The sequence below is a fragment of the Streptomyces sp. NBC_01264 genome, from assembly GCF_026340675.1.
Classification (GTDB): Bacteria; Actinomycetota; Actinomycetes; order Streptomycetales; family Streptomycetaceae; genus Streptomyces.
Window position 1 is genome coordinate 1 of the sequence record NZ_JAPEOX010000005.1, and the last position, 114497, is coordinate 114497.

The following is a 114497-nucleotide window of genomic DNA, read 5'->3' on the forward strand; positions in this document are numbered from 1 at the left end:
ACCTGAGCGCTGCGCGCTCAAGACTGAACGGCCTCGCTGCGCTCGGCCGGGGCCCTTCGGGCCCAGCTCTGCGCTTCGCTCCGAGCTATGGCCGGCCCTTCGGGCCGGGGGTCCTGCGCTTCGCTCCGGACTAGCTCCGGGTTCCGCTGCGCTCCACCCGGAGTGGAGCTGCTTCGCAGCCCCAGAGACTCCCCCGCTGCGCGGGGGAAGTGACCCCGTTTCACGGGGTCCGGGCCTACGGCCCGTTGGGTGTCCGCTTCGCTCCCACCCTCAGTCCTTCCGGCTCTCGGGGATGGCCAGGGTGCTGTCAAGTTGTTCGTGGGCTGGCTGGCTGATGGTGCGTCAGGGCATGGTGGGGCAGAGTGGTCGCGCTGGGTCAGGCCGTGGTGGGCATGACGGTGACCCCGGCGATCTGGTCCCATATGGCGAAGCGGATGATCATTTCGGTGCGGTAGCCGGTGGCGGTGAGCAGGTGGCGGCGGGGCCGGAAGTGGGGTGAGATCCGGCTGAATGCGGACAGGAATCGTTGGGTCCGGCCCGCATCACGGAAGCCCTTCATCGCGCGTTCGCGCTGGCGGGTGGGCTGGCGGCTGTTCTCGGCCCGATTGTTTAGTCCCTTGTGCGAGCGATGCTCGACCGAGGGCATCAGCACGCGGTGGGCGGTGCCGTAGCTCTTCAGCTTGTCGGTGACCAGCACGCTGGGTACCCGGCGCTGCTTCTTCATCAACTTGGCCAGGAACCGCTTGGCTGCCTTCGCGTTGCGCCTCGACTGGAGCACGATGTCCAGGACGTTGCCGTCCTGATCCACGGCCCGCCACAGGTAGTGCCGGACCCCGTTGATCTTGACGAAGACCTCGTCCAAGTGCCACTTGTCGCCGGCCTGCGGCCGACGGCGGCGGCGCAGGGCGGCCGCGTACTGGGGCCCGAACTTCTCGCACCACATCCGGATCGTCTCGTGAGAGACGATGATTCCTCGGGCCAGCAGCAGTTCCTCGACCTCGCGGTAGCTGAGCGGGAAACGGTGGTACAGCCACACCGCCTCGGAGATGATCTCCACCGGGAACCGGAAGCCCTTGTACGACGGCGTGGTCTCGACGGACTCCACAGCAGGCCCTCCCCGACGATCAACAAACCCCGCGATCATCCCAAGCCCAAGGCCCACCCATCAACTTGACAGCACCTCCGCGAGACCTCCTACACCCCGTTCACCCGCCCCCTCGACCTCCTCGGACTGCCCCTGACCTGCAACGCAACATGATCAACACGACTATGAATTAGCCCTGCAGTGGAACGTGAGGAACACCTTATCCGAAGGAATGCCTTAAGAAAGGGAACGGGAATATAAAGTAAGGAGTTAAGTCGTCAAATTTGATGGCCGATCGAAATTGGAGAAAAAATGGAATCGACCACACATGTAGATGCAAATGACTTTAAAGCCTATCCGGATGGAAAGGTTACTTACCAGGATCGCCTGGTGGGCTGGGCGTGCGGAGCAGAGTTCATTCCGTTGTATTTTTCTAAATACTCTGGAGAATCGGGACAGCTGCCACTTGTCGTTCATGAATATGTCGAAAGCAGTAGCGGGAAGTTTTGCAATTCTTCCGAGGTCATGGTCGACGGAAAGCCGCTCGGGGATGGACTAAATTGCAAACTGCAGCTAGAGGAATTTCAGCAGTACTGGACTATCGCCCCGGGGCGAGATGACGTAACCTTCGAATTTCGCGGTTCGGCTCAAATCCTCGACCAGAAGAACCTCAATAGTAACTACGGGCGACTTCTTGCCGACATCGTCCGGGTCCGAGACTCGGTAAAGAACGGCCGGGAACTTGGCTGGGCGGACCCTGCCATCAAGAAGACGCTGTCGGCCTTGTATAACGATTTGGACAGTATCCGATACGACCTGTGGGAACGGCAGAGTGGAAAGCCCATCGATCATAACTATGCCTACCATTCCGCCAAGGGGGCCAGAACATCTGCGCACTCTTTCATTTCATATCTTGATGATTCGCAAAACTTTGACCCTAAGCACCACATGCACGGCGAACGCCAGAATCTCAAAATTGCAGTGCAGAGTCTGATAGAGCCTGCCGATGCGGGCTATCTGGACGAATATCATCCCGAAAGCGCGTCGGCATTCAGCAATCCCAAAATAAACCGTAACGCAGGAGCGGGCGGCCCGAAACCTCCAATCTGGGAATTCAGGATTTACATTCCACGCCCCCGAGACAGTGCAGAATTTCTAATCGCGAAAGCCAAAGAGGAGATTTTGCACACGAAGGAGATACTGAGAGACAAGGCACCAAGTCAGGGTATATACGAGGAAGGGTTCAAGCAAATTTTGGACTTGCTAAGTAATGCCCTGGATCTCAAGGTGGCGATGTTCAAATCCGGCACGGACGAGAAGAATCGGGAATATGAAGAAGTTGTAAATCGCGCAAATAGGAAACTGAAAAAACTGCACGATCGAGTCTTTTCAGATCAGAATGCATACTTTGCGGAAATATCAGTAAACTTCACCCCGGACAAGATCGTTAAGCTTCAATATCACATGGATGCCGTCAAATACGCCAATGAATTCCGGAAGGCGGTAGATTTGCTTTTTCTTGGAGGGTGAATTAACCCTGATCCTTCAGCCGCCTTTCGGCTGTGATCGTCGCGGCGGTTCGCCCGTAATGTCCTCGGTGCCGGTGAGGTGGGCCGTCGCATGGCCCTGTCACGTTGTCGGAGCGATCTGGGATGATCTTCGGGTTGCCTGTCCGGGGAGGGGCTCGACCGTGTCGTCTGTGGTGCCGTCGTACAAGAATCACCGCTACCCGGCCGAGATCATTTCGCACTGTGTATGGCTGTACTTCCGCTTCCCCCTCAGCTTCCGCGAAGTCGAGGAGCTGATGCTCGAGCGGGGCGTGATCGTGTCCTACGAGACCATCCGCCGCTGGTGCCTGAAGTTCGGCCAGACCTATGCCAATGCCTTGCGCCGCAGGCGTCCGCAGCCCGGCGATAAATGGCACCTGGACGAGGTCTTCATCAAGATCGGCGGGGTGCAGAAGTACTTGTGGCGGGCCGTGGACGCCGCCGGCAACGTCCTGGACATCCTGGTCCAGAATCGACGTGACAAGGCTGCGGCCAGGCGTTTCTTCCGTCGGCTCCTCACCTCTACCGGGCGGGTGCCCCGGGTGATCGTCACCGACAAGCTGGCCTCGTACGGGGCGGCGCATCGTGAGGTGATGCCGTCGGTGGAGCACCGTGCTCACAAGGGGTTGAACAACCGGGCGGAGAACTCCCACCAGCCCACGAGGCAACGCGAACGGGCGATGAAAGGGTTCCGCAGCCCGGGCGGAGCGCAGCGCTTCTTGTTCGCGTTCGCTGGGATCTCACCCCACTTCCGACCTCACCGGCACCTCATGAGCGCCGGCCGCTACCGCTTCGAAATGAGGGTCCGCTTCACGATCTGGGACCAGATCACCGGCGCCGCCGGCGTACCCGCCACCGTCTGAGCAGCAGACCGCCCGCGGCCTCTCCCTGCTCTCAAACAATCACACCCCCGACAACGTGACAGTGCCGGCGATGTAGTGCGCGTTCTTCTCCTCGACCAGGAACTTCGCGTGGTCGGTCTGGGTCAGCAGTGCATCGAAGGTCACGACCGCGCCGGTCAGGTCCAGTGGGTCCAGCAGTGGCCGGAACGCCGTGATCTCGTTGCTCTTGGCGTCGACCGCACGCTGGGCCAGCACGATGCCGTCGCCGCGCAGCGTGGAGAGCAGGTGGACGCGGCGGCCGTCGGCGCGAATCGCGCCGCGCAGGGACTTGCCGTCCACCGCAATCGCTGCCCGCACCGGGCGGGACGGCGGGTGTCTGTCCTGGTCGGCGGCGCGGGAGGCGTCCGCGCGAGCGGTGAGCCAGCCACCGATCGCCGCATCGAACGCGTCGCCGTCGATGCGCTGCAGTACCCGGCGCACGGTCGCCTCGCTGGGCGCCCGGCAGGGCCGGTCCGGATCGCGCAGCGCGGCCCCGCAGCAGAACAACAGCCGGTCAGAGGCATCGGCGGCCCACTCGGCGATCGCGGTGAGGGACTTCGCTCCGGCCAGGACCGCGCAGGCGGCCACGGCCAGGACGTACGGCAGCGGGTGCCGGCGGCCCCGGCGCCGGCGCGGGTCGGGCAGGCAAGATAGCCGTGCCAGCAGGTCGGGCAGCTCGTCGGGGCAGGCCCGATCACAGCCCGCGAGTTGGCCCAGCCCGGAGGGGATGGGTGATGATGGCGCAGCAGGCACGGTCTTCCGTTGTGGTGATCAGCGAACTCGACACTCCATGATCACCGGAAGCCGTGCTGCAGGCGTATCCGCCCTTCTGCCACGAACCGCTCACCACCGCCAACTTGGGATATCAGACCCATACCGGCAGCTTCGGGCCGACCGCGAGAACGACGGAGCCCTGGCCCTCATCCGTGACGGACGGCGCTACCAAGTCGCACCCACCGTCACCGAAGCGGCTTGACAGCAGCATTGGGAAGCATCTCGACGAGGTGTTCATCAAGATCGGCGGGAAGCAGAAGTACTTGTGGCGGGCCGTCGATGCCGACGGAAACGTCCTCGACATCCTCGTCCAGAATCGCCGTGACAAGGCTGCGGCCAGGCGTTTCTTCCGTCGGCTCCTCACCTCCGGTACCCCGGGTGGTCGTGACCGACAAGCTGAAGTCGTACGGGGCGGCGCACCGGGAAGTGATGCCCTCCGTGGAGCACCGTGCCCACAAGGGCTTGAACAACCGGGCCGAGAACTCCCACCAGCCAACGAGGCAGCGGGAACGCGCGATGAAAGGGTTCCGCAGCCCGGGTGGGGCGCAACGGTTCCTGGCCGCGTTCACCGGAATCTCACCCCACTTCCGGCCCCACCGGCACCTGATGACCGCCGGCGGCCACCGCTTCGAGATGATGATCCGCTTCACCGTCTGGAACCAGATCACCGGCAGCACGAGCCTGCTTGCCGCGGCCTGAATTACGCCCTCTACCAGGCCCTGGCACACCCTGACGCGCAATCAAACGATCACGCCGCCGACAACGTGACAGTGCCTCCGCGAGACCTCCTACACCCCGTTCACCCGCCCACTCGACCTCCTCGGACTCGCCTGACCTGCAACGCAGCATGATCAACACGACTATGAATTAGCCCTGCCTCACCGCCACCGGCTACCGCACCGAAATGATCATCCGCTTCGCCATCTGGGACCAGATCACCGGCACCGCAGGCCTGCCCGCGGCCACCTGAAACAGACACCACTACCACGGCCAGACACGTCCCGAACCAGAAGATGCCCCCGAGAATCACTCAACCTGACAACGCCCTGCAGGGATATCAATCAGGCACTTATCTGATGTCGTGGAGTGCCCTGGATGCTGCCCTTGTAGCGATTGTGGTTGCTATGAGGTTTCCGTGACGGTTGGCATGTCATGCCGGTGTGTCATGCCGGATGAATGGACCTCAGGGAGAAACTGATTATGGAACCTGTACAAAAAGGACTGAGCGGGGCTGCCTCGGCGGTGTGGGCGATTATGGCTCCCCGGCTCCGGAATGCCAGCCCCGAGCTTTTGCGGGCATTTTACAAACGCCTACAGGCATGGCACGAAGGCGCCGTTCTCAGCGTCCTCGCTGACACCGGTATTCCTGTGGAGATGTGGTACGAGGTCCTGAGGTACCTGTCGGCGGAGGATCTGGCCCGCCTGGCTCAGGTCAACCAGAGTCTGCGCGAGGCCGTTGAGCTGATGCGTCCCCCGGGTGAGGTGAAGCCCACCAGCCGCGCTTCGCTCCCTGACGATTTCGTCCGCACGATCTACACCCAGTCTGAACTTGACCAGTCTCTCGGTGAGAGGCGGCGGCCGATGTTCACCCCTGGAGAGGGCAGTGACCTGACCATCTGGTCGGGGCGCCCCCACCTGTACGGTCCAGGACGCCTGAGCGCAGTGACGGGTGGATGGGTCGAAACCCACCGCGACGCCCACATCACCAGGGTCGTTGATGGAGAAGTCATCGCGGGCAGCAGCACGACGATCACCACCGTGGAAGGCGGAGACGTCTACGCCAGCAAGCAGGCGGCGATCACGACCGTTAATGGTGGAGAGGTATCGATCACCGGGCAGGCCACCATCACCGACGTCACTGGCGGACAGATCAACGCAGGCGGTCAAGTGACAATCGGCAGCATGGCCGGCGGAACTCTGAGCGCCCAGGAACAGGTCACGATCACGACAGTGACCGGCGGAACAGCAGACATCTTTCACAACGCGACCATCACCCACGTGACCGGGGGAACCGTTAACGCCTCCGACCAAGCCGCCATCACCCACGTGACTGGGGGAACTGTCAACGCCTCCGGCCAGACCACCATCACCCACGTGACTGGGGGAACTGTCAACGCCTCCGGCCAGACCACCATCACAGCAGCGAGTGGTGTCGCCCACATCATCGTCAGCGACCACGCACAGGTCACCATCTCAGCGAACGCCGACATACACGTCGACGCCTACGGCCAGAGCGTCATCAATGCCTACGGAGGCACTGTCAACGTCCACAGCCCCAACGTCACCGTCAACAACGAAGGCGCCACCCTCACTCACCACTGACGGCCGCCGCCCCGATGCTCGGGGGTCTGGGAGGTGATGTCAAGTTGTTCGTGGGCTGGCTGGCTGATGGTGCGTCAGGGCATGGTGGGCAGAGTGGTCGCGCTGGGTCAGGCCGTGGTGGGCATGACGGTGACCCCGGCGATCTGGTCCCATATGGCGAAGCGGATGATCATTTCGGTGCGGTAGCCGGTGGCGGTGAGCAGGTGGCGGCGGGGCCGGAAGTGGGGTGAGATCCGGCTGAATGCGGACAGGAACCGTTGGGTCCGGCCCGCATCACGGAAGCCCTCGGTGGTACAGCCACACCGCCTCGGAGATGATCTCCACCGGGAACCGGAAGCCCTTGTACGACGGCGTGGTCTCGACGGACTCCACAGCAGGCCCTCCCCGACGATCAACAAACCCCGCGATCATCCCAGGCCCAAGGCCCACCCATCAACTTGACAGCACCGCGACTGCTGACCCTGCACGACCAGGGGGACCTGGCCGACGCCGAGCCGGACACCATGCGCTTTCGCCTCTACCACCTGCCCGCCCGCCTTGCGAAACACGCCCGACGCCGTTGGCTGCGAATCGAGACCACCTGGCCCTGGGCCGGGGCGTTCACCCTGGCCTGGCGGCGACTCACCACACTCCCGGCCGTCACCTGACCGCCGGGCGCCCACCCCGACGAGCCCAAGAGGGGAGCAGTACCGCAGGCCCGGCCCGTGGAAACCGGCGTCCCCGCAGCGTCATGCGACGGGCACTGTCACGTTGTCGGGGGTGTGATTGTTTGAGAGCAGGGAGAGGCCGCGGGCGGTCTGCTGCTCAGACGGTGGCGGGTACGCCGGCGGCGCCGGTGATCTGGTCCCAGATCGTGAAGCGGACCCTCATTTCGAAGCGGTAGCGGCCGGCGCTCATGAGGTGCCGGTGAGGTCGGAAGTGGGGTGAGATCCCAGCGAACGCGAACAAGAAGCGCTGCGCTCCGCCCGGGCTGCGGAACCCTTTCATCGCCCGTTCGCGTTGCCTCGTGGGCTGGTGGGAGTTCTCCGCCCGGTTGTTCAACCCCTTGTGAGCACGGTGCTCCACCGACGGCATCACCTCACGATGCGCCGCCCCGTACGAGGCCAGCTTGTCGGTGACGATCACCCGGGGCACCCGCCCGGTAGAGGTGAGGAGCCGACGGAAGAAACGCCTGGCCGCAGCCTTGTCACGTCGATTCTGGACCAGGATGTCCAGGACGTTGCCGGCGGCGTCCACGGCCCGCCACAAGTACTTCTGCACCCCGCCGATCTTGATGAAGACCTCGTCCAGGTGCCATTTATCGCCGGGCTGCGGACGCCTGCGGCGCAAGGCATTGGCATAGGTCTGGCCGAACTTCAGGCACCAGCGGCGGATGGTCTCGTAGGACACGATCACGCCCCGCTCGAGCATCAGCTCCTCGACTTCGCGGAAGCTGAGGGGGAAGCGGAAGTACAGCCATACACAGTGCGAAATGATCTCGGCCGGGTAGCGGTGATTCTTGTACGACGGCACCACAGACGACACGGTCGAGCCCCTCCCCGGACAGGCAACCCGAAGATCATCCCAGATCGCTCCGACAACGTGACAGGGCCCCTTCAACGGCTGGTTGCTCAGGCATCGGAGGGCATGCCGGCGGCGCCGGTGATCTGGTTCCAGATCGTGAAGCGGACGGTCATCTCGAAGCGGTGGCGGCGGGCGGTGATGAGGTGGCGTCCGGTGCGGAAGTGGGGTGAGATCCCGGTGAACGCAGACAAGAACCGCTGCGCGGGGCCGGGGCTGCGGAATCCTTTCATCGCCCGTTCCCGCTGCCTCGTTGGCTGGTGGGAGAGCCTTGTCACGACGGTTCTGCACGAGGATGTCGAGGACGTTGCCGTCGGCGTCCACAGCCCGCCACAGGTACTTTTGGACCCCGCCGATCTTGACGAAGACCTCGTCGAAATGCCATTTATCGCCCGGCCTCGGGCGCCGTCGGCGCAGCGCATTGGCGTAAGTCTGGCCGAACTTCAGGCACCACCGACGGACGGTCTCGTAGGAGACGACCACACCCCGCTCGAGCATCATCTCCTCCACCTCACGGAAGGAGAGGGGGAAGCGGAAGTACAGCCACACACAGTGGGAGATGATCTCGGCCGGGTAGCGGTGGTTTTTATACGACGGCGTGCTCGACAACACGAGCGGCCCCCCTCCCCGGACGGACAGTCCGAAGATCATCCCACCCCGCCACCGACAACGTGACAGCACCCCGAGGACTGTGAAACGTCCGCTCAGCACCAGGAGACTGTCCGATTAATTGCCCGAACCGCCCTTAATTCCGGGTCGGACCGGACTATAACGTACCGGAAACATCCGCCCACCCCTGGTCGATCAAGGAATCCAATGACGATACCCAGAGAAATGCCGACAGTACTAGGATACACGTCGGTGACTTGGCGGGACGTTTACGTCGAGGATCTTCCGAGCGGCCCCGCCGAACTCGCCGGAAAGACGCGGGAACATTTTTTCTCGTACTGCCAGCACCTCGGCGTCAAGGATATTTTGCGGAGTAGCGACCTGACGACCTTGACATCTCGACTCAAGCGCGCGAACTACGACATATCCAAGGTATACGGAAATTACTACCCTCACTTCTACATGGAGAAATCTAAATTCCAGACAAGGGATTCTGAGACATACGCGAGGGTCGAGGCGACCGTAAGAGCGGGCCGGACCAAGGCGAAGGCAGCGGTTCAGGCCAAGCAGCACGGCGAGCGCATCAAGAAGTTGGCCCACCTGGCCGAAGAATGGTGCTCCTATCCCTCGAAGTACGTAATTGCCCGCACGGCGCAATGGGATCGCCTACTCAAGGAGCGCGATGACCTGCTGAAAGTCGTACCATCAGGTTCGCAACACCGCGCCGCGCTGGAGCGGACGGCCGCCAAGATCAGCGTCAAGCAGGCCCGGGTCGAGAGCGTCGCAGAAACCACCAGATCAGCGGTGGACGCTTCCATGAAGAAGTTGGAAGACGATTTCCTGGCTCTCGCGAAGGAAACCCTTGGACCGTCCCGGATCAAAGAATGGGAACGATCCAAGGAGAGATACGAACGCGCCGTTACCGGTTATGACCGACGCCCGGGTCGCAGATGGTGCAGAGACTCCGCCGTCGTCCTCGCATCCGGAGTTCAGGACGAGAGAATCCGGAACCTGCAACGGGCAGTCGACTCCAAACGCGAATTCGAGCGGGTCGCCAAGGAGAAGCCCACCGGTGTCGCGTACGGAATAATGGAGAGACTTCGACCAGAATTTGAATCCTCCGGCTTGACGGCCGGCGCTCCCAAGGAAATCGGCTACCGGGCGACGCTGAAGTCGATGGAGCAGAGCCTGGCGGCGTGCAAGCAGCGCCTACCGGTATGGGAACAGCAAAGGCTTGCGAAGGAGGCTGCCCCACAGGCGGTGAACGCCGTCCGGAACGCCGTCCGGACAGGGCACACGACACGGGCGAACTCGGCCCCGGCGAGCACGCACAACTCCCAGCCCGCCCGCCGGGTAGCATACGCGCCCATGACGTGGGACATACCCATCGGCCAGGGATTCCCCGTCCCTCTGGACGCGTACACGGCGAACAGCATCCGCGCCGATTACCGGAATTGGGACATTCCGCTCGCGAAAGCCTTCTACGCTTACTGCTACCTAAACCGGGAGGGATGCAACACGGACACAATCCATCTCGACACTCTCGTTTACAGCGGATCCTACGACGTCGTTCTCACGGCGGTGGAACGTTTCCACGTGATGGACCCCCAGGCAGCGCTCCGCGAATTCGAACGCGCATTCATCATGGCGTATCCGGACTGGACGTAGGGTCGAGCCGGCGAGAGGGCGGCGTTGTCGCATTGTCGGCGGCATGATTGTTTGATGGGGCACTGAGCCTTTTCCAACCTGACCGCGATGCCGGGCTGTTGGGGGTCAAGGGCTGTACGCAACGACGAAGCTCCTGGTACTGATCTTTGATGCCGTGTTTGATGATCTGGGCAGGTTCGGTATGCCGGGTGTATGGGGACTCGAACTCGTGCGTCGTTGAGCCCAGTTGATTTGGAGCGGCGACGTTTGCAGGCGGCTGATTTATTCGAACAGGGGATGCGGCAGAGCAAGGTCGCCCAGATGCTCGGGGTGACGCCGCAGCCGTGTCAGCCTGTGGCGGCGGGCCTGGGCTGAGGGCGGCCGTCGGGCCCTGCTGTCCAGGGGGCCGGGCGGCAGTTCGTATCTGAGCGCGGAGCAGGAGCGGGAGCTGGAGGGTCTTCTGCGGGCGGGGCCGACGGCGTACGGCTGGGAGGATCAGCGGTGGACCCTGGCCCGGGTCGGGGTCCTGATCGAGGAGCGGTTCAAGGTCCGCTACGGGCCTTGTCACGTTGTCGGGGCAGGGTGAGATGATCTTCGGGTTGTCCGTCCGGTGAGGGGTGGGGTTCGTGTCGTCCAGCACGCCGTCGTATGCGAATCACCGTTACCCGGTGGAGATCATTTCGCACTGTGTGTGGCTGTACTTCCGCTTCCCCCTCAGCTTCCGTGAGGTGGAGGAGATGATGCTCGAGCGGGGCGTGATCGTCTCGTACGAGAGCATCCGCCGGTGGTGTCTGAAGTTCGGCCAGACCTACGCCAACGCGCTGCGCCGCAGGCGCCCGCAGCCCGGCCATAAATGGCATCTCGACGAGGTGTTCATCAAGATCGGCGGGAAGCAGAAGTACTTGTGGCGGGCCGTCGATGCCGACGGAAACGTCCTGGACATCCTGGTCCAGAGCCAGCGTGACAAGGCTGCGGCCAGGCGTTTCTTCCGTCGGCTCCTCACCTCCACCGGGCAGGTACCCCGGGTGGTCGTGACCGACAAGCTGAGGTCGTACGGGGCGGCGCACCGGGAAGTGATGCCCTCCGTGGAGCACCGTGCCCACAAGGGATCCTGCTGGCCAAATGTCGTGTCCTGCGGTGAGGGCGGGCGGTTGGCATGGTGGTGGCCGGTTCTGTCGTTCCCGGCTGGTGGGGTGGGAGTCATGTCGTTGCTGCCGGAGCAGTGGCCCGAGGTCCCTGAGGTGACGGTGCGGGTCGCGCGGGCGGTGGCTGGTCGTGGGGCGCCGCCGTTGGCTATGCGGGTGCGGGATGAGCTGGGCGGGGTGCTGTCACGTTGTCGGTGGCGGTCTGGGATGATCTTCGGGTTGTCCGTCTGGGGAGGGGTTCGGTCGTGTCGTCTGTGGTCCCGTCATACGCGAACCACCGCTACCCGGTGGAGATCATTTCGCACTGTGTGTGGCTGTACTTCCGCTTCCCCCTCTCCTTCCGTGAAGTCGAGGAGATGATGCTCGAGCGCGGCGTCGTCGTCTCCTACGAGAGCATCCGCCGCTGGTGCCGGAAGTTCGGCCAGGCCTACGCGAACGCGCTGCGCCGGCGACGCCCGCAGCCCGGCGACAAATGGCACCTCGACGAGGTCTTCATCAAGATCAACGGGGCGTCGAAGTACTTGTGGCGGGCCGTCGACCAGGACGGCAACGTCCTCGACATCCTGGTCCAGAGCCGGCGTGACAAGGCTGCAGCCAGGCGTTTCTTCCGCCGGCTCCTCACCTCCACCGGGCAGGTGCCCAGGGTGGTCGTCACCGACAAGCTGAAGTCCTACGGGGCCGCACACCGCGAGATCATGCCCTCAGTGGAACACCGTTCCCACAAAGGATTGAACAACCGGGCGGAGAACTCCCACCAGCCCACCCGGCAGCGTGAACGCGCGATGAAAGGCTTCCGCAGCGTCGGCGGGGCGCAACGCTTCCTGTCCGCGTTCACCGGGATCTCACCCCACTTCCGCCCCCACCGGCACCTGATGACCGCCGGCCGCCACCGCTTCGAGATGACCGTCAGGTTCACCATCTGGAACCAGATCACCAGTGCCACCGGCATGCCCGCCACAGCCTGAGCAGCGGGCCGCCGACGGCCCCCGCACAGCCTGACACGCAATCAAACGATCACACCACCGACAACGTGACAGCGCCCGGGAACGTCCTCGACATCCTCGTCCAGAACCGGCGGGACAAGGCTGCTGCCAGGCGTTTCTTCCGACGACTCCTCACCACCACCGGGCAGGTACCCCGCGTGGTCATCACCGACAAACTGAAGTCGTACGGGGCCGCGCACCGTGAGGTGATGCCCTCGGTCGAGCACCGTGCCCACAAGGGACTGAACAACCGAGCGGAGAACTCCCACCAGCCCACCCGGCAGCGGGAACGGGCGATGAAAGGCTTCCGCAGCCCAGGCTCGGCGCAGCGGTTCCTGTCCGCGTTCACCGGCATCTCACCCCATTTCCGGCCCCACCGGCACCTGATGACCGCCGACCGGTACCGCCTCGAAATGAGAGTGCGCTTCACGATCTGGAACCAGGTCACCGGCGCCGCCGGCGTGCTCGCCACGGCCTGAACAACAGGCCGGCCGATACCTCACCGGCCCTGACGGCCATCAAAACGATCATGCTGCCAACAATGTGACAACGCCCCTCCGCCAGCGCCTTCCACAGGCCCATCGCTCCGTCGCCGACCACGAGCATCGGATCCCGCATGCCGCGCCGGCGGCAGTCCCGCAGCAGATCCGCCCAGGATTCGGTGGACTGGCACTGTCACGCTAACGTCGCATGGCATGCCCAGGTCAATAGATCTTGCGGCGAGCGACCTAGACTGCACAGCCGGACGGGAAATTCTCCCCGTCGGCAACCTCGAAAGCGATCGAATTTCCTGGCATGCTCACGCCATTTTCGACAACGTGACAGTGCCCTCCGAAGACCATCCCACCCCGCCACCGACAACGTGACAGCACCCGGCGCCGCCGACATGCCCCCCGCGGCCTGAGCAACCAGCCGCCGACGGCTTCTTCACGCCCCCAGACGATCACACCACCGACAACGTGACAACGCCCTGGCGGTTGCCGACAGCGTGACGGACTACAGCGCGCGCCGGCCCTCCCGTTCAGTAAGGATCTTGAAGGGTGCATCTGCGGCGCTAATCCAGCCCTGCTCGGCAGTGCTGCCCACAGCGAGGTATTTGCTGTCGATCTCGACGACCACGAAGTAGCTCTTCCGTCCCTCGTTTGACCAAGTGCTGAACCGGGTGGCGACTGCCGGATCGGTCGTGAATTCCATCACCGTGCCACCCATGTCGGCCTCGCCCACCTGGCTTCTCGCCTGCTCCGGGGTGGGCCGGGCCGCTCGGACGTTCGCCTTGCGATTCTTGGCTCTGGCGATCTGGTCGGCGTTCATTCCCCGGGCGACGATGACCTTGCGCGACTCCGCGTCGCTGACGGCCGCCAGAACCGTGGCGTACGAACTGAGGGCAGGGGGTGCGGATCGTGCGGGCTCCGAAGTCTTCTCATCACGGCTCTTTGATTCCTGCTGGCGCTGAGATGCCACCTTCCGGCGCGCTCCCGCCCTGCTCGCTGATCCCTTGACCTCTGGGCCGGTCTTCACGTCTGCAACGGTGCTGGGCTGCTGCTCGGAGGCCGCGTCCGCGACCGACACGGACGTCATCACTACAGGCTTCTTCCGTAGTGATCCCACCCGGCTGCGCTTATCGGCTTGAGTAGTCGACACGGGCGTGGGCGTGGCTATCGACTTCGGTTCCGCAGAGTCAACCGGCGTCTTCTTCCGCAGGTTCCGCGTATGCCCTGCATTCCTGCGCTCCTGTCCTTCGCTTGCCGTAGCGGTCCCCTTCGAGGGCGTCGAGGCGATCTTGGGGCGGGAAGGCGCAGGATTCTTGGAATCGGCTCCATGGCGAATCCGGGCAAGGGGGCGAGGCGCGGGAGCGCTGGCAGCGTACGTGAAAGGGCTAAGGGCGACGGTCCCGTTCAATGGCTCGAACTGCCAGAAGGTGCCGAGACGGACAAGGGACGAGCCGACGGGTAGTTCCAGTATCGGACCGGAATCCCCCTCTGTCGTTTTGAGAGGCTGGTTGCTCTCTTGCGAGATGAGCAAGCCTATGCTGGTGCAGACCTGGCCATCCTGATCGATGAACAGCGGTTGGGAATTCTCCCCCTCCCCATACGCAACGGGTGAGGAATCGTGCATCAGTGGCCCGTACGGTGCGGGTAGAACGATCGTGGTTTCCATGGTTCCTCGAATCTCTGCAGGACGTCGAGACCTCGAGCGAGAGGTCTCATGGGTTCCGAAGGCTATGGACCCGCCCTCACTAGCGTGAGTGCCTATGGATAGCCCATTGGGCAGAACAGCGAATCCGCTGCGCAATCGATTGTGCGGGCGTTGTCACGTTGTCGGGGCAGGGTGAGATGATCTTCGGGTTGTCCGTCCGGTGAGGGGTCTGATTCGTGTCGTCGAGCATGCCGTCGTACGCGAATCACCGGTACCCGGTGGAGATCATTTCGCACTGTGTGTGGCTGTACTTCCGCTTCCCACTCTCCTTCCGCGAGGTGGAGGAGATGATGCTCGAGCGCGGTGTGGTCGTCTCCTACGAGACCATTCGCCGGTGGTGTCTGAAGTTCGGTCAGACCTACGCCAACAGCCTGCGCCGGCGGCGCCCGAAGCCCGGCGACAAGTGGCACCTCGACGAGGTCTTCATCAAAATCGGCGGGGTCCGGAAGTACTTGTGGCGGGCCGTCGACCAGGACGGGAACGTCCTCGACATCCTCGTCCAGAACCGGCGGGACAAGGCTGCTGCCAGGCGTTTCTTCCGACGACTCCTCACCACCACCGGGCAGGTACCCCGCGTGGTCATCACCGACAAACTGAAGTCGTACGGGGCCGCGCACCGTGAGGTGATGCCCTCGGTCGAGCACCGTGCCCACAAGGGACTGAACAACCGAGCGGAGAACTCCCACCAGCCCACCCGGCAGCGGGAACGGGCGATGAAAGGCTTCCGCAGCCCAGGCTCGGCGCAGCGGTTCCTGTCCGCGTTCACCGGCATCTCACCCCATTTCCGGCCCCACCGGCACCTGATGACCGCCGACCGGTACCGCCTCGAAATGAGAGTGCGCTTCACGATCTGGAACCAGGTCACCGGCGCCGCCGGCGTGCTCGCCACGGCCTGAACAACAGGCCGGCCGATACCTCACCGGCCCTGACGGCCATCAAAACGATCATGCTGCCAACAATGTGACAACGCCCAGGCCGGCCGATACCTCACCGGCCCTGACGGCCATCAAAACGATCATGCTGCCAACAATGTGACAACGCCACCCAGGTAATCCGGATGGGGCGATTTAATGAATTTCCCGTGTGTTGTCCGGCCGAGTGGAGCGCGCCTGCTAGATCATCTCAGTCGGCGCTCGCCCTCCGCGGGCTTAGGACCGCATGCTCGAATCTAGAACGAGGATGATCATCATGACTTCGGACAAGACGTCGTCGACCTTGCGCTTCGGATCGGTGCCCAGGATCCGGCGACGGTTGGTGGTAGGGGCTGCAGGATCGTTGGCCCTGGTCGGTCTCAGCCTCATCAGCCCCACACTGGTCGTGGCAGACGGATCCGGTTGGGCTGATGCCACTGCCGCGTACGGCTTGGACCGTCATTCCTGCCGTGATGGTAAGGGTCGCGGCACGAACGGGCCCACAGCGCTGGGCGGCGGAGACCACGGGCACAAAGACAAGTGTCAGGGTCCGAAAGGGCCTCGGGGTCCGCGGGGCGCCACCGGTGCTACCGGGCCCACCGGCCCTGCTGGTGCTACCGGCCCCCAGGGCGCTACGGGCGCTACGGGTGCGTCTGGTGCGACCGGCGCCACGGGCGCTACCGGTGCTACCGGGCCCACCGGCCCTGCTGGTGCTACCGGCCCCCAGGGCGCTACGGGCGCTACGGGTGCGTCTGGTGCGACCGGCGCCACGGGCGCTACCGGCACCACTGGGGCGACTGGAGCGATGGGTCCCACCGGTGCGGCGGGACCAGCGTCAACGCAACAAGTCGTTGGCGCTTCCGTCAGGATTACTCCAGGAAACGATGGCGCAGCCACCGTTTCCTGCCCGGCAGGCAGCGTCGTCACAGGTGGGGGCTACTTCTCAAACCCGGCTAATGAAACCGTTCAATTCTGGGACAACGCCCCCTCCGGCAACGGTTGGGGCGTGCAAGCCCGGAACAACGGCACCTCGGACGTGTTTGTCGCAGCAACGGCTTTGTGTGCGCCCTAACTGGACTTCCCCCACGTAGTCCAGGCGGCGAAGATCCTGCGGCATCGCACCGACGCCAAGACCAGCAAGGTCACCCGACAGACCATCCACGCCATCACCGACATGACCGCGGGTGAGGCATCGCCGCAGCTCATCGGACGTCTCGCCAGGTCACAGTGGTGCATCGAGGCCGTCCACCACGTCAGAGGGCGTTGTCACGTTGTCGGCGGCGTGATCGTTTGATGGTGCGTCAGGGCGAGCCGGGGCCTGGGGGCCGTGGTTCAGACCGTCGCGGGCAGGCCGGCGACGCCGGTGATCTGGTCCCAGATCGCGAAGCGGACGGTCATCTCGAAGCGGTGGCGGCCGGCGGTCATCAGGTGCCGGTGGGGCCGGAAGTGGGGTGAGATCCCGGTGAACGCGGACAGGAACCGCTGCGCTCCGCCCGGGCTGCGGAAGCCTTTCATCGCGCGTTCGCGCTGCCGGGTGGGCTGGTGGGAGTTCTCCGCCCGATTGTTTAAACCCTTATGGGAGCGGTGCTCCACCGACACGGCAGCTGTAGTTCTGGTTCACAGCTGATCGTGACGGTGGTGTCGTTGCTGGTGGCAGGCGGTCGCGACGGCTTGGTGGTGGCGGCGCCAGGCGATCCAGTGCAGGACGTGGTCACGGTCACGGGCTGGTGGGGGCAGCACGAGGGCCCGCAGGAGACGGATGAGTTCGGGGCAGGCCAGCGGGGCGAGTCCGGGCTGTGGCCCGGAGTCTTCATGGACGGCTGCGGTGGTGAGGGCGAGGACCGCGGCGGCGATCAGGGAGAACAGTGACCAGCGCATCCAGGAGTTCCAGCAGGTCACCTGGCCCTGGTCGAGTCCGGTGAAGCTCTTGCCGAGCTGAAAGGCTTCCTCGATGCGCCACCTGCGGCAGATCATTTCCACGAGCGTGGCCAGCGAGACGTCGCCGGGCGCCCAGCAGCGGAAGAAGGACACCTCGCCGGTGTAGCGGTGTCGCCGCGCGACCAGCACACTCGTCCCGGTCCCGGTCCCGGCCTCGTTCTCGTTCTCGTTCTCGTTCTCGTTCTCGTTCTCGTCGGGAGTGTCGTCGGGGCGGACGTCGAGCCAGGCCCAGTCGTACTCGCGGGTGCCCTTGGTGCCATGCCCGGTCTGCCGGCGCATCCACTGCCCGGGCCGTACCCTGTTGATCAGTTTGCGGGCCTGGCCACGGTGGCCGGCCCCGTCGGTGACCTGGTACGAAGCCGGGATGCCGACCGCGTAGCCGAGTCCCAGTGCGCGTATGCCCCGGCGCAGTTCGCGTCCGCAGTACACCTCGTCGCCCGCGAACCAGCGCCCTGCGATCCCGCTGGCGAGCGCGTCGGTGACCATGGCCAGTGCCTGCTGTGGCTTCGTCGCGAAGACGACCTGCTCCGGCACCCCGGCCATCTGGCGGCGTTCCTCGTCCGCGGCCCAGTCCGCCGGCAGGTACAGGACCCGGTCAAGGATCACCTTCATGGTCGAGGTGACCGCCGCCAAGTGCACCGCCACCTGGCACAGACCCACACCACCGATCACCCCCGAGTACTGCCTGCCGGCCCCCACGCAGTGCGTGGACGACTTCGCATCGCCCGTCTCGTCCACCACCAGCACCACTTCCTGCCCGGCGAGTTCACCGGCAATCTCCCTGCGGGCCAGGTCATGGTCGAACCGGGCCCGGGACAGCAGATGCTGCAACCGGTGCGGCCCTGGATGCCCCAGCGCCTGCCCGAGAGTCCAGCAGTTCCGCGTGACCAGCTCCGCCGCCGTCGCCCGTGCCTCACGCCGCACGAAACAGCCCGCGACCGCCCTCATCGCCTTTCCGAAGGCCTCGCCCCACGCCTGCTCAAACGGTCATGATCGCGGTGGCCGTCCTCATCTCCACACCCACCCCGGAAAGCCCCTGAACTGCGAAAACGACGGAACTACAGCTGCCGTGTCTTAGGCGCCAGAATCCTCAACAGCGAAAACAACGGGAACTACAGATGTCGTGACCGGAGGGGCAGGCCTGGTGCTGAGAACTGGCGCCATGGTCGTCCCCAAGGGGAAAGTCATGATGATATCTGATCATTAGCATATGCTCTGAAACAAATTTTTCAGTGACGGCAGAGGCGCAGGGAGCTTGACGTATGAAGGCCATCTATCTATCAGCCCACGGAAATTCCGGGCAGGATGATACCTTCATCCCGATCGGCAAGACGGTCACCTTCTACTGCAAGGATGGCGACGGGATCAGCCAGACCCTCACTGCCGCAGTGGTTTCCCTGGAGCAGGGCTTCCAGAGCTACACTCTGCAGGGCGGTGCAACCGTCAATAATTACACGATTGGTCCCCTCAATTCTAGCGAGGCAGCCAATGAGGTGCGCTTCCTGAGTTCAAAGCTGCAGGGCGACTTCTCCCAGTCCCCGGACAGTACGCTCTTGTGCGACAGCTTCGACTGCACCATCGAGACGGGCCATACGTGCACCGGTGTTCTGGGGAAGGCCACCGCGGAATACGACACCGTCCACTTGCTTATCTGCCGGGGTGAGGGCGAGCTAGAGTACTACGATCTCGCCGGAATGGACGAGCTGTGCGCCACCTTCCTCGGGATCAAGGACGAGGCGGACCGCCGGGCAGCCTGGATGGGATACACCGACCGACAGCGGTCCCAGCTGATCCTTCTCGGCAACATCTCCGCCTGGTATGAGACACTGTGCGCCAGTCTGTGGGCCAGTGAGCGTGAGGGCTCGCCGTTCGGGCTCGCCCGCTACATGGCGGCCGCGGAAGGCTACGTCCACGACAACCTCGCGAAGTACGCCGACCCGAGTTCGACGTTGGGGGCGGAGATCCTCGCCCCCGTTCAGAATCATGTCGAATATTTTCTGGAATCGGTCAAGCGGCAGAGAAAGGTACACGCAGAGCTTATCGCGAAGATCGCCTATTTCCAGTCCGGTGACGAGGGTACGGCGAACGACCCGACCAAGGAGTGGGAGGGTCTTTCGGCGTCAGCAAGGGAGGACTTTCTGGTGTTGGCGCAGACTCGAAAAATGAGCTCCGACGCATTCAACAGGGTATTCAAATTTGCCGGGAAGGAGTCGTTCCAGGAATGGCGGGCGACACTTCCGGTGGCAGAGTGGTGGCTCGACTCCGATGTGGCACTCGTCAAAGACCGGGCGTTCCGCATTACGAGGATTCCAAACGAATCCCCTCAGTGGCCGGCCTGCCTCAACGAGGAGTGGTGCTGGATCAGATCCGGCAAGGAACTCGAGCTTGTGAAGCTGAACACTGAATCGACCGCACGATGGCTCCATGAGCAGCAGCAGGCCTGAAGCAGGGCTGATTCATATTCCTGGCTGCTTGGAGAATCAGCAGGTCACAGGCATGTGACGGGCACTGTCACCTTGTTCGGCGGTCTGGGATGATCTTGGGGTTGTGGGTGTCCGGGAGGGGTGGGGTTCGTGTCGTCTGTCACGGCAGCTGTAGTTCTGGTTCAGGGCTGATCGTGGCGGTGGTGTCGTTGCTGGTGGCGGGTGGTCGCGACGGCTTGGTGGTGGCGCCGCCAGGCGATCCAGTGCAGGACGTGGTCACGGTCGCGGGCTGGTGGGGGTAGCACAAGGGCCCGGAGGAGACGGATGAGCTCGGGGCAGGTCAGCGGGACGAGTCCGGGCGGCGGCTCGGAGTCTTCGTGGACGGCTGCGGTGGTGAGGGCGAGGACGGCGGCGGCGATCAGGGAGAACAGTGACCAGCGCATCCAGGAGTTCCAGCAGGTCACCTGGCCCTGGTCGAGTCCGGTGAAGCCCTTGCCGAGCTGGAAGGCTTCCTCGATGCGCCACCTGCGGCAGATCACTTCCACCAGCGTGGCCAGCGAAACGTCGCCGGGCGCCCAGCAGCGGAAGAAGGACACCTCACCGGTGTAGCGGTGCCGCCGCGCGACCAACACACTCGTCCCGGCCCCGGCCCCGGCCCCGGCCCCGTTCTCGTTCTCGTTCTCGTTCTGGTCGGGAGTGTCGTCGGGGCGGACGTCGAGCCAGGCCCAGTCGTACTCCCGGGTGCCCTTGGTGCCATGCCCGGTCTGCCGGCGCATCCACTGCCCGGGCCGCACCCTGTTGACCAGTTTGCGGGCCTCCCGCCGGTGGCCGGCCCCGTCGGTGACCTGGTACGAAGCCGGGATACCGACCACGTAGCCGAGATCCAGCGCGCGTATGCCCCGGCGCAGTTCGCGTCCGCAGTACACCTCGTCGCCCGCGAACCAGCGGGCCTCGATCCCCGTGGCGAGTGCGTCGGTGACCATGGCCAGTGCCTGCTGCGGTTTCGTCGCGAAGGTGACGTGCTCCGGCACCCCGGCCATCTGGCGGCGTTCCTCGTCCGCGGCCCAGTCCGCCGGGAGGTACAGGGCCCGGTCAAGGATCATCTTCGTGGTCGAGGTGACCGCCGCCAGGTGGACCGCCACCTGGCACAGACCCACACCGCCGATCGCCCCCGAGTACTGCCTGCCGGCCCCCACGCAGTCCGTGGACGACTTCGCATCGCCCGTCTCGTCCACCACCAGCACCACTTCCTGCCCGGCGAGTTCACCGGCAAGCAGACCGGCGATCTCCCTGCGGGCCAGATCGTGATCGAACCGGGCCCGGGACAGCAGATGCTGCAACCGGTGCGGCCCCGGATGTCCCAACGCCTGCCCGAGAGTCCAGCAGTTCCGCGTGTCCACCTCGAGCAACAGCCCCGTGACCAGCTCCGCCGCCGTCGCCCGTGCCTCACGCCGCACGAAACAGCCCGCGACCACACTCATCGCCCTTCCGAAGGCCTCGCCCCACGCCTTCTCGGCTACCGTGGCCTCCACGGCCACCGCGTCTCGATACGTCGTCACAAACGTTCATGATCACGGTAGCCATACCCATGCCTGCACCCACCCCAGCAAGTCCCTGAACAGCGACAACGACGGAACTACAGCTGCCGTGTCAGTACTGGCGCAGAAGTCTTTCGGAGTGCCCAAAAGGCTGCCCATTTTGCCCTTAATGGATAGCCAGTAGCGGCGAACATAGGGTGCACGGACGGTGCCCGGTTTGACATAGTGAAACGCGACCGCTTCATATATTTATGCCGGGCATAAAATCACCAGGAGGAAACAGATGGAAAATTCGCTAATGTCTGCAATCGGTACCTGCTATGCGCAACTTAGCAAAGTTACGACCTTGAGGGACACGGAACGCGCCAAGGCGATATTGCAAGAATTCGTCAATCGTCCTGACAAGAATTATGACACCCTGAAAGAAATGGTCCAGGCTCTCCATCTCGTACGCAATAGCGTCGTTGAAGTGCAGTCGCAGAGGTCTAGCCTTCTACGTATGCTGATGGAGAATGATCAGAAGATGGGGTATGAGCCTGGGCATCAGTTCAGCTTCTCAAATCAAGTGAGGGGGGAGAATGAGGTCTTCGGGTTTTTCCTTGAGAGCCTAGATGAACTCCTCCAGGAGCTGAGCGTGCATACGACTCAGAGCTGATTCAATGAGCTTGTTCAGCGGTGGGTTTCCAGGGCGAGGATCGCTTTGGTGATTGACGTGAGTCGAGTCCGTAAAGTTAACGGCACTGTCTCACATTCGGTGGTAACGCTGAGTGTCGCTATCCGAGGAGGATGCGGTGGCGGAGCAGGGTGAAGCCTGCTCGTCCGTGCATCTGACGGGCCATCCTCTTGGTCTTGAAGTCAGGGCTGATTCATAGTCGTGTTGATCATGCTGCGGTGCAGGTCAGGCGAGTCCGAGGAGGTCGAGGGGGCGGGTGAAGGGTGTGTAGGGGTGCTGTCACGTTGTCGGTGGTGGGGGTGGGATGATCTTCGGAGTGTCCGTCTGGGGAGGGGGGCCGCTCGTGTCGTCCGAGGTGCCGTCGTACGTGAACCACCGCTACCCGGTCGAGGTCATCGCGCACTGCCACGGCAGCTGTAGTTCTGGTTCAGGGCTGATCGTGGCGGTGGTGTCGTTGCTGGTGGCGGGTGGTCGCGACGGCTTGGTGGTGGCGCCGCCAGGCGATCCAGTGCAGGACGTGGTCACGGTCGCGGGCTGGTGGGGGTAGCACAAGGGCCCGGAGGAGACGGATGAGCTCGGGGCAGGTCAGCGGGACGAGTCCGGGCGGCGGCTCGGAGTCTTCGTGGACGGCTGCGGTGGTGAGGGCGAGGACGGCGGCGGCGATCAGGGAGAACAGTGACCAGCGCATCCAGGAGTTCCAGCAGGTCACCTGGCCCTGGTCGAGTCCGGTGAAGCCCTTGCCGAGCTGGAAGGCTTCCTCGATGCGCCACCTGCGGCAGATCACTTCCACCAGCGTGGCCAGCGAAACGTCGCCGGGCGCCCAGCAGCGGAAGAAGGACACCTCACCGGTGTAGCGGTGCCGCCGCGCGACCAACACACTCGTCCCGGCACTGTCACGTTGTCGGGGGTGTGATTGTTTGAGAGCAGGGAGAGGCCGCGGGCGGTCTGCTGCTCAGACGGTGGCGGGTACGCCGGCGGCGCCGGTGATCTGGTCCCAGATCGTGAAGCGGACCCTCATTTCGAAGCGGTAGCGGCCGGCGCTCATGAGGTGCCGGTGAGGTCGGAAGTGGGGTGAGATCCCAGCGAACGCGAACAAGAAGCGCTGCGCTCCGCCCGGGCTGCGGAACCCTTTCATCGCCCGTTCGCGTTGCCTCGTGGGCTGGTGGGAGTTCTCCGCCCGGTTGTTCAACCCCTTGTGAGCACGGTGCTCCACCGACGGCATCACCTCACGATGCGCCGCCCCGTACGAGGCCAGCTTGTCGGTGACGATCACCCGGGGCACCCGCCCGGTAGAGGTGAGGAGCCGACGGAAGAAACGCCTGGCCGCAGCCTTGTCACGTCGATTCTGGACCAGGATGTCCAGGACGTTGCCGGCGGCGTCCACGGCCCGCCACAAGTACTTCTGCACCCCGCCGATCTTGATGAAGACCTCGTCCAGGTGCCATTTATCGCCGGGCTGCGGACGCCTGCGGCGCAAGGCATTGGCATAGGTCTGGCCGAACTTCAGGCACCAGCGGCGGATGGTCTCGTAGGACACGATCACGCCCCGCTCGAGCATCAGCTCCTCGACTTCGCGGAAGCTGAGGGGGAAGCGGAAGTACAGCCATACACAGTGCGAAATGATCTCGGCCGGGTAGCGGTGATTCTTGTACGACGGCACCACAGACGACACGGTCGAGCCCCTCCCCGGACAGGCAACCCGAAGATCATCCCAGATCGCTCCGACAACGTGACAGGGCCGTAGAACGCGCTGATGGTTCCCAGCAGGACAGCCGCCGCCATCAGGACCGGCAGAGACAGCAGACCGGCTGCGGACAGTACGGCCAGTAGCCCGATCCCCAGGGCCGCCGCACTGTCAGAGAGGATGATCACCATGCGCCGGGACAACCTGTCCGCAACCGTTCCGCCGATCAGGGCGAAGACGACCTGGGGCAGGACGTTGAGAGCGAGCACGAGACCCATGGCCGCCGCCGACCCGGTCAGCTGGTAGACGGTCCAGCCCAGGGCTACCTGGTACGCCCCGTTGCCGACCTTCGATACGGTCTGGCCCAGCCAGAACACGACGAAGTTCCTCTGCGCGAACAGAGACCTCGACTGGGCCTTACTGCTCTCAGGCGGTGCGATCGTCAGGGTGGCGCCCGCCGTGTCGTCGGCTACCTGCTGCTCGCTCATTGGGCGAACTGCGCGAAAGCCTTGCGCATGGCATCGACGAACCCCGGACTGCGCATGATCTGTCCGCTGCTGACCGCACGAACGGACGAGACGGTGCTCAAGGGCGCGATGTCGTCCCAGCGGACTTCCGGGTCCGCGGCCGATTCCTCGGCGACGAACACGTTGACCGGGACGTCCAGGGGCCCAAGCCGGCAGCGGAGGAAGGCGTACGTGGAAGCCGCCCAGACCAGCTGCCGCCAGAAGAAGTCCGCGGTCGGCATCTCATCGTCGATCCACCGCAGCTCCCGCATCCGGCTCATCACAAGATCGAGGTCGCTCTCCAGATCGTGGGAACCGAACTGCCGTCTCAAGGAGGCCAGCCGCAGCTCGTACACATCCTCCAACTCGAGGTGGGGCTCGGCGGCCAGCTCTCCTCGTGCGGCGTTGACGAGCATGACCGGACCTACCTGCCGCCGGCCGCCCTGAGCCGGGTCGCTATCTCGTACGCGATCTGCGAGCCACCGCACAGCCCACCGATGAGGTACGGCCCGGAAGGCTGGACACGCCGGATCTGCCGCAGATACCGCTCAGCGATGTCAGAGACCGCGAGCAGCGGCTCCTCCTTGCTCCACAGACCGGTTGTCTCGAAGCCGTAGACGGGGTGGCCGTGATTGAAGGCATCGACGAACTCGCGTACGAATTTCACATTTCCCGATCCCCAAGGGATCAGAAACAGCGGAGTCCCCGCGCCCGAGGCGAGCTCGACCATCTGCCGGGGCTCGGACGCCTGGCCGCGGATCCGCGCCTCCCACAGGGAAGGGAAATCCGCGGCAACGGGAAGGTGGCTGACTGCGGGAACGTGCGTTGTGGACATCAGGTGGTGTGTCCTTACTCGTGAGGTGCCAGCGGGAGCAGTAACTGGTTCACGCGCGATCGGTCGCCGGCGCGCCGTGGTGCAAGGGCGGCCTGAGCTCGACATCGCACCCTGCCCTCTTCGGCCGGCGAGACGGCGGGTGCTGACCTCAGCCGCCCCAGGTCACGTCGAGGAGCGAGACCGGAACGTCCTGCTGTGTGGCATGAACCGGCTCCCGATATGCCGGAGAGAGGTTCTGGGTCACCGGAACAATTACGCCAAGCGTCAGAATTCCTGCGATTGCGGAAAGCGAGAAGCGGAGAGCAGTCACTTATTTTCTTCGTCCTTCAATGAGGAAGGGTGGGGTCGGTGTAATTGTCCGGAGCTTCCGGGCGGGAATCACTGAATCCGGTTAGGGGATCTTGGGCACGTCTCCACAATGGCTCGCGGTCTTACGGCGCGGAAGAGATGACGTCTGTCCTAATCGTGACGTGGCATATCCAGTCCACCCGGGTTCTCGGTGACCTGCCGGCTGTAGTAGCCCGGAACCATCCGCACCCCGCATCGCCCCACCGTGAACCCGGCCAGCTCAGGTACAGACTCAACTGCCCTGGTGACCAACAGAGTCGCCAGCCGCTCGGCGTCCTCCACCGTGGCGGCCAGGATGAACAACCCCACCAGCAGGCCCGCGGCCTCGTCCTCATGGACGACGACGTGTTCAAGTCCCTCGTCGGCATCAGCGGCGTCGGCAATCAAGCGATCGGCGTGCACCGGCAGAGCTGCACCGGCCCCGCAGCAGAGTTCAGCGTGAACGAGATACATGCCCAGAGGATCGAGGTGCACCTTTTCGCCCCACAAGCGAACACCGCAGACTAAATATGCCATTGCATAAATAGGACCCGGGCAACAAGACTCATCAGCCGTAGCCTCAGCCTCGAAGCTCCCCGGAAGAAGGAGAGATAGTGCTGGAGACCCTGGGTCTCGATCTGTTGGCGGAACAGGTCTACCGGATGATGCTGGCCCACCCCGCCGACGGAGTTGCCCAACTCGCAGCCCGCCTGGACACGTCCCGGGAAGCAGTCCGTGCCAGCCTCACCAAGCTCAGCGCACTGGCCATCATCCAGCCCTCACAGGAGGAGAAGAACGGCTTTCGGGTGCTGGACCCTGAGGCCGCAATGGAGGTGCTGCTGGCCCGCCAGCACGCCGAACTGGCCGCCCAGCAGTTACGCGTAGAGGCCTCCCGCGCAGCCGCAGCCCAACTCATCGCGGAATGCTCCGGGGCCCTGCCGCGCGCTACCGACGACGAACACATCATCGGACCAGACGCCATCCGAGACCGCCTCGCCCAGCTCGCCCGGGAGACCGCCACCGAGATTATGACCCTCGCTCCGGGCGGCGCCCATCTCACCGCCGACCTGGAAGCCAGCCGCGATCCCAACGCGGAGCTGCTCCGGCGCGGCGTGCGAAGCCGGACCATCTACCTCGACAGCGTCCGCAACGACAAGCCGACGCTGGAGCACGTCAACTGGCTCAACCAGCACGGTGCCGCCGTCCGCACCAGGATCTCCCTCCCCCTGCGAAGGATCATCTTTGACCGGCGCCAGGCAGTCCTACCCACCCGCACCGCAGATGCTCGTGCCGGAGCCGTCCTCGTCAGCGGGGAGGGCACCATCACCGCGCTCTGCGCGCTCTTCGACGCGACCTGGGAGACGGCGACACCCCTCGGGGCCAGCCCCGTCCCCAGCTCACCCGGGATGACCCCTCAACAGACCGAGATGCTCAGACTTCTGGCCACCGGAGTAACCGACGAGACCATCGCCAAGAAGTTCGGCATCTCCCCACGGACAGCCCGGCGAATCGCATCAGACCTCATGGACATCCTCGATGCCCGAAGCCGCTTCCAAGCAGGAGTCCACGCCGTCCAGCGCGGCTGGCTCCCCACCCCCTAGCCGGCTCGCGGCACACAACACCCTCGGAGCTGACCATGACAGACGTGAAAATACGCTTCGCCAAAGGGCACGGCGCCGGGAACGACTTCATCGTCGTGCCCGACCCCGACGGCCACCTGCACCTGACCGCCGACGACGTGAAGGCACTGTGCCACCGACGGACGGGGATCGGCGCCGACGGCCTCCTTCGCGCCGTGCGCTCCACTGCCGAACCCGAAGCCGAGAGCATGTCCGCCCAGGCCGATTGGTTCATGGACTACCGCAACGCCGACGGCACCAACGGCTCCATGTGCGGCAACGGGATCAGAGTCTTCGCCCGCTACCTGGCCGACGCGGAATTCTGCCGACCGGGCCTGGTCAGCATCGTCACCCGGGCCGGCATACGACAGGTTCGCATCCCTCCGGCCGACGCAACTGACGATGCGATCACCGTCGACATGGGACGGCCCCGCCTTCCGGGCCCGGAAAATATCAAGGTCACCGTCGAACCCCGGCACTGGTCCGCCCTGAACGTCGACATGGGCAACCCTCACGCCGTGGCGTTCATCGACGACCTCGCTCACGCTGGCGAACTCACCGTCCCACCCACTGTCACCCCAGCCGCGGCTTACCCCGACGGTGTCACCGTCGAGTTCGTGACCATCAGGGGCCCTCGAAGACTTTCGGTGCGCGTACACGAACGGGGCGTCGGCGAGACCTCCGCCTGCGGTACGGGGGCATCCGCAGCCGTGGCGGCGCTTCGCCAACGCGAGAAGCACACTGGCATGGGTCACTACACAGTCGATTTCCCGGGTGGATGCCTCCGGATCACAGTCGATGCCGACGAGACCTTCCAGCTCACCGGGCCAGCGGTGATCGTTCTCGAAGGAGCCTTCGCACTGCCGAACGGGCGGACTGGCCCGCTGGCAGTTCTGGCGGCCACGCAGTCCCTCGGCTCGCAGTAGCGTCAGAGGTATGTCCGATGAGACGAGGAGCAATGCTCGGAACCTGTGGATCGGCCTGGGGCGGGGTGCCTCGTGGGATGCGGAGGGCGTACCTTCCCGGGTGATCGACTCATGGTCACCGAATGGGCCCGCGTTCGAGCGCGGGTCGGGAAGGCACGCCCGTGCTCAGCGTAGTCAACGAAGACGGCACCACCGAGTCTGGTATCTCTCTGATCGACGAGATCGTCCGGGAGGGCGCCCGGCGGATGCTCGCGGCAGCCCTGGAGGCCGAGGTCGAGCAGTACATAGCCGAGCTCGCTGGCCAGCACGACGAGCGGGGCCGGAGGCTGGTGGTCCGCAACGGCCGTCACCGGCCCCGGTCGGTGACCACGGCCGCGGGACCGGTCGAGGTGGCCGCGCCGCGTGTGAACGACAAACGAGTCGACGCTGGGACCGGCGAGCGGGAACGGTTCTCCTCGAAGATCCTCGCGCCGTGGTGCCGGAAGTCCCCGAAGGTCAGCGAGGTCCTGCCCCTGCTCTACCTCCACGGCCTGTCCTCGGGTGACTTCGTGCCCGCACTCGAGCAGTTCCTCGGCGGCACGGCCGGCCTGTCACCGGCGACGGTGACCCGGCTGACGAAGCAGTGGACAGCAGATCATGCCGTCTTCCAGCGCCGTGACCTGGCGGAAACCGATTACGTCTATGTGTGGGCCGACGGCATCCACCCCAAGATCCGTCTGTCCCAGACCCATTCGTGCCTGCTGGTCTTGATGGGCGTCCGCGTCGACGGCACCAAGGAGCTGATCGCGATCGCCGAGGGGCTGAGGGAGTCCACCGAGTCCTGGGCGGATCTGCTGCGGGACTGCCGCCGGCGCGGCATGCGCGACCCGGTCCTGGTCACCGGCGACGGGGCAATGGGGCTGTGGCGGGCCCTGGCGGAGGTGTTCCCCGCCGCCCGCCATCAGAGGTGCTGGGTTCACAAAACCCGCAATGTCATGAACGCGCTGCCGAAATCCGCGCAGCCCGGCGCGAGGAAAGCCCTCCAGGAAATCTACAACGCCGAGGACCGCACCCACGCCCAGAAGGCGGTCACCGCGTTCGAGAAGACGTACGGGGCGAAGTGGCCGAAGGCGGTGAAGAAGATCACCGGCGAGGTCGACGAGCTGCTGGCGTTCTACGACTTCCCCGCCGAGCACTGGATCCACCTGCGGACCACGAACCCCATCGAATCAACGTTCTCCACAGTCAAGCTCCGGACCAAGGTCACCCGCGGCGCCGGCAGCCCCACCGCCGCCCTCGCCATGGTCTTCAAGCTCGTGGAATCCGCCCAGGCCCGCTGGCGCGCGGTCACCGCACCCCACCTCGTCGCCCTCGTCCGAGCCGGCAACCGCTTCGAGAACGGTCACCTCGTCGATCAGGACGAGACCCTCGCGGCATGAACCACCTCAGCTGATCCACAACTCTTGACTATTGCTCTGAGACGAGCATCAAGGTGAGCGTGGCCATCCGTGATCGTCTGGCGGTGTTGGCGGCCGAGCAGGGCACCACAATCGAGGAGCTCGTCGAAGCCCTCGCCGCCGCACAGCCAACCCAGGCCGAGTACGTACTGAGCTCGGAGCAGGCTCGCGCTGAGCTCGCCTCAGCCCTGGGAGCCGCGCCTGGTGGGCCAGCACCGGTCCTCCAAGAACTGCCAGGGGGACCTCTGGCCGCCGCCGGGCCGGAGGAGCAGGTTCTCCAGGCGGCGGCCGAGCTCGGGCTGGACTACACGGTCCGGGTCCAGCAGGCCGGCCAGAGCGTCTGGGACAAGCTCCGCGCGCATCAAGGCGGTGCCGCCGCAAGATCCTGAGCGCGCTGGGACCAGATTCCGATCCCGCGTCGACCCTGCGACAATCGAGGTGCCGCATAAGACGGCCGCGGGGACCGAAGTGTTGTCACCCCTGGGGGGGCGATGAGGACACGGCCCGGCCAGCGCGGAGCAGGTGAACCACGCGTTGTGACCCCTCGGAGAGTCCATGAGGATGCCACGCCGGTCGCTCGCGGCCAGATTCCGCCGGAACACGGCCTTGTGACCCCTCGGAGGGCCGATGAGGACGATCTCTCCGAGACGGGCGCGATCCGGCTGCGCCTGCCGTTGTGACCCCTCGTTGTGTCGATGAGGACGGCTCGAAGCGAGCGCCTCAAAGGCGGTCTCTCGCTGTTGTGACCCCTCGGAGGGTCGATGAGGACCGCCGGCCTTTCGCTGGCGGGGCGTTCCTCGGCCCTGTTGTGACCCCTCGGAGGTCGATGAGGGCCGCGGCCCGCGCGGTCCTGGTTGCCTCCACCGTCTTCCAGTTGTGACCCCTCGGAGGGTCGATGAGGAAACCGTCACCTGTGACACCACCGACCTCACCACCGTGTTGTGACCCCTCGGAGGGCCGATGAGGACCTCTACGTGGTGATCGCCGCGGTCGGCTCAGTCACGTTGTGACCCCTCGGAGGGTCGATGAGAATCCGACTCACTGTGGGCACGGGTCCGGCCGTCTACACGTTGTGACCCCTCGGAGGGGCGATGAGAACTCGCCATGGCCGGGTTCGTCCGGCACCAGTTCGCGTTGTGCCCCTGGAGGGTCGATGAGGACCCGCACGGTCCGCCTGTCGCCCACGGGCGCCGCGTAGTTGTGACCCCTTGGAGGGTCGATGAGGACGCTCGGGCGAAGCAGGACGAGCGCCTCGCCTTCTTGTTGTGACCTCTCGGAGAGTCGGTGAGGGCTGCAGTGGGCCGACCCGGCCCTCCACGGTCAGCTGTTGTGACCCCTCGGAGGGTCGATGAGGATCCGAGATACGGAGGTCACCACTATGAGCGCCCTGCCGCAGTTGTGACCCCTTGGAGGGTCGATGAGGACGCCGCATGAAGCTCACCCTCTCCACCGAGACCCTGACGTTGCGACCCCTCGGAGGGTCGATGAGGACACCCAACGCGTGCACGGTCATGAGGGTGCCGTTGTGGAGTTGTGACCCCTCGGAGGGTCGATGACGCCGGCAGAGTTCGCCGGCCTGGGCGTCCTGATCCCGGTGTTGTGACCCCTCGGAGGGTCGATGAAGACAGGGCTGGCTTCGTAGGTGAGAACGGAGAGCGAATGTCGGTGGGGCCTGGCATCGGTCCTTGATCGAGATGTCCAGAAATATTGATGAGAACTGGCAGCACCCAGCGGGCTCGGCTGGGGCGTGTCGGCACCGACGGGCATAATTCCGGCTGTGGATCTGAGACCAGAGTTGCTGCCCCCGCCCGTGAGTCGGCAACGGCTGGGCGAGTTGTGCGCCGAGGTCGACCGGATCGCTGACCTGTTGGCCGCCCGTCCGGAGGCGGCGGTCGAGGCGGTCGCGGCCTTCAACGCGATGACCGGTCACGACTACGAGGCGCTTGACTTCACCGAATACGACGGCAGCAGGAGTCTGGAGGAGTTCGCGATGGAGGCGGCCCGGCCGGCTCGCCCCGTGGTCGCGGACATCTCCTGGGACGAGCTCGTTGAGATCGTTCGCAGACTTCTGATGGCCTCCCCGGAGAGCGACTACTATCTGCGGCTCCTGGAGACGAACGTGTCGCATCCCCGGGTGAGTGACCTGGTCTTCCACCCGTCGGACGCGCTTAAGGATGCGTCTGCGGAGCAGATTGTCGACGAGGCTCTGAAGTACCGGCCGATCGCGCTCTGAGCTGCGAGCGAGCTCAGCCGGCCGCCTGCTGCTGTTCGGCGCGGGCGCGGGTGGTGGCGAGTCGGTAGGAGTCGGTGCCGGTCTCGATGATGTTGCCGCCGAAGGTGAGGCGGTCGACGATGGCGGCGCAAAGACGAGGATCCGTGAAGGTCTTTGTCCAGCCAGAGAAGGATTCGTTCGAGGCGATCGCCACGCTGTTCTTTTCCTCCCGCTCGGTCAGAACCTGGAAGAGGAGTTCGGCGCCACGGCGGTCGAGTTCCATGTAGCCGAGTTCGTCGATGCACAAAAGATCGACGCGGCCGTAGCGGGCGATCGTCTTGGTCAGCTGCTTCTCGTCGGCGGCCTCGACGAGCTCGTTGACCAGCTTCGTTGCCAGCACGTACTTGACCCGGTAGCCGGCCATCGCGGCTTCGGTGCCGAGGGCGATCAGCAGGTGGGACTTGCCCGTGCCGGAGTCACCGATGAGGCAGAGCGGCAAGCTTTTCTTGATCCATTCGCACTTGGCGAGGGTGTGGATCATGGCCGCGTCGATGTTGGGGTTGGCATCGAAGTCGAACTTCCGCAGGGACTTGTCGCGGGGGAACCCGGCGGCCTTGATACGGCGTTCGGAGCGTCGTCGGGCCCGGTCGTCGCACTCGGCAAGGAGGAGTTCGGCGAGGAAGCCGAGGTAGGACATTTGCTCGCGCTCGGCTGTCGCAGCGACCTCGGGGAACTGGGACCGGATGGTGGGCAGCCGCAGCATCCTGCATGCCTGGTCGACCGCAGCAGTGGCGGCTTGCTCGGTGAGTCCTCGCTGGCGGGGGAAGGTCACAGTCGTTCTCCTTCAGGTGGTGGGGCGATCCGGCCGACGCAGCCGCAGCAGTTGGTCGTAGTGGGCGACCGAAGGAAGCGGCCGCTTGTCGGGTGGCAGGTGAGCCAGGCGGCGCGAGGCCAGGGACGTCACATTGGACCGGCCAACCGTGGGCGGCACGGGCTCTTCGGCATGGCACTCCTCCGCCGCCTTGCGGGCTTCGAGTGCGACGGCATCCGCGGTCAGCGCACCCGTTTTAAGGGCTGCCGCGAGACCGGTGACCAGGTGTTCGTGGGGCAGGTGGCGGCCGAGGAGGAGGACCTCGATCAGCGCGCGGGTGCCGTCGCGTTCTCCGTGGGCCTTCACGGCCGCCGCCCACCAGGCGTCATGGACCGGGGTGAATCTGCCCGCGGAGCGGGCCTGATCGAGCGCGGTCGCTCCCGGCAGGGCACCGGGCTTGCGCACGAGTGCCTCCAGGTAGTGGTCCAGGTCGAGGCGGCATCCTCCCTTGGCGATGAGCCGTTCATGCCGGGCGACTTCCTCGCGGCCGTCGTGGACCACCAGCTCAGAAGCGTGCAGCATCGCGCGGACCGTCCTGCCGATCAGCCGCACCGGCACGGAGTAGCGGTTGGTGCGGACGCTGATCTGGCTGTAGCGGTCGACCCGCAAGGTGAAGAGCCGGCCCGTTTCGAACGGCTCGTCCGGCAACGGGCCCAGCAGGGGGCGCTCGGCTGTGAAGTACTCACCGATCGTGCGGGGCCGCGAGCGGATCCTCCGGGCATCGTCCGCTTCGTCCCACCGCTCGATCATCGAATTCAGCTCGGCGAGAGTGGCGACTTCGGGAACGGGGACGAGGTGGTTTCGGCGGAACCAGCCGATCTGTCCCTCGACCCCGCCTTTCTCGTGGGCGCCGCGGATTCCAGGCTGGCAGTAAAGAGCCTCCAGGCCGTAGTGCGAGCGGAACGCGGTCCACCGCTCGGCCTCGACCCGCTGCCGGGAGAAGCCCAGCACCTGGGCGACCGCGGCCCTGAGGTTGTCGTAGCGGACCTTCGAGGTCGGCACTCCGCCCAGCACGTTGAGAGCGTGGACGTGGCCCTCGAAGAACGCCTCCTGCCCGGCCGACGCGAAGATCCGGTGCACGGCCTTGCCCGAGTAGGACAGGCGGAACGCGAACAGGTAGCAGGTCACCAGCTCGCCGGCCAACCGCACGGTCACGTCCCCGAAGTCGACCTCCGCTTCAGCTCCGGGTTTGTGGGTCTGCGGGATGAACGCCTCCACCACACCCCGGCCGGCCTGGACCCTGATCTCCTCACGGCGCGTCGCCACGTACCCGCGGACCATCTGGTACGAGATTTCGTCCGCGCCGTGTTCATCCAGTAGCCGCTCGAAGATCCGTTTCACGGTGTGCCGCTGCTTGCGCGGCGCGTCCAGGTCCGCCCGCAGCATCTGGTCGATCAACGGCTTGAACGGATCCAGCCGGGTCGCCCTCGGGGGAAGCTGCTTCCTCGGCTCCGGCCAGGCCGAGGACAACGCCTTCTGCACCGTCAAGAACCCGACGCCGTACTTCCGCTGAAGAGCGCGGTTGGACAGCCCATGCCGCGAGTCACGGCGGATCGCCGCGTACAGATCGACCTTGGACTTCGGCAGCACCCCGGCCCCCTCATCGTGCAGAGCACAACCATGGTCCCGAAGCAAGCATCCAGGTGCTCTCAAATCTCAGCGACATCACTCTTCCGTGGAAGAGGGTGCTCTCGCGGCTGAGCTACAGGCGCTCTCGCAACTCGCTGACAAAGCCACCCACGGTACCCGCGGACAGTGACCGCCGCTTCACTGATTGCAAGGCCGGCCGCCCGTCACGTTCCACCCGAAACCCGTTTCTGGAGGCATCGTGCACCACCGCTCAGACCTCGGCGCCCTGGCCGGCGCCACCGTCCTGGTGACCGGCGGCGCCGGACTCATCGGCTCCCGCATCACCGCTCAGCTGCGGGACCTCGGCGCCCGCCCCGTGGCCCTGTGCACCATGAACGCCTACCCCGAGCGCGTGTACGCCGACCTGTTCGGCGTCCGCGCTGGGGACCCGGATGTAGTCCTGGGGGACATCCGCGATACCGCGCTGGTGCGGAAGCTGGTCTCGGACTCGGACTACGTGATCCACGCCGCTGCCCTGGCTGACGTCGCCGCCTGCACCCGCGAACCGCTGGCCGCCATCGACACCAACGTGGCTGGCACTCAGAACGTGCTGGACGCCGTCGCCGCGACCGACCGCGTCCGCCGGATGGTGTTCGCCTCCTCCGCCAGCGTCTACGGCGACGGGAACCCCGAGGAGACGGACAGCCCCGACCTCCTGACCATGCGCCAGCTCCTGGAGTCCGTTCATGGGCGTATCCCGCCCCAGTTCCACGAGTTCACCCGCATGCGCCCCAAGTCTGTGTACGGCAACACGAAGGCGTGGGGGGAGGAACAGACCGCGCTCGTCCTCGGCCAGGTCGGCACGTCGTACGCGATCGTCCGGTACTTCTCCGTCTACGGCGAACCGCAGACCATCAAGCCGAGCTCCCACTCCTGGGTCGTGGCCTGGTTCGCCGCGCGGGCCCACCTCGGTCTCCCGCTCCACCTCAACGGCGGCGGCCGGCAGGTGCGGGACATGGTCCACGTGGACGACATCGCCGAGGGCACGCTGCGGGCCCTGGCCAGCCCTCGCGCTCACACCGAGACCGTGAACATCGGCACCGGCCTTCCCACCAGCGTCAAGAAGGTCGCCCAGCTGATCCAGGCCCACTACCCGAACACGCCGCTCCTGGAGACGCCACTCCCGGCCGGTGACCCCCTCGGCGGGTACGCGGCCACCCGCCGGATGGAAAACATCCTGGGCTGGAAGCCGAAGGTCATCATCACCGAAGGGGTGGCCCGCTACGTGAAGTGGCTGAGGGAGACCCCGGCCGCCGCCCCGGACTGGCTCCAGCAGGAGACCGGCGCGGCCTAAATGACCGGGGGCCGGCCCAGCCGGGTCAGCCGCCACACCGTCCGCCACCGCATCGGACGCCGGGGGCCGCCGCTCGTGCGAATGCCCTCGGCGAACCCGGCGAACCAGGCCCGCAGGCCGGTCAGGGACCGCGTGCGGGCCACGGTCAGCAGCGTCCACACCCCCAGGTAGACCGGGACCAACGGGGCGGGCAGGTGACGGCGGGCCAGCCAGACCCGGTTCCGGGCGGTCATCCGGTAGTAGACCGCATGCCGGGCCGGGGACGTCTTCGGGTGCTGGAGCACCAGCTCCGGTTCGTAGAGGATGTCCCAGCCGCGGTCGATGGCCCGCCAGGCCAGGTCGGTCTCCTCGTGTGTGAAGAAGAACGCGTCCGGCCAGCCCCCGGTCTCCTCCAGCATCGGCATGGACAGGGCGTGTCCGCCGCCCAGGAAGGTCGTCACCAGGCCCCGCCGCATCGGGTCACCCGCCCGCAGGCGGGGCACGTGCCGCCGCTGCGTATGGCCGCTCTCGTCCGCGATCCGGAAGGACACGATGCCCAGCCGGGCATCAGCCGCGTGCAGGTCGGCGATCCGGCGAATCACATCAGCCTCGGTCAACAGGCCGTCGTCGTCCAGGTCCACCAGGACATCAACGTCCCCGAAGTCCCGCAGGCGGCGCCAGGCTACGTTCCGGCCGCCGGACACCCCCAGATTCTCCTCCAGCTCCACCGCGGTCACGCCCTCGGGCAGATCTGGCAGGGCTGTGCCGTTCCCGACGACCACGACCCGCACCGCAGGCTCGTCCTGCTTGGCGACCGAGGTCAGCAGGGCCAGCAGTTCAGGCATCCGGTCGCCCATGGTCAGCACGGCGACACCCACACGCGGCCGGGTCACGACCACCACCACTTCCTTCCGGGGCCAGGTGAACGGAGAGCGTACCCCCGCCGAACCCGGGCCCCGGACCGTATGAGAGGGCATCGATATGGAACGGATCATCCTCGGCGACTACGTCACCGCCCCCACCGAGGGGGCCCTCACCGCGAGCGTCTACGGCGGCCTGGAGAAGTTCGAGCTGGCCGCGTTCCTGGCTCAGTGGAAGGGCCTTCAGCGCGAAGCCCTGGTCGCGCTGGGGGAGGAGCAGCGCATCCACCCCTCCGCGTTCATCCACCCCACGGCGATCATCGGTGACGATGTGATCATCGGACCGGACGTCAAGGTCCACGAGTTCACCACCGTGAGGAAGGGCAGCGTCCTGTGCGCCGGCGCTCAGGTCGGCTTCAACTGCGAAGTCACCGCCGCATTCGTAGGGGAAGGCGCGGTCCTCGGGCACCGGATTGGCGTCAACCGGACGATCCTCGGAGCGCGAACCCACCTGTCCGCCAACGTCACCGTGGCCGCGATCAACATGACCACCGACATGCGCAAGCCCGACCGAGAAGTGATCATGCGGACTGGCAACGGCCTGTACCGGTCGGGCACCACCCAGTTCGGCGCCGTCATCGGAGACGACACCCAGACCGGCAACAACATCAGCATCGGCCCCGGCGTCGCCATCGGCCGCCGCTGCCAGATCACCAGCGGCGTGACCCTGGCCATCCGGACCGTGCCGGAGGACTGCACCATCACCGCCCCACACGCCACGGAAGCCAGCATCCGTCGCCGCCGGAGCACCTTCCCACACTGAGAGGAAGAATCTCCGGCGCCCATTGGGCGACCGTTCCGCGTGTGGACCTGGTGGACGCCCGGATGCAGCTTAAGAAGCAGGCGCGCCCGGTGGAACCCGATGTCGTGACCGAGTCGGCGTAGCCCACCGCGTCGGTGCCGCTCCGGCTCGCGCTGGCGCGGGCCGGAACTCCACCTTCACTTCGCCCGCACCATCCTGGGGCGTTCCGGGGCGCCTTCCGAGTCGCTGTCAGTGTCGGGCTCTAGGCTCCGGCCGTCGCTGATATCGAACTCACCGACGACCTGATCCTCCTCCAGAAGCGCTCTGACACCGCGTGGGTGCGGGTACGGGAGATCCAGGACCGCTACGGGCGGCCCTCCGCTGAGGGCGGGTGGACGGATGATGCCCATGCTGACCGGCTACTCGGCCGCCCAGGTATCCCGCCTGGAGCGCGGAAAGTCGAACATGACGGACGTCTCCGTGCTCCAGAGGTTCGCCCGCGTGCTCGACATCCCACCGCAGGCCCTCGGCCTCGCGCCGGCCACGGGCGCCGATCCGGATCCACTCAGTCAGCGAACCGGTCCGTATCCCAGCCTGCCCGCCCCTACCCTGGGAACCTCAGGGCGCGACGACGGAGAGGATCCGGTGCGCACGCGAAGGCAGCTGCTCGCGAACCTGGCGGTCACCGCGGCGGCCGCCATGGGAGCCTCCCTCACCGGCACCACCCCGGCCAAGACCGAGGAGGCGCAACTCGGCGAGACACTCGTTGCGGGGCTGCGCGACGCGATGCTGGGACTCGGCCGCGCGGCCCCCGACACGCCCCCGGACCACCTCTCGGTGGAACTGCACCGCGCCTCGGCGGACTTCAACGACTGCGCCTACTCCAGCCTCGCCCTACGGCTCCCACGCCTGATCTCCGCCGGGCACCAGTCCACCAGCGACAACTTCCCCCTGCTGGCGCAGGCCTACCTCCTGGCGACGCGGATCCTCATCAAGCTCGACGAGCCGCAACTCGGCTGGATGGCAGCTGACCGAGCCCGGCAGTTCGCCGCCGTCAGCGGCGCGCCCGTCGCGGTCGCGGAAGCGGCCCGCCAGCAGGCCGTCCTCGCCCGCAAGGCAGGATGGCACGACCAGGCCCTCACCCTCGCCCTGAACGCCGCCGAAGATCCGGCCCTGCGTGAGCTCGGGAACGCCGGGATCGCCCAACGAGGGCTGCTGGTCCAGTGCGCCGCCTACACCGTCGCCAACCAACGCGACCAGGCAGGCATGCGCGAGCTGACCAGCGAGGCCACCGCCATCGCCAAGAGCCTGGTTTCCGTTACCCACCTCCGGGACACCACCGGCGGGTTCAGCTGGGCCACGATCCAGTTGCACCTGATCTCGGCAGAGAACACTGCTGGAGACCCTTCGGCCGCCATCGCCGCCGCCGACGCTCTCGCCCCCCAAGCGCTCCCAACCACGGAGCGGCGCGCGCTCTACTTCACCGACCGGGCGGAGGCCTTCGCCCAATGGGGCCGCCGAGACGAATGCATCCGCGCCCTACTCCAGGCCGAGTACTGGGCTCCACAGGAAACCCACGCCCGCCCCGCTGTGAAATCCCTCGTCTCCGGCCTGCTGCTCTCCGGGCGCACCACACCCGAGCTACGCGGCATCGCCGCCCGTACCGGCGTACTGCACAGCTAGGACTCTTAACCCTCGGCTTCGTCTTGGTGGAGGCGGCGGGCGAGGTCGTCGGACCAGAGTTGCGCCCACGTCCGCAGGGCGGCCATGGCGTTCTCGTCGAGGCCGTAGGCGGTGAACTCGGCGTCGTCGATCCAGTCGGCGCCGGCCAGGCGGCTCTGGAGGTCTTCGGGACTGAACCGGCCTCGTGCGTGGCGGCGGCCGAACTCTTCGAGGTCGGGGGTGGTCCAGCGGCGGGATGCGGCGTACACGTCGAGGAAGTCGCGGGCCGCGCCCCGGTCGGCGAGGGCTCGGACTTTGGTGCCGATCACGTCCTCCTCGCCGAGGACGGGGCCGTAGGCGGTGTGGGCGAGGGGCCGCCAGAACACTTCCTTGAGGACGTCGACCTCGCACGCTTCGCCGGTGGCGGGGTCGGTGACCTGGAAGCGGGCGGACAGCGGGGCGATCTCGACGTCGGCGACCTGCCAGCCGCGTTCCGTGAGCCCGTCGCGCACCGTCTGGGCGATGTCTTCCATGGGGGTCGCGGACTCGGTGGCGACGTCCAGGTCCTGGCTGACCCGCTCCAGGAGCTGGTGAGCCTGCACGGCGTAGCCGCCGGTCAGCACGAGAGGGAACGGGGAGCCGAGCGCAAGGACATCGGCGAGGAGCCGTGCGTGCAGGTCGGGCATCTTCACGCCGCAGCCCGCTCCTGGAGCTCGGGGAAGGCCTTCTCCCACACGTCCCGCACGCTCGGGCCTGCAAGGGTGCGCAGCACCGGCCACAGGCTGGCGAGCAGCTCGGCGTTCAGGAACCGGCACAGGTCCTCGCGGGTGCCCTCGGCGAGGACTGTCCGATACAGACCCATCCGCTGCCGGGGCTGATCCAGGTCGAAGGCACGCAGCCCGGACCACGCCACGTGCAGCGGAAGCTCGACGATACCGTGAACGGGCCCGGTCAGCTCGGACAGACCTGCCGGCAGCCGACGGGCAAACTTCAACCGGTACAGCACCGCATCGTCCAGGCCGGAATCGTCGACAGTCATGTCTCTGAGTATCCCCCGGCTCGTCGTTGAACCGCGCGCCTTGTTCGCCGTGCCGCTGATGCCATGGCGCTTGGGATTCGCAGTAGGAGAAGGCAGGCAGGTTCTCGAACATGTCCCGTTGGGCTTCGTCGACCGCCTCCCAAGTTTTCGCGGTGTAGGGGTGGACGACAACGGGCCCTCGCGAGGGCTCCTGGCCCTCCACGCTCCTGATGTACGGAAGACGTCGCCCTGCGAAGCCTGAACACTGCTCCCGCACCTCGTTGTTCGGTCCAAGGTTCCGGAGAGCGATGACATTCGGCTCCCGGCGGCGCACAACTGCTACCTGGGCTTGGCGCGCGGGGCCAGCCTGCGGTAGTGCGATGTCGCCCAGGCCTTTTCCGATCACCTTTGGCAGAGCAGCGCGTCCTCGGTGGGAGGCTTTGCGCGGAGGGGCATCCCAGTCCGAGGCCGCCAGCCCCTCTCGAGTCGCCCACTGGTGCCTTTCGATGGAGGCAGTAGCCCTCGTCTGGATTCGGGAGTGGCCTGAGCACTGGCAAGGTACCTCTGGAGGACTCCCAACCAATACGGGTTGGGTCCCTGCTGAGATTCAGTCCCTCGACGAAGCCCTCCCAGAAAGCGCAGGTCAGAGCGCCTCCTTGGATGACCTGCGGGGACTGGAGGGACCGAAGGGACTCTAGTCGCTAGTTCCACTCATCACGTGTGTGCGTATATGCGCACGCGCGTTAGCAGAGGACAGTAAGTCGTGAGCAGCTCATAACTACGGATTCTGAGTCCCTTCAGTCCCTCTTCTGAGGGGGTGGTGCTGCTGACCTGGTCTTTTCCATCAGGGACTCAGTAGGGACCGAAGCTCAATCCGTCCCTTGCCCCAGTCCCGGCGCCAGGGCCCCGCCCTGGCTGGTACCCGACACGCCCGGGTTCGCAGAGTCCCTCAGCTGAGGCGCCAGCCTGTGGTTCCTTTGCCCAGTAGGTGGCGAAGGGACTGAAGGGACTGGGGAACTGATACAACGGCAGTGTTGGCGCACCACGCTGCGGTAGGCTCTGGATCTCATTCGAAAATTCGGTCCCTTCAGTCCCTCCTGGACGGCTATAGGCCACCTGACCAGGTCTTTCCTCGCAGGGTCTGAATCAACTGTTGGGTCCCTCGACAAGGAAAAGCCACAGTGTCACGCCAGCGTGAGAGCCACGGATCAGTGCCATCGGGGTCTATCAGTCCCCTCGATGTCGCGATGTGGTGCGCTTCGAACGGGTGGCCCGTACACCCGCTGGCAACCGGCCGGAAGACACCAGCCGCCAACTGCCCAGCCTGCAGGGAACACGTTCACGCCCCGCAGGCCTGCCCGTGCACCGCTGAAGGGAAGTGGTGCCACGGCTTCCATGCCGCCACGACGGAGAGCTCCCGGGTGCGGGCATGGTGGGGTCAGGACGCGCCACTGGGAGTCGGTGTCTCGTGCGGCCCTGCGAAGCTCGTAGTTCTCGACGTCGACGCCCACAGTGCCGAAGTCCCAAACCGAGACCGGCTCCTGCCAGGCATTGCCATCCCTCAGGCAGTCAACCTTGCCGGCCTAGCCTCGGGATTCGACACCCTGGCCCTCCTCGCTGCCTACCGAGGCCAGCCGGACCCCTCCCAGGACGAGCAGACCCTACGCGTCAGGACGCCCTCGGGCGGCCTCCACATCTGGTACCAGATCCCCCCGTCCGGGATCCGGTACCGGTCATCGACGGGTTCGAGCCCCAAGGTGGCGCTTGCCTGGCAGGTCGACGTCCGGTCCACAGGCGGCTACATCGTTGCCCCAGCCACCAAGACGCAGGCAGGCACCTACCTTCCCGTTGGAGCGGCGCGACAGCCCGCCCCACTGCCAGCCTGGCTGGCCTCCGAACTAGAACGTACCGGACATGTGGTGAATGACAGCCCAGTCCGTCCGGCCGCGCCAACCCCACGCCGAGCTGTGCCGACGGACGGCACAGCCGCGCACCGGCTACTCGATCCGCTGCTGGCCGAGGTTCAGGACTGTGCGGCAGTTCCACAGGGAGCGAGTTTCACGGAGAAGCTCAACCGGGCTGCCTACACGGCCGGAGGCCTGGTGGCCGGCGGCTACTTCACACAGTCCCAGGCCCGCGAGCTCCTGACGGCGGCCGCCGAGACAGCTCGCCCACATCAGATTCACCGCAGTGTCTCTGTCATCAACTCTGCCCTGTCCGCCGGCCAGAGCCGGCCGCTTCACCTCAAAGGACGCCCATGAGCAGCGCCGACGGCCCGCGTTTCGACGCCACTGCCGCCGCCCAGCAGATGCTCGACCTCGAAGAACAGCAGACCGCGGCGAACCTGCCTGCCCAGCAGGGCACCACCACGGTACGAGAGCAGGCCCGCCCCACAGGACAGCTCCCCGGCCTACTTACCGACCGCGGCAACGCGAAGCTGTTCGCAGTGATGTACGGCGATCAGTTCCGTCATGTCGAGGGGCTGGGCTGGTACCACTGGAGCCAGTACCGCTGGAAGCGCACCGGGGGCGAGAAGTCCGCCCTCTGGGCGGCTGGCGACATGGCCGAGCAGATGCCAGCCAGCGACCCCACCGGCCTGTTCAGCGACCGAGACCTTCTCCTGCACCGGCGCAGGTCCATGTCGACCCCCGGCATCAAGGCGATGCTGACCCAGGCCAAGGCCTCACCCGCGCTCGCCCTCGACCCCGACACACTGGACGGCGACCCCTACGCCCTGTGCACCCCGGCCGGCGTCGTCGACCTGCACACCGGGCAGCTGCGCAAACCCGACCCCGAACGCGACATGCACTCAAGGGCCGCCAGCGTCGGCCCCGAGGCCATGCCCACACCCCGCTGGTACCGGTTCCTCCACGACACCTTCGGCGACGACGACAAGGGCCTGGAGACCATCCAGTTCCTCCACCTGCTCCTGGGCTACTCCATCACCGGAGACGTCGGCGCGCAGGTCCTGCCGTTCCTCTACGGCACCGGCGCCAACGGCAAGTCCGTCCTGCTGGACGTCATGACGCAGATCCTGGGCGACTACGCGCAGGCCGCCCCGCCCGGATTCCTGATGGAGAAGGGCAAGTTCTCCGAGCACTCCACCGAGCTGACCGAGCTCCACGGCCGGCGCATCGTGGTGTGCAGCGAGCTCAAGCCCAACGACAAGTTCGACGAGTCGCGCGTCAAGCTCCTGACCGGTGGCGACCGGATCATGGCCCGCCGGATGCGCCAGGACTTCTTCTCCTTCACGCCCACACACAAGCTGTGGCTGCTGGGCAACCACCGCCCGGAAGTCGGCACCGGCGGGCACGCCTTCTGGCGCCGCATCCGCCTCATCCCCTTCGAACGTGTCGTCCCCGCCGCACGCAAGATCGATAACCTGGCCAAACAGCTCGTCGACAGCGAAGGCCCAGGCATCCTGCACTGGCTGATCGAAGGCGCCCAGCTCTACCTCGCCACCCGCGACCCCCTGACCGGACCCGCGTCCGTACGGATGGCCACCCAGGCCTACGCGACAACCGAGGACCACATCGGGCGCTTCCTCGCCGAGTGCTGCACCAGCGCCACCAAGAGCCGAGCCAGCGATCGAGGCCCGGGAGACCTGAAGGTCGAGCAAGGCCTCCTCTACGCCGCCTACAGCAGTTGGTGCAGCACCGGTGAAGGCATCCGGCCAGCCACCGCCCGCGCCTTCGCAACCCGCGTACGTCAGGAACTCGCCCTGGCCTCACCGGCCGACATGATGAAATCCAGCGGAAAGAAGTACTACCCCGGACTCGCACTCCTAGCCGACGACGAACCTCAACATGTCTAAACCACGCGCACTACGCACCCAGCCCACACGTCTCTACGATGGACACGGCACGCCCGAATGCGACCGTTCCCACACCCACCCCGGCCACCCGGCCGCCGACAACGAAAAGGGGCCGCAGCCATGAGCTCGCTGCTGAACGAGAGCGACCTCCTCCACGAGAACACGGTGGTGTGGCTGGAGAACCCCGAACACCTCGACTACGTACGCCAGGCCCTCGACAAGACCGCCCGCCGCCGCGGGAAGCCCCGCTACGCCCGTGACGGTCGGATGGTCGGCTATACCGAACTCGACGAGCACGCCGAAGCCGACCCCGACAGCGGCCTCCAGCTCCGACGGGTCTTCTTCTTGCTCCCACACGACCGAGACACCGACCCCGACGGCGTCTACCACCAAGGCGCGCCCGGTGAAGCGATCGACCCCCGGACGGTCGAGCCACGTCGGGTGGGCGCCAAAACCCCCCGCTCCCAAGGCGGCCTCGACGTCGAGGCAACTGCCAGGACGGCGTGAAGGAGCACGGTTGCGGGTCACCAAGCTCGCGACGTGGGACCGCGAGTGCCTGGGCCTCGTACAGGTCATGGACACGGTGATGGTTCTGAACCCGATGAGGTGGCTGGATGAATTCAGATCCGCCTCCCAGCTCGGCGCCCCAGACCTGACAGCCGTGGTCGACGCGGCTCCGCGTTTGCGGAGACCTCGTCCGGAGGGGGCATGAGCCCGACGAGTACCGCGAGGCTCTGGAGAAGCTGATCCAGGCCAAGGCCGCCGGCACCCGCTCCGAACGCGTGGAAGTACCCGAGCCGATCTCCACACAGGTCGTCGACCGCATGGCCACGCTGGAGCGCTCCATCAGCGAGGCCAAGACCGCGCGGACCGATGTCCCGACGCCACCGTCTACGACCTCCCGATGTCGAAGGCCGCTGTGCCGGTCGGCGTGTGACGGTCACCCTGTCCGGGTGGCGATACGAGTGCAGGTGCGTGAGATCAATGATGACGAGGGGCGACGGTTTTAGCGGATCATCCGCAGGGGCACCGATTCGGTGGTGACCTGTCGGCGGGCGCAGATGGTGCTGCTGCCTGTGCGGGGCATGGCGGTGGCGAGGGTCACCGAGGTGTCGTTCGCCAGCGACGACCGGGTTCGCGACGTGATCCACAACTTCAATACGGACGGCTTCGGCTCGCTGCATCCGACGTACAAGGGCGGCTGGCCGAAGACGCTCACGCTGCCTGAACGCCGCGAGATCGCGAAGCCGAAGCCGACCGAGCACGACCTGCTGTTCTCGACCTGGAGCCTGACCTACTTGGCGGACTTCCTGGTCGCCGAGGGGGCGGTCGACGACATCAGCCAACCGCACACGCGGAGGCTGCCCACCTCAACCGCCCAGCATCACAAGATCAGCGACAGAGCCCGTTCACGTGTACGCCGACACCGCGCCCTGCAACGCGCCGGTCGCCCGCCGCGCAGAGACCGTCGTCCAGACCTGCGTCGTTCGCCTTCTGCGGGGCATCGTTCCGACTTCGCGCCCGCCGCCGGTCGATCCCCGCGGCCCGGCCAGTTTCTGACCTGCAACGAGCCTCCTACGTTCTCTTGTGCGGCGCCTGGAAGCTGCCCCGCGCGCAACCAACAACTGGAATCCGAGAATCGGGAGTTGCGCGAGGTCTCGCCCTTGCGCTCGAGGAATGACGCACAGCCGACCCGCCGGGCCGCCGCGGCGGCACACCGGGAGAAGTGTTCCGCCGTCGTCGGACCCTGTTGGCGAGATCGTCGAGGACACAGTCCTCCACACAACACACCGGGTCAGGAATCTGCAAGATCGGTAGGGTCAAGGTCTACGGTTCGCACATAACTCGGCAGTTCAGTGTAAAAACCCCGACTCCACAGACGCAGCGGTCGGAGCGTGTCGGACTATTCCGACACGGGTTGGTCCCTCATGAGCGGGTGGCCGGCCCCATGAGCCCTTTCGATGCCACGTTCGATATTCGCTTTCTGTCTCTATCGGGTACTCGGCTCTCCGGCATGCAATCGGGGTGCGAGGTATCTGCACTCAGGACTACGGACCGGAAATGTCAAAGGTTCGACCGTGAGACAACCAGAGTGCCGACGGGTCCGACCAGGGGGTTGAGGAACATCTATGCCAGATCGTGCGCTAAGCCCGGATCGCCGCTGGTGGGCACCTGACTGCGCGTCGGTGCTGGCAGGGTCGTGAAGTCGTTCCACAGATAACACCCCAATATCTGCGGTAGCTTGATACGTGACCTGCGGTGACGTTCTCCGGCAGCTACGTGAAGCGGCCCTGTTATCTGTGGCAAGGGGGAAGCGGTGTCCGCCGTCGTGCAGCTGCCAGCCGGGAAGGCGTTGACCGTCCGGGTGGCGGCAGATGTGTTCCTCGATTCGCTCGGCAACCCGAACACGGTGCGCAACTACGGGATCGGGGTCGGCAAGACCGCCGAGCGGATCGGCGAGGGGCGGCCGTTGGCATTGGTCGCGGACGACGAGGTCGGCGAGGCCCTCGAACTGTTGTGGGGGAACGCGGCGGTTAACACGTGGAACTCGCGCCGGGCCGGGGTGCTGTCCTGGCTCGGCTGGTGCCGTGAGCGCGGCTACGAAGGTCCTGCGGTTCCGGCGGGCGAGGCGGCTGGCGGTGCCGGATTCCCAGACCCCGGCCCGTTCGAAGATGGCAGTTGACCGGCTGATCGCACGGCGTGAGGTCCACCTGCGGGAGAAGACCCTGTGGCGGATGCTTTACGAGACGTCCGGGCGGGCGGACGAGGTGCTGGGCGTGAACATTGAGGACCTGGACCTCGCCGGGCGCCGATGCCCGGTCAAGGCGAAAGGTGCCCGGACCAAGGCTCGCCGCCGCGGCCAGGCCCGCGAGGACTATGTTCTGGAGACCGTCTACTGGGACGCAGGCACCGCCCGGCTCCTGCCACGCCTTCTGAAGGGCCGCACTCGGGGGCCAGTGTTCGTCACCCACCGCAAGCCCGGCCCCGGCAAAGTCGTCGGCACACGCGACATGTGTCCGGACACCGGCTTCGCCCGGCTGTCGTACGGCCAGGCGCGCGCCCTGCTCGACGAACACACAGCCGCGCGAGGGCCCGGGACGGGCTGGGACCTGCATGAGTACCGCCACTCGTCCCTGACCCACCTCGGCGAGCAGGGCGCGTCGCTACTGATGCTGATGGCCAAGTCCCGGCACAGGAAGCCGGAGAACGTCCGCCGCTACTTCAAGCCGTCACCCGAGGCGATCGCCGAACTCACCAGCCTGCTGGCCCCGGGCGACAGTCGGCGCTGATCCGTCCTGCCCGCCGTGCGGGCGGTGAGTCTTTCGGGTGGGTTGGGGACTTTGGACCAGACGTTTGGTGGGATGGGCCACCGCTGATTTCCGGCGAGATCGTGCGCCACCTGCTGCGATGCTCTGCGACATGGCTGCTTCTGGCGTAATGGCAGGAGGTGGGGTATTCGGCCGGAATGCTGGCCGAATGCCCTTCGGGATATACCCGACTTACTCGCCGGTTGAGGAGCTCCATGGCGCCCACGCGAACAGTCCTGGTCACCGGCGCGACCCGGGGCATCGGCCTTGCTATCACCCGAAGGCTCTGCCACGAGGGAGTCCAGGTCCTGGGGATCGCCCGTTCCGCGCCGGATGCCGGCTTCCCGGCCACGTTCGTCCCCTGCGACCTCTCTGACGTCCGGCAGACCGCCGACGCGCTCCAGGCCCTGACGTGCGACCACCACGTGGACGCCGTTGTCAACAACGCGGGCATCGCCCTGCCCGAGCCCCTCGGCCAAATCGACCTGGCCAACCTCCAAACCGTGCTCGACCTCAATGTCCGGGCCGCGGTGCAGACCGTCCAGGCGTGCGTCGACGGTATGCGCGAACGGGGATGGGGACGGATCGTGAACATCACCAGCCGCGCCGTCTTCGGCACCCGCGGCCGCAGCAGCTACTCCGCCGCCAAAAGCGCCCTCACCGGACTGACCTCCACCTGGGCACTCGAACTCGCCCACCAGCCCATCACCGTCAACGCCGTCGCCCCCGGCCCCATCGACACCGACCTTTTCCACTGCACCCGTCCCGCCGGAAGCGACGCCGAAGCAGCGGTCCTGCGCACCATCCCCATGGGACGCCTGGGCCGCCCCGACGAGATCGCCGCCGCCGTCTGCTTCCCCCTCAGCGACGACGCCGGCTACATCACCGGCCAGACCCTCTGCGTCGACGGCGGCGGCAGCATTCCTGGCCGCTGACCGAGACCCCGCCGCGCCCGACGTCCGTACCGCCAGCCCGAAGCCACTCGAACGGTTGCTCCCATATGGCCCGAAGAATCACCAGCGTTCTTCGATGGCCTGGAGCCGGTCCATCGCGACAGCGGCGGCGGCGGCCTGAGAGAGCAGGGCCTGGTAGCGGCTCCGGTCGGGGTGCGCGGTGAGGCGGGCGGCCGACGGCACTGTCACGTTATCGAAATTGGCGTGACCACGTCAGGAAATCTGGGCGCCTCCGAGGTGTCCGCCACGGAAATCTCTCGTCCGACGACGCGATCCGGAGCGCTCGCCGAAAGATCTACTGACGCGTCCATGCCATGCATCGATAACGTGACAGCGCCCGCACACCGTCGAACGCTGCCTCGCGCGCGTGACCGGCAACGCCGCAGGTGTCCTTCTCCCCGCGGCCGTGACGCTCATCTGGCACCCGGGGACGGTCGCGAACGCGGTCCTGGCCGTGCTGTTCATCGGATGTGCCTACCTGGTCGCAGAGACCGGGTACGTCGCCCTGAGCGCAAGCCTCGCGGCAGCGATCATCTTCCTTACCTCCGCCACCGGAGCCTCCGAGACCGACGCTGTCGCCACACGCCTCGCGGCCACCGCCATCGGCGGTCTCCTGGCCGTCGCCGCCCACCTCCTGCTCCCGGACACGCCCGACGCGCAACTGCGCCAACGGGCCGACGAAGCGATCACCGCACACCGCATTTACCTCGCAGCGGCCCTGACCCTCTTCACAAACCCCGGCCAGGAGAGCACGGCGGCCGTGCGGAGCGCGGGGCGCCGGGCACTGCGCGCGCGATCGGAGCTGGCATCCTTCGCCCACCGCAAGGACCTGGGAGCCACAGCCCAGTCGCGGGCGGCCGCAGTACGCGAAACTCTGGACCCCCTGCACACGGCATGCGCCGTCCTCGAAACCCACCAGCCCAGCGGGACAGCCTCGCCGCCGCTCCCCGAGGCACAGGAACTCGCCACCGCACTGCTGGAGCGACTGCAACCACGCGGCGTCCTCGCGCCCGGGACGGACCCTGGTGAGAGCCGGGCCGGCTGGGAAGAGTCGGCCGGGCGCTGTCACGTTATCGATGCATGGCATGGACGCGTCAGTAGATCTTTCGGCGAGCGCTCCGGATCGCGTCGTCGGACGAGAGATTTCCGTGGCGGACACCTCGGAGGCGCCCAGATTTCCTGACGTGGTCACGCCAATTTCGATAACGTGACAGTGCCCACGCAGACTCAGACCGAAGCGGTGGTACAGCCACACGCAGTGGCTGATGATCTCCGGCGGGAAGCGGAAACCCCGGTACGACACCGTCTCCACGAGCAGCCCCTCCAGCAACCCCGACCAGACAGATGATCATCCCACCGAGCGACACCCCCACTCAACCTGACAACGCCAGCCTGAGCACTGGACCAGAACGGGCCCCGGCATGCCCTGACGCACCCTCAAACGATCACACCCCCGACAACGTGACAGTGCCCTTCGGCCCGTTGGGCTGGTCGGCTCCGTTCCTCCACCCCTGTCCTTCCGGCTCCGCCTCGAGGTCACCAGCCCGCTCCGCGGGCTGGTGACGAAATCCACTGTCATCCGTATGCCGATTCCTGTCAGTCAAGTGACAAACAGCTAGGGACGGGCACAGCTCCCCCAGAGTTCACGGTGAGGCCGGTGCAGACTCTGTGCTTCATTTCAGCTGACGGATTGAGACTGGAAGCGAGACCCCCACCAATTCACCCAACCGAACCACACCACGGCCCGCCTCCCCCAACACACCACCCACACACCCACAAAATACAAACACCACACCCACCAACAAACAGGGAGAAAAGGATGCGCTACACGCGCCCCGCACTCGCCATCACCACAGCCCTCCTCGCCCTCACCGGAATCGCCACCACCGCACACGCAGACGACGATCACAGCAAGGAAAAGGGCAAGGGCAAGGGCAACCTCTGCGTCATCGAGGTCAAGGGCAACCACAACCACAACGCCTGTGGCAACATCGAATATGGCAACAACGCCACCACCGGAAACGAACACACTGTTATCAGCGGAAGGCTTGGTGACGAGGGTGATGGATGCATCCGCGTCGTAAATTACCTCACGGACACAGGAATTAACGTCACTGGTTCCACTACCCCGCCGGCGACCTGGAATGTTACTCCACCTAATTCCATCATCAACTTCAACTTGCCTCTGAATAACCCAGACCAGAACTGGTGCTTGAGTTCTAATAATGGAAACGATACGACGACTTACATGCAGGCAGCAGTCAACGCAAACCTGATCCTTAAATGGCAAGTAGATATCGGCCCCCTCATTGCGAACACTTCCAACGTCGGTTGGTTTGACGCCAATAATCAGCCTGCCACAACCAATTTCCAGTACCGCTTTTACAATGTGAACACCTCTATGGCCATGAGAATCTGCCCTCCTTCGCCGTTCAACTGCTCAGGAGGTCTCTAAGCGGCGTTGTCAGGTTGAGTGGGGGTGTCGCTCGGTGGGATGATCATCTGTCTGGTCGGGGTTGCTGGAGGGCTGCTCGTGGAGACGGTGTCGTACCGGGGTTTCCGCTTCCCGCCGGAGATCATCAGCCACTGCGTGTGGCTGTACCACCGCTTCGGTCTGAGTCTGCGTGAGGTCGAGGAGCTGATGCTCGAGCGGGGCGTCGAGGTGTCTCACGAGACGGTCCACCAGTGGACCCGCCGGTTCGGCCCCGCCTACGCCGGCGCGCTGCGCCGGCGCCGCCCGCAGCCGGGCGACAAATGGCACCTGGACGAGGTCTTCGTCAAGATCAACAAGGTGCAGAAGTACTTGTGGCGTGCCGTCGACCAGGACGGGAACGTCCTCGACATCCTGCTGCAGAACCGCCGCGACGAGGCCGCGGCCAGGCGTTTCCTCCGGAAACTGATGAAGAAGACCCGCTCGGTGCCCAGGGTGATCATCACCGACAAGCTCCGCTCCTACGGAGCCGCCCACCGCATGGTGATGCCCTCGGTGGACCACCGCTCCCACAAGGGATCCTGCTGGCCAAATGTGGGGGGCAGTCAGGCCGTGAGGGTGAGGTCAAGTCTCGCGAGGTGACTGGTGCGGGTGTGGTCGAGGGGTTGGTTGTTCCACCAGGCGTCGAGGCGGATGAGGTTGAGGGCGACGGCGGAGTAGACGTGTTCGAGGTGGGTCTTCGCGAGGCCGCGATAGCGGGCCCTGCGGTTACCGGTGACGGCTGTGGCCTGGCGGATGGTGCCCTCGACGCCGGCGCGCAGGGCGTATGTGGTCTGCCAGTCGGCGTCCTGCTGGGCGGCGTGGTTCGTGTTGATCAGTTCCTGCAGGTCCCGTGGGCGCAGGGTGAGCTGGCGGCCCTGGCGTGTGGCGTCGGTGCATGCCGCTCTGACCGGGCAGGGGCCGCAGTCGGCCTCGTCGAAGCGGACCGCGATCCCTTCGCGGCCGTGTTGCCGGGCCGGGCTCCAGAACCTGCTGGTGGCGCCCTGGGGGCAGGTGGCTTGCTCGGCGTCCCAGTCGATGGTGAAGGCTTCGCGCTGGTAACCGGCGTTCTCCCGGTCCTGGCGGGAGGTGCCCGCCAGGAGCGGTGCGACCAGGGTGATCCCGAAGGCGGCCCGGGCCCCGGCGAGGAGTTCCGCGCTTGCGTAGCCGGAGTCGAGGTAGTGCTCGGCGGGCAGCAGGCCCCGGTCGGCGAGGGCCCGGTGGACGGGCTCGACCAGCTTCACATCGGGCACGGTCGCGTCCGTGGTCGCGACATGTGTGATCACGTTCGGGATGTCCGGACGCGCCCGGCGTCCCGGCCGCGGGGTCCCTCCGCCGGGCCGGGGCCGCTGGCAGACCTCGCTGATGTGCAGTTTGTACCCGGTCCAGTGTAGGGCGTTCTTGGTGCCGTTGCGGGCGTCGAGGTCGTAGGGCGAGGCCAGGCGCAGTCTGCCGGGCGGGAGACCCTCCTTGTCCGCCTCCCGCCGCTTGACCACCTCCCGCCCGTCGCCGCCGGTGGTGACCAGGTAGTTCTGCACAGTGATCCGGCGCAGGACCTGGACCGCGGGCAGCTCGCGCAGCCACAGGGGCGAGTGAGGGTTGTGGACCGCCCGCAGCAGGGCCACCGCGTCACGGCCGTAGTCCAGTACGAGTTCGTCCGGCACTGTCACCTTGTTCGGGCGGTCTGGGATGATCTTGGGGTTGTGGGTGTCCGTGAGGGGTGGGGTTCGTGTCGTCTGCGTCGCCTTCGTACAAGAACCACCGCTACCCGACAGAGATCATTTCCCACTGTGTGTGGCTGTACTTCCGCTTCCCGCTCTCCTTCCGTGAGGTGGAGGAGATGATGCTCGAGCGGGGTGTGACCGTCTCCTACGAGACGATCCGCCGGTGGTGCCTGAAGTTCGGCCAGACCTACGCAAACGCCCTGCGCCGGCGCCGCCCGCGGCCGGGCGATAAGTGGCACCTGGACGAGGTCTTCATCAAGATCCGCGGGGTGCAGAGGTACTTGTGGCGTGCCGTCGACGCCGACGGCAACGTGCTCGACATCCTGGTGCAGAACCGGCTCGACAAGGCCGCGGCCAGGCGTTTCTTCCGCAGACTCCTCACCACGACCGGGCAGGTGCCCCGGGTGGTCGTCACGGACAAGCTCCGCTCCTACGGGGCTGCGCACCGTGAGGTGATGCCCTCGGTCGAGCACCGCTCCCACAAAGGGTTGAACAACAGGGCGGAGAACTCCCACCAGCCCACCCGGCAGCGGGAACGCGCGATGAAAGGATTCCGCAGCGTCGGCGGGGCGCAACGCTTCTTGTCCGCGTTCACCGGAATCTCACCCCACTTCAGACCCCACCGACACCCAGGGCCCCGGAGTGTTTGACCTTTGCCCGAGTTCGTCACGTGATTCGGTAGAGGGTGAGGACTTGCTCGGGGTTGGTGTGTCCTCGGCGTCCGGTGGCGATGTTGGCGTATCCGGCGGTGTGTAACGCGCCTCTGACCAGGTCGCGGATCGCGGCCAGGACGGCGGGAGCGTTACCGGTCCTGACCTGGCATTTGTCCTCGTTGAAGGTGCAGTCTCTGCTCCAGTGGACGGTGTTCTCTACCGTCCAGTGCTCCCTGGCCCACGTGGCCAGCTCCTTGGGGGAGGCTTGCTCGGCGGGCAGATCGGTGACCGCGTAGACCGTCTCGGTGCTCCACTTCTTCGCCCCGATACGGCGGCGTCTGCGCTCGATCCGCAGCACTTGCTTCGCGTGCGGGAACAGCAGCCCGTCAACGGTGACGACCTTGATCCGGCGGACCTCCTCGCGGCCGTGTCCGCGCCCGGTCTGGGAGTGCAGGACGGGAACGTCCTTCCACGGCAGCGTGCGGAGCTGGTCGGCGAGCTTGCGCTGGTTGTTCTTCACCGTCAGCAGATAGTGCGCCCCCAGCTGTTCGACGACGTCAGTAGCGTGGGATCTCTGTGCGTGGAGCGCGTCCGCCGTGATCACTGCGTTCCGCAGCTGACCGGCGGGGATCTGCCGCAGCAGTGGGGTGAACTCGGGGATCTCGCTGCTCTTGGCCGCGATCTCCCGCATCGCCACCGTTACCCCGTCGCCCTGGCGCACGACGGACAGCACGATCACTTGGGTTCCGTCTGCCCGTCGGGCGCCCCGCAGGTACTTGCCGTCCAGGGCGTAGGCCTGTCGCCGGGCCGGTTCAGCCAGGCCGGCGCGGTGGACGCGGTGTTGTTCGCGTTCACGGACCCCGTCCGGGGTGTGGTCAGCGGGTCCGGCGGCCTTGAGTAACGGGCGCAGGAAGCCGAAGCCCGCTGTGGTCAGCGCGGCCGCATCCAGCTTGGCGGCCAGGTCGCGGAAGGTCCGCTCGTCCGGGACGCACAGTGTGCCGGTGAACGGGTCACGCGGGAGTTTCAACAGGTCAAGGACGTGTGGGGCGTTCAGTGCGGTGCGTTGGCACCATTCGTGGACGGCCGTGAGGGAGTCGTGGCCGGCGCCCGTCATCGCGCAGATCATGATGGTGAGCAGGGTGGGCAGTCCGTAGCGTCGGCCGCGCGGGTCACGCGGGTCGGGTATCACATCACAGCTGGTCAGCAGGCTGTTCAGGAGCTGTGGGGAGGTTCCCGCTCCGCTGGGTGAGGCGCCCGGCAGATGGGGTCCTGAGGGGCCTCGCGTTTTTCGGACAGGGATCTGACCGTTCATTTCACGCGGCTATTCGCAACCTTGCATACTCGGCGTGGACTTCCTGCGGAGGCCGGTAACCGACAGCCGAGTGAAGGCGTTTGCGATTGTACCAGAATTCGATGTAGCGAGTGATGTCCTGCCGGGCGGCCTCGAGGGTCAGGTAAGTCACACGTGAGACACGCTCGTTCTTCAGAGTTCCGAAGAACGATTCGGCCATCGCGTTGTCGAAACAGATCCCGGTGCGCCCAGACGATCTGCGGAGGCCGAGCCGGTTCAGCGCCTTCCCGAACTCGGCTGACATATAGTTACTTCCGCGATCGGAGTGAAAAATTGCCCCCTTGGTGAGCTTCCTGTTGCGGGCTGCGTTGCGTATGGCCCGGGATATCAAAGGCGTCTGGTAGTGGTCGTCCATCGCATACCCGATGACTTCCTTCGTGCAGCAGTCGATGACCGTCGCGAGATAAAGCCAGCCCTCGCCAGTCGGAATGTAGGTTATGTCTCCGACGAGCTTTTCACCCGGGGTGTCGGCGGTGAAGTTCCGGCCGACGAGGTCGGGCACTGCGCCCGCCGCAGCCTGGGTCAGGCTGAACCGCTTCGGGCGGGGCTGGCAGGGCATCAGGCCCAGTTCACGCATGAGCTGGCGCACGAGCTCCAGGCCGGCGGCGTGCCCCCAGCGCGCCAGCTGGGCGCGGATGCGCCGGTATCCGTACGTACTGTCGGACACCTCGAAGGCTTTCTTGACGAGCAGTTTCAATTCCTCGCGCCGCTGAGCCGTCGCAGAATCAGGACGGCGTCGCCAGTCGTAGTAGCCGGACTTGGACACGTCGAGCCGCTCACACATGAACTCGACAGAAAATACGTACTCCGCGGTGTCGAGTCGCATCGTTTCGATGAACTCGTACTTGCGTGCTACCGGGGATCCTTCGCGAAGTACGCCGCGCATTTTTTCAGGAAGGCGTTCTCCATCTCGACTTCGCGAATGCGGCGTTCGAGTTCCTTCAACCGGGCGCGTTCACTCACCGTCAGCTCAGCGTCAGCGGCCGGCTCACGCCGTTTCTGGAACTTTTTCACCCAGCCCCGGAGTGTCTCCGGGTTCAATTCAAGCTCTCGGGCTGTCTCCGAGACGGTCTTGCTGGAGCGGAGCGCGATCTGGACTGCTTCCTCGCGGAACTCCGGGGTGTACTTGCTGGGCGGTGCCACTTCGTGCTTCCTCATTCCCTTGACAGGACAACCCTATTGGGCCCCTGTCCGAGAACTTCGGGGCACCTCAGCTGTTGCGGTCCCTCGGTACGTCCACCGTGACCGGACCGGCCGTCGTGGTCACCGTCTTCGGATACACACCGTTGCGGTGGTTCCCCGACCCGCGACCCGCCCGGTCCCCGGCCTCGTAGCCCAGATGATCGGCCATCTCGACCTGCAGAGCCCGCTCCAGCACCGCCTTCATCATCTGCCCCAACAGACCGCCGGCCCCGTCCAGACCCATCCCGGACTCCATGGCGTCCACAACCAGCCCGTCAATCGTCTCCGGCGACAGCACCCTGGCCAACCGCCCAGCCGCCGCCTCCCTACCCTCCACATCCCGCCCGTCGCCCTGCTCATCTACCCGCATGATCGTCACAGCCTGTTACTCCCTGATGAGGAAGGAACCAGACCATCCAGACCTAACCATCACCAACTCACACAATCATGTGTACATCCCCGGTCTTGCCGCAATCGGTTCCCGCCCATATCCGGCTCATCGCGCTCCATGAGGTCGTGTCTGCAGGTATGTGCCACGGACGACCTCGCCGGCATTGCCTTACGCAGCGACTTGTTCGCACTTCCCAATCAGCGGCCCGGTCGTCGTGGGATGCCGGGCGGCAAAGCATCTGAAGCCACAGACGGCAGCCATTTGTCAGCCACACCCAGCACCCCTGGGCGACCCAACCCTACGAATGGCTCGATCAACCCGTCCAACAACGTAAGGCCATTTGTCACCCGGCCTCGGCCGTCGCCGGCGCAGAGCGTTCGCATACGCCTGCCCGAACTTCAGACACCACCGGCGGACCGTCTCGTACGAGACGACAATGCCGCGCTCGAGCATCAGCTCCTCCACCTCACGGAAGGAGAGCGGGAAACGGAAATACAGCCACACACAGTGGGAAATGATCTCCACCGGGTAACGGTGGTTCGCATACGACGGCGTCACAGGCGACACGATCGGGCCCCTCCCCAGACAGACCAACCCGAAGATCATCCCACCGCCACCGACAACGTGACGGTGCCCCCAGGCGCACCAACGTGCATGATCACGGCCTGTAGAGGCAGAAACGTTCGTTATTCCGCTTCCCGTTCAGGATTGGCGTGAACAGTTGCCGATCCCATGATTGACACCATCCCAGGGGGTCGGTGAGTACGATCCCCATCCAGCCTTAGCTGACTGAAGCATCTCAACCAAAGGACTCCTTGATGGAACTCCGCATGCAGGACATAAATGGATTTGCGCAAGACCTGCCGGCGCACCAGCATCTAATTGACACCGGGAAAGACGGCATGGGGGACTGCGTCAGCATCGTCGCCCTATGGAATAGGCAGCCGGATGGCTCCTACAGTGACATGCGAGGATATCACGGGTGGGGTGGAATTGTTAATGTCAATCTACATAGTCTATTTAATGGCGTCCCACTGAATGCGCGAGTTATCTCTTTCCTTGGTCCGCTCTCCAGTCAGAGCAAGGGAAGTCAGGAGCATTCTAGGGTTAAGGAAGCGGTCGACGCTTTTGGTTTCAGTACGGAAATTTACGAGGATTGCCCCCGTGGGGTTGTGAACCGTTGGGGCATTGTGACCTGTTGGTAAGTTGGCGCACCCAATTCACCGGGCTAATTCATAGTCGGGCACTGACACGGCAGCCGTAGATCGTGCTGCCGTGGCGTTGCCCCTGGTCAGGGTTGGTCGTGGCGGTGGTGGCGTTGTCGGTGGCAGGCTTGGGCGACAGCTTGATGGTGGAGTCGCCAGGCGGACCAGAACACTACGTGCTCGTTGTCGCGGGCCGGGCGTGGCAGGGCTGAGGTGCGTAGCAGCTTGAGGAGTTCGGGGCAGGAGACCGGGGCGAGGTCGGGGGGCCAGTCGGGTGCGGTGCGGGCCGTGGTGGCGGTCTGGGTCAGTGTGAGGACGATCGAGGCGATCATGGAGAACAGTGACCAGCGGTGCCATGAGTTCCAGCAGGTCACCTGGCCCTGGTCGAGGCCGACGAAGGACTTCCCCAGCTGAAACGCTTCCTCGACGCCCCAGCGGCGGCAGATCACCTCGATCAGCTTCGCGAGGGTGAAAGGCTGTGGGTGGTGGCAGAGGTAGAACGATGTCTCGTGGGTGTAGCGATGCCTGCGAGCGATCAGTGCGGACGTCCCGGGCTCGTGTCCTTCCGGGGTGTCGTCCGGGCATATGTCGATCATGGACCAGTAGTACTCGCGGGTCCCCTTTCCGCCCTGGCCGGTGGCCATGCGCATCCAGTTCCCGGAGGTGAGTGTGTTGATCGTCTTCCGGGCCTCGATGCGCAGACCGGAGCGCAAGGTGACCTTCTGGTTCTGCTTGACCGCGACCGTATAGCCCAGCCCCATCTCGCGCATGCTGTGCCTCAGTGCCCGGCTTGAGTAGACCTCGTCACCGGCGAACCAGTCGGCCCGGACGCCGGCGTCGAGGGCGTCGCGCACCATGGCGACGGCCTGGTCCGGCTTCGTCGAGAACTCCAGCTCATCAGGGACCCCGGCGAGTTCGCGGCGCTCGTCGTCGGCCGCCCAGCCCTGGGGCAGGTAGAGTTTCCGGTCGATCATCACGCGTATCCTCGCGGTCACCGCTACGAGGTGTACCGCGACCTGGCACTTCGCCGTGCCGCCGATCGCCCCGGAGTACTGGTGGGCCGCTCCGACCGCGTACTCGGACGCCTTCTCGTCGCCGGTCTCGTCCGCGACCAACACGATCTCCTGACCGGCAAGGTGCACGGCGACCTGCTCGGCGATCTTCCTGCGGGCCGCCTCGTGGTCGAACTTCGCCCGCGCCAGCAGGTGCTGGAACCGGTCCGGGCTCCGGTGACCCACAGCTTCGGCCAAGGTCCAGCAATTGCGGGTCTCCAGCTCCATCAACAGGCCCGACGTCAGCTCGGCCGCGGCCTGACGGGGTTCACGCCGCTTGAAGCAGTCCGCGATGGCGCCCATCGCAGCCCCGAAGACACCCGCCCACTCCTGCACGGCTATCCGCGCCGTCGCGGCCACCGTCTCATGATGTCTCGTCACAAAGCTTCATGATCACGGTGGCCGCACCCACGCCCACAACCGGACCCCGCGGCCACCATGACCTGCGAGAACACCAGATCTACGGCTGCCGTAACTGAGCCTTTTCCAACCTCAGCCTGAGCTGGCCAGATGCAGGGTGAGGACAGCTTGGACGAGGCTGGTGATGCGGGTGGTCGAGCAGCGGAGCTTGCGTAGGAGGCGCCAGGACTTGAGGGTGGCGATGGCCTGTTCCACGAGAGCCCGGATGCGTGCATGGGATCGGTTAGCAGCCTGCTGACCTGCGGAAAGTGTCTCCCAGCGACCACGGTACGGAACACGGACGGTGCCCTTGGAACCCTGGTAGGCCTTGTCGGCCCAGCAGGGAATGCCGGCCCCGGTCAACGCGTCGATGATGCCGTGCCCGCGGGCCGCGCGGACATCATGCACGGCCCCGGGAAGAGCGGGTGAGGCCCACAGGAGTCGGCCGAATGGATCCGCGATGACCTGCACGTTCATCCCGTGCTTCTTGTGTTTGCCCGAGTAGAAGGGCCGGTCGGCAGCGATCCGGTCGATCGGCAGCAGCGTCCCGTCCAACAGCACGAACGCCTTCATCGACGCCGCCCTGACCACCTCGGCCAGCATCGGAGCCAGGGCCGACAGGACCTCGACCGCCTCGGCGATGTAACGGAATGCGGTGGTCGTGCCGACCCCGAAACCAGCCGCGAGCTGGGCATACGGATGTCCGTTGCGGAGGTGGGCGAGGGTGAGCAAGGCCTGTCGGCCCGCGCTCAGGCGCCGCCACCGGGTGCCAAGAGCGCGGCGGTGTTCCCTCAGGCGGGCAGCGAGGAAGCGAAGGACCGAGCTGGACACGTCGACGCCCGACGGGTAGACAAGCACACGAAGCCCCTGATGGAGACGGATTTCTTGGTCGAAAACCCATCTACCAGGGGCTTCACCTGTCTGTCAGCCCAACTACCCAGCTCGACCAACAGGTTGGAAAAGGCTCACTGTCACCTTGTTCGGGCGGTCTGGGATGATCTTGGGGTTGTGGGTGTCCGTGAGGGGTGGGGTTCGTGTCGTCTGCGTCGCCTTCGTACAAGAACCACCGCTACCCGACAGAGATCATTTCCCACTGTGTGTGGCTGTACTTCCGCTTCCCGCTCTCCTTCCGTGAGGCAGGGCGGTTGCAAGTTCCGGGGTCGTGCGAGCCGGTCGGTGTTGTGACGGGTTGGGGTGGTTAGAGGAGCAGGCGCGGGCTTCGTGATCATTTGGGTGTCTACGCCCGTTGATCATGAGGTGGCCCGTGCCTGCTGCCATATCTTCTCCCGTCCCGGCCGTGCTTGTGAGGCTGGGTCCGCTGGACGCTGACCGGGTCGCTGATCTGCGCCCCTACTTCGATGCAGTGCCCGATCCGCGCTCACTGCGGGGCCGCTGGTACTCACTGACCGCGGTCCTGCTGGTGTGTGCCTGCGCGGTCGTCTCGGGAGCCAGGAGCATCGACGAGCTCGCCGAGTGGGGCCAGCGCGCCTCGGACACACTCCTGACAGTGATCGGTATCCGCCGTCACCTGCTCGGATGGCGGCGCGCCCCGTCGCCGGCCACGATCGGTCGCGTGCTGGGGGCTGTCGACGGCGATGTGCTGGACCGGGCGGTGGGCGCCTACCTGGCCGACCGGCACCGTGCTGCCACCGAGCCCACCCGGACACCACCCTCGGCGTCGGAGCGGCTGCGTGTGATCGCTGTCGACGGCAAAGCACTCAAGGGATCAGCCCGTCTCACCGCGAAGCGCCGACACCTGCTCTCCGCGGTCACACACGGCACCGTCGTCACCATCGCCCAGGTGGAGGTCGGCGCGAAGACGAACGAGACCACACACTTCCAACCGCTTCTGACACCGCTGGACCTGGCCGGCACCGTCGTCACCTTCGACGCCCTCCACTCGGTCCGAGCGAACATCACCTGGCTGGTCGAGACCAAGAAGGCCCACTACATCGCCGTGATCAAGACCAACCAGCCGACGGCTCACCGCCAGCTCGCATCCCTGCCGTGGCGGGACATCTCCATCCAGCACACCGCCTCCGCCACCGGGCACGGCAGGCGCGAGTCCCGCTCGGTCAAGACCTGCGCCGTCCCCGACCAACTCGGCGGGATCGCTTTTCCCCACGCCCGCCTGGCCATCCGCATCCACCGGCGCCGCAAGCAGACCGGCCAGCGCGAGACCCGGGAGAGCGTCTACGCCGTCACCAGCCTCGACGCCCACCAAGCCACCCCAGCCGACCTGGCCGCCGCAATCCGCGGGCACTGGGGCATCGAGAACTCCTCGCACCACACCAGGGACGTCACTTTCGCCGAGGACGCCTCCACCGTCCACACCCGAACCGCACCCCGCGCGATGGCAACTCTCCGCAACCTCGCCATCGGCGCCCTGAAAACCCTCGGCGCCGCCAACATCGCCAAGACCACCCGAGCCATCCGCCACGAACCGCAACGAGCACTCGGCATCCTGGGCATCACCCACGATCCGGACACCCACGGAACTTGATCAAGCCCTGTCCGTGAGGTGGAGGAGATGATGCTCGAGCGGGGTGTGACCGTCTCCTACGAGACGATCCGCCGGTGGTGCCTGAAGTTCGGCCAGACCTACGCAAACGCCCTGCGCCGGCGCCGCCCGCGGCCGGGCGATAAGTGGCACCTGGACGAGGTCTTCATCAAGATCCGCGGGGTGCAGAGGTACTTGTGGCGTGCCGTCGACGCCGACGGCAACGTGCTCGACATCCTGGTGCAGAACCGGCTCGACAAGGCCGCGGCCAGGCGTTTCTTCCGCAGACTCCTCACCACGACCGGGCAGGTGCCCCGGGTGGTCGTCACGGACAAGCTCCGCTCCTACGGGGCTGCGCACCGTGAGGTGATGCCCTCGGTCGAGCACCGCTCCCACAAGGGATTGAACAACAGGGCGGAGAACTCCCACCAACCCACCCGGCAGCGGGAACGCGCGATGAAAGGATTCCGCACCGTCGGCGGGGCGCAACGCTTCTTGTCCGCGTTCACCGGAATCTCACCCCACTTCAGACCCCACCGACACCTGATGACGGCCGGCCGGTACCGCTTCGAAATGAGAGTCCGCTTCACCATCTGGAACCACATCGCCGGCGCCACCGGCATGCCCGCCACGGCCTGAACAGCAGACCGCTGGCACCTCACCACGCCCTGACGCGCGATCAAACGATCACGCCCTCGATAACGTGACAGTGCCCTTCGAAATGAGAGTCCGCTTCACCATCTGGAACCACATCGCCGGCGCCACCGGCATGCCCGCCACGGCCTGAACAGCAGACCGCTGGCACCTCACCACGCCCTGACGCGCGATCAAACGATCACGCCCTCGATAACGTGACAGTGCCCTTCGAAATGAGAGTCCGCTTCACCATCTGGAACCACATCGCCGGCGCCACCGGCATGCCCGCCACGGCCTGAACAGCAGACCGCTGGCACCTCACCACGCCCTGACGCGCGATCAAACGATCACGCCCTCGATAACGTGACAGTGCCATCTGAACCCCTGTCACCACATCCCGCATCCCGGGGGAAGCTCAAGGAGATTGACCGCCTCGGTGATGTACCGGTAGGCCGTCGTGGTTCCGATGCCGAAACCGGCCGCGAGCTGGGCGTAGGTATGTCCCATCCGCAGATGGGCGAGGGTGAGCAGGGCCTGGCGGCCAGCGGTCAGACGTCGCCACCGGGAGCCGATGGCGCGGCGGTGGCGCCGCAGCTGCTGCGCGAGGAAGCGGAGGGCGGAGCTGGACACGTCGACGCCCGACGGGTAGACAAGCATGCGAAGCCCCTGGTGGAGCCGGTTCTCTTGGTCGAAAACCCATCTACCAGGGGCTTCACCACGCTGTTAGCCCAACGGCCGCACACCAGAAGCAGGTTGGAAAAGGCTCACTGCCGTCCGCGCTCACCCAGCGGCAAGTGCGGCTCGATCAACTCCCACTCGGAATCCGTCAGATCACCACGCGTCACCCGATTACGTCTACCAGCCCGAGGTTGATCAGATGGCCGGTTCAGCCGAACAGTGATCCGAACCTAGAACGGGCCCTAGTACCGGTGCCGCTCAAGGGATGCCAACACGGAGCTTCCAGGCGACGACAGCGTCCGGGGCGAGTCCGGTCAGGGCTTCGCGTTCCTCCGAAGGCCACGTGTTCCACTCCGCCAGACGGTCTGCGTCGCTGCGCTCATGATCTGCCCAGCGGACCAGAACGTCCAGGGCCTGCAGCATGAGAGCGGTCCAGTCCGAGTGGACGGCCGCGGCCTCCTGCAGGTCCTCGGGCTGGCTCAGTAGCCAGCAGTAGGCAGTCAGGGTCCACAGGTCCGGGAACTGAGCACGAGCCCCCCGCAGGTACTCGCGTGTGTGCCAGTCTGCCACCACGTCTGGGACCAGCTGGATCAGGGCTTCGCGTTCCTCCGCGGGCAACAGGTCCCATTCCGCCTGGCGGTCGGCATCCCTCGTGTTCTCATCGGACCATCGAGCCTGAACCTCCTGCCCAGCAGCAGCCAGTCGGATCATTTCCGGCGAGTTTTCGCAATAGGCTGCGATGATACGGTCTCGTTGCGTTAGCTTCCTCAGCGCCATATAGGCGCTGAGGAGCCGTCCAGCATCACTCAGGGCACGGACGCCTGCCTCGTTGAGGGATTTGCTGGCAAACTGCGCCCTGGCCCATTCCTCCGAGCCCGTGGCGATTTTGGTGATCCACCGCTGATCCCGAGTGGGCAGGATAGCGAACCACTCTTTCCCCTCCTCGCTGCACAACGCCTTCGAACGGTCTCTGCATGCCACGATGATGTTCTTAAGGAATGGATTCTCGCGAATTCCGGCGCGTACCTTCTCGGTGCTCGCTAGGTAATATACGTAGAGACCCCAGTCGCCTTCCTTTTGCCAATGATCTCGAGCGGTTTCTATCTCAAACCAAATCTCGGCAAGGGGGGAGTCGGCTAGGACTCTAGCCTGCTCCTTGGGGTCGAGCTCGTCGAAGTAGGTCTTGGCAGCATGAAGCTTTGCTTCATCAGTGGTTACGGCGTTCCTTCGGACATCCACAATGAGCCAGCTAAATGCCTGGCTCCTAGCGTAATCCCTGTGCAGGGTCCGAGGGTCCCGATCACCGGAGAGTTCCGTCGTACTTTTCTGGGTGCCCCGCCGGCCACGACAGCAAGAAATCCTGATCTCCGTGAAAGAACCCAGCGTGCCGAAAATTCCATCGCAGCGATGCCGGGGCGGGCGGCATGCATGCGGTGCGGAACACAGCTGAGTCAGGCTGGCAGGCAGGTGGTTACCGCCGACAAAATACAGTCGCGGCGCGTGCGAAGCACTCTCGGCCTCCACGCCGGCGAGCTGCGTCCGAATACTCACGTCAAGGTCGGAGAAGCCCTGCAGCGTGTAGTTGTCTACGCATACCGAGCCATCCTTCACCCCAAAAAACGTTTCCTGTCCTACATCGTGGAGAATCTCCAGCACCCGAGCCCCCACGAGGCCGTCCAGACGCGTCTCAGGTTTGGCATAGAACAGCACTCTCAGCCCAGCGGGCACGAATGTTTTGCCACTTGTCGCAAGCAGCCCTCCATGAGAGGCAACGTAGACTACCCCCGCCATTTCGCGATTATATCCGATCTCAGTCATACGCCCGCCTCCGGCAAGGTGGAAAGTTACCCCAGCCTACGGAGGCGCCCCCATCGCCGCGTTCCCCAACCGGTAGCCTTTCGGGCAGGATTTTCCGGTCGTGTCCCTTGGAGGGCACTGTCACCTTGTTCGGCGACACTGTCACGTTGTCGGTGGTGGGGTGGGATGATCTTCGGGCTGTCCGTCTGGGGAGGGGACCGTTCGTGTCGTCGAGGACGCCGTCGTACGCGAATCACCGCTACCCGGCCGAGATCATTTCGCACTGTGTGTGGCTGTACTTCCGTTTCCCGCTCTCCTTCCGTGAGGTCGAGGAGATGATGCTCGAGCGTGGCATCGTCCTCTGCCGGGCTCTCGGCCCCGCCGACCTTCTCGAATTCCTGCGGCGGGCCGGCCTCGACCCGGACACCGTGCGCCTGGACGACCCGTTGCTCATCGAGTGGCGCGGCGGCGGGCCGACCGTGTGGTCCCAGGAGACCGGCGGAACGTGACGGGAGGACGCTTGGGGCGGCCCGGCGGTACTGCCCCCGATCGAAGCGGGCACCGGGCCTGACCCACGCACGCCATATCGGCGCGGGCTGCGCCGACTCTATCCGCGCCGCTGCCGCACAGGATCAGGTGGTGGTGCCGCCGATTTCTCGAGCCAGGGCAGCTCCGCCGGAGCCGTGCCAGGCCGGGGAGTCAGTAGGCAATGTCGATGTAGTCGATGTCGGTGAACTCGACCAGGAGCCCTTGTGCGCGGCGGCCGCCGTCTTGGAAGTAGGCCTCTTGGAGGCCTTCGGCCGCGAGTCGCTGGAGGTCGGCTTCGGTGGCGCCTGCGTCGTGGGCGGCCAGCAGCCGGCCGGCGAGCTCCGGCGGCAGGTGCTGGGTGATCCTGCGCATGCGTCCGTCGTCGGTGGACCCAGGGGCCGCGGTGAACCCGAACCGGGCCCGGGTCTCGACCGTCAGCCCGGTCTGCGTCGCGGCCTGGGCGCGGGCCCGCTTGCGGACCAGGGGCTGCCAGCGGCGGCGCACCTCGGCCGCCATACGGTCGGCCAGCGCGGGCTTGGGGTGCTTAATCTGGTCTTTCACGTACCGCTCGACCGTGCGCTGTGACACCCCCAGCAGCGCGGCCACCTGCTTGGTGGAGCCCTTGTGCTGCTTGACCAGGTAGCGCATCTGCGCTCCCGCCGACTTGGGAATCGGGCGGGTGCTGTGTGCTTGTCCCGCCCGCTCCAGACTGTCCCCGACGATGCCCATGTGCCTCTCCGATGATGAGGGCCTGGGCTTGCTTCGCTGTGACGGACATCTGCGTAGTTGCGTTCAGCCTCTGCCGAACAGCCTAGTCCTCGGCGCCAGCGGGTGCGGGTGGGGCTGCACTGCCAAAGCATCGACATCGACGAACCGCTGTGACGTGAGGAAGCAAATGAGCACAAACTCAAGGAACAAGTCCCGCCTGGCCACCTGTGCCGCAACCATGTCGGCGGCGGCGCTCCTGACCACCGCCATGACGGGGATCGCGGTCGCGGAGACGGATCCGGGCCGGGGAGAACAGGAGGTCGTACTCGAACTCGAGACCCATCCCACGAGTCACTTCCAGAGCCCGCCGGGGGCATCGAAGGCGGGGACTTTGATCGGGGGAGTCGGCGGCCTCACGCGCTTCGTCGGCGACCGCGAGGTGGACTACGGGTCCGACCGGTGGCAGTGCCTCTACCTGGAGGTTGCCCCGGACGCCTCGCGGCGGGTCACGCAGTGCAACTCGACCCTCGACACCCCCGACGGCGAGATCACCCTTCAGGGTGCGTGGACCGAGCTCCAGGGTCCCCCGGAGGCGTCCGAGGATGCCGTGACCGGGGGAACCGGCAAGTATCGGAACGCCAGTGGGTATGCGGTGTACACGCTGCTCAACCCGGAAGACCCGGCGAACTCGAGGTACCACATCAGCGTCCACCTCAGCCCGGCGCGACGATCCTGACCGCGTTCCCGGCACCGGTCCTCCGGTGCCGGGGAGCCCCGACCTGTTGCATCCTTTTCGCGGCACCGTCACGTTGTCGGTGGCGGTGGGATGATCTTCGGGTTGGTCTGTCTGGGGAGGGGCCCGATCGTGTCGTCAAGGACGCCGTCGTACAAGAACCACCGTTACCCGGCCGAGATCATCGCCCACTGTGTCTGGCTGTACTTCCGCTTCCCGCTCTCCTTCCGTGAGGTCGAGGAGAGGCACTGTCACGTTGTCGGGGGTGTGATCGTTTGAGGGTGCGTCAGGGCATGCCGGGGCCCGTTCTGGTCCAGCGCTCAGGCCGTGGCGAGCATGCCGGCGGCGCCGGTGACCTGACCCCAGATGGTGAAGCGGACCCTCATTTCGAAGCGGTACCGGCCGGCGGTCATCAGGTGCCGGTGAGGTCGGAAGTGGGGTGAGATCCCGGTGAACGCCGACAGGAACCGCTGCGCTCCACCGACGCTGCGGAACCCTTTCATCGCCCGTTCGCGCTGCCGGGTGGGCTGGTGGGAGTTCTCCGCCCGGTTGTTCAACCCCTTGTGGGAACGGTGCTCCACCAAGGGCATCACCTCACGATGCGCAGCCCCGTACGAGCGGAGCTTGTCCGTGATGACCACCCTGGGCACCTGACCGGTGGTGGTGAGGAGCCGGCGGAAGAAACGCCTGGCCGCCGGCTTGTCACGCCGGTTCTGCATCAGGATGTCGAGGACGTTGCCGTCCTGATCCACGGCACGCCACAAGTACCTCTGCACCCCGCCGATCTTGACGAAGACCTCGTCGAGATGCCACTTATCGCCCGGCCGCGGGCGCCGCCGTCGCAGCGCGTTCGCGTACGTCTGCCCGAACTTCAGGCACCAGCGCCGGATGCTCTCGTGGGAGACGACGATGCCACGCTCAAGCATCATCTCCTCGACCTCACGGAAGGAGAGCGGGAAACGGAAATACAGCCACACACAGTGCGAAATGATCTCTACGCGGTAGCGGTGGTTCTTGTACGACGGCGATGCAGACGACACGAACCCCACCCCTCACCGGACACCGACAACCCGAAGATCATCCCAGACCGCCGAACAAGGTGACAGTGCCCTGCCGTGGGCACTGTCACGTTATCGAGGGCGTGATCGTTTGATCGCGCGTCAGGGCGTGGTGAGGTGCCAGCGGTCTGCTGTTCAGGCCGTGGCGGGCATGCCGGTGGCGCTGGCGATGTGATTCCAGATGGTGAAGCGGACTCTCATTTCGAAGCGGTACCGGCCGGCCGTCATCAGGTGCCGGTGGGGCCGGAAGTGGGGTGAGATTCCGGTGAACGCGGACAAGAAGCGTTGCGCCCCGCCGACGCTGCGGAATCCTTTCATCGCGCGTTCCCGCTGCCTGGTGGGCTGGTGGGAGTTCTCCGCCCGGTTGTTCAACCCTTTGTGGGAACGGTGCTCGACCGAGGGCATCACCTCACGGTGCGCAGCCCCGTAAGAGCGGAGCTTGTCCGTGACGATCACCCGGGGCACCTGCCCGGTCGTCTTCATCAGCCGACGGAAGAAACGCCTGGCCGCAGCCTTGTCCCGACGGTTCTGCACCAGGATATCCAGGACGTGTCCGTCGGCGTCCACGGCCCGCCACAGGTACTTCCGCACTCCGTGGACCTTGATGAAGACCTCGTCCAGGTGCCACTTATCGCCCGGCTTCGGGCGGCGTCGGCGCAGGCTGTTGGCGTATGCCTGCCCGAACTTCAGACACCACCGCCGGATCGTCTCGTGGGAGACGGTCACGCCCCGCTCGAGCATCATCTCCTCGACCTCACGGAAGGAGAGCGGGAAGCGGAAGTACAGCCACACGCAGTGGGAAATGATCTCTACGGGGTAGCGGTGGTTCTTGTACGACGGCGACGCAGACGACACGAACCCCACCCCTCCCCAGGCACCCACAACCCCAAGATCATCTCAGACCGCTGAACAAGGTGACAGTGCCCCACCGACACCTGATGACGGCCGGCCGGTACCGCTTCGAAATGAGAGTCCGCTTCACCATCTGGAACCACATCGCCGGCGCCACCGGCATGCCCGCCACGGCCTGAACAGCAGACCGCTGGCACCTCACCACGCCCTGACGCGCGATCAAACGATCACGCCCTCGATAACGTGACAGTGCCGTTCGTCCCGCTTGGCTTTGGAGCTGGCGGGACGCCAGCTCTCGTCGATGCGCCGCCCGTAGCGGCGGTTCCACCCACGGACGTCCACGGCCTGCGCCACCCAGTGCGGGGCCGCGGCGGACAGCGCCTCCAGCGCGGCCCGCACCGACTCCCCGCACAGCTCGAGGCGGTTCAGGTCCCGCACCGCCGCCAGCACGTGGGTGGAGTCGGTCCGCTGCTTACCCCCAGCCTTGACCAGGCCCTTGCCCTTCAATGCCGCCAGCAGCAGATCCAGTACCCGCTCCTCCAGGCCGTGCTCGACCACCCGGGTGCGGAACTCCGAGAGCACCGAGGCATCGAAGCCGACGTCCTCCAACTCCAGGCCAAGGCAGTACTTCCACGACAGGTCGAACCGGACCCGGTGGGCGGCGGCGCGGTCGGTCAGGTTCTCCGCCATCTGCAGCACCGTCACCATCGCCAGCCGCCCCGGCGACCAGCCCCGCCGGCCCCGCAGACCGAACGCCCCGGCGAACTCGGCATCCGCGAACAGCCCGCCCAGCTCATCCCGCACCCGCATAGCCAACGGCGGCGCCCCACGACCAGCCACCGCCCGCGCGACCCGCACCGTCACCTCAGGGACCTCGGGCCACTGCTCCGGCAGCAACGACATGACTCCCACCCCACCAGCCGGGAACGACAGAACCGGCCACCACCATGCCAACCGCCCGCCCTCACCGCAGGACACGACATTTGGCCAGCAGGATCCCTTATGGGAGCGGTGCTCCACCGAGGGCATCACCTCGCGGTGCGCGGCCCCGTACGACTTCAGCTTGTCGGTGACCACCACCCTGGGCACCCGCCCGGTGGAGGTGAGGAGCCGGCGGAAGAAACGCCTGGCCGCAGCCTTGTCACGCCGGCTCTGGACCAGGATGTCCAGGACGTTGCCGTCCCGGTCGACGGCCCGCCACAGGTACTTCGACGCGCCGTTGATCTTGATGAAGACCTCGTCGAGATGCCATTTATCGCCGGGCTGTGGGCGCCTGCGGCGCAGCGCCTTGGCGTAGGCCTGGCCGAACTTCAGGCACCACCGGCGGATGGTCTCGTAGGAGACGATCACGCCCCGCTCGAGCATCATCTCCTCGACCTCACGGAAGGAGAGAGGGAAGCGGAAGTACAGCCACACGCAGTGCGAGATGATCTCCACCGGGTAGCGGTGATTCTTGTACGACGGCACCACAGACGACACGAACCCCACCCCTCCCGGACACCCACAACCCCAAGATCATCCCAGACCGCCGAACAAGGTGACAGCACCCCCGGTCGTCGGGGGCTCGCTCACGACGCGGTGGTGAACATCAGGACGGAGCTGGCACCCACCGTCAGCGTGTGTCCGTTGGTGAAGTCCTTCGTCAGCGTGCCGACCTTTGTGGGGAAGCCGTTGGCGTCGGTGCTCGGGGTGGCACCGACGGTGTAGAGGTACTTGTTGAGGGTGATCGACCCGGTGGGCTCGGTCAGCCTCACCGCCTGTGCGACGGACGTGCGGTTGACGAGGACGAACGTCCAGCCTCCGCCCGGAAGTTGTGCAGCCAGCACGCGCACGCCCGTCGGCTCGGCCGGCGCATGGATGGTGGACCCGGCCGGCAGGTACCGGGTCAGCAGACTCCAGGTGTAGAACCACGGCCGTAGCGCCGTGGAGTGGGCCGACACCTTGTCAGGGTCGTCGTTACCCCGCCCCCACATCCCGCAGAACGTGGTCGAGGCATAGCCGTCGAGGCACCAGGCCGCCGCTCCGTCCACGCCGCTGCGGGCTTCCTGCACCGCCAGATCCGCCATGCGCAACGGCTGGGTCGTGTCAAGGGCGAAGCGGTAGTCCTTGTTTCCGTCCGGGTACTGAAGGGCCTTCATCCCTGTCTCCCCCAGCAACACCGGACCGCCCAGCGCCGCCAGCCGGATCTGGGACACCGCCTCCTTCATCACGGGCTCGACGTACGCCGGGTCTGCGCCGTACAGCTCCTGGCCGTAGAAGTGGGCCTCGCTCGCTCCCAGCAGGCCGCTCTGTGCAGAGCGCAGCCACCAGGAGTTGTTGCCCTTCCACGTGCCGGTGTTCATGGCGGCCTGTGTCTGCGTCAGATCGTCGAGCGGGTCCTCGAGGGTCGTGTTGTTGTTGTTGGCGATGTGCATCGACCCGATCGAGTGCTCGAGGGTCGAGGAGGCCACGGACAGGCGGAGGTACTTGCTGCCGGTGATGCCGGAAGCGGTGTACGTGTAGCTCCATATTCCGCCTCCGTTCTTGCCGGTGACCAGGGCGACCGGCGCTGGCGGCGCGAATGCCAGGTTCTTCCAGGCTGTGCCGTCCGACGAGGTCTGGAAGGTAATCGCCGTGTCGGTGGGGCTGTCCGCGTAGATCTGCGCGGTGAACGTGTTGAGCGCCGCGAGCTTCCAGACCAGGGCTGCGTTGCACCCGGAAATGCACTCGGGTGCGGTCTGGCGGCCGAGGTCACCGCCGTAGGAGCTGATACCGGCCTCGGCGCTGTCGGCGCCGGAGATGACCGTTCTGGTGGTGTCCACCCCGGCGGTTGCGAAGGCGGACGCGAGGGTGGTCGTCGCTGTCTGCCAGTCGGCGTACGTATGGGTCTTCGAATCGTTGGCGACGTTAGGCTCGTTGACACCGACCCAATAGGCCGGCGCGGCCCCGGCGGCCTGCAGACGCTTGACCAGCGTCGTCTGGACGGTGGCCGTGTTCGGGGAGGTGTAGGTCAGGTCGCCGATGCCGAACAGCCCGCTGACAACCGGTACGCCCTTGTCCACATAGTGCTTGATCACCTTCTCGGCGTTCAGATAGGCGGCGCTGGTGAAGTCGTAGGTGCCGCCCGCGTCAGTGCCGCTCCAGAACCAGGGCAGGTTGAACATGACCCGGACCACGCCCGGTTTCATGTAATCGGTGCGGGACACCATCCGATTCCAGTCGGCGGCGCTCCAGCTCGTGCCGCTCGGCGGCTGGGGGTTCTGGTTGTAGCCCAGTCCGATCCAGTGGCTGCTGACCACATCATCGGTGGTGGCGGCGACACTCGGGGCCGGGGTCGCAACCCCGGTGCCGAGCGCTGCCGCAGTGGCTATCACCGTCGCGGACAGCGCCCAGCAGACGGACCGGGCAGACCGGAAACGTAAAAGTGATCGGGAGCGCATGGATTCCTTCCAATGTTGTGTGTCGGGGGAGGGCCCTGGGGTCGCGCGACCTGCCCTCCAGAGCAGGATGGGCGCGACTCGTGGTGCTCCGAAAGGGCTTTGGAGGAGATACGGCCGAAGGGCGCCCCCGCGGGGGCGCCCTTCGGCCGTATCTCCTCCAAAGGCGTTGTCACGTTGTGGGTGGTGTGATCGTCTGGGGGCGTGAGGAAGCCGTCGGCGGCTGGTTGTTCAGGCCGCGGCGGGCATGCCGGCGACGCCGGTGATCTGGTTCCAGATGGTGAAGCGGACGGTCATCTCGAGGCGCTGGCTACTGGCGGTCGTGAGGTGGCGTCCGGTTCGGAAGTGGGGTGAGATCCCGGTGAACGCGGACAGGAACCGCTGCGCTCCGCCCGGACTGCGGAGGCCTTTCATCGCGCGTTCCCGCTGCCTGGTGGGCTGGTGCGAGTTCTCCGCCCGGTTGTTCAAACCCTTGTGGGAGCGGTGCTCCACCGAGGGCATCACTTCCCGGTGCGCGGCCCCGTACGACTTCAGCTTGTCTGTGACCACCACCCTGGGCACCTGCCCGGTGGAGGTGAGGAGCCGGCGGAAGAAACGCCTGGCCGCAGCCTTGTCACGGCGATTCTGGACGAGGATGTCGAGGACGTTGCCGTCGGCGTCCACGGCCAGCCACAGGTACTTCTGCACCCCGCCGATCTTGATGAAGACCTCGTCGAGGTGCCACTTATCGCCGGGCTGTGGACGCCGCCGGCGCAGGCGTTGGCGTAGGCCTGGCCGAACTTCAGGCGCCACCGGCGGATGGTCTCGTACGAGACGATCACACCCCGCTCGAGCATCATCTCCTCGACCTCACGGAAGGAGAGCGGGAAGCGGAAGTACAGCCACACACAGTGCGAAATGATCTCCACCGGGCAGCGGTGATTCGCGTACGACGACGGCACCACAGACGACACGAACCCCACCCCTCCCGGAAGACCCCAACCCGAAGATCATCCCAGACACCCGGACAACGTGACAGCACCTCAGCGAGCACTCCGAGCCCGCGGTGGAAAACTCACCGAGCCGGGGCTAAGGGAATCACCCGGCACCGTGACGAGACCGGGAGATCCCACTCAGAACAGCGCCAGGCCCTCGCCGCTGGTGTCCGCGATGACCGGCCGGGACTCGGCGGGGAGGCCGTCGAGGCGGTCGGGGCCGGCCGCGGCGGCCACGGCAGGGGCCGTATCGGCCAGCCAGATGCCAAACCGCTCAACGGCTTCGCGGTAGGGGACCCGTGCCAGCACCCTGTGCTCGCCGGAAGGGCAGAAGTCGACAGCGACGGTGAGTAGGCAGGACCGGGGCGTGTTCTGACTGCCCGTCCAGGACACGCGCAGCACACCGCAGGGCTTGCGCCCGCGCGAGCCGCGATGGGTCGGGCGCAGTGGTCGGCAGGCGGTGTGGGCGGTCCATGCGGCAAGGTGGGGCAGGGGCAGGGTGGTGCGGGCACGGCAGCCGGGGCAGCGGTGCCAGTGGCGCAGCCAGTCGAGGGTGTCGGTGTCGAAGAGGCGTGTGTAGCGGTCGGCGACGCGGATGTCGTTGCTGTACAGGTGGTCGGGACGTTCCAGTGTGTTGCAGGACTGGCAGACCGGGGCACGGACGTAGCCGTGCTCGTGGCAATGGTCGATTACGCCGGCGGGCGCAGCGCCGCAGACGGTGCACGTCCATCCGGCCACCTTGCGGGAGATGCCAGGCTTCCTGCTGAGGACCGAGTACAGGTGACCTTCCAACTCCCCGGTGTAAGGACGCAGTGAAATGGTCGGGCAGTCGGGGCTCGTCGTCTGCCGGTTGTCGGTGGCCCGGGCCTGCCGCTGGGAGGGCGGCTCGGGGACGGCTTCGCTTGCCCGGCGGGCCCGCGCGGCCTGGACTTGCAGAAACCGGGTTTCGGTGTGCTCGGCTCCGTCCAGCAGCCTGACCACGGCGCGCGGCAGCCACCACGTCCGCGTCGTCCGGTCGGGGGTCTGCTCCACGAGCATCCGGCGCCAGTCGATCCCCGCCAGATGGGACGGCCGGCCCCCTTCGCGCCGTGCTTCCCGCTCGGGATCGCCCAGCTCCCGCAGTTCTTGGGTGATGCGATGGCGCCATCGCAGTGGTGTTCCCTCGGTCTGTTGCCGCCGCGGCAGGTGGCGGAACGGGCCGATGCGGAGCAGGTCCCGGGGGTCCATCTCCACCGCGTTCAGTTCCGCGGCCGCCCGGCGCACCTCGCTCTCCGGAACCTTCCGCTGACCGCCGGTCTGTACCGTCGCCACCACACGGCCGCCGAGCAGGACGTACCCGACCCGGGCATCGGCAGGAAAGCCGGTGAACGCCCCAGAAGCCGTCGGCACGGCGCTGCTGGCCGTCAAGCCGACCCACAGAGCGTCCGCGGCACCCAGAAGGATCAGACCGCCCATGCGGTCGTCGATGACAGGCTCCGGCATACCGACAGGCTAACCGCGGCCCCGAATAGAATGCTGGCCAGGGTGAGGAGGGATTCAATGCCTGCAAGCGTTGCCCGGGTGGTCGTGGTCCTGCCCGACGGCCAGGAACTTCGGGCCTCACTTTATGAACGGCGCCGTGTACCCGACGGCTGGCAGTACCGCGTCGCCATCACCCTCTGGCAAGCCGGGAACGGCGGCCGTCAAGAGCCCGTGGAACACAACGTATGGCTGGACGCCATCCACGTTCGTCCCATCGAAGGCGGCGACTACAGCACCGTACCGACCCGCCCCGCGGCCCCTGCCGGCGACGGCGGGGCACGTCCGTCGTGGACGATACAGAACCTGCCCCACCGGCCCGGCCACCCCGGCGCACGCCTCGTCCACGTCATCGGATGCCAGCCCGGCGCCCCCATCGACCTCGACCAGGCTCTCGACGCCCTTCAGCAACCCCGCACCGTCCCCTGCCTCCAGTGCAAAGCCGCCACCTCACTACCGTGGGCCGGCTGAACCACCTGCGCCACGACATCGAAGAGGACTCCCCTGAAGTTCCCCCCTGAACCTGGACAGCGGGTGGTTACGCTGCGGGGGTGAGGTCGTGGGTCGCCAGCGCTCTGGTTTCGAGTGGGGTGACGTAGCCATACACGGGGTGCTTGCGCAGCCGCGTGCGGTTGTATTCGACCTCGATGAAGCGGAAGACGTCGGCGCGGGCCGCCTCGTGGGACTCCCAGACGGTGGTCCCGATCTCCGCTTTCAGCAATCCGAAAAAGCTTTCGGCTGCGGCGTTATCGTAACATGAGCCCGTTCTGCCCATGCTCTGTCTCAGGTTCAACTCCCATATGAGCGTGCGGTATTCGCCTGATGTGTATTCAGATCCGCGGTCCGAGTGGGCGATACAGCCCGGCTTGAGGGCGCCGCGGCCGGCGGCCATTTTCAGGGCGCCGGTGACGAGCTCGGCGCGGTGGTGGTCGGCCATCGCGTACCCGATCACCTCGCGAGTGGCCAGGTCGATGACGGTCGCCAGATACCACCAGCCGGCGAGCGTCGGCAGGTACGTGATGTCCGAGACCAGCTTCGTGCCCGGCTCAGCCGCGGTGAAGTCGCGTCCGACCAGGTCCGGGGAGGGTGCCGCCCTGCGGTCTGCCTTGGTGAGGTTTCGGCGCTTGCGGCGGGTAATCCCGCGGATGTCGTGCTCGCGCATCAGCCGCTCGACCTTCTTCCGGTTGACCCTCCGGCCCTTTCGGCGCAGGGCCGCGGTGATCCTCGGGGCGCCGTAGGCACGACGGGATTCCTCGTGGACCTGCCGGATCTCGGCCACCAGCTCGTCCTCCTCGCGCGCTGTGACGGCGGCGGCCGGACGGGCGGCGAGGTAGGCGTAGTAGCCGGAGCGGGAGATCTCCAGGGCCCGGCACAACAGCGAGACACTGTAGCCGTCAGGGCGTTCGGGGCCGGCCTTCTCCGCGTCGACGAACGCGTAGCGCGTGGCTGCGTCTACTTCGTCTTGCGGTTCGCGAAGAAGGCGGTCGCTTTTCCCAGTACCTCGATGGTCTGTTCCATCTCGCGGACCTTGCGGCGCAGGCGCGCCAGCTCCTCGCGCTCGGCCGTGGTCAGCGCGCCCGCCGGCCCCTGGCCGCGGTCGGTCTTGTCCTGGTTGACCCAGTTACGCAGTCCCTCGGGGCTCACGCCAATCTCCCGGGCGACCTCGGTGACCGTCTTGCCCGACGAGTGCACCAGGGCCACCGCGTCGCGCTTGAACTCGGCCGTGTACCGCTTGCTCGTGTTGCTCTTCTTGCTCACTACCTGGGACTGCTTCCTCCGGGACTGTCCGTCCCAGTATCAGGCTGTCCAGCTCAGAGGGGGAACTTCAGTCCTGTTGGAGGCAACGGTTTCGTGGCCGAGTTCGGCTGCCGCCGCGTTCCGGGCCAGGATCGCCCTGTTCCAGATCGGAGGGGAGGTCCGCCGCCGGTGCGAGGCCCTGGAGCTGGTCCTGGCCGACGCGATCGACAGCAAGCACGCGGCTCCCGGGCTGCACAGCGTCGCCGCCGCCGACATCGCAGCCTTGGCCAGCGAGCTGGTGCGCGTCTCGGTCATCGCGGACCGGGCAGCGGGTGCGACCTGGGAAGAGATCGGCCGGCCCCACGAGTTGACCGCCGATGCCGCACGGGCCCGGTGGGGGTCACCTCAGCCTCGTTTGGCCGCCCGAGCAGCCGTCCCCGTGACCACCGAGGTACTCAAACAGACAGTCACCCCACTTCAGACCCCACCGACACCTCATGACCGCCAGCCGGTACCGCCTCGAAATGAGAGTCCGCTTCACTGCGCGGTCGTCGACAACCGCCGCCCATCACCCGAACCCGCCACACACACCCAACAAACCAGGAAACCAAAGAGTTTCGACTCAAATATTAACGACTGTCTTTGCTCCAATCAAGCGAACTCCGTCGCACGGCGACTACCAGACCGGTGATGGATCGTTGAGGGAAGAGAAACCCTGCAGGTGTCGCCCGAGAGAGTGAGTCCCTGATCCTTATGGAAATTCGCCGAGGCGTTGTTTTGGCTGCGAGTTTGAGCGTCTGCGTAGCTGCTCAAGTGTTCGTGGCAGGGGCTGCAAATGCCCAGGCTGTGCCGCAGGTCACAAAGGAGCCGGTGGCTGCATTCAGTCCAGGAATGCCGGGAGATGCGGGCGTCAATAGCAACATCTACCGGATCAGGGTCACCAACGCCGGAAATGAGAGCTCTGTGGATGCGGCGCTGCAAGATGAGCTCGGCCCGAATCAGCTCTTCATTCCCGCGCAGTCAAGCTTCTCGGGTTTCCCGAACTGCAGCTTCACTCCGGAGTTGACAGGAGTGGACTGCAACGGTGCCACCTTGGCACCGGGCCAGACCGCGGAGATCATCCTGGCGGTTCAGGTGGCTGACGACGCATGTGGCACTGTCACCAACACCGTCCGGGTGGCGATGCTGAGTGAAGACGGCACCATCGCAGAGGACGCCGCTACGAGCAGCGTTACTCTGCAGGACACAAGCCCCGAGTGTAATGGCGGCGGAAACGGTGGCGGCGGGTCAATCCTGCCCATCAATCTGAGCGGTGTCCTGCCCATGTTCAACAACATCAATATCAACAACAACATCAAAAGCCCCGGGGCAGTCAATGCGGCCCGTCAGAAATTCGGGGTGAAATCCGAATAACTGAACTTCGCCCATCCTGCCTCTGCAGACCCTTCGGGCGGTAGGCCCGGACCCCGTGAAACGGGGTCACCCAGGCCTGCGGAGCAGGCCGTTCGGGTGGAGCGAAGCGGAACCCCGAACTAGTCCGGAGGGCATTGTCACGTTGTCGGTGGCGGTCTGGGATGATCTTCGGGGTGTCCGTCCGGGGAGGGGATCCGTTCGTGTCATCTGGGGTGCCGTCGTACGCGAATCACCGCTACCCGGTGGAGATCATTTCGCACTGCGTGTGGCTGTACTTCCGCTTCCCCCTCAGCTACCGGGAGGTGGAGGAGATGATGCTCGAGCGGGGCGTGGTCGTCTCCTACGAGACGATCCGCCGGTGGTGCCTGAAGTTCGGGCAGGCGTATGCGAACAGCCTGCGCCGCAGGCGGCCGAAACCGGGCGACAAATGGCACCTGGACGAGGTCTTCATCAAGATCCGCGGGGAGCAGAAGTACCTGTGGCGGGCCGTGGACGCCGACGGCAACGTCCTGGACATCCTGGTCCAGAGCCGTCGTGACAAGGCTGCGGCCACGCGTTTCTTCCGCCGGCTCCTCACCACCACCGGGCAGGTGCCCCGGGTGGTCGTCACCGACAAGCTCAAGTCCTACGGCGCCGCGCACCGCGAGGTGATGCCCTCGGTCGAGCACCGTGCACACAAAGGCTTGAACAACCGGGCGGAGAACTCACACCAGCCCACCCGGCAACGCGAACGCGCGATGAAAGGCTTCCGCAGCCCCGGCGGAGCGCAGCGGTTCCTGTCCGCGTTCACCGGGATCTCACCCCACTTCCGGCCCCACCGGCACCTGATGAGCGCCGGCCGGTACCGCTTCGAGATGACCGTCCGCTTTACCATCTGGAACCACATCACCGGCGTCGCCAGCCTGCCCGCCACGGCCTGAGCAGCGGGCCACGGAAGACCTCGGCACACCCTGACGCGCCATCAAACAATCACACCACCGACAACGTGACAGCGCCCCCCCCGCATGGCCTGACGCGCAATCAAACGATCACACCACCAACAACGTGACAGCACCCGCCGGTGTAGCGGTGTCGCCGCGCGACCAGCACACTCGTCCCGGTCCCGGTCCCGTTCTCGTTCTCGTTCTCGTTCTCGTCGGGAGTGTCGTCGGGGCGGACGTCGAGCCAGGCCCAGTCGTACTCGCGGGTGCCCTTGGTGCCATGCCCGGTCTGTCGGCGTATCCACTGCCCGGGCCGTACCCTGTTGATCAGTTTGCGGGCCTGGCCACGATGGCCGGCCCCGTCGGTTACCTGGTACGAAGCCGGGATGCCGACCGCGTAGCCGAGTCCCAGTGCGCGTATGCCCCGGCGCAGTTCGCGTCCGCAGTACACCTCGTCGCCCGCAAACCAGCGCCCTGCGATCCCGCTGGCGAGCCGTCGGTGACCATGGCCAGTGCCTGCTGTGGCTTCGTCACGAAGACGGCCGGCACCCCGGCCACCTGGCGGCGTTCCTCGTCCGCGGCCCAGTCCGCTGGCAGGTACAGGGCCCGGTCAAGGATCAACTTCATGGTCGTGGTGACCGCCGCCAAGTGCACCGCCACCTGGCACAGACCCACACCACCGATCGCCCCCGAGTACTGCCTGCCCGCCCCCACGCAGTCCGTGGACGACTTCGCATCGCCCGTCTCGTCCACCACCAGCACCACTTCCTGCCCGGCGAGTTCACCGGCGAGCAGACCAGCGATCTCCCTGCGGGCCAGGTCATGGTCGAACCGGGCCCGGGACAGCAGATGCTGCAACCGGTGCGGCCCTGGATGTCCCAGCGCCTGCCCGAGAGTCCAGCAGTTCCGCGTGTCCACCTCGAGCAACAGACCCGTAACCAGCTCCGCCGCCGTCGCCCGTGCCTCACGCCGCACGAAACAGCCCGCGACCGCCCTCATCGCCTTTCCGAAGGCCTCGCCCCATGCCTGCTCGGCTACCGTGGCCTCCACGGCCACCGCGTCTTGATACGTCGTCACAAACGTTCATGATCGCGGTGGCCGCCCTCACCCCCCACACCCACCCCGGCAAGCCCCTGAGCAGCGAAAACGACGGAACTACAGCTGCCGTGACGGACGCCCGATAGTCACGCCTGCCGGCTCTCGTGGCCGCGTTGCGCCTCAGTTCCCGGGAAATCGTTCCAGGATCACGACCGACATCTCGAGCGATCTCGCGCACTCCTTTGCCCGGGGCTTTGAGAAGCGCGCTTTCTTCCCGCTCGCGAAACGACAGGTATCTGCCCGAAGGCGGCTTCGGATCGAACGGTCGCATGCCGCCACACTGGCGGTACCAGCGCGTCGCGACCGCCGGCGCCACGCCGACGACGGCCGCGGCCTCCTCGGCAAGAAGGCCCTTGGCGATCTCCGTCCAGAACGCCGCCTCGACATGACGCTGGTACTTCGGATGCCCCGGAGACCTCAACTTCGGACGCACCGCCCTGTCCGCTGCCTGCTGACGACGAACCACCCCACACCTCCACGATCACGAGGTGTTGCGACGACCAGTTGAATCCGCCTTGGACGCCGCGGTCGGAGTGGTGTGTGAGGCCGGTGAGGTCGGCGCCGGTGTAACGGCGGCGCCAGATGGCCATCTCGAGGGCGTCGAGGGCGAGGTCGGTGTAGAGGCTGGTGGCGACCTGCCAGCCCACGACCATGCGGGAGAAGACGTCGATGACGAAGGCGGCATAGACCCAGCCGGAGAACGTCTTGATGTACGTGATGTCCGCGACCCACAGCTGGTTGGGGGCGGTGGCGGTGAACTGCCGCTCGACCAGGTCAGCGGGCCGGTCGGTCTCGGGAGCGGGCCGGGTGGTGCGCGGGCTCTTGGCCCGGATCACCCCGCGCAGACCGGCCTTGCGCATGAGGCGCTCGACTGTGCAGCGGGCCACCTCACGGCCTTCGCGGACCAGGGCGGCGTGGACCTTGCGGGCCCCGTAGACGCTGTAGTTGGCCTCGTGGATCCGGCGTATCTCCTGGGTGAGGTGCTCGTCGCGCAGGCTGCGGGCCGAGGGCGGACGGCCCGCGGCTGCGTAGTAGGTGCTCGGCGCGATCGGCGCGTCCGTCTCGGCGAGGACGTCGCAGATCGGCTGGACGCCGAACAGGTTCTTGTGCCGGTCGATGTAGGCGACCTTCATCGCAGTGGACGGTCCAGCTCCGCGGCGAAGAAAGCCGACGCGGACTTCAGTATCGCGTTCGCCCGCCGCAGCTCCTTCACCTCCCGCTCCAGCTCCGCGATACGGGCAGCCTCCGCGCTGGTGATTCCGGGCACGAGTCCCTCGTCGGTCTCGGCGCGCTTGACCCAGCCGCGCAGGGCCTCGGGGTGCACATCGAGCTTGTCGGCGATCCGCTTGATCGCACCGGCCCGGCCGGCAGGGTCCTTACGGGCCTCGACCGCCAAACGCGTCGCACGCTCACGCAGCTCGTCGGGGTATCTACGGGGAGCAGCCATGATCGGCATCCTTCCGGGTCTTCGATGTCTCCATCAAACCCGGGGCGATTCAATCTTGCTGATCAGGTCCGGGCTCACCTCGACCCCGTAGATCTGCGCGAGGTGGGAGCGGATGTCGCGCACGCTCATCCCGCACGCGTAGAGCGAGAGGATCCGGTCGTTGAACCCCACGAGGCGGTGGGCGTTCTTTGGGAACCAGCCTCGGTTCGAAGTCGCCGTTGCGGTCCCGCGGCACCGCCAGCGTGACCGCGCCGGCGTCGGTGACGACCGTCTTGGGCGAGGTCCCGTTGCGGGAGTTGCCCGACCCGTGACCTGCGGAATCTCCACGTTCGTAGCCGAGGTGTTCACTCATCTCGGTTTCCAGGGCCCGCTCGAGAACGGCCTTGGTGATCTCCGCGAGCAGCCCGCCCTCGCCGAGCAGGGCCGCTCCTGAGGCGTCAGCCTTCTCGAGCAGCCGCTCGACTACCTCGTCGACCGTCGTGTCGCCAGCCGCCACCTCCGAGGCGACGTTCCGTCTTGTCTGCCATGACTCGTCCGATCCGCCTGGCCCGCAGGCCCGAGGCCGAACCCCGGGCCAGGCTCCCACATCACGGACTTACACGATCTTTCAGATACGCTCTACTGGAAGACCGAGCCCGGCGTGAAGAGGATCTGGGCCAAGACTTTGGAACTGGCCATGCAGCACGGCACCCGCGCACAACTGGGCTGCCCCCGCGCCGCCGTCCTGCAGCAGTGTCGGGCGAGCATCCGCTCGGTGGGACCTTGACGGCGTCGGGTTAGGGGCGCTGATACGGGTCGATATAGGGGTCGAGGGACTGGCGTACGTTCTGCTGGACCTGTTCGATCCGCGGGCCGGCACCGTAGGTCCGCCCCCTGGTCTGACCGTGGGCAACGAGCCAGCCCCGGCGCACGAGGTCCCGGAGATCCCGGATGGCCTGCTGGTCGGAGAGTTCACCGTCGTGCTGGTACACGGTGCGCCGTACCCGCGAGCCCCAGAAGGCGGGAAGCAGGGCATAGACGACCCGTTCGTCCAGGCCGTCGGCTTCGGCTTCCTCGCCGAGCCGGATCCAGGCCTGGGCGAGGAGGTCGGTACGGCGCTGGGCGACCTGGGCCTGGCGGTGGTGGGCACCGAGGCAGAAACGGATCCACGGATGGGTGTCGCGCCCGGGTTCCCAGCGTGGGCCGCCGACCTGCTGGAGCACGTTGTAGTAGCCGTACGTATTGCGCCCGTACCCGAGCCACTCCTCGATCGAGGAGAACTCCGGCGGCATCAAGGCCTCCCGCGCGAACACCAGGGTCGACAGCGACCGGGACATGCGCCCGTTGCCGTCCTTCCACGGATGGATGTTCACCAGGTTCAGGTGCGCCATGGACGCCCGTACGTGCACGGGCGCGTCCAGGTCGCCGTCGTTGAGCCAGTCGATCAGCTCGCCGGTCAGGGCGGGCACCTGCTCTGAGTCGGGTGCGGTGTACGCGGGGACGAGCGGGTCATCGGGACTGGTCACGTACACCGCGCCGTCGCGCCAGCGGCCCGGCCGCTTGTCGAGATGGTGGCCTTGCAGCATGAAGTGCAGGCCGTTGAGCAGCCCCGCGTCGTACCGGAAGTCCGGTCCTGCATCCGAGAGTGCCTGGATGTAGGTCATCGCCCGCTGGTAGCCCTCGAGCTCCACCCGCGTGCGTTCCTCCGTGTCCAAAGGCTCCTCACCCGACATCAGCGCCTCGACATCGTCGACGGTCGCGGCGTACCCCTCGATGGTGTTCGAGCCGGCGATCGCACGAGCAGTCAGGTTGCGGCGCAGCTGCCCCTGCCACCGGGGCTGGGCACGCAACTGATGACGCAGGCTCTGCCGCATCACCTCGATCTCCTCGAGGACACGGCGGTCGTCGGCATCCAGGGCAGGCGTCTCATACAGCATGCCTCGATAACAGCATGACTAAATCATTTAGTCAATTTGTTGGTCGCTGAGCGCTGCCAGAGATTCAATCGAGTGCGGTCAGGGGTCTACCAGGGGGCGGCCAGGTTGGGCGCCTCGACGAAGCAGGAGGGCTGCAGGTGTGGAGCTCGCCCCAGGCGTGGGGGCGGCCGCGTTCCGAGGCGTCGCCGATCACGGACATGGCGGTATTGAGGGCGCTGTCACGTTATGGCGTTGTCACGTTGTCGGCGGCGTGATCGTTTGATGGTGTGTCAGGGTGTGCCGGGGCCTGGAGGGGCCGTGGTTCAGACCGTCGCGGGCATGCCGGCGACGCCGGTGATCTGGTCCCAGATGGTGAAGCGGACTGTCATCTCGAGGCGGTGGCGGCGGGCGGTCATCAGATGTCGGTGGGTTCGGAAGTGGGGTGAGATCCCGGTGAACGCGGCCAGGAAGCGTTGCGCCCCGCCGATGCTGCGGAATCCTTTCATCGCCCGTTCCCGCTGCCTCGTTGGCTGGTGCGAGTTCTCCGCCCGGTTGTTCAAACCCTTATGGATCCTGCTGGCCAAATGTGGGGGGCAGTCAGGCCGTGAGGGTGAGGTCAAGTCTCGCGAGGTGACTGGTGCGGGTGTGGTCGAGGGGTTGGTTGTTCCACCAGGCGTCGAGGCGGATGAGGTTGAGGGCGACGGCGGAGTAGACGTGTTCGAGGTGGGTCTTCGCGAGGCCGCGATAGCGGGCCCTGCGGTTACCGGTGACGGCTGTGGCCTGGCGGATGGTGCCCTCGACGCCGGCGCGCAGGGCGTATGTGGTCTGCCAGTCGGCGTCCTGCTGGGCGGCGTGGTTCGTGTTGATCAGTTCCTGCAGGTCCCGTGGGCGCAGGGTGAGCTGGCGGCCCTGGCGTGTGGCGTCGGTGCATGCCGCTCTGACCGGGCAGGGGCCGCAGTCGGCCTCGTCGAAGCGGACCGCGATCCCTTCGCGGCCGTGTTGCCGGGCCGGGCTCCAGAACCTGCTGGTGGCGCCCTGGGGGCAGGTGGCTTGCTCGGCGTCCCAGTCGATGGTGAAGGCTTCGCGCTGGTAACCGGCGTTCTCCCGGTCCTGGCGGGAGGTGCCCGCCAGGAGCGGTGCGACCAGGGTGATCCCGAAGGCGGCCCGGGCCCCGGCGAGGAGTTCCGCGCTTGCGTAGCCGGAGTCGAGGTAGTGCTCGGCGGGCAGCAGGCCCCGGTCGGCGAGGGCCCGGTGGACGGGCTCGACCAGCTTCACATCGGGCACGGTCGCGTCCGTGGTCGCGACATGTGTGATCACGTTCGGGATGTCCGGACGCGCCCGGCGTCCCGGCCGCGGGGTCCCTCCGCCGGGCCGGGGCCGCTGGCAGACCTCGCTGATGTGCAGTTTGTACCCGGTCCAGTGTAGGGCGTTCTTGGTGCCGTTGCGGGCGTCGAGGTCGTAGGGCGAGGCCAGGCGCAGTCTGCCGGGCGGGAGACCCTCCTTGTCCGCCTCCCGCCGCTTGACCACCTCCCGCCCGTCGCCGCCGGTGGTGACCAGGTAGTTCTGCACAGTGATCCGGCGCAGGACCTGGACCGCGGGCAGCTCGCGCAGCCACAGGGGCGAGTGAGGGTTGTGGACCGCCCGCAGCAGGGCCACCGCGTCACGGCCGTAGTCCAGTACGAGTTCGTCCCGCTTGGCTTTGGAGCTGGCGGGACGCCAGCTCTCGTCGATGCGCCGCCCGTAGCGGCGGTTCCACCCACGGACGTCCACGGCCTGCGCCACCCAGTGCGGGGCCGCGGCGGACAGCGCCTCCAGCGCGGCCCGCACCGACTCCCCGCACAGCTCGAGGCGGTTCAGGTCCCGCACCGCCGCCAGCACGTGGGTGGAGTCGGTCCGCTGCTTACCCCCAGCCTTGACCAGGCCCTTGCCCTTCAATGCCGCCAGCAGCAGATCCAGTACCCGCTCCTCCAGGCCGTGCTCGACCACCCGGGTGCGGAACTCCGAGAGCACCGAGGCATCGAAGCCGACGTCCTCCAACTCCAGGCCAAGGCAGTACTTCCACGACAGGTCGAACCGGACCCGGTGGGCGGCGGCGCGGTCGGTCAGGTTCTCCGCCATCTGCAGCACCGTCACCATCGCCAGCCGCCCCGGCGACCAGCCCCGCCGGCCCCGCAGACCGAACGCCCCGGCGAACTCGGCATCCGCGAACAGCCCGCCCAGCTCATCCCGCACCCGCATAGCCAACGGCGGCGCCCCACGACCAGCCACCGCCCGCGCGACCCGCACCGTCACCTCAGGGACCTCGGGCCACTGCTCCGGCAGCAACGACATGACTCCCACCCCACCAGCCGGGAACGACAGAACCGGCCACCACCATGCCAACCGCCCGCCCTCACCGCAGGACACGACATTTGGCCAGCAGGATCCCTTATGGGAGCGGTGCTCCACCGAGGGCATCACCTCGCGGTGCGCGGCCCCGTACGACTTCAGCTTGTCGGTGACCACCACCCTGGGCACCCGCCCGGTGGAGGTGAGGAGCCGGCGGAAGAAACGCCTGGCCGCAGCCTTGTCACGCCGGCTCTGGACCAGGATGTCCAGGACGTTGCCGTCCCGGTCGACGGCCCGCCACAGGTACTTCGACGCGCCGTTGATCTTGATGAAGACCTCGTCGAGATGCCATTTATCGCCGGGCTGTGGGCGCCTGCGGCGCAGCGCCTTGGCGTAGGCCTGGCCGAACTTCAGGCACCACCGGCGGATGGTCTCGTAGGAGACGATCACGCCCCGCTCGAGCATCATCTCCTCGACCTCACGGAAGGAGAGAGGGAAGCGGAAGTACAGCCACACGCAGTGCGAGATGATCTCCACCGGGTAGCGGTGATTCTTGTACGACGGCACCACAGACGACACGAACCCCACCCCTCCCGGACACCCACAACCCCAAGATCATCCCAGACCGCCGAACAAGGTGACAGCACCCGCCAGGAAGCTGGTGGGCCAGCCCCGCCCGGAAAGATCCTGCAAGCACGTGGCGCTTCGGCTCGAAGGCACCAGCCCTGGATGGCGGCGACGTCTGGAGAGACCGGCCAGGGGTACTCCCAGGATCGCTTCGGCGGTGGTGCGGTGAATGGGCCGCTGCTGCTCCGGGCTCTGGCGCAGGAGACGCCGGACGAGCGTGACCGCCACTCCCGAGATCTCCGCGATGTCACCGGCCGACAACCCGCCATCACGCAACACGGTGGCGTGCGACGCAGCTTCGTAGGCGAGAATTCTGGCGGGACGCCCTGTCTGGAGGGCTCTGGTACGCCGGGCGCGGTCGCGTCGGGCCGCAGCCCTGCACTCGGGCCGGGTGCACCCGTAGTTGGCGCAGGAGGGACTTCCGTGCCGAACGCGGGAGCGTACCGGCCGCCTGCGGCCAGAGCCGTTGGCGCCGGCCAGTGCCGTAGTCGCAGGTACTGAATTCATCTCGGCGGGGGAACCCGTTCCTCTCACTCTCAACCCCACACCCTATCGGCGGCCTTGACCCCACCCGCGATCGGCCGCACCAGCGCCTGACCGCCCCCATGGCAGGGACATCGGCCAAAGCCATCCGGAAGCGGCACGAACGCTTCACGAGCTCGGGCCGTGACCGGCGGGTGATACTCCCGGCCCGGGAACTCCCGAGAGTCCGCGACGTCATCTGCCACGGCCAGCAGCCTCAGCGAGCACTCCGAGCCCGCGGTGGAAAACTCACCGAGCCGGGGCTAAGGGAATCACCCGGCACCGTGAGACCTCGCCACCCGGGCCCACCTCACCGACAGTCACCTGATCGTTGACCTGTGCGGCGGCACGGGAGCAACCTCCAAGGCCATCCTCGCCCTGGCCCCGCCCAACGCCCAGGTCATCTCCCTCGACAACGCCCTGGCCATGCAGCGTGTCGGCCGCCGCACCCTCCACGATCCCCGACTGTCCTGGGTCACCGCGCCCGCGGAGGACCTGGCCGAGCATGTACCGGCACACGGTGTTGACGCGGTCGTGTGCAACTCGGCCATCTGGAAGACCGACGTCCCTGCCGTGTTCTCTGCCGTCCGCCGCGTCCTGCGACCCGGCGGACGGTTCGTCTTCAACATCGGCGGGGCCTTCGCCGGAGTGGTCCACCCTGATGGACGGGCCGGGCCAACCAGTCCCTCGCTCGGCTCGCTGATCCAGCAGATCGCGGCCCGCGACCACGGCACTACCCCGCCCTCGGCCAGCCTCACTCCCAAGCTGCCGCTCGAGATCGTCAGCAGCCATTTGGCCAACGCCGGGCTGAAGCTGCTGGAATCGGAAGTCACGGCCCAGCACGCCACTTTGGGAGAGCGGAAAGCCTGGCTGTCCATTCCGGTCTTCGCCCGTCCCCCCGGCTTCTCCCACGAACAGCAGATGGCAATCCTTGAGGAGGCGTACGCCCAGAGCCGCCCCGACGACGTCACGGTCACGAGCTGGCTCGTCGTCATCGCTGAACTCGAAGCCAGCCAGGTATGACTGTTCTCCACGCCGCGATTTCCGATCCCGGTCGCACCAGGCAGCTCGTAATCCGCAACAGGTGTAACAGATCCCTGAGATCGGCGTTGGGGCAGCGAAGGGGTTTGGCTTTACGCCAACAGCGTTCACCCCGCAGAGGAAGGTGACGACAGTGGGCCTCGTCCGTACCCGCACCACCTGACACACCGAAACCCGGGCACCCACTTCTACGGGGGTACCGGGAGCGAGGAGCTCAGCCAGTGAACACCGCAGGCCCCAGCTGACCGGACACCTCCGGGCAGCTGGGGATGCAGTGTTGTCCGGGTCAGTCGACCATCCGCCCGCGCAGCTTGATCAGGGGTCACATGATCCGCCGGACAAAACCTAGGGCTTCGAGTTCGGCACGGGGCTGGACTCGGCTGATGTTGGCGGTCTGGCCAGCCGCCGTCGCACCGAGGTGCTGCCTCAGGCTGAGGTCGGCTTCGTCCGCGGGACGCGGCACGGCTACGGCGCACCGGTCGGCGGAGTTATTGACCGCGGTCAACAACTTGGACATCGCTCACCGACGAGGAACCTTTGACCGCGGTCAAAGGTTCGCTTTGCTGAGACAGATGCATGAGCATGTTGCCGCAACGACGAAGGCCCGTACCCCGCGGATGGCGGGGTACGGGCTCCCCTGGATCTCGGGGCATAGTGCGATGTCGCGCGGAGGAGGCCACCGGACCTTTGACCGCGGTCAAAGGTCCGCTCTGAACGAGGAGGCTTCAGTCTCCTGTGTGTGCATCGAGGAGCTTCTCTAGGAGGACTGCCAGCTGCTCCCGGTCCATCTTCTGAAAGAGGAGCTGCGCTACGGCCTCGCCGTCATGCCACGGGACCCGGGGCAGTGCTCGGACGTCGACGAGGAAACCGGCGTCCTCCGCCTCCGCATCGGCTGGCACCTCGACTTCGCCAGTTGCGGCGAGTGCTGTCTGCACTTCTGCCGCCTGGCGCGGCACGACATTCGGCGGGGTTTCATTTGTGGGGGGTCGTGGAGCCGTCGCGGTCGCAGTGGAGCCTTCGGGCTGCTTGATGGAAGTCGTGGGCGATGAAGCCGATCCTTTTACCGCGGTCAAAGGATCGAGGGTTGAAGTGCCTGCCGCGACCGGCTGCTCGCTGCTGGGCGAGGGGGAGGGCAGAGCCACCGCGACGTGGGGGGCGGCAGGCGCCGACGCCGATTCGGCCGCCGCCTGCAGGATGGCGTGCTGCTTTTCCTTGACCTGAGCTTCCTTCTCCTTGGTTGACCGCAGCAGGGCGAGAAGCTCATCGGCCTTGAGGGACGGGTCGTCCTTGAGTGCGCGGGCCAGTGCCCGCCCGTCACGTTCAGGCATGTCCCCCGAACTGAGCATGGCCTGGATCTCGTCTGGGAGTTCCAGCAGGGCCAGCTGATGTGTGATCCAGGCGGGCGACTTGCCAAGGCGCTCGGCAGCGCGAGACTTCGAACCGAACTCCTTGGCCTCGGCGCAGATCGCTACCAGCTGGGCGACGCCGCGAGCCCGCTCGACAACATCGAAGTCTTCACGCTCGAGATTCTCCGCCAGGAGGTGGTCGATGAAGTCCTCGCGAGTCCGGGCCAGCTCGTCACGTACGACAAAGTCGAGGCCTTCGAGCCCTACGTGGGCGGCGCTTCGGTACCGCCGCTCCCCGTTGATCAGGACGTACTCGGCCGCCCCGATGGCAGCTTCGTGGTCGGGCCACAGTGCGAGGTAGGCCGACCGGGACACTGCGACGCATGCCGCCAGCTGAGCCTGGCGCAGCTCTTCTCCGAACCGGGTGAGCTCTTCGGCGGTACCGAAGTTCCGGCGGGGGTTGAGCGGCGTGGGGGAGACCTGGTCGAGCCTGAACCTGGCTAGCTCGTACACGGGGATCTCCCCCTGCGCCATGGCTTTGGCGCGGCCGCGTTCGCTGCGCTCGCTCGGCCGGCGTGCGCTGGAGAACGAGGCGCCGCTGCCCAGAAGATCCTTCTTGCTCATTTGGTCAGCGCCTTCTTGAGATCGCGCATGGAGATGGCCTGCTCGCATTCCGGTGCGTACTCGAGGAGGGGGCGCTTGAGGCGGACGGCCTCGCGCTGTTCCTTCAGGTCGGAGATGACTACGAGGACGGGAGGCCGATCGAAGGCCCTCCACTGTTCCAGGGACGAGGTGGCGATGAAGCCCTTGCGGGAGTCGTACAGGTTCACGACGAAGCCGAGCTGAGTGATCGTGACATCGAGGTCGTCCTCCATGTCCTCGATCTGCTCCAGGAGCATGTCATAGGCATCGGCGGACGTGTCTTCGGCCTGGACGATGACGGCCAACCCAGAAGCCTGTGGGTCCTCGCCGTCGCGCGTACGTCCGTAGTACAGGGCGGTGTCCATCGTGTAGCCCAGGCTCGGAGGACAGTCGATCACGAGGTAGTCGAACTGCTTTTCCAACTCCTCAAGTGCCTTCTCCAGCGCCGTCTCCTTGACCCGGACGTTGCGGGTGGTGGCGAGCTTGGCATCGAGGAGAAAGGCGTCCTTGCAGGCAGGGAGCAGGAAGAGACGTCCCAGGAACGCGTCGTACTCGATGGGAATGAGGAGGTCTGAGAGGTCTCCCTCTGCCTCGCCCAGCATGAACTTGGCCAGGCTCGGCTCCTTGATGCCAAGGGGCGTGTGACCCAGATGCCTGGTGAGGTGGCCCTGCGGGTCGAAGTCGATGACGCATACGCGGGCGCCGGCCTCAGCAAGTGCCTGGGCAAGGCCGTTGCTGACGGCGCTCTTGCCGACACCGCCCTTCTGGTTGCATACGACGAGTCTGCGGACTTGTGCGGGGCGGATGAGTGTCGGCATCTGGTGGTTGTCGAGCCAGAGTCGGATCGACTGGGCCAGGCCCTGGGTGTAGGGGACGGAGCGGGCCTTGCAGTCTTTCTTGAACTCGTCGTAGAGCCCTGTGGGGAGGTAGGTGGAGAACGACTGGCCGCCCGTGGTGTCGACGGCCACGGCGGCATCCGGATTGCTCCGCCATGCGTGGATGCCTTCGGTAACGGCGTCCTGAATGCCCACGCTGAGCTGGGCTGCACGGACTTTGAGTTCCTGACGCAGGGCCAGAGGCAGCTTCGCGACTACCTTTTCCCTGTCTGAAGGGTCGTATGGGGCGGTCATGCGAGTTACCTTACTTGCTTCAGCGGGCACGGGAGGCGGTACACGCTGAGCTTTTCGCCCGAACTGAGGCATTCAAGTCTCTAAGAGGTTGCCCGTGCGACTTGAAGTCGTGCCTCCTGAGGCAAACGACTGCCCTGCGAACTGATGCAGTGGCCGAGCCCGGACGGGGGCCGCGTCCGCCGGACTCCCGCGGCCGACAACGAACCCTTGCCGTTTGACCCTTCACGGACGCCAGGGTCACTCAGTCTCGACGTCGGCCGGGCGCCGGTGCCCGCAGTCGATCTAGTTGCCGGCGACATCCGTGACATAACTGTGGACGCCGTTGAAATGCACGGTTACAGAACCTGGCCGGTAGTCCACCTGGAAGGGCTCGTTGCCGAGCGTCGTCCCCGGCCAGGGATCGCCTTCGGAGGAGCCGACCGTCCAGACGACAAAGGTCTCACCGGGACGGAGCCAGTGGTCACTCCCGTAGCACTCCAGGACCAACTCCAACAGCTCGGCACTGTTGTTCCGAACCTGTAGCCGTGCCACCTGCGCCGCCTGTGCTGTCACTGTTCCTCCATCACCAACAGACCCTCCTGCCCCAGCAGAGTACGCAAGTGACTCCTCAGCGGAACCGGCGAACCTTTCCGGTCACAGCACTAGCGGGCGATGAGGTCGTTTGGTTCGGTGGCAACGAGCTCGTGTACCGGTGCTGTCACGTTGTCCGGGCGTCTGGGATGATCTTCGGGTTGGGGTCTTCCGGGGTGGGGTGGGGCTCGTGTCGTCTGTGGTGCCGTCGTACAAGAATCACCGCTACCCGGCCGAGATCATCGCGCACTGCGTGTGGCTGTACTTCCGTTTCCCGCTCTCCTTCCGTGAGGTGGAGGAGATGATGCTCGAGCGGGGCGTGGTCGTCTCCTACGAGACGGTGCGCCGCTGGTGTCGGAAGTTCGGCCAGACCTACGCGAACGCGCTGCGCCGACGGCGCCCGCAGCCCGGCGACAAGTGGCACCTCGACGAGGTCTTTATCAAGGTCAACGGGGTGCAGAAGTACTTGTGGCGGGCCGTCGACGCCGACGGCAACGTTCTGGACATCCTGGTCCAGAACCGGCGTGACAAGGCCGCGGCCAGGCGTTTCTTCCGCCGGCTCCTCACCACCACCGGGCAGGTGCCCCGGGTGGTCGTCACCGACAAGCTCCGCTCGTACGGGGCCGCGCACCGTGAGGTGATGCCCTCGGTCGAGCACCGCTCCCACAAGGGCCTGAACAACCGGGCGGAGAACTCCCACCAGCCAACGAGGCAGCGGGAACGGGCGATGAAAGGATTCCGCAGCCCGGGCGGGGCGCAAAGGTTCCTGTCTGCGTTCACCGGGATCTCACCCCACTTCCGGCCCCACCGGCATCTGATGACCGCCGGCCGCCACCGCTTCGAGATGATGATCCGCTTCACCGTCTGGAACCAGGTCACCGGCAGCACGAGCCTGCTGGCCGCGGCCTGAACCAGCCCCGTCCAGGCCCTGGCACACCCTGACGCACCATCAAACGATCATGCCGCCGACAACGTGACAATGCCGTGTCACCGCCTACGGACCCATCCCGCGGGCAAGGGAACACGTCGCAGCATGAGCGAGCGGGACTTCATCGCGCTCGTCGACGGAGTCCACCAGCTGGTCAGGGCACCGATCGTGCTGGTCTGGGACCGGCTGAACACCCACGTCTCCCGCAGGATGCGCGACTTCGTCGCCGAGCGTGAATGGCTGACCGTGTTCCTGTTGCCCGCCTACTCACCCGAACTCAACCCAGTCGAGTGGGTATGGGCCCACGTCAAACGCAGCCTCGCCAACCTCGCCGTCATGGCCCTCGACCGCCTCGAAGCCCTCGTCCGCAACCGCCTCAAACGCCTTCAATACCGGCCCCACACCCTCGACGGCTTCATAGCCGGCACCGGCCTGACCCTCGACGCACCACCCTCACCCTGAAAAGCCGAAGTCAGTAACGTGACAGTGCCTCGTTAACCCGTCCTGCTCTTCCCACTGGAGTCCTTCGGCGGGTCGCGGTTGCCCGGCGGGGGTGGCGTCGCATCCTGTGCCGGGCGGTCCCGGACGGGGCGGTCCGGGCGCCGAAGCACCCTTCCGCGGTGGTGCCCCTGGGATGCGGCCGCCCTGGTACGCAGGTGCCTGCGGCCCGGAGGGAGCCAAGTGATGGAGCAAGGTGTCCAGTTCGAGACGGCACTCCGCCGTCGCCGAAAGACCCGAGTACGGGCCTCGATGGTGGTAGCTGCGCTCGCCCTGGCGGTGGGCACCGTGCCCGCGCATGCCGCCACCATGGAATCGGCGGGGCACACATCCGAACAGCCCGGGGCCGGAGCTTCGTCTGTCTTCATCGCCGACACGTTCAACGACCGCGTACTCGCGGTGGACCCCGACGGGACCCACGAGCACGCGGTGGGCGGCCGGGACCTCGACCTCCCCTACGGGGTGGCTCTCGACAGCCAACACAACCTCTACATCGCCGATAGCCGACACAACCGCGTGATCAAAAGGTCCCAGGACGGCCGCCGTACCACAACCGTGGGCAGCGGACTGGAGTACCCCTATGGCGTCGCCGTCGACGGTTCGGGCAACGTCTTCATCGCCGACACCGGCCACGGCCGAGTGGTGAAAGTAGCGCCCGGCGGCAAGCAGACGGTCGTCGTGGGAGGTCTGAGCAATCCTACCTCTGTCGCCCTCGACCAGGCCGGCAACGTCTACGCCAACGACCCGTACAACAACCGCGTCGTCAAGATCCCGCCAGGTGGCGGCCCTGTAGCCACTGTCCCGGTCACCGGACTTGCCGACCCCGGTGGTGTGGCGGTTTGTCCCGATGGCGACCTCCTGGTGGCGGACCCCTACAACTCCGCGGTACGCCGTGTTCCGAGCGGGGGCGGGGCCCAGAGCACGGTGGGCACAGGGCTGCAATTCCCCACCGGGGTGGCGGTCACCCCCGACTGCGACGTATACATCGCTGACTTCAACCAGAACAAAGTGTTCCGCGTGGACGCGAACAGCGGGGAGCAGACCTCCGTCGGATCTGGGTTGTGGGCGCCCTACGCGGTCGCCGTCGCCTCCGGCCCCACGACCTGACGCCGACCGCTCTCCCCCGCCGCAAAGGAACCCCCATCCCATGCCCCAGTTCACGCCCACCCACACGGTCAAGGCACTGGCCGCACTGCTGACCTCGTCCGTGGCCCTCACCGCCCTCGCCCCCGCCACTGCCCATGCGACACCGACGACGCGATCCGCCCCGTCGGCCAGTCAGTCACAGAGCTCCCGCTACTGCACGGCCAAGGGCCACCAAGAGCTCGCCGACCGTCTCAACCACGACATCGCCAAAGCCCTCGCAGGACGCAAGTCCACCGTCTCCTTCACCGTGTGGGACAAGGAGTCGGGGCTGTCGTGCGCCTTCCGGCCCAACGTGCACTACGACGCCGCCAGCATCGTGAAGGTAACCATCATGACCGCCACGCTGCTCCGGGCCCAGGAGGAGCAACGACCCCTGGCCACGTGGGAGGAGAGCAGCCTGAAGTCCATGATCACCCAGTCTGACAACCAGGCGGCCACCGATCTGTACACCAGCCTCGGTGCGCCGTTCATCCAATACACGCTGCGCAGGTCCGGGATGAACGACACCACCCTGGACCCCGAGGGAAACTGGGGCCTCACCCAGGTGACCGCCCACGACGAGATGCGTCAGCTCGACGTCTACACCGTCAACGGTGCCGTGCTCTCCCCGCAGAACAAGGCCTACGGGTTGCGACTGATGAGCGAAGTCGAGCCCTCGCAGCGCTGGGGCACCCCGTTCGGTGCGCCTCCGGGCGTCAAGGTCCACGTCAAGAACGGCTGGCTGCAGCGCGTCACGCGCGGCTGGCGCGTGCACAGCCTCGGAATCTTCACAGAACCGGGTGACCTCTACCAGATGGCGGTCCTGACCGACGAGGACCCCACGATGTCGTACGGGATCGGCACGATCCAGCGGATCGCCTGGCACGTGAACCGCGACCTCGCGGAGTTCCGTGACGACCCGGCCACGGCCGTCCCGCCGTACGAGCCCGACTACCAGGGCAGCGAGATCGGCGACGGAACGGCGGACCCGCGCTACCGCGTCTCGTAGCCCACGCCCCGGCGCCGGTGTGCCTCACGCACGAAGTGCGGCACACCGGCGCCGGGCGGCACTGTCACGTTATCGACGCGTGGCGTAGGCATGCCGTGTGCACGACATTTTTCATAATGTGACAGTGCCCTTGGGCGCTCATAGCCCTGCTGTGCGGCATCGGTTTCCTCCTGGCGCTCCTGGCCGGAGTCATCTCCGCCCGCCCTTCCCCACTCGACCGCGTCCCACTGGACCGACCGGCTCCGCCGCGGCGCCGCTTGCGCCGGCATCGTCCCGACCCTCTACATCGCACTCGTCGGCATGGTCGTGGGCCTGGTTGTCCTCCTCGGAGTGCACAGCACCTGACGCCCCAGCCCGAAGTCGAAGGCCCGCACCACGAGAAGACCCCCGTACGCAGTGGCGTACGGGGGTCTTCTCGTGGAACTTTGGTCAGCCTGCCGGAACGGCCTCTTGGCTCTCAGCGTGCCTGTTCAGTACGGCAAGCATCTTGGCGAACTCCGTCGACGGCATCTTGCGGATCAAGTGACCGGCCGCTTCGGCACCGTCCGTGTACGGGAACATCGTGAGCTTGGGCGGCGTCAGGCCCTCTGCTTCGCTGGTGTCGTCGCCCGGGTGTGCCTGCCCGGGTACGGCTGCCACACGCTCCGGCCGCTTTGCAGCAGGCGCTTTGGCGGCCTTTCGGACGGCCGACCGCTCGGCGAAGGCCGCAGTGAGCTGCTCCTGTTCGCCCCACCACCACACCAACTGCTCCGCGCTGCTCCACCCTAGGTCTCGTGCCAGCTTGCCCAGAGAGCGTGCCGCGTCGACCGGCATGACCTTGGCCTTCACCAGGTCCTGGGGCCTTGACCCCGAATCCTGAACACGGGTTATGCGGCTGGTGTCAGCGTAGTTGGTGTGAGGTGGAGGGCGTTTTCGAAGGCGATCGGTGATCGTTGTCCGAGGCGGGAGTGTCGGCGTCGGGTGTTGTATCGGGTCAGCCATCGGAAGGCGTCGAGTCGGGCTTCGCACTCGTCTGGCCAGCTCTTTCGTCCCTGCAGGGTTTCGCGTTTGAAGGTCGCGTTGAAGGACTCGGCGAGTGCGTTGTCCGCGCTGGACCCGACCGCGCTCATGCTTCGCCGGACCCCTGCTGACCTGCAGGCTTCGGCGAATGCCCTGCTCGTGTACTGGGCTCCGTGGTCGGTGTGCATGATCGATCCGGCAAGGCTGCCGCGCGTGCGGATCGCTGCGGCCAGGGCGTCGGTGACGAGGTCCGCGCGCATGTGGCCGGCGATCGCCCAGCCGGCCAACCGGCTCGAGGCGAGGTCGATGACGGTCGCCAGGTAGCAGAACTTCCCGCCGTCGATGGGCAGGTAGGTGATGTCGCCGACGTACTTCGTGTTCGGGATTTCGGCGGTGAAGTCGCGGCCGATCAGGTCCGGCGCCTTGGCCGCGGTCGGGTCGGGGACGGTGGTGCGGTGCCGGCGGCGCAACCGGACTCCTTCGATCCCGGACGCCCGCATGAGTCTGGCGACCCGCTTGTGGTTCACCGCTTCTCCGCTCGTCTCGCGGAGCTCGGCGGTGATCCTCGGGGCTCCGTAAGTGCCGTCCGATTCCTTGTGCACGGCCCGTATCCGGACGGTGAGCCTCGCGTCGGCTGCCTGCCGGGCGGCCCGGCCCGTGGCTGTCCGGCGCCAGTAGTAGAAGCTCGAGCGGCTGACACCAAGGATGCTGCAGAGCCGCTTCACGCCGTAGCGGCGCTGATGGTCGGCGACGCACTGGAAGCGGTTCACCAGCGCGTCTCCCCGGCGAAATACTTCGCCGCTTTCCGCAGGATCTCGCGTTCCTCTTCCAGCTCACGGACCTTCTTCCGCAGAGCTGCGTTCTCTGCCTCCAGCGGGGCCGGCGGCTGGGCCGGTTCCTGCGTCCGGCGTCCGCGGGGCCGACTCGCTCCGGCCGCCCGGACCCAGTTCCGCAGCGTCTCCGGGTTGATCCCCAGATCGGCGGCGACCGACGTTATCGTCGCCTCCGGCCGCGACTCGTACAGCGCGACCGCGTCCGCCTTGAACTCCGGCGGGTAGTTCTTCATGACCACGAGATGTCCGTTCTCAGATCCTCAGGATCCAGTGTCTCGTGTGTGCAAAATCAGGGGTCAAGGCCCGTGCTCCTTGGCCCGGTCGTTGATGTAGTGGAACTGGGCATCCCGGTCGGGATGCTGGGCGCCCTCGAGGGTCTTGGCGTTGGCCTGGAGGCTGAATCCCTCTTCCCGCAGCAGGTCGGCGACGGTATCCGCCGAGATGCGGTGGCCCTGCCTGGTGAGCTGGTCGGCGAGTCTGCGGGTGGACTTAGTCGTCCATCGCAGTGGCGACATCGGGTCCCCGCGCATGTCGGGCTCGGGCGTTGTCAGGTTGAGTGATTCTCGGGGGCATCTTCTGGTTCGGGACGTGTCTGGCCGTGGTAGTGGTGTCTGTTTCAGGTGGCCGCGGGCAGGCCTGCGGTGGCGGTGATCTGGTCCCAGATGGCGAAGCGGGTGATCATTTCGGTGCGGTAGCCGGTGGCGGTGAGGAGGTGGCGTCGGGGTCTGAAGTGGGGTGAGATGCCGCTGAACGCGGCCAGGAACCGTTGGGCTGCGCCGACGGAACGGAACCCCTTCATCGCGCGTTCCCGCTGCCTCGTCGGCTGATGTGAGTTCTCGGCCCGGTTGTTGAGTCCCTTGTGGGAGCGGTGGTCCACCGAGGGCATCACCATGCGGTGGGCGGCTCCGTAGGAGCGGAGCTTGTCGGTGATGATCACTCTGGGCACCGAGCGGGTCTTCTTCATCAGTTTCCGGAGGAAACGCCTGGCCGCGGCCTCGTCGCGGCGGTTCTGCAGCAGGATGTCGAGGACGTTCCCGTCCTGGTCGACGGCACGCCACAAGTACTTCTGCACCTTGTTGATCTTGACGAAGACCTCGTCCAGGTGCCATTTGTCGCCCGGCTGCGGGCGGCGCCGGCGCAGCGCGCCGGCGTAGGCGGGGCCGAACCGGCGGGTCCACTGGTGGACCGTCTCGTAAGACACCTCGACGCCCCGCTCGAGCATCAGCTCCTCGACCTCACGCAGACTCAGACCGAAGCGGTGGTACAGCCACACGCAGTGGCTGATGATCTCCGGCGGGAAGCGGAAACCCCGGTACGACACCGTCTCCACGAGCAGCCCCTCCAGCAACCCCGACCAGACAGATGATCATCCCACCGAGCGACACCCCCACTCAACCTGACAACGCCCTTCCGCACCCCGCCGATCTTGACGAAGACCTCGTCCAAGTGCCACTTGTCGCCGGGCTGCGGGCGCCGCCGGCGCAACGCGTTGGCGTAGACCTGGCCGAACTTCAGACACCACCGGCGGATTGTCTCGTAGGAGACGACCACGCCCCGCTCGAGCATCATCTCCTCCACCTCACGGAAGGAGAGCGGGAACCGGAAGTACAGCCACACACAGTGCGAAATGATCTCCACCGGGTAACGGTGATTCGCATACGACGGCATGCTCGACGACACGAATCAGGCCCCTCTCCGGACGGACAACCCGAAGATCATCTCACCCTGCCCGACAACGTGACAGTGCCCCCTCACGTCGTCCAGGCCGTGAAGATCCTGCGGCACCTCACACCGACCTGAAGACCGGCCGCGTCACCCGCCAGACCATCCACGCCATCACCAGCATGACGTCGTCCCAGGCATCACCCCAGCTCATCGGCCGTATCGCCCGAGCCCAATGGGGCATCGAAGCCGTCCACCACGTCAGGGACACCACCTTCGCCGAGGACGCCTCCAAGATCCGCACCGGCCACGGACCCGCGAACATGGCCACCCTGCGCAACCTCGCGATCAACACCCTCCGCGACACCGGCCACCACAACATCGCCGCCGGACTCCGCGAGACCTCCTACACCCCGTTCACCCGCCCGCTCGACCTCCTCGGACTACTGATCTTTGACTACGGGCTTGATGCGGGTGGGGTGAGTTCGAGGCCGGTCCCGGCCAGGAATCCGATGAGGAGTTCGGGGTGGCGCTGGATGTAGCGCAGGGCCCTCTTCACGGCTCGGTGGAGTTCGCTAATCGAACGGAAGGCCCGGTTCGCGATCTTCTCCTTGGCGTGCGCCCAGAGGAGTTCGACGGGGTTCAGCTCGGGTGCGTAGGAGGGCATCTGGATGATCGTGAGCCAGTCCTGTCGCTGTGCGTACTGTTTCACGTGTTTGCTGATGTGGCTGGAGTAGTTGTCCCAGACGAGGGTGACCGGGCCGTCCAGCCGGCGGTGGAGCAGGGCGAGGAAGCGTGGGAAGTCCTTCTTCGTGTAGCCGCCCGACGGCTTGACCGCATAGATCATCCGGGGCTCCGTGCCCTCCTTGAAGCAGATCCACGCGACCATGCTGATCTTGTCGTTGCGTTTCCCGGACAGCCGTAGCACCGGGGTCTGCCCGGCCTTGCCCCAGGTGCGGCGGATGGGCCCGTTCAGCCAGGCTCCGGCCTCGTCCTCGAAGCAGACCCACCCGCCTGTGGCTGTGACCTGCGCGGATGGGAGGCCGCCGGCCACGTCTCCGTGCGCCATGCGGCAATCGCCTCCTCGCTACGCTCCACGGCCCGCACCTTCGGCACCTGCCACGACCAGCCCAGACGGTCCAACAGCCGCCACACCCCGGAGACCTCGTAGCGGACCTTGAACCGCTCCTCGATCAGGACCCCGACCCGGGCCAGGGTCCACCGCTGATCCTCCCAGCCGTACGCCGTCGGCCCCGCCCGCAGAAGACCCTCCAGCTCCCGCTCCTGCTCCGCGCTCAGATACGAACTGCCGCCCGGCCCCCTGGACAGCAGGGCCCGACGGCCGCCCTCAGCCCAGGCCCGCCGCCACAGGCTGACCGCCTGCGGCGTCACCCCGAGCATCTGGGCGACCTTGCTCTGCCGCATCCCCTGTTCGAATAAATCAGCCGCCTGCAAACGTCGCCGCTCCAAATCAACTGGGCTCAACGACGCACGAGTTCGAGTCCCCATACACCCGGCATACCGAACCTGCCCAGATCATCAAACACGGCATCAAAGATCAGTACAGTACCCCTGACCTGCACCGCAGCATGATCAACACGACTATGAATTAGCCCTGGCCCTCACTCGTCGTGGTGCCATTTCGGCGCTGCAGATTTGTCCCGCTGAACGTGGGAGGGCAGGAGCGGGTGGCAGCTTTTGTGAAACATACTGCTGCCGAAGTGCTCTTGCAATTCATTCCATTGGCTTGGGAGTAGCAGCTGTTTCCAGTGCCGGGGAGGGCCAAGAATAGTGCCTGGGGAGCAGTTCCGGGGCCGCCAGGGCCTGTCCACGGATTTTGGACGGCTTCGATGGTACCAGCCCCGTCTGCGAGTACCACGGTCACTGAGCCGCCATCCCCGAGTTCAGTATCGATAAATTGACTGCCCGTAAGAGTCTTGCAATTGATTGAAGGGAAGCAGGTGATTTCGATTTGGGCACCGAAATCATTGTAGACCTGATAAGTCAGGTCACCGTCCACATTCCCGAGGCCGGTGCGCACGGAGTGTCCGCTTCCGGTGGTTGCATTTTCGCCGTATTTAATGCTTCCGCAGGCGTTGTGATTGTGGTTTCCTTTAACTTCGATGATGCAGATGTTTCTGTGGTCTTTGTCGTGATTGTCAGCTTGTGCGGTGGTGCTGAATCCGAGTCCGGTGATTGCGAGGAGGGCTGTGGCGGCTGCGAGTGTGGCGCGTGTGTAGCGCATTCTGCTTCTCCTTGGTTGTTCCGGTTGTTGTTTTTGTATGATGGTGGTTTGTGAGTGCGTATTGGGGGAGGCGGGCCGTGATTGTAGTTCGGTCGGGTGAATCGGGTTGACTTGACAGCACTGTCACGTAAGCGATGCATGGCATGGACGCGTCAGTAGTTCTTTCGGTGGGCGCCCCGGATCGCATCGTCAGGCGAGAGGGCACTGTCACGTTGTCGGGCAGGGTGAGATGATCTTCGGGTTGTCCGTCCGGAGAGGGGCCTGATTCGTGTCGTCGAGCATGCCGTCGTATGCGAATCACCGTTACCCGGTGGAGATCATTTCGCACTGTGTGTGGCTGTACTTCCGGTTCCCGCTCTCCTTCCGTGAGGTGGAGGAGATGATGCTCGAGCGGGGCGTGGTCGTCTCCTACGAGACAATCCGCCGGTGGTGTCTGAAGTTCAGCCAGGTCTACGCCAACGCGTTGCGCCGGCGGCGCCCGCAGCCCGGCGACAAGTGGCACTTGGACGAGGTCTTCGTCAAGATCGGCGGGGTGCGGAAGTACTTGTGGCGGGCTGTGGACGCCGACGGGAACGTCCTCGACATCCTGGTGCAGAATCGCCGTGACAAGGCTGCGGCCAGGCGTTTCTTCCGTCGGCTCCTCACCTCCACCGGGCAGGTGCCCCGGGTGGTCGTCACCGACAAGCTGAAGTCGTACGGGGCGGCGCACCGGGAAGTGATGCCCTCGGTGGAGCACCGTTCCCACAAGGGTTTGAACAACCGGGCGGAGAACTCGCACCAGCCAACGAGGCAGCGGGAACGCGCGATGAAAGGGTTCCGCAGCCCGGGTGGGGCGCAACGGTTCCTGGCCGCGTTCACCGGGATCTCACCCCACTTCAGACCCGGACGGCACCTCATGACCGCCCGCCGCCACCGCCTCGAAATGACCGTCCGCTTCGCGATCTGGGACCAGATCACCGGCGTCGCCGGCATGCCCGCGACGGTCTGAGCAACCAGCCGCCGACGACCCCCGCACGGCCTGACGCGCAATCAAACGATCACACCACCGACAAGGTGACAGCACCCACGAACCCCACCCCTCGCCGGACGGACAACCCGAAGATCATCCCAGACCCCCACCGGCAACGTGACAATGCCTGTGAGACAGAGTCGTTGACCATACAGACCCATTGGATCATCGAGATGGTCAACTGCGGCAGCATGGATCAGGTCGCGTCGTGCGTGATGGTGGTGGTGTCGCCATTGAAACTGCAGGCTGTACCCGGGGCGGTGGTAGAGCAGCTGGTGACCCGGCCGTTGTCCATGGTGATGGTGAGGTGCCCCAGGTCGGTGCCGACGGCAGTTTGCAAGCTGTACTCGGCCGTGGCATCGGTGGTGGCTGTGGTGTTGTCTTCGGCCTGGCGAATGAGGGACGCGCCCGGCGCGATGGAGTTCTCGGCGGGGGCTGGCACGAGCGTGCCGGATTCCCGGACGAATACCAGGGTGAGGTCGGTGGTGTGGTTACGGATGGGATAGGAGGAAACGGTCGCTGCGGCCGCGGTGTTCGCGCTCGCGTCAGCGTTCTCGGACTCGAGGGAAGGTGCCGTCACAACCTTCTCGCAGGCGAGGTTGTTGAAATCGCCGATGTTGTGGATCAGGCACATGCGTGAGGCGGGCGGATCACCGATTTGATCTGCACCGGCTGAAGCTGCGCCGCCAAGGACCACTGTGCTTGACGCGATGAGCGTCATAGCCACCCTTACTACAGGCATCTTTCCACCTTTTTGGCCAGTCCGGTAGGTCGGAGGTTACGGACCGATCCTTCTGTAGGAAGGGCTATCAGTCGGGGACGACACACCGCCGATGCCAACGTGTCAACGGCCCGTCTTACCCGTGCACTCCCGTGCGCCGTGGTGTCGTACGCGATCCGCCGCGAGCGGGAGAGGATCATGTGTGCCGTTCCCATGAAGCTTCACGGAAAAAGGACTTGATCATGCTGACCAAGAATCTGCGGGCTCTTGCGACCACGACGACCGCGGCTCTGGTGCTCGTCGGCGTGCAGACCGCTTCCGCTTGTGCAGACTCCGGATCTGGTCACTGGAGAGCCCCCGGTACGCCGGACATCACTGTCATCGTCGCGGCCGGGGACCACATTACGGCAGACCCGGAGCGCATCACCAGGAGCGGCCCAGACACCCATGTTCCCGCATCCGCGGTCTGCCACACAGGCGCCACGCCTCTGTGCCATATCGCCTGACGGCTTAGGGCTCGCAGAGAATCAAGGTGTTGCTTCCCGCGGTTCGACTCGTTGGTGTGATATGCGCATATCCGGCGAGGCTAGTGATCAACTCGGCCTGAAGTTCGCGGTGTTGTTTCCTCATCTGGACGAGCGGCAGCGCCGTCTCCTGATGGGGGCTGAGGCCAGGATCCTGGGACACGGCGGGATCCGGGCGGTCGCCCGAGCCGCCCAGGTCAGCGAGACCACAGTCCGCAAAGGCGTGGACGAGCTGGAGGCGGGGGCGGAACCGCTGGGCCGGGTCCGCCGTCCTGGCGGAGGTCGCAAGCGGGCAGCCGAGGTGGATCCAGGACTGCGGCCCGCGCTGTTGGCGCTGGTCGAGCCCGGGCGTTGTCAGGTTGAGTGGGGGTGTCGCTCGGTGGGATGATCATCTGTCTGGTCGGGGTTGCTGGAGGGGCTGCTCGTGGAGACGGTGTCGTACCGGGGTTTCCGCTTCCCGCCGGAGATCATCAGCCACTGCGTGTGGCTGTACCACCGCTTCGGTCTGAGTCTGCGTGAGGTCGAGGAGCTGATGCTCGAGCGGGGCGTCGAGGTGTCTTACGAGACGGTCCACCAGTGGACCCGCCGGTTCGGCCCCGCCTACGCCGGCGCGCTGCGCCGGCGCCGCCCGCAGCCGGGCGACAAATGGCACCTGGACGAGGTCTTCGTCAAGATCAACAAGGTGCAGAAGTACTTGTGGCGTGCCGTCGACCAGGACGGGAACGTCCTCGACATCCTGCTGCAGAACCGCCGCGACGAGGCCGCGGCCAGGCGTTTCCTCCGGAAACTGATGAAGAAGACCCGCTCGGTGCCCAGAGTGATCATCACCGACAAGCTCCGCTCCTACGGAGCCGCCCACCGCATGGTGATGCCCTCGGTGGACCACCGCTCCCACAAGGGATCCTGCTGGCCAAATGTGGGGGGCAGTCAGGCCGTGAGGGTGAGGTCAAGTCTCGCGAGGTGACTGGTGCGGGTGTGGTCGAGGGGTTGGTTGTTCCACCAGGCGTCGAGGCGGATGAGGTTGAGGGCGACGGCGGAGTAGACGTGTTCGAGGTGGGTCTTCGCGAGGCCGCGATAGCGGGCCCTGCGGTTACCGGTGACGGCTGTGGCCTGGCGGATGGTGCCCTCGACGCCGGCGCGCAGGGCGTATGTGGTCTGCCAGTCGGCGTCCTGCTGGGCGGCGTGGTTCGTGTTGATCAGTTCCTGCAGGTCCCGTGGGCGCAGGGTGAGCTGGCGGCCCTGGCGTGTGGCGTCGGTGCATGCCGCTCTGACCGGGCAGGGGCCGCAGTCGGCCTCGTCGAAGCGGACCGCGATCCCTTCGCGGCCGTGTTGCCGGGCCGGGCTCCAGAACCTGCTGGTGGCGCCCTGGGGGCAGGTGGCTTGCTCGGCGTCCCAGTCGATGGTGAAGGCTTCGCGCTGGTAACCGGCGTTCTCCCGGTCCTGGCGGGAGGTGCCCGCCAGGAGCGGTGCGACCAGGGTGATCCCGAAGGCGGCCCGGGCCCCGGCGAGGAGTTCCGCGCTTGCGTAGCCGGAGTCGAGGTAGTGCTCGGCGGGCAGCAGGCCCCGGTCGGCGAGGGCCCGGTGGACGGGCTCGACCAGCTTCACATCGGGCACGGTCGCGTCCGTGGTCGCGACATGTGTGATCACGTTCGGGATGTCCGGACGCGCCCGGCGTCCCGGCCGCGGGGTCCCTCCGCCGGGCCGGGGCCGCTGGCAGACCTCGCTGATGTGCAGTTTGTACCCGGTCCAGTGTAGGGCGTTCTTGGTGCCGTTGCGGGCGTCGAGGTCGTAGGGCGAGGCCAGGCGCAGTCTGCCGGGCGGGAGACCCTCCTTGTCCGCCTCCCGCCGCTTGACCACCTCCCGCCCGTCGCCGCCGGTGGTGACCAGGTAGTTCTGCACAGTGATCCGGCGCAGGACCTGGACCGCGGGCAGCTCGCGCAGCCACAGGGGCGAGTGAGGGTTGTGGACCGCCCGCAGCAGGGCCACCGCGTCACGGCCGTAGTCCAGTACGAGTTCGTCCCGCTTGGCTTTGGAGCTGGCGGGACGCCAGCTCTCGTCGATGCGCCGCCCGTAGCGGCGGTTCCACCCACGGACGTCCACGGCCTGCGCCACCCAGTGCGGGGCCGCGGCGGACAGCGCCTCCAGCGCGGCCCGCACCGACTCCCCGCACAGCTCGAGGCGGTTCAGGTCCCGCACCGCCGCCAGTACGTGGGTGGAGTCGGTCCGCTGCTTACCCCCAGCCTTGACCAGGCCCTTGCCCTTCAATGCCGCCAGCAGCAGATCCAGTACCCGCTCCTCCAGGCCGTGCTCGACCACCCGGGTGCGGAACTCCGAGAGCACCGAGGCATCGAAGCCGACGTCCTCCAACTCCAGGCCAAGGCAGTACTTCCACGACAGGTCGAACCGGACCCGGTGGGCGGCGGCGCGGTCGGTCAGGTTCTCCGCCATCTGCAGCACCGTCACCATCGCCAGCCGCCCCGGCGACCAGCCCCGCCGGCCCCGCAGACCGAACGCCCCGGCGAACTCGGCATCCGCGAACAGCCCGCCCAGCTCATCCCGCACCCGCATAGCCAACGGCGGCGCCCCACGACCAGCCACCGCCCGCGCGACCCGCACCGTCACCTCAGGGACCTCGGGCCACTGCTCCGGCAGCAACGACATGACTCCCACCCCACCAGCCGGGAACGACAGAACCGGCCACCACCATGCCAACCGCCCGCCCTCACCGCAGGACACGACATTTGGCCAGCAGGATCCACAAGGGACTCAACAACCGGGCCGAGAACTCACATCAGCCGACGAGGCAGCGGGAACGCGCGATGAAGGGGTTCCGTTCCGTCGGCGCAGCCCAACGGTTCCTGGCCGCGTTCAGCGGCATCTCACCCCACTTCAGACCCCGACGCCACCTCCTCACCGCCACCGGCTACCGCACCGAAATGATCACCCGCTTCGCCATCTGGGACCAGATCACCGGCACCGCAGGCCTGCCCGCGGCCACCTGAAACAGACACCACTACCACGGCCAGACACGTCCCGAACCAGAAGATGCCCCCGAGAATCACTCAACCTGACAACGCCCGTTCCGGTGCTCGTCGACGAAACGGAAGCGGATCACCGTGTCGTCTCCCGCGCGAAATAGGCGGCGGCCTTCCGGAGGATCTCGTTGTCCTCCTTCAGTCGGACGTTCTCCCGCCGCAGGCGCTTGAGCTCTTCCTTCTCGTCAGGGGTCACGCCGGCGTCACCCCCGCCGTCCGCGGCCTGGATACGGGTCCGGTCGTCGCGAACCCACTTGCGCAGGGTCTCCAGATGGATGCCCAGGCCGTGGGCGATGTCGGTGAGGGATCGGTCCGGCGAGGAACGCACGAGGTCCACCGCGTCCCGCTTGAACTCTTCGGGGTAGTTCTTCCGCTTTGCCACCTTGGATCACTTCCCCTGGATGACCAAACATCCAGCGTCCAGGTGTCGGAATTTCGGGGGTCACTTCACCCGGCCTCGCCCCCTACGAGGCCGCCAGCAGCGTCACACTGCCACCATGGCCGCGATCCGGCTGGCCGCTCAGGCAGTGGCCCGCCCGGGTGGGCAGGGCGATGACGGCGGCGGTGGACGCCCGGTCGAGGGCGGACGCCCGCCACGGATCCGAGATGGGCTCTCTTTTGCCCCAACGCCAATCGGCGTTCCAGACGTACGCAGACTTCTGTAACACCCGTAGATGACGTACCACCGCCGACGCCGTTTGTCACCATAGGCTTTCAATGTCAGTGGTAAGTAACACGGATGCCCCGGAGCTGGCGGGGCATCCGTGTTTCTATTTCAGTGCCATTCGAAGTGGTATCGATTTGCTTCGCGATCGAATGACGCGATGATCTGCCGCCCATGAATCTCGAACATATCTTCAGCCCACCGACACATGGCTACCGAAATGCCATCGATCTGAAAGTCTGATTCGACGTACGAGACTTCGCCGACTGTCACCGTGACGGTCCTGCCGTTTATGCTCTCGGAAATCTCTGCGGCAACCATTGATAGTCCTTTGGTTGCTTCTTCCTTGTAGGCAGGGGGCAAATCTGAAGCCGAGTCCGTAAATCTGAGCCAAACAGGATACCCCGCTGCCACTCGTTCTTTCTCTTGGCCTGTTTCGAACTGTACCCCCGCTGTGATGGAGATCCTGATCCCCCAAGATGACTTAAGAATTTTGTAGACGTGCGTGCTGAACTGCATAATCAGCCAAATCTCAAGAGGTGGAAAACGTCCGACGAGAAGAAATGCTCCGTGCCGCGAGCCGTTGGCCTAGATATGTAACTGAGTCCATGGCTTGCGTCACCATCCCACAGAAGACTGTACCTGCCCATGAACTCTGTCGCGGCATCGTCTGACATGCCGCCAAGGTGTGCTTGGGGGAATCCTGCTAGATCTTTGTTTCGAACCGAAAACTTCATGATCTGTGCACCGGGCTTATTTGCTGCGTATGAAACGGCCTCGGCGTGACTTCCCCACGAATATACACCCGGGCCGAAGTGGGCCCTATCGGGTTCGGTAGGGAACGGCTGCCCGCCGGAATTGAGGCGAGCTGCGTCATCTGCTCCTTGAACGGTGTAGAAGTCGGTCGAATCATCCCCGCCCCCTACCTTGCCCTTCCTGGTTCGGCTTTTTATTCCTCCACCTTCAGACATGCCATACATCTCGACTACGGATTTCCCGTTGCCGAGTACGAAGATGGCGGGGTCGCAGCCGCGCTTGACCATTTTCTGACACGCCCCGAGGAGGGCGCCGATCATGGTGGACCACTCTTGTGCGGGGTCGCCAGAAGTTCCCCAGAATGATGTTTCGTGGCGGTAGGAAGCGCTGAAGAGAGCGGTGAATTCTTCGGTGTTGACCGACGGGAACACGTAGACAGTTCCGTCGGGGGCGGTGACGGTCGGCGGACCGTCGTGGGTTACGCCGGACGTGGTGTAGCCCCTATTGTTGTCGCGTGACTGGTCCCCGGAGATGGTGCTGATTGGCGTGATGGTGTCTGTGTTGTTATGGGTGATCGTTCCCCCGGATGAGCCGGGACAGTTGTAGAGCTTGCCGCATTCTTCGCTTTTGAGGCCGCTGGGGTCGCTTTGTGAGATGGGGTTGTTGTTGGCGTAGTTGTATCCGTTGAGGGATTGGGGCTGGTCGAGGCTGAGGAGGGGGTCGACGCTGATGAATTGGCCGGTGGCCGGGTCGTATTCGCGGGCGCCGATGTGGGTGAAGCCGGTGGTGGTGTCGGTGTCGCCGCCGATGAATCCCTTCTGTCCGGGCCAGAAGGCGGGGGTGGCGCCGCGCTGGGCGCCGTAGGGGAGGGATTTGCGGCGGTTGTAGGTGAGGGTGGCGGCGCTGATGGAGAGGGTGTTGGTGCCGTGGTGGTCGGCGATGAGAAAGCGGACACGGCCGTCGCTGCTGGAGCGGATCGCGCTGCCGCCGGGGAAGGAGTAGTACCGGTTCCCGGTGACGGCATTGGTGGCCTTGGTCAGGATGAGTTCCTGGCCGCCGGGAAGGTAGAGCGTGGTGGTGGCCGGTTCGCGCTTGAGGATCCGGGTGCCGGCCGGGTCGTAGAGGAATGAGGTGGTGGCGCCGGAGACCGTGGAGGTGGCGAGTTTCCCTTCGTCGTTCCAGGTCATGGTCTGGGTGGCGCCCACGGCTGGGTTCTTGGTGGTCATGTTGCCGGTGGCGTCGTACGCGTAGGCGTCGGTTCCGGTGGTGCCGCCGGTTGAGGTGACCTTTTGGAGTTCGTGGCCGGCCGTCGTGCCGGTGGGGTGGGTGTGGGTGCGGGTGGTGTCCGCGGTGACGGGTCCGGCCTTGTGCTGCTTTTCGGTGGCGCGCTGGCCGGTGTCGGTGAAGGTCCAGCTGGTCCAGTACGGGTCGACGGTGCCGAGGTTGGGGGTGCCGGCGCCGTTGACGGGCTTGGTGGCGCAGTTGTCGCCCGAGGTCCAGGCCTCGGTCATGCGGCGGGCCCAGTCGTAGGTGAAGCACTGGTTGTCGGTGATTGTGGCGTCGTCTTGCTTGTCGGTGATCCGGGTGATGTTGCCGGCCGGGTCGTAGGTGTAGCTGATCTTCGACAAGTCGGCGGGGCCGGCGAGGTCGCGCGTGGTGCTGGACTGCATGACACGTCGGGTCAGCGAGTCGTAGGTGAGGGTGCTGCCGATGGTGTTGCTGAGGTTGCCGAAGATCAGGTCCGAGGGTTCACCGAAGGCGGTGTACTCGGCACCTTGCAGGTAGACCTGGGACAGGTTGCTGTCGACCACCGACAGTTGGTCCTGCGTTTTGTAGCCGTTATTGACCGTTTCCGCCGGGAGGGCGGTGGTGGCCTTGGAGTTGCTGGTGCTGTAGGTCGTGGTTTCGGGCAGTCCGCTGACGGGGGTGACGGTGCCGGTCACCGTGTAGGTGCCGGCGAGTTCTTCCTCGCCCGTGACGCTGGGAACGGTGACCTTGGTGCCGGTCGGTCGGCCGCCGGTGTCGTAGCCGATGACCGTGCTGGTATAGGCGGCGGTGCCGTCATAGCGGGTCGTGGTAGCAGGCAGACCCTTGCCGCCGGTGGCGGTGTCGTAGGACCAGGCGGCGAGCTTGGTCCCGGTGACTGTGTCCTTGCGCAGGCTGGTCGGACGGCCGAGCTCGTCATAGGTAGTGGCGAGCGTGACGCCGCGCGCGTCGGTGACGCTCTGCGGCCGGCCGTCGGGGCCGTAGGCCGTGGTGCTCTTGCCCTTGTCGGGGTCGGTGCTTTCGATCTGGCGTCCGCGGAGGTCGTAGCCGTAGGTCCAGGTGTTGCGCCCGGAGTTGTCCGCGATTTTCGAAAGCTGGCCGGCACGGTCGAAGCTGTAGGTGTGCTTCTCGTACAGGGTGGCCGCATCTCCTATGCCGGGGGTGCGGTCCTTGTAGTCGCGCCGCTCGATCACGCGCCCGCGGGCGTCGGTGACGGCCAGGGTCGCGGTGCCGCCCTGCGGCGGGACGACGGCCTGCCAGTCGGGTCCGTAGGTGGTGCTGGTGCGCCACTTCTCGACGTTGTCGCCCATCAGGACGGAGGCGGTGACGCGGCTGCGGTCGTCGTAGAGGGTTTCGGTGGCGCTGGGGATGTCCGCGTCGAGGCTGACGTTCAGCGCCGTGCTGACCGGGGTGTCCCTGTAGTAGGGGGCATTGGTCCGGCGGACGCGCCCATAGGCGTCGTAGAAGGTGTCGGTGACGATTCGCCCCGGTGCTCCGATGGCATCTGTCTGGGTCTGCCGGGGGCGCAGGAGGGAGTCGTAGAAGCTGACTGAGGTGCCCCAGGAGCCGTTCTCATAGAGTTTCTTCGCTGTGACTGTCGAGGCAGCTGTCGCGGAGAGCTTGTACGTGTACGTGACGTTGGGCTGCTCGCTGGTGGCCCGGCCGGCTGACCAGCCCTTGACGAGGCGCCCGAGGGAGTCGTATTGGGAGGTGACGGTCCGGCTGTTCGCGTCCGTGGCGGTCAGGACCAGGCCGCGCAGGCCGTCGAAGGTGCTGCTGGTGGTGTAGCCCTTGGGGTCGGTGACGGTGACCTTCGTCGGCTGGGCGCCGGTGCCCGGGGTGTAGGCCGTCTTAGTGACCTCGCCGTCCTGGCCCGTGGCGTTCAGGACGCGGCCGGGCATTGTCACGTTGTCGGCGGTATGATCGTTTGATGGTGCGTCAGGGTGTGCCAGGGCCTGGACGGGGCTGGTTCAGGCCGCGGCCAGCAGGCTCGTGCTGCCGGTGACCTGGTTCCAGACGGTGAAGCGGATCATCATCTCGAAGCGGTGGCGGCCGGCGGTCATCAGATGCCGGTGGGGCCGGAAGTGGGGTGAGATCCCGGTGAACGCGGCCAGGAACCTTTGCGCCCCGCCCGGGCTGCGGAATCCTTTCATCGCGCGTTCACGTTGCCTCGTTGGTTGGTGGGAGTTCTCCGCCCGGTTGTTCAGGCCCTTGTGGATCCTGCTGGCCAAATGTCGTGTCCTGCGGTGAGGGCGGGCGGTTGGCATGGTGGTGGCCGGTTCTGTCGTTCCCGGCTGGTGGGGTGGGAGTCATGTCGTTGCTGCCGGAGCAGTGGCCCGAGGTCCCTGAGGTGACGGTGCGGGTCGCGCGGGCGGTGGCTGGTCGTGGGGCGCCGCCGTTGGCTATGCGGGTGCGGGATGAGCTGGGCGGGCTGTTCGCGGATGCCGAGTTCGCCGGGGCGTTCGGTCTGCGGGGCCGGCGGGGCTGGTCGCCGGGGCGGCTGGCGATGGTGACGGTGCTGCAGATGGCGGAGAACCTGACCGACCGCGCCGCCGCCCACCGGGTCCGGTTCGACCTGTCGTGGAAGTACTGCCTTGGCCTGGAGTTGGAGGACGTCGGCTTCGATGCCTCGGTGCTCTCGGAGTTCCGCACCCGGGTGGTCGAGCACGGCCTGGAGGAGCGGGTACTGGATCTGCTGCTGGCGGCATTGAAGGGCAAGGGCCTGGTCAAGGCTGGGGGTAAGCAGCGGACCGACTCCACCCACGTGCTGGCGGCGGTGCGGGACCTGAACCGCCTCGAGCTGTGCGGGGAGTCGGTGCGGGCCGCGCTGGAGGCGCTGTCCGCCGCGGCCCCGCACTGGGTGGCGCAGGCCGTGGACGTCCGTGGGTGGAACCGCCGCTACGGGCGGCGCATCGACGAGAGCTGGCGTCCCGCCAGCTCCAAAGCCAAGCGGGACGAACTCGTACTGGACTACGGCCGTGACGCGGTGGCCCTGCTGCGGGCGGTCCACAACCCTCACTCGCCCCTGTGGCTGCGCGAGCTGCCCGCGGTCCAGGTCCTGCGCCGGATCACTGTGCAGAACTACCTGGTCACCACCGGCGGCGACGGGCGGGAGGTGGTCAAGCGGCGGGAGGCGGACAAGGAGGGTCTCCCGCCCGGCAGACTGCGCCTGGCCTCGCCCTACGACCTCGACGCCCGCAACGGCACCAAGAACGCCCTACACTGGACCGGGTACAAACTGCACATCAGCGAGGTCTGCCAGCGGCCCCGGCCCGGCGGAGGGACCCCGCGGCCGGGACGCCGGGCGCGTCCGGACATCCCGAACGTGATCACACATGTCGCGACCACGGACGCGACCGTGCCCGATGTGAAGCTGGTCGAGCCCGTCCACCGGGCCCTCGCCGACCGGGGCCTGCTGCCCGCCGAGCACTACCTCGACTCCGGCTACGCAAGCGCGGAACTCCTCGCCGGGGCCCGGGCCGCCTTCGGGATCACCCTGGTCGCACCGCTCCTGGCGGGCACCTCCCGCCAGGACCGGGAGAACGCCGGTTACCAGCGCGAAGCCTTCACCATCGACTGGGACGCCGAGCAAGCCACCTGCCCCCAGGGCGCCACCAGCAGGTTCTGGAGCCCGGCCCGGCAACACGGCCGCGAAGGGATCGCGGTCCGCTTCGACGAGGCCGACTGCGGCCCCTGCCCGGTCAGAGCGGCATGCACCGACGCCACACGCCAGGGCCGCCAGCTCACCCTGCGCCCACGGGACCTGCAGGAACTGATCAACACGAACCACGCCGCCCAGCAGGACGCCGACTGGCAGACCACATACGCCCTGCGCGCCGGCGTCGAGGGCACCATCCGCCAGGCCACAGCCGTCACCGGTAACCGCAGGGCCCGCTATCGCGGCCTCGCGAAGACCCACCTCGAACACGTCTACTCCGCCGTCGCCCTCAACCTCATCCGCCTCGACGCCTGGTGGAACAACCAACCCCTCGACCACACCCGCACCAGTCACCTCGCGAGACTTGACCTCACCCTCACGGCCTGACTGCCCCCCACATTTGGCCAGCAGGATCCCTTGTGGGAGCGGTGCTCGACCGAGGGCATCACCTCCCGGTGCGCGGCCCCGTACGAGCGGAGCTTGTCGGTGACGACCACCCGGGGCACCTGCCCGGTGGTGGTGAGGAGCCGGCGGAAGAAACGCCTGGCCGCAGCCTTGTCACGGCGATTCTGGACCAGGATGTCGAGGACATTCCCGTCGGCATCGACGGCCCGCCACAAGTACTTCTGCACCCCGCCGATCTTGATGAACACCTCGTCGAGATGCCACTTGTCGCCGGGCTGTGGGCGCCTGCGGCGCAGCGCCTTGGCGTAGGCCTGCCCGAACTTTAGACACCAGCGGCGGATGGTCTCGTAGGACACGATCACCCCGCGCTCGAGCATCATCTCCTCGACCTCGCGGAAGGAGAGAGGGAAGCGGAAGTACAGCCACACACAGTGCGAAATGATCTCCACCGGATAGCGGTGATTCGCGTACGACGGCACCCCAGACGACACGACAGGTCCCTCCCCAGACGGATAACCCGAAGATCATCCCACCCTCACCCCGACAAGGTGACAGCACCCTTCCGATGGCTGACCCGATACAACACCCGACGCCGACACTCCCGCCTCGGACAACGATCACCGATCGCCTTCGAAAACGCCCTCCACCTCACACCAACTACGCTGACACCAGCCGCATAACCCGTGTTCAGGATTCGGGGTCAAGGCCCCATGTCCCAATGCTCGCCTTTTACGGTGCTCCACCGTGAGGTGATGCCCTCGGTGGAGCACCGCTCCTACAAGGGGATCAACAACCTGGCGGAGAACTCCCAGTGACAGCGCCTAAGTCAGGCACCGAGCAGCATCAGTGTGTGAGGCCAGAGGTCGTCGAGCACCGCGGGGTCGTTCTTGAGCTTGGCGAAGAGAACCATGCCCTCCAGCTGGGCGACGAGGGCCCGGGCGGTCGACACCGAAGCCCGGTCTGTCGGGATTGCGCCCTCGGCTGCCGCGTCCGTGAGAACGGTGGCGACCAGTTGGATCTGTTCGTCGAAGATCTCCTTCAGACGGGCCTGGATGTCCGGTTCCCGGGTGCTTAGCTCCAGGGCGAGGTTGCCCAGGAGGCAGCCGTCGACCGTGCCGGAGTCTTCTTTCATCCGCCGCTGGACAGCAGCCATGGCGTCGAGCAGCCGCCGCAGCCGGTCGAGGGCGGGCGCGGGGACGGACAGCTCCCCGACCCAGCAGCTTCGCTCGCCCTGCCAGTAGGCGTCGACGACCTCGACGGTGAGGGCCTGCTTGGACTCGAAGAAGTGGTAGAAGCTGCCCTTCTTCACCTCGGCGTGGGCGCAGATCTCGGCGATGCCGAGACTGTTGTAGCCGTGGCTGCGCATGAGTTCGCCGGTGGCTGCAAGGAGCCTTGTGCGTGCCGTGCTGGTGCGTCCCATGACGGTCACTATACGGGCGGTCAACTAGCCGGAGGGTTCCTGGAGTGGATTTTTAGTTGACCGGTCGTCTAGTGTTCGGAAGATCGGCAGGCAACCGGCTCGCCGCGCTCTAGGAGGCCTCCCCATGGCTGTACCCCCGATTACCGTCGCCATCGCCCATCACAGCGGGTACGGGCACACCGCCCGTCAGGCCGCCGCCGTCGCCGAGGGCGCGGACTCCGTGCCCGGCGTCAACGCCGATCTGCGGGACGTGTCGGTCCTCGACGAGAGCCTGTGGACCGCCCTCGGTGCGGCCGAGGCGATCGTCTTCGGTTCCCCCACCTACATGGGCTCGACCTCTGCGGTCTTCCAGCGCTTCGCTGAGGCGAGCGCGCCGGTCTGGGCCGAGCGGGGCTGGCAGGACAAGCTTGCAGCCGGCTTCACCAACTCCGCCGGGGTCAACGGCAACAAGGACAACGCCCTGCTGTCGATGACCGTGTTCGCCGCCCAGCACGGCATGACCTGGGTGCCGCTGGGTCTGCCGCCGGGCTGGATCTACTCCTCCAACGGCAGCCCTGAGGACCTCAACCGGCTCGGCGGCTTCGTCGGCGCCATGGCCCAGTCGCCCTCCGACCTCGGTCCGGAACAGGCACCCGGCACGGCCGACCTGCGCACGGCCCGGCACCTGGGAGAGCGCGTCGCACGGGCTGCGTTTCGTCAGGCCCTGGGTCGTGAGGCCGAGCTCGCCTCGGCGGTGACCGGATGAGACCGGGACGTCTCGGCGAGCTTCTCGGCATCGAACTGCCTATCATCCAAGGGCCGTTCGGCGGCGGACTTTCCTCCGTCGAGCTGGCCGTGGCGGTGTCGGAGGGCGGCGGGCTCGGCTCGTACGGGGCCCACATCCTCTTCCCGGAGGAGATCGGGGACCTGGTAGCACGGCTGAAAGCGGGCACGGACCGGCCGTTCGCGGTGAACCTGTGGGTTCCGCTCGATGGTGAATCCGAACTCCAGCCGTCCGAGACGGACCTGGCCGCTCATGTGGCGCGGCTGCGGCCGTACTACGAGGAACTCGGCATCCCCTCCCCCACCGCCGCAGACGTGGCCGCCGGGCCGGACTTCGACGCGCAGGTGGATGCCCTGCTCGCCGCCGCCCCGCCGGTCATCAGCCTCGTGATGGGGCCACCGCCCCGACGTCTGGTCGAGGAGACCCGGCGGCTCGGCATCGCGCTGATCGGTACCGCGACGACCGTCGAC

89 protein-coding genes, 38 pseudogenes and 1 CRISPR repeat array (1 of these 128 running past the window's edge) are annotated in these 114497 nt (G+C 66.1%); of the genes and pseudogenes, 55 read left to right on the plus strand and 72 right to left on the minus strand.

Annotated elements, in window-relative coordinates:
• Positions 1–376 precede the first annotated feature (376 nt).
• Positions 377–1105: an IS6 family transposase gene (locus tag OG435_RS46975; protein WP_266886675.1), complete on the minus strand. Its 729-nt coding sequence runs from the start codon at positions 1103–1105 to the stop codon at positions 377–379.
• A 291-nt stretch (positions 1106–1396) separates the two neighbouring features.
• Here OG435_RS46975 and OG435_RS46980 point away from each other — a divergent pair, with 291 nt between their 5' ends.
• A complete protein-coding gene (locus tag OG435_RS46980; RefSeq protein ID WP_266887768.1) occupies positions 1397–2614 on the plus strand; it encodes a hypothetical protein in 1218 nt (405 codons plus the stop codon).
• Positions 2615–2774: 160 nt separating this feature from the next.
• Entirely contained in the window at positions 2775–3494 is a 720-nt protein-coding gene (locus OG435_RS46985; protein ID WP_266887770.1) for an IS6 family transposase, read from the plus strand.
• A gap of 39 nt (positions 3495–3533) precedes the next feature.
• Here OG435_RS46985 and OG435_RS46990 read toward each other — a convergent pair whose 3' ends face one another.
• Positions 3534–4265, minus strand: a complete 732-nt coding sequence (locus OG435_RS46990) for an ISAs1 family transposase (RefSeq protein ID WP_266887772.1) — start codon at positions 4263–4265, stop codon at positions 3534–3536.
• A gap of 239 nt (positions 4266–4504) precedes the next feature.
• On the opposite strand from OG435_RS46990, the pseudogene OG435_RS46995 reads away from it, so the two are divergent.
• Together OG435_RS46995 and OG435_RS47000 are read left to right on the plus strand one after the other, a co-directional pair.
• Positions 4505–4985 (plus strand): annotated as a pseudogene (locus OG435_RS46995) (IS6 family transposase); the annotation flags it as partial.
• Between the two features lie 477 nt (positions 4986–5462).
• Positions 5463–6608, plus strand: coding sequence for an F-box protein (locus tag OG435_RS47000; RefSeq protein WP_266887774.1), 1146 nt, complete (start codon positions 5463–5465; stop codon positions 6606–6608).
• Between the two features lie 107 nt (positions 6609–6715).
• On the opposite strand, the pseudogene OG435_RS47005 reads toward OG435_RS47000, so the two are convergent.
• A pseudogene (locus OG435_RS47005) lies at positions 6716–6895 on the minus strand (IS6 family transposase); the annotation flags it as partial.
• A 150-nt stretch (positions 6896–7045) separates the two neighbouring features.
• Between OG435_RS47005 and OG435_RS47010 the strand changes: the two are divergent.
• A complete protein-coding gene (locus tag OG435_RS47010) occupies positions 7046–7255 on the plus strand; it encodes a hypothetical protein (RefSeq protein WP_266887776.1) in 210 nt (69 codons plus the stop codon).
• Positions 7256–7412: 157 nt separating this feature from the next.
• On the opposite strand, the gene OG435_RS47015 is transcribed toward OG435_RS47010, so the two are convergent.
• On the minus strand, positions 7413–8132 hold the full coding sequence (locus tag OG435_RS47015) for an IS6 family transposase (RefSeq protein WP_266887770.1): 720 nt from the start codon (positions 8130–8132) through the stop codon (positions 7413–7415).
• Positions 8133–8218: 86 nt separating this feature from the next.
• Positions 8219–8819, minus strand: a pseudogene (locus OG435_RS47020) (IS6 family transposase).
• A gap of 165 nt (positions 8820–8984) precedes the next feature.
• Between OG435_RS47020 and OG435_RS47025 the strand changes: the two are divergent.
• The 5 genes and pseudogenes from OG435_RS47025 to OG435_RS47040 all read left to right on the plus strand — a co-directional run.
• Positions 8985–10445, plus strand: a complete 1461-nt coding sequence (locus OG435_RS47025) for a hypothetical protein (RefSeq protein WP_266887778.1) — start codon at positions 8985–8987, stop codon at positions 10443–10445.
• A gap of 192 nt (positions 10446–10637) precedes the next feature.
• Positions 10638–10799: a helix-turn-helix domain-containing protein gene (locus tag OG435_RS50495; protein ID WP_353962810.1), complete on the plus strand. Its 162-nt coding sequence runs from the start codon at positions 10638–10640 to the stop codon at positions 10797–10799.
• Positions 10800–11050: 251 nt separating this feature from the next.
• A pseudogene (locus tag OG435_RS47030) lies at positions 11051–11533 on the plus strand (IS6 family transposase); the annotation flags it as partial.
• A 281-nt stretch (positions 11534–11814) separates the two neighbouring features.
• Positions 11815–12534, plus strand: a complete 720-nt coding sequence (locus OG435_RS47035) for an IS6 family transposase (protein ID WP_266887780.1) — start codon at positions 11815–11817, stop codon at positions 12532–12534.
• 65 nt (positions 12535–12599) lie between these two features.
• Positions 12600–13031 (plus strand): annotated as a pseudogene (locus OG435_RS47040) (IS6 family transposase); the annotation flags it as partial.
• 76 nt (positions 13032–13107) lie between these two features.
• On the opposite strand, the pseudogene OG435_RS47045 reads toward OG435_RS47040, so the two are convergent.
• Together OG435_RS47045 and OG435_RS47050 are read right to left on the minus strand one after the other, a co-directional pair.
• Positions 13108–13221, minus strand: a pseudogene (locus tag OG435_RS47045) (transposase); the annotation flags it as partial.
• Positions 13222–13548: 327 nt separating this feature from the next.
• The gene (locus OG435_RS47050) at positions 13549–14130 is read right to left on the minus strand and encodes a DUF4765 family protein (protein ID WP_266887782.1); all 582 of its coding nucleotides are present in this window, start codon (positions 14128–14130) and stop codon (positions 13549–13551) included.
• An 806-nt stretch (positions 14131–14936) separates the two neighbouring features.
• Here OG435_RS47050 and OG435_RS47055 point away from each other — a divergent pair.
• Positions 14937–15644, plus strand: coding sequence for an IS6 family transposase (locus OG435_RS47055; protein WP_266887992.1), 708 nt, complete (start codon positions 14937–14939; stop codon positions 15642–15644).
• A gap of 1347 nt (positions 15645–16991) precedes the next feature.
• Here the strand turns inward: OG435_RS47055 and OG435_RS47060 are convergent.
• Positions 16992–17255, minus strand: a pseudogene (locus OG435_RS47060) (DDE-type integrase/transposase/recombinase); the annotation flags it as partial.
• A 21-nt stretch (positions 17256–17276) separates the two neighbouring features.
• Positions 17277–18578 (minus strand): annotated as a pseudogene (locus OG435_RS47065) (IS701 family transposase); the annotation flags it as partial.
• A 281-nt stretch (positions 18579–18859) separates the two neighbouring features.
• Between OG435_RS47065 and OG435_RS47070 the strand changes: the two are divergent.
• Complete coding sequence (locus OG435_RS47070; RefSeq protein WP_266887786.1) at positions 18860–20041, plus strand: putative adhesin; 1182 nt, start codon at positions 18860–18862, stop codon at positions 20039–20041.
• 161 nt (positions 20042–20202) lie between these two features.
• On the opposite strand, the gene OG435_RS47075 is transcribed toward OG435_RS47070, so the two are convergent.
• Positions 20203–21579: an IS701 family transposase gene (locus tag OG435_RS47075; protein WP_266887788.1), complete on the minus strand. Its 1377-nt coding sequence runs from the start codon at positions 21577–21579 to the stop codon at positions 20203–20205.
• A gap of 277 nt (positions 21580–21856) precedes the next feature.
• On the opposite strand from OG435_RS47075, the gene OG435_RS47080 reads away from it, so the two are divergent.
• Positions 21857–22213, plus strand: coding sequence for a hypothetical protein (locus OG435_RS47080; protein ID WP_266887790.1), 357 nt, complete (start codon positions 21857–21859; stop codon positions 22211–22213).
• A 445-nt stretch (positions 22214–22658) separates the two neighbouring features.
• On the opposite strand, the pseudogene OG435_RS47085 reads toward OG435_RS47080, so the two are convergent.
• From OG435_RS47085 to OG435_RS47110, 6 genes and pseudogenes are all read right to left on the minus strand, one after another.
• Positions 22659–23135: pseudogene (locus OG435_RS47085) on the minus strand (IS701 family transposase); the annotation flags it as partial.
• Between the two features lie 48 nt (positions 23136–23183).
• Entirely contained in the window at positions 23184–23903 is a 720-nt protein-coding gene (locus OG435_RS47090; protein ID WP_266887770.1) for an IS6 family transposase, read from the minus strand.
• Entirely contained in the window at positions 23789–24403 is a 615-nt protein-coding gene (locus tag OG435_RS47095; protein ID WP_266887794.1) for an MFS transporter, read from the minus strand. Before OG435_RS47095 ends, OG435_RS47090 begins: the two co-directional genes overlap by 115 nt.
• Positions 24400–24837, minus strand: a complete 438-nt coding sequence (locus OG435_RS47100; RefSeq protein ID WP_266887796.1) for a hypothetical protein — start codon at positions 24835–24837, stop codon at positions 24400–24402. Before OG435_RS47100 ends, OG435_RS47095 begins: the two co-directional genes overlap by 4 nt.
• An 8-nt stretch (positions 24838–24845) precedes the next feature.
• Positions 24846–25361: a thioesterase domain-containing protein gene (locus tag OG435_RS50270; RefSeq protein WP_323188045.1), complete on the minus strand. Its 516-nt coding sequence runs from the start codon at positions 25359–25361 to the stop codon at positions 24846–24848.
• 354 nt (positions 25362–25715) lie between these two features.
• The gene (locus tag OG435_RS47110; RefSeq protein WP_266887798.1) at positions 25716–26057 is read right to left on the minus strand and encodes a hypothetical protein; all 342 of its coding nucleotides are present in this window, start codon (positions 26055–26057) and stop codon (positions 25716–25718) included.
• A gap of 140 nt (positions 26058–26197) precedes the next feature.
• Between OG435_RS47110 and OG435_RS47115 the strand changes: the two genes are divergently transcribed.
• The 5 genes from OG435_RS47115 (at position 26198) to OG435_RS47135 (ending at position 31797) form a co-directional block, all read left to right on the plus strand.
• Positions 26198–27184 carry a helix-turn-helix domain-containing protein gene (locus OG435_RS47115; protein WP_266887800.1) on the plus strand — a complete coding sequence of 329 codons (987 nt, stop codon included), beginning with the start codon at positions 26198–26200 and terminating at the stop codon, positions 27182–27184.
• Positions 27185–27219: 35 nt separating this feature from the next.
• Complete coding sequence (gene dapF / locus OG435_RS47120) at positions 27220–28128, plus strand: diaminopimelate epimerase (protein WP_266887802.1); 909 nt, start codon at positions 27220–27222, stop codon at positions 28126–28128.
• A 161-nt stretch (positions 28129–28289) separates the two neighbouring features.
• Positions 28290–29546 (plus strand): IS256 family transposase, encoded by a 1257-nt coding sequence (locus OG435_RS47125; RefSeq protein ID WP_266874713.1) that lies wholly within the window; start codon positions 28290–28292, stop codon positions 29544–29546.
• Positions 29547–29605: 59 nt separating this feature from the next.
• The gene (locus OG435_RS47130; RefSeq protein ID WP_266887804.1) at positions 29606–29953 is read left to right on the plus strand and encodes a hypothetical protein; all 348 of its coding nucleotides are present in this window, start codon (positions 29606–29608) and stop codon (positions 29951–29953) included.
• An 808-nt stretch (positions 29954–30761) separates the two neighbouring features.
• Positions 30762–31186: direct repeats of the CRISPR family, unit length 26 nt; unit sequence GTTGTGACCCCTCGGAGGGTCGATGA.
• 155 nt (positions 31187–31341) lie between these two features.
• Positions 31342–31797, plus strand: a complete 456-nt coding sequence (locus tag OG435_RS47135; protein ID WP_266887806.1) for a hypothetical protein — start codon at positions 31342–31344, stop codon at positions 31795–31797.
• 13 nt (positions 31798–31810) lie between these two features.
• Here OG435_RS47135 and istB read toward each other — a convergent pair whose 3' ends face one another.
• Together istB and istA are read right to left on the minus strand one after the other, a co-directional pair.
• On the minus strand, positions 31811–32608 hold the full coding sequence (gene istB, locus OG435_RS47140) for an IS21-like element helper ATPase IstB (protein ID WP_266887808.1): 798 nt from the start codon (positions 32606–32608) through the stop codon (positions 31811–31813).
• A 12-nt stretch (positions 32609–32620) separates the two neighbouring features.
• Positions 32621–34234 (minus strand): IS21 family transposase, encoded by a 1614-nt coding sequence (gene istA, locus OG435_RS47145; protein ID WP_266887996.1) that lies wholly within the window; start codon positions 34232–34234, stop codon positions 32621–32623.
• Positions 34235–34475: 241 nt separating this feature from the next.
• Between istA and OG435_RS47150 the strand changes: the two genes are divergently transcribed.
• Positions 34476–35570 carry an NAD-dependent epimerase/dehydratase family protein gene (locus OG435_RS47150; RefSeq protein WP_266887809.1) on the plus strand — a complete coding sequence of 365 codons (1095 nt, stop codon included), beginning with the start codon at positions 34476–34478 and terminating at the stop codon, positions 35568–35570.
• On the opposite strand, the gene OG435_RS47155 is transcribed toward OG435_RS47150, so the two are convergent.
• Positions 35567–36442, minus strand: a complete 876-nt coding sequence (locus OG435_RS47155) for a glycosyltransferase family 2 protein (protein ID WP_266887811.1) — start codon at positions 36440–36442, stop codon at positions 35567–35569. The genes OG435_RS47150 and OG435_RS47155 overlap by 4 nt on opposite strands.
• Before the next feature lie 88 nt (positions 36443–36530).
• On the opposite strand from OG435_RS47155, the gene OG435_RS47160 reads away from it, so the two are divergent.
• On the plus strand, positions 36531–37232 hold the full coding sequence (locus OG435_RS47160) for a transferase (RefSeq protein ID WP_266887814.1): 702 nt from the start codon (positions 36531–36533) through the stop codon (positions 37230–37232).
• A 176-nt stretch (positions 37233–37408) separates the two neighbouring features.
• Here the strand turns inward: OG435_RS47160 and OG435_RS47165 are convergent, their stop codons facing one another.
• Positions 37409–37621, minus strand: a complete 213-nt coding sequence (locus OG435_RS47165) for a hypothetical protein (RefSeq protein WP_266887816.1) — start codon at positions 37619–37621, stop codon at positions 37409–37411.
• Here OG435_RS47165 and OG435_RS47170 point away from each other — a divergent pair.
• The gene (locus tag OG435_RS47170) at positions 37611–38894 is read left to right on the plus strand and encodes a helix-turn-helix domain-containing protein (protein WP_266887818.1); all 1284 of its coding nucleotides are present in this window, start codon (positions 37611–37613) and stop codon (positions 38892–38894) included. The two genes, OG435_RS47165 and OG435_RS47170, sit on opposite strands and share 11 nt — an antisense overlap.
• A gap of 5 nt (positions 38895–38899) precedes the next feature.
• On the opposite strand, the gene OG435_RS47175 is transcribed toward OG435_RS47170, so the two are convergent.
• Together OG435_RS47175 and OG435_RS47180 are read right to left on the minus strand one after the other, a co-directional pair.
• On the minus strand, positions 38900–39565 hold the full coding sequence (locus OG435_RS47175) for a nucleotidyl transferase AbiEii/AbiGii toxin family protein (protein ID WP_266887820.1): 666 nt from the start codon (positions 39563–39565) through the stop codon (positions 38900–38902).
• On the minus strand, positions 39562–39912 hold the full coding sequence (locus OG435_RS47180; RefSeq protein WP_266887822.1) for a transcriptional regulator: 351 nt from the start codon (positions 39910–39912) through the stop codon (positions 39562–39564). The genes OG435_RS47175 and OG435_RS47180 overlap by 4 nt, the downstream gene beginning before the upstream one ends.
• Before the next feature lie 1226 nt (positions 39913–41138).
• Between OG435_RS47180 and OG435_RS47185 the strand changes: the two genes are divergently transcribed.
• The 6 genes and pseudogenes from OG435_RS47185 to OG435_RS47210 all read left to right on the plus strand — a co-directional run bounded on the left by OG435_RS47185 (position 41139) and on the right by OG435_RS47210 (position 47948).
• Positions 41139–42152: a bifunctional DNA primase/polymerase gene (locus OG435_RS47185; RefSeq protein WP_266887998.1), complete on the plus strand. Its 1014-nt coding sequence runs from the start codon at positions 41139–41141 to the stop codon at positions 42150–42152.
• Positions 42149–43705 carry a DNA primase family protein gene (locus OG435_RS47190; RefSeq protein ID WP_266887824.1) on the plus strand — a complete coding sequence of 519 codons (1557 nt, stop codon included), beginning with the start codon at positions 42149–42151 and terminating at the stop codon, positions 43703–43705. The genes OG435_RS47185 and OG435_RS47190 overlap by 4 nt, the downstream gene beginning before the upstream one ends.
• Positions 43706–43825: 120 nt before the next feature.
• The gene (locus tag OG435_RS47195; protein WP_266887826.1) at positions 43826–44212 is read left to right on the plus strand and encodes a DUF6009 family protein; all 387 of its coding nucleotides are present in this window, start codon (positions 43826–43828) and stop codon (positions 44210–44212) included.
• A 506-nt stretch (positions 44213–44718) separates the two neighbouring features.
• A pseudogene (locus OG435_RS50275) lies at positions 44719–45069 on the plus strand (IS630 family transposase); the annotation flags it as partial.
• Positions 45070–46022: 953 nt separating this feature from the next.
• Positions 46023–46995, plus strand: a pseudogene (locus tag OG435_RS47205) (tyrosine-type recombinase/integrase).
• Between the two features lie 233 nt (positions 46996–47228).
• On the plus strand, positions 47229–47948 hold the full coding sequence (locus OG435_RS47210) for an SDR family oxidoreductase (RefSeq protein WP_266887830.1): 720 nt from the start codon (positions 47229–47231) through the stop codon (positions 47946–47948).
• Between the two features lie 78 nt (positions 47949–48026).
• Here OG435_RS47210 and OG435_RS47215 read toward each other — a convergent pair whose 3' ends face one another.
• On the minus strand, positions 48027–48155 hold the full coding sequence (locus OG435_RS47215) for a hypothetical protein (RefSeq protein ID WP_266887832.1): 129 nt from the start codon (positions 48153–48155) through the stop codon (positions 48027–48029).
• Positions 48156–48315: 160 nt separating this feature from the next.
• Between OG435_RS47215 and OG435_RS47220 the strand changes: the two are divergent.
• Positions 48316–49149 (plus strand): annotated as a pseudogene (locus OG435_RS47220) (FUSC family protein); the annotation flags it as partial.
• Positions 49150–49185: 36 nt separating this feature from the next.
• On the opposite strand, the pseudogene OG435_RS47225 reads toward OG435_RS47220, so the two are convergent.
• A pseudogene (locus tag OG435_RS47225) lies at positions 49186–49278 on the minus strand (IS6 family transposase); the annotation flags it as partial.
• Positions 49279–49785: 507 nt separating this feature from the next.
• Here OG435_RS47225 and OG435_RS47230 point away from each other — a divergent pair.
• Both OG435_RS47230 and OG435_RS47235 read left to right on the plus strand, forming a co-directional pair.
• Positions 49786–50421, plus strand: a complete 636-nt coding sequence (locus OG435_RS47230) for a hypothetical protein (protein ID WP_266887834.1) — start codon at positions 49786–49788, stop codon at positions 50419–50421.
• A gap of 39 nt (positions 50422–50460) precedes the next feature.
• Positions 50461–50976, plus strand: a pseudogene (locus tag OG435_RS47235) (IS6 family transposase); the annotation flags it as partial.
• Positions 50977–51002: 26 nt separating this feature from the next.
• Here OG435_RS47235 and OG435_RS47240 read toward each other — a convergent pair.
• Positions 51003–52100, minus strand: coding sequence for a transposase (locus OG435_RS47240; RefSeq protein ID WP_266887836.1), 1098 nt, complete (start codon positions 52098–52100; stop codon positions 51003–51005).
• 65 nt (positions 52101–52165) lie between these two features.
• On the opposite strand from OG435_RS47240, the pseudogene OG435_RS47245 reads away from it, so the two are divergent.
• Positions 52166–52780: pseudogene (locus tag OG435_RS47245) on the plus strand (IS6 family transposase); the annotation flags it as partial.
• A gap of 46 nt (positions 52781–52826) precedes the next feature.
• On the opposite strand, the gene OG435_RS47250 reads toward OG435_RS47245, so the two are convergent.
• The 6 genes and pseudogenes from OG435_RS47250 to OG435_RS47275 all read right to left on the minus strand — a co-directional run bounded on the left by OG435_RS47250 (position 52827) and on the right by OG435_RS47275 (position 59251).
• Positions 52827–54125 (minus strand): ISAs1 family transposase, encoded by a 1299-nt coding sequence (locus OG435_RS47250; RefSeq protein ID WP_430625864.1) that lies wholly within the window; start codon positions 54123–54125, stop codon positions 52827–52829.
• Between the two features lies 1 nt (position 54126).
• Positions 54127–55322 (minus strand): IS3 family transposase gene (locus OG435_RS47255; protein ID WP_266874684.1). Its coding sequence is split into 2 segments (ribosomal slippage): positions 54127–55043 and positions 55043–55322, totalling 1197 coding nucleotides; the frame shifts between segments, so codons are not numbered across the junction.
• 61 nt (positions 55323–55383) lie between these two features.
• A pseudogene (locus OG435_RS47260) lies at positions 55384–55653 on the minus strand (transposase); the annotation flags it as partial.
• 420 nt (positions 55654–56073) lie between these two features.
• Positions 56074–56343, minus strand: a pseudogene (locus tag OG435_RS47265) (hypothetical protein); the annotation flags it as partial.
• A 685-nt stretch (positions 56344–57028) separates the two neighbouring features.
• Positions 57029–58375, minus strand: a complete 1347-nt coding sequence (locus OG435_RS47270; protein WP_266887838.1) for an IS701 family transposase — start codon at positions 58373–58375, stop codon at positions 57029–57031.
• Positions 58376–58486: 111 nt separating this feature from the next.
• Entirely contained in the window at positions 58487–59251 is a 765-nt protein-coding gene (locus OG435_RS47275; protein ID WP_266887841.1) for an IS5 family transposase, read from the minus strand.
• Between the two features lie 176 nt (positions 59252–59427).
• Here OG435_RS47275 and OG435_RS47280 point away from each other — a divergent pair.
• The 3 genes and pseudogenes from OG435_RS47280 to OG435_RS47290 form a co-directional block, all read left to right on the plus strand.
• Positions 59428–59529 (plus strand): annotated as a pseudogene (locus OG435_RS47280) (IS6 family transposase); the annotation flags it as partial.
• A gap of 161 nt (positions 59530–59690) precedes the next feature.
• On the plus strand, positions 59691–60896 hold the full coding sequence (locus OG435_RS47285) for an ISAs1 family transposase (protein ID WP_266874681.1): 1206 nt from the start codon (positions 59691–59693) through the stop codon (positions 60894–60896).
• Positions 60897–60908: 12 nt separating this feature from the next.
• A pseudogene (locus tag OG435_RS47290) lies at positions 60909–61532 on the plus strand (IS6 family transposase); the annotation flags it as partial.
• A 414-nt stretch (positions 61533–61946) separates the two neighbouring features.
• Here the strand turns inward: OG435_RS47290 and OG435_RS47295 are convergent.
• Both OG435_RS47295 and OG435_RS47300 read right to left on the minus strand, forming a co-directional pair.
• Positions 61947–62186, minus strand: a pseudogene (locus OG435_RS47295) (helix-turn-helix domain-containing protein); the annotation flags it as partial.
• A 279-nt stretch (positions 62187–62465) separates the two neighbouring features.
• Entirely contained in the window at positions 62466–63998 is a 1533-nt protein-coding gene (locus OG435_RS47300) for a hypothetical protein (protein ID WP_266887845.1), read from the minus strand.
• Positions 63999–64228: 230 nt separating this feature from the next.
• On the opposite strand from OG435_RS47300, the pseudogene OG435_RS47305 reads away from it, so the two are divergent.
• Positions 64229–64366 (plus strand): annotated as a pseudogene (locus OG435_RS47305) (IS6 family transposase); the annotation flags it as partial.
• A 337-nt stretch (positions 64367–64703) separates the two neighbouring features.
• On the opposite strand, the gene tpg reads toward OG435_RS47305, so the two are convergent.
• Positions 64704–65261, minus strand: coding sequence for a telomere-protecting terminal protein Tpg (gene tpg, locus OG435_RS47310; RefSeq protein WP_266887847.1), 558 nt, complete (start codon positions 65259–65261; stop codon positions 64704–64706).
• Between the two features lie 166 nt (positions 65262–65427).
• On the opposite strand from tpg, the gene OG435_RS47315 reads away from it, so the two are divergent.
• Together OG435_RS47315 and OG435_RS47320 are read left to right on the plus strand one after the other, a co-directional pair.
• On the plus strand, positions 65428–65976 hold the full coding sequence (locus OG435_RS47315; RefSeq protein WP_266887849.1) for an allene oxide cyclase barrel-like domain-containing protein: 549 nt from the start codon (positions 65428–65430) through the stop codon (positions 65974–65976).
• Positions 65977–66105: 129 nt separating this feature from the next.
• Positions 66106–66252 (plus strand): hypothetical protein, encoded by a 147-nt coding sequence (locus tag OG435_RS47320; protein WP_430625869.1) that lies wholly within the window; start codon positions 66106–66108, stop codon positions 66250–66252.
• Positions 66253–66293: 41 nt separating this feature from the next.
• Here OG435_RS47320 and OG435_RS47325 read toward each other — a convergent pair whose 3' ends face one another.
• From OG435_RS47325 to OG435_RS47355, 7 genes and pseudogenes are all read right to left on the minus strand, one after another.
• Positions 66294–67013: an IS6 family transposase gene (locus OG435_RS47325; RefSeq protein WP_266887851.1), complete on the minus strand. Its 720-nt coding sequence runs from the start codon at positions 67011–67013 to the stop codon at positions 66294–66296.
• A gap of 153 nt (positions 67014–67166) precedes the next feature.
• Positions 67167–67886: an IS6 family transposase gene (locus tag OG435_RS47330; RefSeq protein ID WP_266887853.1), complete on the minus strand. Its 720-nt coding sequence runs from the start codon at positions 67884–67886 to the stop codon at positions 67167–67169.
• 216 nt (positions 67887–68102) lie between these two features.
• Complete coding sequence (locus tag OG435_RS47335; RefSeq protein WP_323188050.1) at positions 68103–68786, minus strand: transposase; 684 nt, start codon at positions 68784–68786, stop codon at positions 68103–68105.
• Between the two features lie 93 nt (positions 68787–68879).
• Positions 68880–69362: pseudogene (locus OG435_RS47340) on the minus strand (IS6 family transposase); the annotation flags it as partial.
• A gap of 89 nt (positions 69363–69451) precedes the next feature.
• Complete coding sequence (locus tag OG435_RS47345; RefSeq protein WP_266887855.1) at positions 69452–71161, minus strand: hypothetical protein; 1710 nt, start codon at positions 71159–71161, stop codon at positions 69452–69454.
• A gap of 369 nt (positions 71162–71530) precedes the next feature.
• A pseudogene (locus OG435_RS47350) lies at positions 71531–72252 on the minus strand (IS6 family transposase).
• A 159-nt stretch (positions 72253–72411) separates the two neighbouring features.
• Positions 72412–73755 carry an endonuclease domain-containing protein gene (locus tag OG435_RS47355; protein ID WP_266887857.1) on the minus strand — a complete coding sequence of 448 codons (1344 nt, stop codon included), beginning with the start codon at positions 73753–73755 and terminating at the stop codon, positions 72412–72414.
• Positions 73756–73812: 57 nt separating this feature from the next.
• Here OG435_RS47355 and OG435_RS47360 point away from each other — a divergent pair, with 57 nt between their 5' ends.
• On the plus strand, positions 73813–74262 hold the full coding sequence (locus tag OG435_RS47360) for a DUF6233 domain-containing protein (RefSeq protein WP_266887859.1): 450 nt from the start codon (positions 73813–73815) through the stop codon (positions 74260–74262).
• Between the two features lie 67 nt (positions 74263–74329).
• Here the strand turns inward: OG435_RS47360 and OG435_RS47365 are convergent.
• Both OG435_RS47365 and OG435_RS47370 read right to left on the minus strand, forming a co-directional pair.
• A pseudogene (locus OG435_RS47365) lies at positions 74330–75208 on the minus strand (IS3 family transposase); the annotation flags it as partial.
• A gap of 35 nt (positions 75209–75243) precedes the next feature.
• Positions 75244–75549, minus strand: a complete 306-nt coding sequence (locus OG435_RS47370) for a transposase (protein ID WP_266874782.1) — start codon at positions 75547–75549, stop codon at positions 75244–75246.
• Positions 75550–75995: 446 nt separating this feature from the next.
• Between OG435_RS47370 and OG435_RS50875 the strand changes: the two are divergent.
• The 3 genes and pseudogenes from OG435_RS50875 to OG435_RS47380 form a co-directional block, all read left to right on the plus strand.
• Positions 75996–76094 (plus strand): annotated as a pseudogene (locus OG435_RS50875) (IS6 family transposase); the annotation flags it as partial.
• A gap of 304 nt (positions 76095–76398) precedes the next feature.
• On the plus strand, positions 76399–76941 hold the full coding sequence (locus tag OG435_RS47375; RefSeq protein WP_266887861.1) for a hypothetical protein: 543 nt from the start codon (positions 76399–76401) through the stop codon (positions 76939–76941).
• Between the two features lie 161 nt (positions 76942–77102).
• Positions 77103–77861 carry an IS6 family transposase gene (locus OG435_RS47380; RefSeq protein ID WP_430625865.1) on the plus strand — a complete coding sequence of 253 codons (759 nt, stop codon included), beginning with the start codon at positions 77103–77105 and terminating at the stop codon, positions 77859–77861.
• A gap of 366 nt (positions 77862–78227) precedes the next feature.
• On the opposite strand, the gene OG435_RS47385 is transcribed toward OG435_RS47380, so the two are convergent.
• The 9 genes and pseudogenes from OG435_RS47385 to OG435_RS47425 all read right to left on the minus strand — a co-directional run.
• The gene (locus OG435_RS47385; RefSeq protein WP_266887864.1) at positions 78228–78938 is read right to left on the minus strand and encodes an IS701 family transposase; all 711 of its coding nucleotides are present in this window, start codon (positions 78936–78938) and stop codon (positions 78228–78230) included.
• 91 nt (positions 78939–79029) lie between these two features.
• Positions 79030–79425, minus strand: a pseudogene (locus OG435_RS47390) (helix-turn-helix domain-containing protein); the annotation flags it as partial.
• 61 nt (positions 79426–79486) lie between these two features.
• Positions 79487–80092, minus strand: a pseudogene (locus tag OG435_RS47395) (IS3 family transposase); the annotation flags it as partial.
• Positions 80089–80406, minus strand: a complete 318-nt coding sequence (locus OG435_RS47400; protein ID WP_266887866.1) for a transposase — start codon at positions 80404–80406, stop codon at positions 80089–80091. The gene OG435_RS47400 and the pseudogene OG435_RS47395, both read right to left, overlap by 4 nt.
• A 51-nt stretch (positions 80407–80457) precedes the next feature.
• A pseudogene (locus OG435_RS47405) lies at positions 80458–80902 on the minus strand (transposase); the annotation flags it as partial.
• A 280-nt stretch (positions 80903–81182) separates the two neighbouring features.
• The gene (locus OG435_RS47410) at positions 81183–82322 is read right to left on the minus strand and encodes a Fic family protein (RefSeq protein ID WP_266887868.1); all 1140 of its coding nucleotides are present in this window, start codon (positions 82320–82322) and stop codon (positions 81183–81185) included.
• Positions 82323–82624: 302 nt separating this feature from the next.
• Positions 82625–82876 (minus strand): annotated as a pseudogene (locus tag OG435_RS47415) (DDE-type integrase/transposase/recombinase); the annotation flags it as partial.
• A gap of 22 nt (positions 82877–82898) precedes the next feature.
• Positions 82899–84632 carry an IS1182 family transposase gene (locus tag OG435_RS47420; protein WP_266875295.1) on the minus strand — a complete coding sequence of 578 codons (1734 nt, stop codon included), beginning with the start codon at positions 84630–84632 and terminating at the stop codon, positions 82899–82901.
• A 93-nt stretch (positions 84633–84725) separates the two neighbouring features.
• Positions 84726–85208 (minus strand): annotated as a pseudogene (locus OG435_RS47425) (IS6 family transposase); the annotation flags it as partial.
• A gap of 897 nt (positions 85209–86105) precedes the next feature.
• Here OG435_RS47425 and OG435_RS47430 point away from each other — a divergent pair.
• Positions 86106–86801 (plus strand): class I SAM-dependent methyltransferase, encoded by a 696-nt coding sequence (locus OG435_RS47430; RefSeq protein WP_266888006.1) that lies wholly within the window; start codon positions 86106–86108, stop codon positions 86799–86801.
• 743 nt (positions 86802–87544) lie between these two features.
• On the opposite strand, the gene OG435_RS47435 is transcribed toward OG435_RS47430, so the two are convergent.
• The 3 genes from OG435_RS47435 to OG435_RS47445 form a co-directional block, all read right to left on the minus strand.
• Entirely contained in the window at positions 87545–88789 is a 1245-nt protein-coding gene (locus OG435_RS47435; RefSeq protein WP_266887870.1) for a ParB/RepB/Spo0J family partition protein, read from the minus strand.
• Positions 88786–89937, minus strand: a complete 1152-nt coding sequence (locus tag OG435_RS47440; RefSeq protein ID WP_266887872.1) for a ParA family protein — start codon at positions 89935–89937, stop codon at positions 88786–88788. The genes OG435_RS47435 and OG435_RS47440 overlap by 4 nt, the downstream gene beginning before the upstream one ends.
• A gap of 282 nt (positions 89938–90219) precedes the next feature.
• Positions 90220–90489, minus strand: coding sequence for a hypothetical protein (locus OG435_RS47445; RefSeq protein ID WP_266887874.1), 270 nt, complete (start codon positions 90487–90489; stop codon positions 90220–90222).
• A 208-nt stretch (positions 90490–90697) separates the two neighbouring features.
• On the opposite strand from OG435_RS47445, the gene OG435_RS47450 reads away from it, so the two are divergent.
• From OG435_RS47450 to OG435_RS47465, 4 genes and pseudogenes are all read left to right on the plus strand, one after another.
• The gene (locus OG435_RS47450; protein WP_266887876.1) at positions 90698–91417 is read left to right on the plus strand and encodes an IS6 family transposase; all 720 of its coding nucleotides are present in this window, start codon (positions 90698–90700) and stop codon (positions 91415–91417) included.
• 66 nt (positions 91418–91483) lie between these two features.
• A pseudogene (locus tag OG435_RS47455) lies at positions 91484–91897 on the plus strand (transposase); the annotation flags it as partial.
• Positions 91898–92119: 222 nt separating this feature from the next.
• Positions 92120–93040: an NHL repeat-containing protein gene (locus tag OG435_RS47460; RefSeq protein ID WP_266887880.1), complete on the plus strand. Its 921-nt coding sequence runs from the start codon at positions 92120–92122 to the stop codon at positions 93038–93040.
• 40 nt (positions 93041–93080) lie between these two features.
• Positions 93081–94067: a serine hydrolase gene (locus OG435_RS47465; protein ID WP_266887882.1), complete on the plus strand. Its 987-nt coding sequence runs from the start codon at positions 93081–93083 to the stop codon at positions 94065–94067.
• A 429-nt stretch (positions 94068–94496) separates the two neighbouring features.
• Here OG435_RS47465 and OG435_RS47470 read toward each other — a convergent pair whose 3' ends face one another.
• From OG435_RS47470 to OG435_RS47490, 5 genes and pseudogenes are all read right to left on the minus strand, one after another.
• On the minus strand, positions 94497–94895 hold the full coding sequence (locus OG435_RS47470; protein WP_266887884.1) for a hypothetical protein: 399 nt from the start codon (positions 94893–94895) through the stop codon (positions 94497–94499).
• A gap of 38 nt (positions 94896–94933) precedes the next feature.
• Positions 94934–96138, minus strand: a protein-coding gene (locus OG435_RS47475; protein ID WP_266875513.1) for an IS3 family transposase whose coding sequence is annotated in 2 segments (ribosomal slippage) — positions 94934–95847 and positions 95847–96138 — 1206 coding nt in all. Because the reading frame shifts where the segments join, the coding sequence is not laid out codon by codon here.
• A gap of 66 nt (positions 96139–96204) precedes the next feature.
• A pseudogene (locus OG435_RS47480) lies at positions 96205–96450 on the minus strand (ISAzo13-like element transposase-related protein); the annotation flags it as partial.
• Between the two features lie 65 nt (positions 96451–96515).
• On the minus strand, positions 96516–97229 hold the full coding sequence (locus OG435_RS47485; RefSeq protein ID WP_266887886.1) for an IS6 family transposase: 714 nt from the start codon (positions 97227–97229) through the stop codon (positions 96516–96518).
• 86 nt (positions 97230–97315) lie between these two features.
• A pseudogene (locus OG435_RS47490) lies at positions 97316–97567 on the minus strand (IS6 family transposase); the annotation flags it as partial.
• A 14-nt stretch (positions 97568–97581) separates the two neighbouring features.
• On the opposite strand from OG435_RS47490, the gene OG435_RS47495 reads away from it, so the two are divergent.
• A complete protein-coding gene (locus tag OG435_RS47495) occupies positions 97582–98103 on the plus strand; it encodes a hypothetical protein (protein ID WP_323188052.1) in 522 nt (173 codons plus the stop codon).
• Here the strand turns inward: OG435_RS47495 and OG435_RS47500 are convergent.
• From OG435_RS47500 to OG435_RS47510, 3 genes are all read right to left on the minus strand, one after another.
• Positions 98019–98630, minus strand: coding sequence for an IS630 family transposase (locus OG435_RS47500; protein ID WP_266887891.1), 612 nt, complete (start codon positions 98628–98630; stop codon positions 98019–98021). The genes OG435_RS47495 and OG435_RS47500 overlap by 85 nt on opposite strands.
• Positions 98534–99070, minus strand: a complete 537-nt coding sequence (locus tag OG435_RS47505) for a winged helix-turn-helix domain-containing protein (protein ID WP_266887893.1) — start codon at positions 99068–99070, stop codon at positions 98534–98536. Before OG435_RS47505 ends, OG435_RS47500 begins: the two co-directional genes overlap by 97 nt.
• Positions 99071–99170: 100 nt before the next feature.
• Positions 99171–99806, minus strand: a complete 636-nt coding sequence (locus OG435_RS47510) for a hypothetical protein (RefSeq protein ID WP_266887895.1) — start codon at positions 99804–99806, stop codon at positions 99171–99173.
• Between the two features lie 280 nt (positions 99807–100086).
• Between OG435_RS47510 and OG435_RS47515 the strand changes: the two genes are divergently transcribed.
• Positions 100087–100794, plus strand: coding sequence for an IS6 family transposase (locus OG435_RS47515; protein ID WP_266888007.1), 708 nt, complete (start codon positions 100087–100089; stop codon positions 100792–100794).
• A 217-nt stretch (positions 100795–101011) separates the two neighbouring features.
• On the opposite strand, the gene OG435_RS47520 is transcribed toward OG435_RS47515, so the two are convergent.
• The gene (locus OG435_RS47520; RefSeq protein ID WP_266887897.1) at positions 101012–101536 is read right to left on the minus strand and encodes a hypothetical protein; all 525 of its coding nucleotides are present in this window, start codon (positions 101534–101536) and stop codon (positions 101012–101014) included.
• A gap of 242 nt (positions 101537–101778) precedes the next feature.
• Between OG435_RS47520 and OG435_RS47525 the strand changes: the two genes are divergently transcribed.
• The 3 genes and pseudogenes from OG435_RS47525 to OG435_RS47535 all read left to right on the plus strand — a co-directional run.
• Positions 101779–102042 (plus strand): hypothetical protein, encoded by a 264-nt coding sequence (locus OG435_RS47525; RefSeq protein WP_266887899.1) that lies wholly within the window; start codon positions 101779–101781, stop codon positions 102040–102042.
• A 61-nt stretch (positions 102043–102103) separates the two neighbouring features.
• Positions 102104–102406 (plus strand): annotated as a pseudogene (locus OG435_RS47530) (ISAzo13 family transposase); the annotation flags it as partial.
• Between the two features lie 60 nt (positions 102407–102466).
• A pseudogene (locus OG435_RS47535) lies at positions 102467–102961 on the plus strand (IS6 family transposase); the annotation flags it as partial.
• Positions 102962–102987: 26 nt separating this feature from the next.
• On the opposite strand, the gene OG435_RS47540 reads toward OG435_RS47535, so the two are convergent.
• Positions 102988–104721 (minus strand): IS1182 family transposase, encoded by a 1734-nt coding sequence (locus OG435_RS47540; RefSeq protein WP_266875295.1) that lies wholly within the window; start codon positions 104719–104721, stop codon positions 102988–102990.
• An 89-nt stretch (positions 104722–104810) separates the two neighbouring features.
• On the opposite strand from OG435_RS47540, the pseudogene OG435_RS47545 reads away from it, so the two are divergent.
• Positions 104811–105062: pseudogene (locus tag OG435_RS47545) on the plus strand (DDE-type integrase/transposase/recombinase); the annotation flags it as partial.
• Between the two features lie 109 nt (positions 105063–105171).
• On the opposite strand, the gene OG435_RS47550 reads toward OG435_RS47545, so the two are convergent.
• The 5 genes and pseudogenes from OG435_RS47550 to OG435_RS47570 form a co-directional block, all read right to left on the minus strand.
• Positions 105172–105477 carry a transposase gene (locus OG435_RS47550; protein ID WP_430625866.1) on the minus strand — a complete coding sequence of 102 codons (306 nt, stop codon included), beginning with the start codon at positions 105475–105477 and terminating at the stop codon, positions 105172–105174.
• A gap of 82 nt (positions 105478–105559) precedes the next feature.
• Entirely contained in the window at positions 105560–105763 is a 204-nt protein-coding gene (locus OG435_RS47555) for a hypothetical protein (RefSeq protein WP_266887902.1), read from the minus strand.
• A gap of 107 nt (positions 105764–105870) precedes the next feature.
• On the minus strand, positions 105871–106278 hold the full coding sequence (locus tag OG435_RS47560) for a hypothetical protein (protein ID WP_266887904.1): 408 nt from the start codon (positions 106276–106278) through the stop codon (positions 105871–105873).
• A gap of 2 nt (positions 106279–106280) precedes the next feature.
• Positions 106281–109682: an RHS repeat domain-containing protein gene (locus OG435_RS47565; RefSeq protein WP_266887906.1), complete on the minus strand. Its 3402-nt coding sequence runs from the start codon at positions 109680–109682 to the stop codon at positions 106281–106283.
• 69 nt (positions 109683–109751) lie between these two features.
• Positions 109752–110003: pseudogene (locus OG435_RS47570) on the minus strand (IS6 family transposase); the annotation flags it as partial.
• Between the two features lie 89 nt (positions 110004–110092).
• Between OG435_RS47570 and OG435_RS47575 the strand changes: the two are divergent.
• Positions 110093–111826 (plus strand): IS1182 family transposase, encoded by a 1734-nt coding sequence (locus tag OG435_RS47575; RefSeq protein ID WP_266875295.1) that lies wholly within the window; start codon positions 110093–110095, stop codon positions 111824–111826.
• A gap of 26 nt (positions 111827–111852) precedes the next feature.
• Here the strand turns inward: OG435_RS47575 and OG435_RS47580 are convergent.
• Both OG435_RS47580 and OG435_RS47585 read right to left on the minus strand, forming a co-directional pair.
• Positions 111853–112335, minus strand: a pseudogene (locus OG435_RS47580) (IS6 family transposase); the annotation flags it as partial.
• A gap of 335 nt (positions 112336–112670) precedes the next feature.
• Complete coding sequence (locus OG435_RS47585; protein ID WP_266887908.1) at positions 112671–113264, minus strand: TetR/AcrR family transcriptional regulator; 594 nt, start codon at positions 113262–113264, stop codon at positions 112671–112673.
• Between the two features lie 124 nt (positions 113265–113388).
• Between OG435_RS47585 and OG435_RS47590 the strand changes: the two genes are divergently transcribed.
• On the plus strand, positions 113389–114009 hold the full coding sequence (locus OG435_RS47590) for a flavodoxin family protein (RefSeq protein WP_266887910.1): 621 nt from the start codon (positions 113389–113391) through the stop codon (positions 114007–114009).
• Positions 114006–114497, plus strand: partial view of an NAD(P)H-dependent flavin oxidoreductase gene (locus OG435_RS47595; protein WP_266887913.1) — the 5' portion only. Its footprint extends 588 nt past the window's final position; only the first 492 of its 1080 coding nucleotides appear in the window; the start codon lies at positions 114006–114008; the stop codon falls past the right edge of the window. Before OG435_RS47590 ends, OG435_RS47595 begins: the two co-directional genes overlap by 4 nt.

What these genes read in the sequence shown, in the direction of transcription:
- OG435_RS47025 (WP_266887778.1), top strand. Translation starts at nt 8,985, where the DNA reads ATGACGATACCCAGAGAAATGCCGACAGTACTAGGATACACGTCGGTG.
- OG435_RS47505 (WP_266887893.1), bottom strand. Translation starts at nt 99,070, where the DNA reads ATGGGGACTCGAACTCGTGCGTCGTTGAGCCCAGTTGATTTGGAGCGG.
- OG435_RS50495 (WP_353962810.1), top strand. Translation starts at nt 10,638, where the DNA reads ATGGGGACTCGAACTCGTGCGTCGTTGAGCCCAGTTGATTTGGAGCGG.
- OG435_RS47230 (WP_266887834.1), top strand. Translation starts at nt 49,786, where the DNA reads ATGCGCTACACGCGCCCCGCACTCGCCATCACCACAGCCCTCCTCGCC.
- OG435_RS47360 (WP_266887859.1), top strand. Translation starts at nt 73,813, where the DNA reads ATGCCTGCAAGCGTTGCCCGGGTGGTCGTGGTCCTGCCCGACGGCCAG.
- OG435_RS47460 (WP_266887880.1), top strand. Translation starts at nt 92,120, where the DNA reads ATGGAGCAAGGTGTCCAGTTCGAGACGGCACTCCGCCGTCGCCGAAAG.
- OG435_RS47185 (WP_266887998.1), top strand. Translation starts at nt 41,139, where the DNA reads ATGTGGTGCGCTTCGAACGGGTGGCCCGTACACCCGCTGGCAACCGGC.
- OG435_RS47435 (WP_266887870.1), bottom strand. Translation starts at nt 88,789, where the DNA reads ATGAGCAAGAAGGATCTTCTGGGCAGCGGCGCCTCGTTCTCCAGCGCA.
- OG435_RS47500 (WP_266887891.1), bottom strand. Translation starts at nt 98,630, where the DNA reads ATGGCGCACGGAGACGTGGCCGGCGGCCTCCCATCCGCGCAGGTCACA.
- OG435_RS47250 (WP_430625864.1), bottom strand. Translation starts at nt 54,125, where the DNA reads ATGAACGGTCAGATCCCTGTCCGAAAAACGCGAGGCCCCTCAGGACCC.
- OG435_RS47070 (WP_266887786.1), top strand. Translation starts at nt 18,860, where the DNA reads ATGAAGGCCATCTATCTATCAGCCCACGGAAATTCCGGGCAGGATGAT.
- OG435_RS47380 (WP_430625865.1), top strand. Translation starts at nt 77,103, where the DNA reads ATGATCTTCGGGGTGTCCGTCCGGGGAGGGGATCCGTTCGTGTCATCT.
- OG435_RS47565 (WP_266887906.1), bottom strand. Translation starts at nt 109,682, where the DNA reads ATGCCCGGCCGCGTCCTGAACGCCACGGGCCAGGACGGCGAGGTCACT.
- OG435_RS47420 (WP_266875295.1), bottom strand. Translation starts at nt 84,632, where the DNA reads ATGTCGTTGCTGCCGGAGCAGTGGCCCGAGGTCCCTGAGGTGACGGTG.
- OG435_RS47315 (WP_266887849.1), top strand. Translation starts at nt 65,428, where the DNA reads ATGAGCACAAACTCAAGGAACAAGTCCCGCCTGGCCACCTGTGCCGCA.
- OG435_RS47165 (WP_266887816.1), bottom strand. Translation starts at nt 37,621, where the DNA reads ATGGGCATCATCCGTCCACCCGCCCTCAGCGGAGGGCCGCCCGTAGCG.
- OG435_RS47100 (WP_266887796.1), bottom strand. Translation starts at nt 24,837, where the DNA reads ATGCTCGTCAACGCCGCACGAGGAGAGCTGGCCGCCGAGCCCCACCTC.
- OG435_RS47575 (WP_266875295.1), top strand. Translation starts at nt 110,093, where the DNA reads ATGTCGTTGCTGCCGGAGCAGTGGCCCGAGGTCCCTGAGGTGACGGTG.
- OG435_RS47440 (WP_266887872.1), bottom strand. Translation starts at nt 89,937, where the DNA reads ATGACCGCCCCATACGACCCTTCAGACAGGGAAAAGGTAGTCGCGAAG.
- OG435_RS47335 (WP_323188050.1), bottom strand. Translation starts at nt 68,786, where the DNA reads ATGTCGTTGCTGCCGGAGCAGTGGCCCGAGGTCCCTGAGGTGACGGTG.
- OG435_RS47000 (WP_266887774.1), top strand. Translation starts at nt 5,463, where the DNA reads ATGGACCTCAGGGAGAAACTGATTATGGAACCTGTACAAAAAGGACTG.
- OG435_RS47410 (WP_266887868.1), bottom strand. Translation starts at nt 82,322, where the DNA reads ATGCTGTATGAGACGCCTGCCCTGGATGCCGACGACCGCCGTGTCCTC.
- OG435_RS47050 (WP_266887782.1), bottom strand. Translation starts at nt 14,130, where the DNA reads ATGACGTCCGTGTCGGTCGCGGACGCGGCCTCCGAGCAGCAGCCCAGC.
- OG435_RS47400 (WP_266887866.1), bottom strand. Translation starts at nt 80,406, where the DNA reads ATGGCTGCTCCCCGTAGATACCCCGACGAGCTGCGTGAGCGTGCGACG.
- OG435_RS47540 (WP_266875295.1), bottom strand. Translation starts at nt 104,721, where the DNA reads ATGTCGTTGCTGCCGGAGCAGTGGCCCGAGGTCCCTGAGGTGACGGTG.
- OG435_RS47510 (WP_266887895.1), bottom strand. Translation starts at nt 99,806, where the DNA reads ATGCGCTACACACGCGCCACACTCGCAGCCGCCACAGCCCTCCTCGCA.
- OG435_RS47590 (WP_266887910.1), top strand. Translation starts at nt 113,389, where the DNA reads ATGGCTGTACCCCCGATTACCGTCGCCATCGCCCATCACAGCGGGTAC.
- OG435_RS46980 (WP_266887768.1), top strand. Translation starts at nt 1,397, where the DNA reads ATGGAATCGACCACACATGTAGATGCAAATGACTTTAAAGCCTATCCG.
- OG435_RS47585 (WP_266887908.1), bottom strand. Translation starts at nt 113,264, where the DNA reads ATGGGACGCACCAGCACGGCACGCACAAGGCTCCTTGCAGCCACCGGC.
- OG435_RS50270 (WP_323188045.1), bottom strand. Translation starts at nt 25,361, where the DNA reads ATGTCGAGCTCAGGCCGCCCTTGCACCACGGCGCGCCGGCGACCGATC.
- OG435_RS47465 (WP_266887882.1), top strand. Translation starts at nt 93,081, where the DNA reads ATGCCCCAGTTCACGCCCACCCACACGGTCAAGGCACTGGCCGCACTG.
- OG435_RS47560 (WP_266887904.1), bottom strand. Translation starts at nt 106,278, where the DNA reads ATGCAGTTCAGCACGCACGTCTACAAAATTCTTAAGTCATCTTGGGGG.
- OG435_RS47095 (WP_266887794.1), bottom strand. Translation starts at nt 24,403, where the DNA reads ATGAGCGAGCAGCAGGTAGCCGACGACACGGCGGGCGCCACCCTGACG.
- OG435_RS47195 (WP_266887826.1), top strand. Translation starts at nt 43,826, where the DNA reads ATGAGCTCGCTGCTGAACGAGAGCGACCTCCTCCACGAGAACACGGTG.
- OG435_RS47080 (WP_266887790.1), top strand. Translation starts at nt 21,857, where the DNA reads ATGTCTGCAATCGGTACCTGCTATGCGCAACTTAGCAAAGTTACGACC.
- OG435_RS47180 (WP_266887822.1), bottom strand. Translation starts at nt 39,912, where the DNA reads ATGACTGTCGACGATTCCGGCCTGGACGATGCGGTGCTGTACCGGTTG.
- OG435_RS47210 (WP_266887830.1), top strand. Translation starts at nt 47,229, where the DNA reads ATGGCGCCCACGCGAACAGTCCTGGTCACCGGCGCGACCCGGGGCATC.
- OG435_RS47055 (WP_266887992.1), top strand. Translation starts at nt 14,937, where the DNA reads ATGCCGTCGTACGCGAATCACCGGTACCCGGTGGAGATCATTTCGCAC.
- OG435_RS47160 (WP_266887814.1), top strand. Translation starts at nt 36,531, where the DNA reads ATGGAACGGATCATCCTCGGCGACTACGTCACCGCCCCCACCGAGGGG.
- OG435_RS47520 (WP_266887897.1), bottom strand. Translation starts at nt 101,536, where the DNA reads ATGACGCTCATCGCGTCAAGCACAGTGGTCCTTGGCGGCGCAGCTTCA.
- OG435_RS47515 (WP_266888007.1), top strand. Translation starts at nt 100,087, where the DNA reads ATGCCGTCGTATGCGAATCACCGTTACCCGGTGGAGATCATTTCGCAC.
- dapF (WP_266887802.1), top strand. Translation starts at nt 27,220, where the DNA reads ATGACAGACGTGAAAATACGCTTCGCCAAAGGGCACGGCGCCGGGAAC.
- OG435_RS47355 (WP_266887857.1), bottom strand. Translation starts at nt 73,755, where the DNA reads ATGCCGGAGCCTGTCATCGACGACCGCATGGGCGGTCTGATCCTTCTG.
- OG435_RS47525 (WP_266887899.1), top strand. Translation starts at nt 101,779, where the DNA reads ATGCTGACCAAGAATCTGCGGGCTCTTGCGACCACGACGACCGCGGCT.
- OG435_RS47300 (WP_266887845.1), bottom strand. Translation starts at nt 63,998, where the DNA reads ATGGCGGGGGTAGTCTACGTTGCCTCTCATGGAGGGCTGCTTGCGACA.
- OG435_RS47170 (WP_266887818.1), top strand. Translation starts at nt 37,611, where the DNA reads ATGATGCCCATGCTGACCGGCTACTCGGCCGCCCAGGTATCCCGCCTG.
- tpg (WP_266887847.1), bottom strand. Translation starts at nt 65,261, where the DNA reads ATGGGCATCGTCGGGGACAGTCTGGAGCGGGCGGGACAAGCACACAGC.
- OG435_RS47110 (WP_266887798.1), bottom strand. Translation starts at nt 26,057, where the DNA reads ATGTATCTCGTTCACGCTGAACTCTGCTGCGGGGCCGGTGCAGCTCTG.
- OG435_RS47190 (WP_266887824.1), top strand. Translation starts at nt 42,149, where the DNA reads ATGAGCAGCGCCGACGGCCCGCGTTTCGACGCCACTGCCGCCGCCCAG.